Annotated in this window: 107 protein-coding genes, 1 tRNA gene, 1 pseudogene and 1 riboswitch (2 of these 110 cut by a window edge); of the genes and pseudogenes, 73 read left to right on the top strand and 36 right to left on the bottom strand. The window is 65.9% G+C overall.

Going from position 1 to position 114,099, the window contains the following annotated elements; translation table 11 throughout:
- From ACYVAN_RS02385 to ACYVAN_RS02370, 4 genes are all read left to right on the top strand, one after another.
- On the top strand, positions 1-1,050 hold the 3' portion of the coding sequence (locus ACYVAN_RS02385; protein WP_460955084.1) for a flavin-containing monooxygenase. Its footprint begins 450 nt before the window's first position; the window shows 1,050 of its 1,500 coding nt (coding positions 451-1,500); its start codon lies beyond the left edge, outside the window; its stop codon occupies positions 1,048-1,050.
- A gap of 128 nt (positions 1,051-1,178) precedes the next feature.
- The gene (locus ACYVAN_RS02380; RefSeq protein ID WP_460955082.1) at positions 1,179-1,970 is read left to right on the top strand and encodes a DUF6319 family protein; all 792 of its coding nucleotides are present in this window, start codon (positions 1,179-1,181) and stop codon (positions 1,968-1,970) included.
- Positions 1,971-2,133: 163 nt separating this feature from the next.
- Positions 2,134-3,318, top strand: coding sequence for an MFS transporter (locus ACYVAN_RS02375; RefSeq protein WP_460955081.1), 1,185 nt, complete (start codon positions 2,134-2,136; stop codon positions 3,316-3,318).
- The gene (locus tag ACYVAN_RS02370; protein WP_460955079.1) at positions 3,315-3,716 is read left to right on the top strand and encodes a hypothetical protein; all 402 of its coding nucleotides are present in this window, start codon (positions 3,315-3,317) and stop codon (positions 3,714-3,716) included. Before ACYVAN_RS02375 ends, ACYVAN_RS02370 begins: the two co-directional genes overlap by 4 nt.
- Here the strand turns inward: ACYVAN_RS02370 and ACYVAN_RS02365 are convergent.
- Positions 3,713-4,093: a hypothetical protein gene (locus tag ACYVAN_RS02365; protein WP_460955077.1), complete on the bottom strand. Its 381-nt coding sequence runs from the start codon at positions 4,091-4,093 to the stop codon at positions 3,713-3,715. The two genes, ACYVAN_RS02370 and ACYVAN_RS02365, sit on opposite strands and share 4 nt — an antisense overlap.
- Before the next feature lie 354 nt (positions 4,094-4,447).
- Between ACYVAN_RS02365 and ACYVAN_RS02360 the strand changes: the two genes are divergently transcribed.
- Both ACYVAN_RS02360 and ACYVAN_RS02355 read left to right on the top strand, forming a co-directional pair.
- Complete coding sequence (locus ACYVAN_RS02360) at positions 4,448-6,559, top strand: transglycosylase domain-containing protein (RefSeq protein WP_460955271.1); 2,112 nt, start codon at positions 4,448-4,450, stop codon at positions 6,557-6,559.
- A gap of 198 nt (positions 6,560-6,757) precedes the next feature.
- On the top strand, positions 6,758-7,711 hold the full coding sequence (locus tag ACYVAN_RS02355; RefSeq protein WP_460955075.1) for a CPBP family intramembrane glutamic endopeptidase: 954 nt from the start codon (positions 6,758-6,760) through the stop codon (positions 7,709-7,711).
- 53 nt (positions 7,712-7,764) lie between these two features.
- On the opposite strand, the gene metE is transcribed toward ACYVAN_RS02355, so the two are convergent.
- Positions 7,765-10,053 carry a 5-methyltetrahydropteroyltriglutamate--homocysteine S-methyltransferase gene (gene metE / locus ACYVAN_RS02350; RefSeq protein ID WP_460955073.1) on the bottom strand — a complete coding sequence of 763 codons (2,289 nt, stop codon included), beginning with the start codon at positions 10,051-10,053 and terminating at the stop codon, positions 7,765-7,767.
- 137 nt (positions 10,054-10,190) lie between these two features.
- Positions 10,191-10,423, bottom strand: a riboswitch (cobalamin riboswitch).
- Between the two features lie 297 nt (positions 10,424-10,720).
- Between metE and ACYVAN_RS02345 the strand changes: the two genes are divergently transcribed.
- Positions 10,721-12,121 (top strand): APC family permease, encoded by a 1,401-nt coding sequence (locus tag ACYVAN_RS02345; RefSeq protein WP_460955071.1) that lies wholly within the window; start codon positions 10,721-10,723, stop codon positions 12,119-12,121.
- Positions 12,122-12,203: 82 nt separating this feature from the next.
- Positions 12,204-13,568, top strand: a complete 1,365-nt coding sequence (locus tag ACYVAN_RS02340; RefSeq protein WP_460955069.1) for a serine hydrolase domain-containing protein — start codon at positions 12,204-12,206, stop codon at positions 13,566-13,568.
- A gap of 310 nt (positions 13,569-13,878) precedes the next feature.
- Here the strand turns inward: ACYVAN_RS02340 and ACYVAN_RS02335 are convergent, their stop codons facing one another.
- The 5 genes from ACYVAN_RS02335 to ACYVAN_RS02315 form a co-directional block, all read right to left on the bottom strand.
- Positions 13,879-14,838, bottom strand: a complete 960-nt coding sequence (locus tag ACYVAN_RS02335) for a hypothetical protein (protein ID WP_460955067.1) — start codon at positions 14,836-14,838, stop codon at positions 13,879-13,881.
- Positions 14,839-14,968: 130 nt separating this feature from the next.
- The gene (locus ACYVAN_RS02330) at positions 14,969-15,568 is read right to left on the bottom strand and encodes a GTP-binding protein (protein ID WP_460955065.1); all 600 of its coding nucleotides are present in this window, start codon (positions 15,566-15,568) and stop codon (positions 14,969-14,971) included.
- A 45-nt stretch (positions 15,569-15,613) separates the two neighbouring features.
- The gene (locus ACYVAN_RS02325) at positions 15,614-16,030 is read right to left on the bottom strand and encodes a DUF742 domain-containing protein (RefSeq protein ID WP_460955063.1); all 417 of its coding nucleotides are present in this window, start codon (positions 16,028-16,030) and stop codon (positions 15,614-15,616) included.
- A 157-nt stretch (positions 16,031-16,187) separates the two neighbouring features.
- Positions 16,188-16,628 carry a roadblock/LC7 domain-containing protein gene (locus tag ACYVAN_RS02320; protein ID WP_460955061.1) on the bottom strand — a complete coding sequence of 147 codons (441 nt, stop codon included), beginning with the start codon at positions 16,626-16,628 and terminating at the stop codon, positions 16,188-16,190.
- Between the two features lie 22 nt (positions 16,629-16,650).
- Positions 16,651-19,572 carry a sensor histidine kinase gene (locus ACYVAN_RS02315; RefSeq protein ID WP_460955059.1) on the bottom strand — a complete coding sequence of 974 codons (2,922 nt, stop codon included), beginning with the start codon at positions 19,570-19,572 and terminating at the stop codon, positions 16,651-16,653.
- Between the two features lie 953 nt (positions 19,573-20,525).
- On the opposite strand from ACYVAN_RS02315, the gene ACYVAN_RS02310 reads away from it, so the two are divergent.
- On the top strand, positions 20,526-20,948 hold the full coding sequence (locus tag ACYVAN_RS02310) for a DUF485 domain-containing protein (protein WP_460955057.1): 423 nt from the start codon (positions 20,526-20,528) through the stop codon (positions 20,946-20,948).
- Positions 20,945-22,504, top strand: a complete 1,560-nt coding sequence (locus ACYVAN_RS02305; RefSeq protein WP_460955055.1) for a solute symporter family protein — start codon at positions 20,945-20,947, stop codon at positions 22,502-22,504. The genes ACYVAN_RS02310 and ACYVAN_RS02305 overlap by 4 nt, the downstream gene beginning before the upstream one ends.
- Positions 22,505-22,575: 71 nt before the next feature.
- Here ACYVAN_RS02305 and ACYVAN_RS02300 read toward each other — a convergent pair whose 3' ends face one another.
- From ACYVAN_RS02300 to ACYVAN_RS02285, 4 genes are all read right to left on the bottom strand, one after another.
- A complete protein-coding gene (locus ACYVAN_RS02300; protein WP_460955053.1) occupies positions 22,576-22,965 on the bottom strand; it encodes a VOC family protein in 390 nt (129 codons plus the stop codon).
- A gap of 474 nt (positions 22,966-23,439) precedes the next feature.
- A complete protein-coding gene (locus tag ACYVAN_RS02295; protein WP_460955051.1) occupies positions 23,440-23,910 on the bottom strand; it encodes a small multi-drug export protein in 471 nt (156 codons plus the stop codon).
- Positions 23,907-24,302 (bottom strand): hypothetical protein, encoded by a 396-nt coding sequence (locus tag ACYVAN_RS02290; protein WP_460955049.1) that lies wholly within the window; start codon positions 24,300-24,302, stop codon positions 23,907-23,909. The genes ACYVAN_RS02295 and ACYVAN_RS02290 overlap by 4 nt, the downstream gene beginning before the upstream one ends.
- A 124-nt stretch (positions 24,303-24,426) precedes the next feature.
- Positions 24,427-24,499 (bottom strand) — tRNA-Arg (locus ACYVAN_RS02285).
- Between the two features lie 242 nt (positions 24,500-24,741).
- Here ACYVAN_RS02285 and ACYVAN_RS02280 point away from each other — a divergent pair.
- Complete coding sequence (locus tag ACYVAN_RS02280; RefSeq protein WP_460955047.1) at positions 24,742-25,590, top strand: cation diffusion facilitator family transporter; 849 nt, start codon at positions 24,742-24,744, stop codon at positions 25,588-25,590.
- A gap of 54 nt (positions 25,591-25,644) precedes the next feature.
- On the opposite strand, the gene ACYVAN_RS02275 is transcribed toward ACYVAN_RS02280, so the two are convergent.
- Both ACYVAN_RS02275 and ACYVAN_RS02270 read right to left on the bottom strand, forming a co-directional pair.
- Complete coding sequence (locus ACYVAN_RS02275) at positions 25,645-26,367, bottom strand: DUF305 domain-containing protein (RefSeq protein WP_460955045.1); 723 nt, start codon at positions 26,365-26,367, stop codon at positions 25,645-25,647.
- A gap of 46 nt (positions 26,368-26,413) precedes the next feature.
- Positions 26,414-27,217 (bottom strand): DUF3105 domain-containing protein, encoded by an 804-nt coding sequence (locus ACYVAN_RS02270; protein WP_460955043.1) that lies wholly within the window; start codon positions 27,215-27,217, stop codon positions 26,414-26,416.
- Between the two features lie 223 nt (positions 27,218-27,440).
- On the opposite strand from ACYVAN_RS02270, the gene argS reads away from it, so the two are divergent.
- From argS to rho, 6 genes are all read left to right on the top strand, one after another.
- A complete protein-coding gene (argS, locus tag ACYVAN_RS02265; RefSeq protein ID WP_460955041.1) occupies positions 27,441-29,102 on the top strand; it encodes an arginine--tRNA ligase in 1,662 nt (553 codons plus the stop codon).
- A 14-nt stretch (positions 29,103-29,116) separates the two neighbouring features.
- Positions 29,117-30,535: a diaminopimelate decarboxylase gene (lysA, locus tag ACYVAN_RS02260; RefSeq protein ID WP_460955039.1), complete on the top strand. Its 1,419-nt coding sequence runs from the start codon at positions 29,117-29,119 to the stop codon at positions 30,533-30,535.
- Positions 30,536-31,840: a homoserine dehydrogenase gene (locus ACYVAN_RS02255; protein ID WP_460955037.1), complete on the top strand. Its 1,305-nt coding sequence runs from the start codon at positions 30,536-30,538 to the stop codon at positions 31,838-31,840.
- Positions 31,837-32,928, top strand: a complete 1,092-nt coding sequence (gene thrC, locus ACYVAN_RS02250) for a threonine synthase (RefSeq protein ID WP_460955035.1) — start codon at positions 31,837-31,839, stop codon at positions 32,926-32,928. The genes ACYVAN_RS02255 and thrC overlap by 4 nt, the downstream gene beginning before the upstream one ends.
- A complete protein-coding gene (gene thrB, locus ACYVAN_RS02245; RefSeq protein WP_460955033.1) occupies positions 32,925-33,857 on the top strand; it encodes a homoserine kinase in 933 nt (310 codons plus the stop codon). Before thrC ends, thrB begins: the two co-directional genes overlap by 4 nt.
- Before the next feature lie 811 nt (positions 33,858-34,668).
- Positions 34,669-36,771 carry a transcription termination factor Rho gene (gene rho / locus ACYVAN_RS02240; RefSeq protein ID WP_460955031.1) on the top strand — a complete coding sequence of 701 codons (2,103 nt, stop codon included), beginning with the start codon at positions 34,669-34,671 and terminating at the stop codon, positions 36,769-36,771.
- 64 nt (positions 36,772-36,835) lie between these two features.
- Here rho and ACYVAN_RS02235 read toward each other — a convergent pair whose 3' ends face one another.
- Positions 36,836-37,300, bottom strand: coding sequence for a hypothetical protein (locus tag ACYVAN_RS02235; protein WP_460955029.1), 465 nt, complete (start codon positions 37,298-37,300; stop codon positions 36,836-36,838).
- Between the two features lie 206 nt (positions 37,301-37,506).
- Between ACYVAN_RS02235 and rpmE the strand changes: the two genes are divergently transcribed.
- The 3 genes from rpmE (at position 37,507) to prmC (ending at position 39,833) form a co-directional block, all read left to right on the top strand.
- Positions 37,507-37,737, top strand: coding sequence for a 50S ribosomal protein L31 (rpmE, locus tag ACYVAN_RS02230; RefSeq protein WP_460955027.1), 231 nt, complete (start codon positions 37,507-37,509; stop codon positions 37,735-37,737).
- A gap of 96 nt (positions 37,738-37,833) precedes the next feature.
- On the top strand, positions 37,834-38,904 hold the full coding sequence (gene prfA / locus ACYVAN_RS02225; RefSeq protein WP_460955025.1) for a peptide chain release factor 1: 1,071 nt from the start codon (positions 37,834-37,836) through the stop codon (positions 38,902-38,904).
- Between the two features lie 53 nt (positions 38,905-38,957).
- Positions 38,958-39,833, top strand: coding sequence for a peptide chain release factor N(5)-glutamine methyltransferase (prmC, locus tag ACYVAN_RS02220; RefSeq protein ID WP_460955023.1), 876 nt, complete (start codon positions 38,958-38,960; stop codon positions 39,831-39,833).
- A 104-nt stretch (positions 39,834-39,937) separates the two neighbouring features.
- Here the strand turns inward: prmC and ACYVAN_RS02215 are convergent, their stop codons facing one another.
- The gene (locus ACYVAN_RS02215; protein WP_460955021.1) at positions 39,938-40,804 is read right to left on the bottom strand and encodes an alpha/beta fold hydrolase; all 867 of its coding nucleotides are present in this window, start codon (positions 40,802-40,804) and stop codon (positions 39,938-39,940) included.
- 261 nt (positions 40,805-41,065) lie between these two features.
- On the opposite strand from ACYVAN_RS02215, the gene ACYVAN_RS02210 reads away from it, so the two are divergent.
- The 14 genes and pseudogenes from ACYVAN_RS02210 (at position 41,066) to ACYVAN_RS02145 (ending at position 52,771) form a co-directional block, all read left to right on the top strand.
- Positions 41,066-41,713 carry an L-threonylcarbamoyladenylate synthase gene (locus ACYVAN_RS02210; RefSeq protein ID WP_460955019.1) on the top strand — a complete coding sequence of 216 codons (648 nt, stop codon included), beginning with the start codon at positions 41,066-41,068 and terminating at the stop codon, positions 41,711-41,713.
- Between the two features lie 261 nt (positions 41,714-41,974).
- Positions 41,975-43,147 carry a glycosyltransferase family 4 protein gene (locus ACYVAN_RS02205; protein ID WP_460955017.1) on the top strand — a complete coding sequence of 391 codons (1,173 nt, stop codon included), beginning with the start codon at positions 41,975-41,977 and terminating at the stop codon, positions 43,145-43,147.
- Positions 43,144-43,602: a hypothetical protein gene (locus tag ACYVAN_RS02200; RefSeq protein ID WP_460955015.1), complete on the top strand. Its 459-nt coding sequence runs from the start codon at positions 43,144-43,146 to the stop codon at positions 43,600-43,602. The genes ACYVAN_RS02205 and ACYVAN_RS02200 overlap by 4 nt, the downstream gene beginning before the upstream one ends.
- Before the next feature lie 342 nt (positions 43,603-43,944).
- Positions 43,945-44,628, top strand: a complete 684-nt coding sequence (atpB, locus tag ACYVAN_RS02195; protein ID WP_460955013.1) for a F0F1 ATP synthase subunit A — start codon at positions 43,945-43,947, stop codon at positions 44,626-44,628.
- Positions 44,629-44,687: 59 nt separating this feature from the next.
- The gene (locus ACYVAN_RS02190) at positions 44,688-44,945 is read left to right on the top strand and encodes an ATP synthase subunit c family protein (protein ID WP_460955012.1); all 258 of its coding nucleotides are present in this window, start codon (positions 44,688-44,690) and stop codon (positions 44,943-44,945) included.
- Between the two features lie 32 nt (positions 44,946-44,977).
- On the top strand, positions 44,978-45,538 hold the full coding sequence (locus ACYVAN_RS02185; protein WP_460955010.1) for a F0F1 ATP synthase subunit B: 561 nt from the start codon (positions 44,978-44,980) through the stop codon (positions 45,536-45,538).
- 20 nt (positions 45,539-45,558) lie between these two features.
- Complete coding sequence (locus ACYVAN_RS02180) at positions 45,559-46,389, top strand: F0F1 ATP synthase subunit delta (RefSeq protein ID WP_460955008.1); 831 nt, start codon at positions 45,559-45,561, stop codon at positions 46,387-46,389.
- Between the two features lie 79 nt (positions 46,390-46,468).
- Positions 46,469-47,992: pseudogene (gene atpA / locus ACYVAN_RS02175) on the top strand (F0F1 ATP synthase subunit alpha); the annotation flags it as partial.
- A 124-nt stretch (positions 47,993-48,116) separates the two neighbouring features.
- Positions 48,117-49,037, top strand: coding sequence for a F0F1 ATP synthase subunit gamma (locus tag ACYVAN_RS02170; RefSeq protein ID WP_460955006.1), 921 nt, complete (start codon positions 48,117-48,119; stop codon positions 49,035-49,037).
- A 1-nt stretch (position 49,038) separates the two neighbouring features.
- Positions 49,039-50,472: a F0F1 ATP synthase subunit beta gene (gene atpD / locus ACYVAN_RS02165; protein ID WP_460955004.1), complete on the top strand. Its 1,434-nt coding sequence runs from the start codon at positions 49,039-49,041 to the stop codon at positions 50,470-50,472.
- Between the two features lie 256 nt (positions 50,473-50,728).
- Positions 50,729-51,085 carry a F0F1 ATP synthase subunit epsilon gene (locus tag ACYVAN_RS02160; protein WP_460955269.1) on the top strand — a complete coding sequence of 119 codons (357 nt, stop codon included), beginning with the start codon at positions 50,729-50,731 and terminating at the stop codon, positions 51,083-51,085.
- A gap of 12 nt (positions 51,086-51,097) precedes the next feature.
- Positions 51,098-51,544: a DUF2550 domain-containing protein gene (locus tag ACYVAN_RS02155; protein WP_460955002.1), complete on the top strand. Its 447-nt coding sequence runs from the start codon at positions 51,098-51,100 to the stop codon at positions 51,542-51,544.
- Between the two features lie 241 nt (positions 51,545-51,785).
- Positions 51,786-52,271: a GNAT family N-acetyltransferase gene (locus ACYVAN_RS02150; protein WP_460955000.1), complete on the top strand. Its 486-nt coding sequence runs from the start codon at positions 51,786-51,788 to the stop codon at positions 52,269-52,271.
- A gap of 29 nt (positions 52,272-52,300) precedes the next feature.
- Complete coding sequence (locus ACYVAN_RS02145) at positions 52,301-52,771, top strand: GNAT family N-acetyltransferase (RefSeq protein ID WP_460954998.1); 471 nt, start codon at positions 52,301-52,303, stop codon at positions 52,769-52,771.
- Between the two features lie 35 nt (positions 52,772-52,806).
- Here the strand turns inward: ACYVAN_RS02145 and ACYVAN_RS02140 are convergent, their stop codons facing one another.
- Positions 52,807-53,379 (bottom strand): cob(I)yrinic acid a,c-diamide adenosyltransferase, encoded by a 573-nt coding sequence (locus ACYVAN_RS02140; RefSeq protein ID WP_460954996.1) that lies wholly within the window; start codon positions 53,377-53,379, stop codon positions 52,807-52,809.
- 188 nt (positions 53,380-53,567) lie between these two features.
- Here ACYVAN_RS02140 and murA point away from each other — a divergent pair, with 188 nt between their 5' ends.
- The 5 genes from murA (at position 53,568) to ehuA (ending at position 58,119) form a co-directional block, all read left to right on the top strand.
- The gene (gene murA, locus ACYVAN_RS02135) at positions 53,568-54,824 is read left to right on the top strand and encodes a UDP-N-acetylglucosamine 1-carboxyvinyltransferase (RefSeq protein ID WP_460954994.1); all 1,257 of its coding nucleotides are present in this window, start codon (positions 53,568-53,570) and stop codon (positions 54,822-54,824) included.
- A gap of 236 nt (positions 54,825-55,060) precedes the next feature.
- The gene (ehuB, locus tag ACYVAN_RS02130; protein ID WP_460954992.1) at positions 55,061-55,900 is read left to right on the top strand and encodes an ectoine/hydroxyectoine ABC transporter substrate-binding protein EhuB; all 840 of its coding nucleotides are present in this window, start codon (positions 55,061-55,063) and stop codon (positions 55,898-55,900) included.
- A 7-nt stretch (positions 55,901-55,907) separates the two neighbouring features.
- Positions 55,908-56,606 (top strand): ectoine/hydroxyectoine ABC transporter permease subunit EhuC, encoded by a 699-nt coding sequence (ehuC, locus tag ACYVAN_RS02125; RefSeq protein WP_460954990.1) that lies wholly within the window; start codon positions 55,908-55,910, stop codon positions 56,604-56,606.
- Positions 56,603-57,265 (top strand): ectoine/hydroxyectoine ABC transporter permease subunit EhuD, encoded by a 663-nt coding sequence (gene ehuD / locus ACYVAN_RS02120; RefSeq protein WP_460954988.1) that lies wholly within the window; start codon positions 56,603-56,605, stop codon positions 57,263-57,265. The genes ehuC and ehuD overlap by 4 nt, the downstream gene beginning before the upstream one ends.
- Before the next feature lie 44 nt (positions 57,266-57,309).
- Positions 57,310-58,119 (top strand): ectoine/hydroxyectoine ABC transporter ATP-binding protein EhuA, encoded by an 810-nt coding sequence (gene ehuA / locus ACYVAN_RS02115; RefSeq protein ID WP_460954986.1) that lies wholly within the window; start codon positions 57,310-57,312, stop codon positions 58,117-58,119.
- Between the two features lie 12 nt (positions 58,120-58,131).
- Here the strand turns inward: ehuA and ACYVAN_RS02110 are convergent, their stop codons facing one another.
- The 3 genes from ACYVAN_RS02110 to ACYVAN_RS02100 form a co-directional block, all read right to left on the bottom strand.
- Positions 58,132-58,779 (bottom strand): LysE family translocator, encoded by a 648-nt coding sequence (locus tag ACYVAN_RS02110; protein ID WP_460954984.1) that lies wholly within the window; start codon positions 58,777-58,779, stop codon positions 58,132-58,134.
- A 32-nt stretch (positions 58,780-58,811) separates the two neighbouring features.
- Positions 58,812-59,630 (bottom strand): SAM-dependent methyltransferase, encoded by an 819-nt coding sequence (locus ACYVAN_RS02105; RefSeq protein WP_460954982.1) that lies wholly within the window; start codon positions 59,628-59,630, stop codon positions 58,812-58,814.
- Positions 59,631-59,722: 92 nt separating this feature from the next.
- A complete protein-coding gene (locus ACYVAN_RS02100; protein WP_460954980.1) occupies positions 59,723-60,256 on the bottom strand; it encodes an NUDIX domain-containing protein in 534 nt (177 codons plus the stop codon).
- Between the two features lie 155 nt (positions 60,257-60,411).
- Here ACYVAN_RS02100 and nucS point away from each other — a divergent pair, with 155 nt between their 5' ends.
- The 10 genes from nucS to ACYVAN_RS02050 all read left to right on the top strand — a co-directional run bounded on the left by nucS (position 60,412) and on the right by ACYVAN_RS02050 (position 71,075).
- Positions 60,412-61,071, top strand: coding sequence for an endonuclease NucS (nucS, locus tag ACYVAN_RS02095; protein WP_460954978.1), 660 nt, complete (start codon positions 60,412-60,414; stop codon positions 61,069-61,071).
- A gap of 516 nt (positions 61,072-61,587) precedes the next feature.
- Positions 61,588-63,270: a sodium:solute symporter family protein gene (locus tag ACYVAN_RS02090; protein WP_460954976.1), complete on the top strand. Its 1,683-nt coding sequence runs from the start codon at positions 61,588-61,590 to the stop codon at positions 63,268-63,270.
- A 15-nt stretch (positions 63,271-63,285) separates the two neighbouring features.
- Positions 63,286-63,561, top strand: a complete 276-nt coding sequence (locus ACYVAN_RS02085; protein WP_460954974.1) for a hypothetical protein — start codon at positions 63,286-63,288, stop codon at positions 63,559-63,561.
- Between the two features lie 310 nt (positions 63,562-63,871).
- Positions 63,872-65,404, top strand: coding sequence for an aldehyde dehydrogenase family protein (locus ACYVAN_RS02080; RefSeq protein WP_460954972.1), 1,533 nt, complete (start codon positions 63,872-63,874; stop codon positions 65,402-65,404).
- 132 nt (positions 65,405-65,536) lie between these two features.
- A complete protein-coding gene (gene dhaK, locus ACYVAN_RS02075) occupies positions 65,537-66,532 on the top strand; it encodes a dihydroxyacetone kinase subunit DhaK (RefSeq protein ID WP_460954970.1) in 996 nt (331 codons plus the stop codon).
- Positions 66,533-66,560: 28 nt separating this feature from the next.
- Positions 66,561-67,196, top strand: a complete 636-nt coding sequence (dhaL, locus tag ACYVAN_RS02070) for a dihydroxyacetone kinase subunit DhaL (RefSeq protein WP_460954968.1) — start codon at positions 66,561-66,563, stop codon at positions 67,194-67,196.
- Entirely contained in the window at positions 67,193-67,906 is a 714-nt protein-coding gene (gene dhaM / locus ACYVAN_RS02065) for a dihydroxyacetone kinase phosphoryl donor subunit DhaM (protein WP_460954966.1), read from the top strand. Before dhaL ends, dhaM begins: the two co-directional genes overlap by 4 nt.
- Positions 67,907-67,951: 45 nt before the next feature.
- On the top strand, positions 67,952-68,953 hold the full coding sequence (locus ACYVAN_RS02060; protein ID WP_460954964.1) for a DUF3558 domain-containing protein: 1,002 nt from the start codon (positions 67,952-67,954) through the stop codon (positions 68,951-68,953).
- A gap of 439 nt (positions 68,954-69,392) precedes the next feature.
- Complete coding sequence (locus tag ACYVAN_RS02055) at positions 69,393-70,169, top strand: alpha/beta hydrolase (protein WP_460954962.1); 777 nt, start codon at positions 69,393-69,395, stop codon at positions 70,167-70,169.
- Between the two features lie 150 nt (positions 70,170-70,319).
- Positions 70,320-71,075 carry an alpha/beta fold hydrolase gene (locus ACYVAN_RS02050; protein ID WP_460954960.1) on the top strand — a complete coding sequence of 252 codons (756 nt, stop codon included), beginning with the start codon at positions 70,320-70,322 and terminating at the stop codon, positions 71,073-71,075.
- A gap of 105 nt (positions 71,076-71,180) precedes the next feature.
- Here ACYVAN_RS02050 and ACYVAN_RS02045 read toward each other — a convergent pair whose 3' ends face one another.
- Complete coding sequence (locus ACYVAN_RS02045; protein ID WP_460954958.1) at positions 71,181-72,737, bottom strand: hypothetical protein; 1,557 nt, start codon at positions 72,735-72,737, stop codon at positions 71,181-71,183.
- A 185-nt stretch (positions 72,738-72,922) separates the two neighbouring features.
- Here ACYVAN_RS02045 and ACYVAN_RS02040 point away from each other — a divergent pair, with 185 nt between their 5' ends.
- Together ACYVAN_RS02040 and ACYVAN_RS02035 are read left to right on the top strand one after the other, a co-directional pair.
- A complete protein-coding gene (locus ACYVAN_RS02040) occupies positions 72,923-73,312 on the top strand; it encodes an SPW repeat domain-containing protein (RefSeq protein WP_460954956.1) in 390 nt (129 codons plus the stop codon).
- A 115-nt stretch (positions 73,313-73,427) separates the two neighbouring features.
- Positions 73,428-74,066: a TetR/AcrR family transcriptional regulator gene (locus ACYVAN_RS02035; RefSeq protein ID WP_460954954.1), complete on the top strand. Its 639-nt coding sequence runs from the start codon at positions 73,428-73,430 to the stop codon at positions 74,064-74,066.
- A 122-nt stretch (positions 74,067-74,188) separates the two neighbouring features.
- Here ACYVAN_RS02035 and mce read toward each other — a convergent pair whose 3' ends face one another.
- Positions 74,189-74,629 carry a methylmalonyl-CoA epimerase gene (gene mce / locus ACYVAN_RS02030; protein ID WP_460954952.1) on the bottom strand — a complete coding sequence of 147 codons (441 nt, stop codon included), beginning with the start codon at positions 74,627-74,629 and terminating at the stop codon, positions 74,189-74,191.
- A 302-nt stretch (positions 74,630-74,931) separates the two neighbouring features.
- On the opposite strand from mce, the gene ACYVAN_RS02025 reads away from it, so the two are divergent.
- Entirely contained in the window at positions 74,932-76,113 is a 1,182-nt protein-coding gene (locus ACYVAN_RS02025) for an acetyl-CoA C-acetyltransferase (protein WP_460954950.1), read from the top strand.
- 110 nt (positions 76,114-76,223) lie between these two features.
- Entirely contained in the window at positions 76,224-76,964 is a 741-nt protein-coding gene (locus tag ACYVAN_RS02020) for a hypothetical protein (protein ID WP_460954948.1), read from the top strand.
- Between the two features lie 2 nt (positions 76,965-76,966).
- On the opposite strand, the gene ACYVAN_RS02015 is transcribed toward ACYVAN_RS02020, so the two are convergent.
- From ACYVAN_RS02015 to ACYVAN_RS01995, 5 genes are all read right to left on the bottom strand, one after another.
- The gene (locus tag ACYVAN_RS02015; protein WP_460954946.1) at positions 76,967-78,310 is read right to left on the bottom strand and encodes a DNA polymerase IV; all 1,344 of its coding nucleotides are present in this window, start codon (positions 78,308-78,310) and stop codon (positions 76,967-76,969) included.
- Positions 78,311-78,434: 124 nt separating this feature from the next.
- Positions 78,435-78,851, bottom strand: coding sequence for a TipAS antibiotic-recognition domain-containing protein (locus ACYVAN_RS02010; RefSeq protein WP_460954944.1), 417 nt, complete (start codon positions 78,849-78,851; stop codon positions 78,435-78,437).
- Between the two features lie 161 nt (positions 78,852-79,012).
- A complete protein-coding gene (locus ACYVAN_RS02005) occupies positions 79,013-79,198 on the bottom strand; it encodes a hypothetical protein (RefSeq protein ID WP_460954942.1) in 186 nt (61 codons plus the stop codon).
- A 123-nt stretch (positions 79,199-79,321) separates the two neighbouring features.
- Entirely contained in the window at positions 79,322-80,383 is a 1,062-nt protein-coding gene (locus ACYVAN_RS02000; protein WP_460954940.1) for a class I mannose-6-phosphate isomerase, read from the bottom strand.
- Positions 80,380-81,390, bottom strand: a complete 1,011-nt coding sequence (locus tag ACYVAN_RS01995; protein ID WP_460954938.1) for a LacI family DNA-binding transcriptional regulator — start codon at positions 81,388-81,390, stop codon at positions 80,380-80,382. Before ACYVAN_RS01995 ends, ACYVAN_RS02000 begins: the two co-directional genes overlap by 4 nt.
- A gap of 372 nt (positions 81,391-81,762) precedes the next feature.
- Here ACYVAN_RS01995 and ACYVAN_RS01990 point away from each other — a divergent pair, with 372 nt between their 5' ends.
- Positions 81,763-82,110 (top strand): DUF3817 domain-containing protein, encoded by a 348-nt coding sequence (locus tag ACYVAN_RS01990; protein WP_460954936.1) that lies wholly within the window; start codon positions 81,763-81,765, stop codon positions 82,108-82,110.
- 106 nt (positions 82,111-82,216) lie between these two features.
- Here the strand turns inward: ACYVAN_RS01990 and ACYVAN_RS01985 are convergent, their stop codons facing one another.
- Positions 82,217-82,717 (bottom strand): MarR family winged helix-turn-helix transcriptional regulator, encoded by a 501-nt coding sequence (locus ACYVAN_RS01985; protein ID WP_460954934.1) that lies wholly within the window; start codon positions 82,715-82,717, stop codon positions 82,217-82,219.
- A 136-nt stretch (positions 82,718-82,853) separates the two neighbouring features.
- On the opposite strand from ACYVAN_RS01985, the gene ACYVAN_RS01980 reads away from it, so the two are divergent.
- Positions 82,854-83,156, top strand: coding sequence for an MTH1187 family thiamine-binding protein (locus ACYVAN_RS01980; RefSeq protein WP_460954932.1), 303 nt, complete (start codon positions 82,854-82,856; stop codon positions 83,154-83,156).
- Positions 83,157-83,219: 63 nt separating this feature from the next.
- Here the strand turns inward: ACYVAN_RS01980 and ACYVAN_RS01975 are convergent, their stop codons facing one another.
- The gene (locus ACYVAN_RS01975) at positions 83,220-83,480 is read right to left on the bottom strand and encodes a hypothetical protein (RefSeq protein ID WP_460954930.1); all 261 of its coding nucleotides are present in this window, start codon (positions 83,478-83,480) and stop codon (positions 83,220-83,222) included.
- Positions 83,481-83,824: 344 nt separating this feature from the next.
- Here ACYVAN_RS01975 and ACYVAN_RS01970 point away from each other — a divergent pair, with 344 nt between their 5' ends.
- Positions 83,825-84,763 (top strand): tetratricopeptide repeat protein, encoded by a 939-nt coding sequence (locus tag ACYVAN_RS01970; protein ID WP_460954928.1) that lies wholly within the window; start codon positions 83,825-83,827, stop codon positions 84,761-84,763.
- Between the two features lie 81 nt (positions 84,764-84,844).
- On the opposite strand, the gene ACYVAN_RS01965 is transcribed toward ACYVAN_RS01970, so the two are convergent.
- Complete coding sequence (locus ACYVAN_RS01965) at positions 84,845-86,323, bottom strand: neutral zinc metallopeptidase (protein ID WP_460954926.1); 1,479 nt, start codon at positions 86,321-86,323, stop codon at positions 84,845-84,847.
- Positions 86,324-86,437: 114 nt separating this feature from the next.
- Complete coding sequence (locus ACYVAN_RS01960; protein ID WP_460954924.1) at positions 86,438-87,790, bottom strand: neutral zinc metallopeptidase; 1,353 nt, start codon at positions 87,788-87,790, stop codon at positions 86,438-86,440.
- 84 nt (positions 87,791-87,874) lie between these two features.
- Between ACYVAN_RS01960 and glgP the strand changes: the two genes are divergently transcribed.
- Positions 87,875-90,430 carry an alpha-glucan family phosphorylase gene (glgP, locus tag ACYVAN_RS01955; RefSeq protein ID WP_460954922.1) on the top strand — a complete coding sequence of 852 codons (2,556 nt, stop codon included), beginning with the start codon at positions 87,875-87,877 and terminating at the stop codon, positions 90,428-90,430.
- 147 nt (positions 90,431-90,577) lie between these two features.
- Here the strand turns inward: glgP and ACYVAN_RS01950 are convergent, their stop codons facing one another.
- Entirely contained in the window at positions 90,578-91,060 is a 483-nt protein-coding gene (locus ACYVAN_RS01950; RefSeq protein WP_460954920.1) for a GreA/GreB family elongation factor, read from the bottom strand.
- Between the two features lie 263 nt (positions 91,061-91,323).
- Positions 91,324-92,481: a tetratricopeptide repeat protein gene (locus ACYVAN_RS01945; RefSeq protein WP_460954918.1), complete on the bottom strand. Its 1,158-nt coding sequence runs from the start codon at positions 92,479-92,481 to the stop codon at positions 91,324-91,326.
- A gap of 407 nt (positions 92,482-92,888) precedes the next feature.
- On the opposite strand from ACYVAN_RS01945, the gene ACYVAN_RS01940 reads away from it, so the two are divergent.
- The 7 genes from ACYVAN_RS01940 to hrpA all read left to right on the top strand — a co-directional run bounded on the left by ACYVAN_RS01940 (position 92,889) and on the right by hrpA (position 102,846).
- Complete coding sequence (locus ACYVAN_RS01940; RefSeq protein ID WP_460954916.1) at positions 92,889-93,701, top strand: ABC transporter ATP-binding protein; 813 nt, start codon at positions 92,889-92,891, stop codon at positions 93,699-93,701.
- Positions 93,702-93,817: 116 nt separating this feature from the next.
- Complete coding sequence (locus tag ACYVAN_RS01935; protein WP_460954914.1) at positions 93,818-94,600, top strand: enoyl-CoA hydratase/isomerase family protein; 783 nt, start codon at positions 93,818-93,820, stop codon at positions 94,598-94,600.
- Positions 94,601-94,987: 387 nt separating this feature from the next.
- On the top strand, positions 94,988-96,163 hold the full coding sequence (locus ACYVAN_RS01930) for a class I SAM-dependent methyltransferase (protein ID WP_460954912.1): 1,176 nt from the start codon (positions 94,988-94,990) through the stop codon (positions 96,161-96,163).
- A gap of 57 nt (positions 96,164-96,220) precedes the next feature.
- Positions 96,221-96,349 carry a hypothetical protein gene (locus ACYVAN_RS01925; protein ID WP_460954910.1) on the top strand — a complete coding sequence of 43 codons (129 nt, stop codon included), beginning with the start codon at positions 96,221-96,223 and terminating at the stop codon, positions 96,347-96,349.
- A 17-nt stretch (positions 96,350-96,366) separates the two neighbouring features.
- Positions 96,367-96,711 carry a hypothetical protein gene (locus ACYVAN_RS01920; RefSeq protein ID WP_460954908.1) on the top strand — a complete coding sequence of 115 codons (345 nt, stop codon included), beginning with the start codon at positions 96,367-96,369 and terminating at the stop codon, positions 96,709-96,711.
- Between the two features lie 371 nt (positions 96,712-97,082).
- Positions 97,083-98,720, top strand: coding sequence for an ABC-F family ATP-binding cassette domain-containing protein (locus ACYVAN_RS01915; protein ID WP_460954906.1), 1,638 nt, complete (start codon positions 97,083-97,085; stop codon positions 98,718-98,720).
- Between the two features lie 193 nt (positions 98,721-98,913).
- Entirely contained in the window at positions 98,914-102,846 is a 3,933-nt protein-coding gene (hrpA, locus tag ACYVAN_RS01910; RefSeq protein ID WP_460954904.1) for an ATP-dependent RNA helicase HrpA, read from the top strand.
- Between the two features lie 60 nt (positions 102,847-102,906).
- On the opposite strand, the gene ACYVAN_RS01905 is transcribed toward hrpA, so the two are convergent.
- Entirely contained in the window at positions 102,907-103,752 is an 846-nt protein-coding gene (locus ACYVAN_RS01905; RefSeq protein ID WP_460954902.1) for a DegV family protein, read from the bottom strand.
- A gap of 316 nt (positions 103,753-104,068) precedes the next feature.
- On the opposite strand from ACYVAN_RS01905, the gene ACYVAN_RS01900 reads away from it, so the two are divergent.
- Entirely contained in the window at positions 104,069-104,851 is a 783-nt protein-coding gene (locus ACYVAN_RS01900; protein ID WP_460954900.1) for an electron transfer flavoprotein subunit beta/FixA family protein, read from the top strand.
- A 29-nt stretch (positions 104,852-104,880) separates the two neighbouring features.
- A complete protein-coding gene (locus ACYVAN_RS01895) occupies positions 104,881-105,840 on the top strand; it encodes an electron transfer flavoprotein subunit alpha/FixB family protein (RefSeq protein WP_460954898.1) in 960 nt (319 codons plus the stop codon).
- Between the two features lie 69 nt (positions 105,841-105,909).
- Here ACYVAN_RS01895 and rnhA read toward each other — a convergent pair whose 3' ends face one another.
- Positions 105,910-106,389: a ribonuclease HI gene (gene rnhA / locus ACYVAN_RS01890; protein WP_460954896.1), complete on the bottom strand. Its 480-nt coding sequence runs from the start codon at positions 106,387-106,389 to the stop codon at positions 105,910-105,912.
- Positions 106,390-106,527: 138 nt separating this feature from the next.
- Here rnhA and ACYVAN_RS01885 point away from each other — a divergent pair, with 138 nt between their 5' ends.
- The 4 genes from ACYVAN_RS01885 (at position 106,528) to mnmA (ending at position 110,618) form a co-directional block, all read left to right on the top strand.
- Positions 106,528-107,301, top strand: a complete 774-nt coding sequence (locus tag ACYVAN_RS01885; RefSeq protein ID WP_460954894.1) for a GNAT family N-acetyltransferase — start codon at positions 106,528-106,530, stop codon at positions 107,299-107,301.
- Positions 107,298-108,140 (top strand): lysophospholipid acyltransferase family protein, encoded by an 843-nt coding sequence (locus ACYVAN_RS01880; protein WP_460954892.1) that lies wholly within the window; start codon positions 107,298-107,300, stop codon positions 108,138-108,140. The genes ACYVAN_RS01885 and ACYVAN_RS01880 overlap by 4 nt, the downstream gene beginning before the upstream one ends.
- 147 nt (positions 108,141-108,287) lie before the next feature.
- Positions 108,288-109,523, top strand: a complete 1,236-nt coding sequence (locus ACYVAN_RS01875) for a cysteine desulfurase family protein (RefSeq protein ID WP_460954890.1) — start codon at positions 108,288-108,290, stop codon at positions 109,521-109,523.
- A gap of 3 nt (positions 109,524-109,526) precedes the next feature.
- Positions 109,527-110,618 carry a tRNA 2-thiouridine(34) synthase MnmA gene (gene mnmA, locus ACYVAN_RS01870; RefSeq protein WP_460954888.1) on the top strand — a complete coding sequence of 364 codons (1,092 nt, stop codon included), beginning with the start codon at positions 109,527-109,529 and terminating at the stop codon, positions 110,616-110,618.
- A 32-nt stretch (positions 110,619-110,650) separates the two neighbouring features.
- Here mnmA and ACYVAN_RS01865 read toward each other — a convergent pair whose 3' ends face one another.
- Both ACYVAN_RS01865 and ACYVAN_RS01860 read right to left on the bottom strand, forming a co-directional pair.
- The gene (locus tag ACYVAN_RS01865; RefSeq protein ID WP_460954886.1) at positions 110,651-111,733 is read right to left on the bottom strand and encodes a glycoside hydrolase family 25 protein; all 1,083 of its coding nucleotides are present in this window, start codon (positions 111,731-111,733) and stop codon (positions 110,651-110,653) included.
- A gap of 163 nt (positions 111,734-111,896) precedes the next feature.
- Positions 111,897-112,238, bottom strand: a complete 342-nt coding sequence (locus ACYVAN_RS01860) for a hypothetical protein (protein WP_460954884.1) — start codon at positions 112,236-112,238, stop codon at positions 111,897-111,899.
- A gap of 215 nt (positions 112,239-112,453) precedes the next feature.
- On the opposite strand from ACYVAN_RS01860, the gene ACYVAN_RS01855 reads away from it, so the two are divergent.
- The 3 genes from ACYVAN_RS01855 to ACYVAN_RS01845 all read left to right on the top strand — a co-directional run.
- Entirely contained in the window at positions 112,454-112,636 is a 183-nt protein-coding gene (locus ACYVAN_RS01855) for a hypothetical protein (RefSeq protein ID WP_460954882.1), read from the top strand.
- 30 nt (positions 112,637-112,666) lie between these two features.
- Entirely contained in the window at positions 112,667-113,245 is a 579-nt protein-coding gene (locus ACYVAN_RS01850; protein WP_460954880.1) for a transporter substrate-binding domain-containing protein, read from the top strand.
- Positions 113,246-113,329: 84 nt separating this feature from the next.
- On the top strand, positions 113,330-114,099 hold the 5' portion of the coding sequence (locus ACYVAN_RS01845; protein ID WP_460954878.1) for a fatty acyl-CoA synthetase. The gene runs 763 nt beyond the window's last position; only the first 770 of its 1,533 coding nucleotides appear in the window; the start codon lies at positions 113,330-113,332; its stop codon lies beyond the right edge, outside the window.

Here is a 114,099-nt window from a genome sequence, read left to right as displayed (position 1 = left end):
AGCTACCCGGACCTGCCCGGGATCGAACGGTTCGAAGGCGAGGTCTTCCACTCCGCGGACTGGAACCACGACTACGAACTCGAAGACAAACAGGTCGCCGTTGTGGGCACAGGTGCCAGCGCGATCCAGTTCGTCCCCGAAGTCGCCAAGAAGGTGTCCCGACTGCACCTCTTCCAGCGCACGCCCCCATGGATCCAAGCGAAACCGGACCACCCCATTCCCGAGCGGATGCAACGCTGGTTCCGGCGTGTTCCGGGACTGCAGCGCCTCGCCCGATCCCTCGTCTACTGGACCCTGGAATTCCGATCCGTCGCCGTTCTGCGGAGCAGGTTCCTCGGAAAGATCTCCGAGAAGCTCGCCAAGCGCTACATCCGCAAAACCGTCAAAGACCCGGCAGTGGCCAAGGCCGTCACACCGCAGTATTCGATGGGCTGCAAGCGGATCCTGCTCTCCAGCGACTACTATCCGGCGCTCAACCGGCCCAACGTGGACCTGCGGACCGACGGTGTGACCGAAGTTCGGGAGAACTCGGTCGTCAGTGGTGACGGCCAAGAGCATTCCGTCGACGCCATCATCTTCGGCACCGGATTCCACGTCACCGACGCCTTCGACGACCTCGCGATCATCGGCCGGGGTGGACGCAAGCTCCAGGACGCCTGGCGCAACGGCATGGAAGCGCACCTGGGTATCACGGTCTCCGGATTCCCGAACATGTTCTTCCTGCTGGGGCCGAACACGGGTCTCGGACACAACTCCGTCGTGTTCATGATCGAATCGCAGATCAACTACGTGCTCAGCTGTCTGCGCCCCATCCTCGACGGGAAGATCGACCAGATCGACGTGCGCCAGTCGGTGCAGGACGAGTTCAACGCCCAGATCCAATCCGAACTCGGCGACGCAGTCTGGTCGGAAGGCGGTTGCCAGAGCTGGTACCTCGACGAGAACGGCGTGAACCGTACGGTATGGCCCGGATTCACCTGGAATTACTGGCTGCGCACCCGCAAGGCGAATCCGGCTGACTTCGAAATCCAAGCTGCCGGACGCCGTTGAGGCTTCGCACGAGAGTTCGATATGCTCTGGCGGTCACTGTCGAATCAGCCCTCAGCCCACAGTGACCGCCAGAGCGGTCCGCTATTTCCAGGTGCGGCGGGGCTCCCACCCTTTACCGAGGGGCGCCGATGTCTCAGGCCCGCGCACTGTCGTCCGATGAGGTTCGCGGCCTCCGGGAAGAATTGACCTCCGGCAGTACGCCGACGGTGTGGTTCACGTCGTCGGCCGTCGGTGTACCCGAAGGTAGATCAGGAAAAGTGGTCGCGCTGGATGAGCCGGCCGAAGGTGACTTCATCCAGGTTCGCCCAGCAGGCTCCAAGGACGTGCTGTCCTTCTCCGTCGGAGAGGTGACGACCGTCAAGCCGCCACGCAAGCGCAAACAACCGGAGCCCGCCGCGAAGAAATCCACATCGCCAACGGCCGCGAAACAAGACACGACGGCCGCACCCGTCAACGAACCCGCAGCGTCGACCGACCGCCCGCAGAAAGCGAAACGGGCCGAGTCGAAGACGAGCACGAGCACCGGCAAATCGGCCGGAACCGCAGCCCGGGAATCGAAAACCGGCGATGCGAAACCAGCCGACGCCAAGCCAGCGACCGGGGCAGGAGCGTCGAGCTCGACTCCCGCCGCCAACTCGCGCCGCAAACCCCGCCAACCCAGTGGTGCAACAGTCACGCTGACCGCGGACGAGTCCGGACAGTGGAACGTCGAAGTCACCACCGGGAAGAAGCGCATGCTTCGACCCACACCCGTAGCGGCCTCCGCGGTCGCCCAGGCCGCCAAGACGCTGCACGACGATGTCGCCGAAGCAGTCGAACCATTGCTCCAGGCAGCTCGCGAACAGCAACGCAAGCGTGTCGAAGCGCTCCAGAACGAACTCGCCGAAGCCCAGCGCAAGCTCGACGACCTCGCCGACTGACCAATCCGCCACCAGGCCGGATGAAGCAAGGGAACCTTTCTGCCACATCTGGGAGAAAGGTTCCCATGCGGCATGCTGAACCAGCACGCTGCGGACCGCCGCGCCCAACCTGGCCCCGGCTGCACACCGCATGTGGAGACGCGACCAGAATTCGAGAGATCACATGTCAGCTTCGGAGGACGCGACCGCAGCGTCGTTGTTGCGCATGCGATCGATACTGCATCTCCTCCTCGCCACTTTCGGAGGTTTCGCAGGCTATGTCCTGCTGCTCCCGGTCGTGCCGAAATGGGCAGTCGAAGGTGGAGCAGGTGAGGTCGTAGCCGGCATCACCAATGGCATATTCATGCTGGTCACAGTACTGACACAGCTCGGCATGCCGTGGTTGCTGCGAAGGGTGGACCATCGGTTCGCGCTGGGCGCGGGCACCCTTCTGGTCGGTGCGCCAACGCCGCTCTTCATGATGTCGACCGATTTGACCACCCTGCTCGGCGTCTCAGGCCTCCGAGGCGTCGGCTTCGGGCTGCTCACCGTGTCCGGTAGTGCCCTCATCGCCGAACTCGTGCCTACCGAACAACGCGGTCGTGCCGCCGGCCTGTACGGGATCGCAGCCGGGCTGCCGAACGTTCTGCTGCTCCCGACCGGAGTGTGGCTCGCCCACCACATCGGATATGAGGCGCTGTTCTGGATTGCCACGGCACTTCCGGTACTGGGCACCGTGGCGGCAGTGAGCGTTTCCCCGGTGCGCTCGACGTCGATGGAGGAGCGCCGCGCAGGCGGCTTTTCGCCTGCGCTCCTGCTGCCGTGGTTGGTGATGACCACGGTCTCGCTGACCGCAGGTGGATTCCTCAGCTTCGTGCCACTGGCGATTCCGGGAGCGCTTCCCTCCGCCCTCCTGCTCGCCTTCGGATTCGCCGTCGTGACCGGACGATGGCTCGCCGGTGTGCTGGGCGACCGGTTCGGTACACGACGAGTGCTGAGTCCCGCGGTGCTGATGGCCGCACTCGGCCTCGTCCTCGTCGCGGTCGGAACTGCCGCGCAGCCGATGATCGCGCTGCCCGGGGCGTTCGCTCTGGGAATGGGTTTCGGGGCCGTGCAGAACTCAACACTCGTCTTTATGTTCGAGCGCTCTGACTCGGGAGTCGCCAGCACCGTTTGGAACATCGCCTACGACGCCGGAAGCGGGATCGGCGCGGTCAGTTTCGGCGTACTCGTGACTACCACCACCTACCCGGTGACGTTCGGTATCGCCGCGGCAGCAGTGCTCGCGTGCACACCACTTCTCGCTCGGATCCACAACGTGGAGGTGGCGACCACGAGCCGAACCGAGCGCCTAGAATCCGAAGGGTGACTCGCAGCCTGCTGACCCCCAAGTGGCTGCTGCTGCACGCCTTGTTCCTCGCTGCCGTCATCACCACCGGCTTGCTCGCCTGGTGGCAGTGGGGCCGAGCCAACGATGCAGGCGGTAGCTTTCAGAATCTCGGCTACGCACTGCAGTGGCCGCTGTTCGGTGCCTTCACCCTCTTCCTGTGGCAGCGGGTCGTCCGAATGGGCATGGAGGAACGAGCTGAAGGCGACGAGCCGCGACCCGAAGAAGAGGCCGCCCCGGAAGGGCCAGGGCGACACTCCGTTCGCACACGCCCACTGGTTCCTCCGCCTGCGGAACCGGTGACCGACGACGAAGATCCCGAACTCGCCGCTTACAACAAGTACCTCGCGGAACTCAACGAGGCCGAACAAGGCCGCTAGTTGAAAGTGATCCCGCCGTGGATCTCCCGCGCCTGGATCACCTTGTCCGCATTACCGGAAACCGTGTTCACGACGCTTTGTTCGGAAGCTGTGACTTCGCGGTGCACTTCGGCGCCGTCAGAACGCAACTGCTGCGCGAACTCCGGATCTTGGGTCGCTGCTCGATCCAGCCGTTCGGCGAGTGCTCGCACCGTAGGTTCTTCCGCCGCGGGCTGCTCGGCTGCTTCGAGCGCCGCCCCCATCTCGGGATCCTGCTCTGAACGTCCCCGGATCAACCCACGGACCTTCTCCAGTGCGGTCGAACCGGCAGAGCCGAGGACGCCGGCGGCCTGGCCTGCCAAGGCCGTCGCCAGCGAGTCCAAAAACGGGTCAGTCATGAGTCCTCCGAGGTGGCGTTCGAGGTGTGGTGTTTCCTCATCGTTGGTGACCAAGTGTAGTCAATTGATCGCCAAGAAGAGCCGGAATGCGGCGCACTGGGACGCCTTTTCACGTACGTGGCGCTTTGAACTGCGAAAACGTCCCTCTTGGTTTGAAGGTCCCGGCTGTCGGTGTCGTGCTTCACCGTCGGGTAGATGTGATATCAAACCAATGAGTGATAGCTGGCAAGCACGGATCGACACGCTCGACGGCGAGAGTGCCGACACCCGCCACGCGGTGCCCGCAGTGATCGGGCTGAGGCCTAAGCTGCCACGGGCGACCCGCGGTGCTTGATCAAGTCGCATCGACACTTGATGATTGGGGCTGGAGTGCGCAGCGGCGTACTATTGAAAATGTTCGGGCTGTGCGTACTGGCCGGAGTGCTGGTCGCGACCCTGATGATGCCGCTGGCGGTCGGCGCTGGAGCCGCCGTCAACGAGACCACGACCGCCATGTCGAATATGTCCGGATCCCTGGCCAGGCGGGACATGCCGCAGGTCTCGACTGTCACCGACAAGGACGGCGAGCCGATCGCCTACTTTTTCGATGACTACCGGGTCGAGACGCGTCCAGGTGAAATCGCGGACACGATGAAAGCCGCCATCACCGCTGTCGAAGACAAGCGATTCTGGGAACACGAGGGCGTCGACTGGCAGGGCACCATGCGTGCGCTGGCCACGAACATCAGCACTGGGGGAACCACCCAAGGTGCCTCGACGATCACCCAGCAGTACGTCAAGAACTACCTCGTGCACGTCGTCGCCGACTCTCGCGTAGACGCCGAGCGGGCCAAGGAAACCACCATCGCCCGTAAGCTCCGCGAAGCAAAGGTCGCCGTCGAGCTCGAACGCACCATGACCAAGGAGGAAATCCTCACCGGATACCTCAATGTGGTGCCCTACGGCAATCAAACCTTCGGAGTCGGGGCGGCGGCCCAAACGTATTTCGGCACCACCCCCGACAAACTGACCATTTCGCAGTCAGCGCTACTCGCCGCGATCGTCAATCAGCCGGGGTCCCTGAATCCGCACACGAACCCCGAAGAAGCACTCGAACGCCGCAACCTCGTCATCGACCTCATGTCCGATCCGCACAACAACATGCGGATCACCGAAAAGGACGCGGCCGAAGCCAAGAAGGAACCACTCGGCGTGCTGACGCCACTCGGTCGACCTCCGAACGGCTGCGTGGGTGTCGGTGACGGGACCACAGACGGGTTCTTCTGCACATACGTGACGGATTACCTCGAACGTGCCGGAATCGACTCGGACCGGCTGGACACCGGCGGACTCACCGTCCGCACCACCCTCGACCGCACCGCCACCGACGCGGCGAAGGACGCGGCCGAGAAACAAGTCCCGACACAGACCGACGGCATCGCGAACGCGATGGCAGTCGTCGAACCAGGCACGGACAAGCACAAGGTCCGTGCGCTTGTGGCGAACCGCGACTTCGGAAACGACGCCAGCAAGGGACAGACCGCCTACGACATCGTCAGCAAGGTTCAGCCCTTCGGTGCAGGGTCGATCTACAAGGTGTTCACTGCCGCCGCCGCATTCGCACAGGGCATGAATCCGCAAGACGTCATCGCCGTACCACCCACATACACCTCCAGCGTCTACAAGAACGGCACGGCGCCGTACACCGTCGGAAACGCGGAAGGCGTTCAATCGGGCCCGCAAACGCTGCAGATGGCGCTGGCGAAATCGCCGAACACCGCTTTCGTGGCGCTGCAGGAACGAGTGGGACTCAACAACGTGGTCGACATGGCGTCCCGTCTCGGGTTGCGGCGCGGGATGAACGAAGTGAACGAAAATGGACAACCACTCAGTGAAGACGGTTCGAACGGGCCCTCTCAAGGCCAAGCGATCAAGGAGAACAACCGCGGGGCCTTCACCCTCGGTTACACACCGACCAGCGTGCTTGAGCTCTCCAACGTCGCCGCCACGATCATGAGCGGCGGCACGTTCTGCCCACCGACTCCGATCGAAGAAGTCAAGGACCGGCACGGCAACATCATCCCGATCGAAGAGCAGCCCTGCGATCAAGCGGTCACACCCGAGGTCGCACGCGCACTCGCCGAAGGCCTCAGCAAGGACCACACCGAGGGAACTTCCCAACGCGCCGCCGAAGCGGCGGGCTGGACACGTCCCCTGATCGGCAAGACCGGTACAACGCAGCAACACCGCTCGGCCGCGTTCCTGGCCGCCACGCCGCAGATGGCCGGCGCGGTGCTCACCTACGCCGACGGCAACAGGCCCGAAGGGATCTGCGACAGCGGTGGTGACGCGCCGCCGTTCCTGTGCGGGACAAACGGCGGAAACATCTATGGCGGCAAGGTGCCCGCACGCACCTGGTACGACGCCATGACCGAGGTGCACGCTGGCCTGCCACCGGCCCCTCTGCCCGGTGTACCTGCCCCGTAGGTCTGCATCCACGGTCACCGAAGGCGCCGGTGCTCTCGGTGACCGTGCAGGAAGCTCCTTCGCCCTGAAGGAGCCCGCCGCCTTTCGGTAGACAGCATGGGAACTTTTCTTCCACACGTGAAAGAAAAGTTCCCATGCTGCGCACCGCAACCCCTGCCGGGCGTTCGCGCAGATCACATCTCTTGGCAGGATGAGGAGGTGAACACCGAGCAGGATCGCGTCGATGTCCGTGGGACGGTCAGCTTCGTAGCCATCGCCTACGTTCCGGCATGGTTGTTGACCCTCCCCATGTGGATCACCGGACAGGGGCTCTTGTGGCAATGGGCGCCGCTCGTGCTCACCGCCATGATGTTCATGCCGGCCGTCGCTACCTTCGTCGTGAGCAAATGGGTCAGCCCGAAACCCGACCTCCTCCGCGCCACGGGCATCCGGTCCCCGGGCGGGTTTCGATCATGGTGGCGGTACTCGCTTGTCGCCTGGCTCGGCCCACCGGTCGTCATGCTGCTCGCCCTCCTGGTGGGCGATCTGCTCGGCGTTTACCACGCGGACTGGACGGGATTCTCCGGCCTGGCCGAACAGAACCACACCGAAGTGATCGGCGAGCCCGAGACATCCCCGAACACCCTCGCGCTGACCGAAGTCGCCCAAGTCTTTCTTCTCGGCTGGTTCAACGTCGCCGCAGCGTTCGGGGAAGAATGGGGCTGGCGCGGATACCTGCTGCCGAACCTGATCCCGCTGGGGCAACCCGGCGCATTCCTCGTCACAGGAGTGTTGTGGGGCTTGTGGCATGCCCCCGTGCTGGTTCTCGGCTACAACTATCCGACAGTTCCGGTCGTCGTCTCCTTCATCATGATGGTCTGCTTCTGCACACTCGTGGGCGTACTGCTGGGCTGGTTGCGGCTCGTGTCTCGCAGCGTGTGGCCGCCCGCTATCGCCCACGGGTTCCTGAACGCCTCCGCCGGGCTGCCGCTGATCTTCGTCGCCGCGGGTAACCCGATCAACAATGCCCACGTGGGCTTGCTCAGCTGGAGCGGTTGGATAGTGCTCATCCTGCTGATCGTGCTACTCGTCCTACTCCGAAAGCTTCCGGTGAAGCTGGAACACGTCCCTGACGGTTTGACCCGCGGCGTTCGTCGCCTCAGCAGGCGTTGAGAGCATGGGAACTTTTCTTCCACACATGAAAGAAAAGTTCCCATGCTCACGAGTCACCGGAGCGAGGCCCGCACCTTCTCAGCGGCCGCCACGGTATTGCGCAACGCATCCTCGACTTCAGCGTATCCACGAGTCTTCAACCCGCAGTCGGGATTAACCCACAGGCGGTCCGCGGGGACCGACCGCAGCGCGGCACGCAGCAACTCTTCCACCTCGTCGACCCCAGGCACTCGAGGTGAATGAATGTCGTACACGCCAGGGCCGACGCCGCGAGCGAACCCGACCGCATTGAGATCGTCGAGGACCTCCATTCGGGACCGCGCGGCTTCGATGCTGGTGACATCCGCCTGCAAAGCGACGATCGCGTCGATCACATCACCGAACTCCGAATAGCACAGGTGCGTGTGGATCTGAGTTGAATCCGCGACACCGGACGTGGCCAACCGGAACGAATCCACAGCCCAACTCAAATACGCCTCGTGACCTTCTCTGCGGAGCGGAAGCAGTTCTCGCAACGCAGGCTCGTCAACCTGTACAACGCCGACGCCGGCTGCTTCGAGATCCCGAACCTCCTCACCGATGGCCAATCCGACCTGCATCGCCGTGTCCGCGAGTGGTTGGTCATCCCGAACGAACGACCAAGCCAAGATGGTGACGGGGCCCGTCAACATCCCCTTCACCGGTTTTGCGGTCAGCTGTTGCGCCTGCTTCGTCCAGTCGACGGTGATCGCGTGCGGTCGGGACACATCGCCGAAGAGAATCGGTGGGCGCACACAGCGAGACCCGTACGATTGCACCCACCCGTTGTCCGTACTGACGAAGCCGGACATGTGTTCGGAGAAGTACTGGACCATGTCGTTGCGTTCGGGTTCGCCGTGGACGAGAACATCCAGTCCGAGTTGCTCCTGCAACCGAACGATGCGTTCGATCTCGTCGAACATCCGACGGTTGTAGGTCGCCCGGTCGATCGTGCCGTTGCGCAGTGCTGCACGAGCTTTCCGCACGTCACTGGTCTGCGGGAACGAACCGATGGTCGTGGTGGGAAGCGGAGGCAGATTCAGGGTTTGTCGCTGAGCTTCGCGCCGAACAGCGTAGTCGGGCCGTTGAAAGTCACCTGAGGTCAAATCCCTGACCCGTTGCCGGACGTTGCCGTCATGTCGACGAGCTGAATTTCGCCGAGCTTCGATCAACGAATTTTGAACTGAGAGTTCGTCGGCCACCGCATTCCGGCCGTCTCGTAGCGCACGATTGAGCAGGACCACTTCGGAGACCTTCTGCTTCGCGAAGGCCAACCATGGTTTGATCTCCTCGTCGATGCTGGTTTCGGCATCAACGTCATAGGGCACGTGCAGCAACGAACACGATGTCGCGATCGACACGTCACCGGCAAACCCGAGAAGGGTAGCGGCGGTGCCGAGTGCTGAGTCCAGGTCCGTACGCCAGATGTTGCGTCCGTCCACCAAGCCGGCGACCAAGGTCTTGTTTCGCAGACCATGGATGGCGGGCAGCCGATCTATAACGGGCCGCCCTGCGACGAGATCCAGGGCGATCGCCTCGACATCGGTCTCAGCGAGAACGCCCAACGCCTCCCTCGGATCTCCGAAGTAGGGAGCCACCATCAGCTTCGGTCGGTCGGTCGCGTGCGCGATTTCGTCGTAGGCGCGACGCAGCAGAGCCAGTTCTTCGGTGGATCGGTCGGCGGCGAAGGCCGGCTCGTCCAACTGGACCCACTCCACACCGGCTTCGTGGAGCTCGCGCAAGAGATCGACATAGGAGGGCACCAGGTCATCGAGCTTGTCCACGGTACGAAACGATTTCGGGGAGCCCTGTGCTGGTTTGGACAACAACAAGAACGTCAGCGGTCCGACCACAACCGGGCGGGTGAGCACGCCCATATCGGCAGCTTCGTGGCACTGCTCGACGGGAGTGCGGTCGGCCAGTGCGAACTCCGTATCCGGGCCGATCTCGGGGACGAGGTAGTGGTAGTTGGTGTCGAACCACTTGGTCATCTCGAGTGGAGGCGTCGACTCAACGCCTCGTGCCATCGCGAAATAGGTGTCCAACGGTCCGAGTCCCAGACGCGTGTACCGCTCGGGCACTGCGCCGAACGTGACAGCAGTGTCCAACACCTGGTCGTAGAAGGAGAAAGTGTTGCTCGGTACCGAGTTCACACCTTCGTCATGAAGTTCCCGCCACGTGTTCGTGCGTAGCGTCCGGGCCACATCCCTGAGTTCTTCTTCCCCGATACGGGATGCCCAGTAACTTTCCAACGCCCGCTTCAGTTCGCGGCGCGGCCCGATGCGCGGATATCCGAGTACGGTCGATCCGATCGTGCTGGTCAAAGCTCTCTCCTCGCGAGCTCGGTGACACGGCAAGTCCGACAGCCCCGAAGAGGTGAACGCGTACCGCAGACCAGTCCGGTGGAGTGGCCGCAGTGCCCGCTCGCCCTCCCTCGAGGCCACGGACGAGCGCACACACGCTGGTGTGCGCACCGATGGCAGGTCTTCGGACTCGTGGGCGGTCCCATTTCGGATGTTCCTACTAGCCGTCAGCTTCCCAGGCATGCCCAGTGCTTTGCCGACCGAAAACGGGCGGCGACGGCGTTCGTTCCCACTCACCGCTGCGGGGCAGTCCCGGAGTTACACCGGGTTCCCTCTTGCCTCACCGGTCACGATCCCTCGCCGCCGGTGAACCATCAGCGTCCTGAACCCTACTCGTTGGGCTCCGGATGGCAAGACCCATCGCCTTGTGCCGGGTCTCACCACAGGGGTGTCAGCAAGGGAACTTTTCTCTCAGTTGTGGAAGAAGGGTTCCCTTGCTCGGTGTCGGAATCTCGTGCTACTCGGGTGTATGTGAAACGGGCTCAGCCCGGCTGTAGAGGGTGAGCCGTGCCCCATTTGGAGTAAGCGGCTACGAGATGGACCGCGTGCCGGTCCGGGTATTGTCAACCTCTTCCGCTCGCTGCAGGATGTGGCTTCGATACTTCCGTCCCGGCATTCGGGAGCGCACATGAGCAGTGATGAGCGTCCGTTCGAGCGAGTACTCAGACGTAAAGACGTATTGGCGGTCGGATTCGGTTCGATGATCGGATTCGGCTGGGTTGTCCTGGCCGGTCAGTACATCGACGACGCTGGTGTGCTCGGATCCGCGCTCGCGTTCGTGATCGGTGGTCTGATCGTAGCGCTGGTCGGTCTCACCTATGCTGAGCTGGTATCGGCGATGCCGAAAGCAGGCGGAGAACACCACTACGTTCTCCGCGCCCTCGGTTCGAGATGGGCATTTGTCGCATCGTGGGCTGTCGTCGTCGGCTATGTTTCCGTCGTCGCATTCGAGGCGGTGGCGCTACCTGAAACGATCGCCTACCTCGTTCCGCAACTGTCTACCGGAGTGATCTGGCACGTCGCTGGATCCCCGGTTTATGCGATATGGACGATGGTTGCCGTCGCCGGAGCGGCCGTGATCACCATTCTTAACTATGTAGGTGTCCGACCTGCGACGACACTGCAGTCGATAGGTGTGCTGTTCTTGCTCGGCGTAGGTGCGTGTCTGCTGTTCGGCTCTCTCGGCAGTGGTTCGATCGCCAACGCCGACCCGCTGTTCACCGGCGGAACGATGGGAATCATGGGTGTCGTTGTGGCGACACCGTTCCTGTTCCTCGGGTTCGACGTGATCCCCCAGTCCGCAGAAGAGACCCAGCTCCCCAGTCGGCAGGTCGGCAAACTGCTCGTGCTCTCCGTGGTGCTTGCCACTTCCTGGTACGTGCTAATCCAGATAGCCGTCGGAACCGCGATTCCACTGCATGAGATTCAAAGCTCCGATTTGGCTACCGCCACGGCCATGGCAGCGCTATGGAACAGCGACACGATGGGTGGCCTCCTCATAGTCGGCGGTGTGGCAGGCATCCTGACTAGCTGGAACGGGCTACTCATCGGGTCCAGCAGACTCGTCTACGCCATGGGAAAGTCCAAAATGCTCCCAGCATGGTTCGCCAAGATACACCCAAAGTACAGAACGCCCAGCAATGCAATTCTTTTCATTGGCGGGATAAGCATGATCGCGCCACTGTTCGGTGAACAAATGTTGACATGGTTGTCCAACGCGGGAGCGGTCAACATCGTCGTGGGATACTTGCTCGTATCCGTGTCCTTCCTCGTGCTGCGGCGTCGCGAACCTGAACTCGAGCGACCGTTTCGCGTTCGCCGGCCCTGGGGTATCGGGGTGGCGGCAATCCTACTGAGCGCCATGCTGATCCTCCTCGCGCTACCAGGAATGCCGGCAGCTCTGTCATGGCCCTACGAATGGATGATCACCATCCTCTTCTGGGGTATCGGCGCGGTCTTCTTTCTGTCGGTTCCGCGCATCCCACCAGGGCCGGGAGCAGACGAGCAGCTTCGCAGCGCCCGGGCATGAACCGTGCGAGCAAGGGAACCTTTCGCGCACATCTGAACGGAAGGTTCCCTTGCTGCCGGGCCGCACGTGACAGCATGTGCGAATGCTGACGAGCTTGTTGCCCACCACCCAGCGCGCCTTGCTGCGGCGGTTGGCAGTGGAACAGAGTGAGAACCGGGTCCCGTCGCTGACTGCGGGTCTCGTACGTGATGGCGAGATGATCTGGGCCGATTCCAGGGGGACGGTCGATGGGCAGCGACCAACCGTCGATACGCAATACCGCATAGGGTCGATCACCAAGACCTTCGTCGCGGTCCTGGTCATGAGGCTGCGAGATCAAGGCCGCTTGGCCCTCTCCGACCGGATTGACCAACACGTTCCCGGGACCGCCGTGGGAAACCGCAGTATCGAACAGGTCCTCACCCATTCAAGTGGCCTCAGTGCGGAACCAGCCGGGCCGTGGTGGGAGCGGGTTCCCGGAACCGACGTGCAAGAGTTCCTGTCGAACATCGACGAGAGCGAGCTGCGCCCACCTCCAACGCACGTATTCCACTACTCGAACACCGGTTTCGGTGTGCTGGGCGAGTTGGTTTCCCGACTCTCCGGGCAAAGCTGGGCCGAAACACTGCAGAGCGAAATCCTGGACCCGTTGGGCATGACGAGAACAACCTCGCACCCGACGGCACCGCACGCTGACGGGTTCGCTGTGCACCCGTGGGCCGACGTGGTCATGCCGGAACCCGCCGAGGATGCTGGCGCGATGGCTCCCGCAGGCCAATTGTGGTCGACCATCGAAGACATGGTGCGCTGGCTGCGGTTCATCAACGGTGACACCGCCGACGTCCTGCACCCGGATACCCTCACCGAAATGTGTGCTCCTGGCGCGGTCGACGACGGGGCCGAATGGCGGGCCGGATTCGGGCTCGGTATTCAGCTGATGCGTCACCGCGGTCGTCGACTCGCAGGACACGGCGGTTCCATGCCGGGGTTTCTGGCTGCTGTGCTGGCCGAACCCGCGCAGCGCACCGGCGTGGTGTTCATGGCCAACACAACCGCCGGCGTCGGTTCGGTACTCGCCACCGACCTGCTGGACATTCTCGAAGAGCACGAACCAAGGATCCCGCCGGCCTGGACTCCGGGACCCGGCGTAGAAGCGTCGCTGTTGAACCTCACCGGCCAGTGGTTCTGGGGCCCCACACCGTACGTGCTGCGGATTCTGCCGGACGGACTGCTCGATCTAGTTCCCTGGAACGGAAAGGGACGTGCTTCCAGATTCCGCTCCAACCAAGACGGAAGCTGGACGGGACTTGACGGCTACTTCGCGGGGGAACCACTGAGGGTCGGCAGGAACGAACAAGGTGAGCCAACCTACTTGGATCTGAACACCTTTATCTTCACTCGCCAGCCGTATGCGTCCGAAGCGCCTGTGCCCGGCGGTGTGGAAGGCTGGAGAACTGCCGAATTCTAAGTCGGCGCGAGGACGGACCGAGCGGGACACGTGGAAGAAAGGTTCCCTTGCTCCTTGCGGGACTGGACTTGCCGTAGGAGACACAGCGCGGGTCAGCTGCGGCGAGGCCCTGCGAAGAGGACTGATCGCCGCACTGTAAGGCCCCGGGTGGGTGGATCCTCCTTGATGGCAGGAAGGCCGGCTCCGGTTGCGGACGGAGACAGCCGCCGGCAACCGGAGCTCAGGTGTCCACCCGGGTTTGGTGAAGTTCGGGTCAACCTCCTCGAGGGTCGCGTCGAACGATGCGTCAGTCCGGTGTCTTGCGGAAACGCTAAGGATCCCAAGGGCGTTCGGAATACACTTCACACCTCGGTCGTACGCGTGCGGTGAAGTACGCCTGACGGATGTCGTCAACCACCGCTTGTGGCTCCTTGACGAGACGACCAGGCAAAATCTGGACGACGAGGACACCATGGGTGGCATACCGCGTGTTTCGCCGCATCGTGTTCGAGTACCCGGACTTCGTGAAGTGGAACTCGAAAGAGTCGATCTCCACGGCCATCCCGACATCGTCGAACCACGCGTCGGGACAGCCGACGTACTCTCCACCGGTACTGAACACTGGAGTGTTCCACAACGGTTTCGGTAGGTCTGAAGCATCGAGCAGCTTGAACGCGCGTAGCTCCGGAATCGAACGAACCTCGACCGTCATCGACCGCAAGAGCGCACGGGGGAGCCCGGTTCCACGGCGGCTGCCCAACTCCATCTCTTGGATCAACTGCTGCGGGTGGCACTGCTGCCCGCGCTGAATGGCCTCGACGAACAGATCCTCGGTGAACGCGCGCGTCTGCCACGTCCTCGCACCGTCCATCACGGCGCGTACGAGCGGAGCGGTCGGGATGCCGCCCCGCAGGACAGGCGTCGGCAATCGAGTAGTCCGTTCGAAACGGATGGACGGCTGGCACTGCAACTTGCGGCTGTGCGGAATCAGGACGTGGATCGGCTCGTCCAGCGGTGGGGTCGTCAAGCCGTGCAAACGAGCACCGTGCATACCAGTGATCATCGCGTCCGGGCCCGCGCACAACAATGCGGCTTGAATCAGGTCGTCGGTCGTGGCAGGCCCCGGAGCAGTGAGGACGATCCCCGGAGCCAACCGGCTCCACGGGCCATCCGCACGGGCACGACGGTACGACGTTGACTGGGATACGCCGAGCTTCTCCAGATCGCGCACGTGGAACACGCGGCGGGGTTGGTGCGTGGGAGTCGCAACGACGGGCGAGTTGGTTTCCATAACCCGAATATGCGGACGCCGCAGCGGTTCACCGTGATTTGCTCAATTTTCGGGTGCGTGTCGGACAGTCTGGTGGAGCAAGGGAACATTCCTGTCAGATCTGGAGCAAAGGTTCCCTTGCTGGCACCGGTCACGAGTTGCGGATCCACCAGCGCATCGAGTACTCGACGAGGGGGATGAGGAGGTGTTTGATGGATTGGCGGTTGCGGGCATCACAGATGATGACGGGAACGTCGGGGCCGATGGCTGCGGCATCCCGGACATCGTCGACTTGGTGGTGAAGATCCCCATCGAAGCAATTCAGCCCCACCACGTAGGGAAGGCCCCGGTCTTCGAAGAAGTCGATCGCGGGAAACGCGTCGGAGAGCCGCCGAGTGTCGGCCAGGACCACCGCGCCGATCGCGCCACGGACGAGGTCGTCCCACATGAACCAGAACCGGTGCTGGCCCGGTGTTCCGAACAGGTAGAGGATCAGGTCCGAAGCCAGCGACAACCGGCCGAAGTCCATCGCAACGGTGGTGCTGTGCTTGTTCGGCGTTGCGCGGAGATCGTCGAGACCGTGGCTGGCAGTGGTCATCACAGCCTCCGTGGTCAGCGGCACGATCTCGGATACCGACCCCACCAGGGTCGTCTTCCCAGCGCCGAACCCGCCAGCTACCACGATCTTCGCCGACGTGGCGGTATGGAGCGCCTCATCATGCGTCGGCAGTGAACGTGTTTCAGATGTCATGGATTATCCACTTGCGGTGTCGTATCGATCGGAAGGGCAGCGTTGTCATAGCCGGCGCAGTCCACTCAGCACCCTCTCCATCAACATCAGGTGTGCCGAGTGATCGGTTTCCTGAACGGTTCGATGCACGTTGATGAGGCCGAGATCGGCCATGTCGCTCAGTAGAACTTTCGCCACACCAAGCGGGACACCGAGGCGCGCCCCCACTTCGGCGACCGATCGGGGCTGCTGGCACAGGTCGACGATCGAGCAGTGCTCCGGACGCTCCAAATGTGCTGTCCGGCATAGGTCGCTGGTGGACACGAGTGTTTCCAACTCGAGTTGGTAGCTCGACTTGGTGCGTCCCCCGGTCCAGGCGTAGGGACGGACGTAGGCGGCCTGATCTCCACTCGACGTGTCCGCGGCGTTCTGATCTGCAACTTGCGCGCTCAGGTCGGCCTCTGGCCACTCCGTTTCCGGCACTGTTCCAGCGAACAAGTCCCCCTCGGTACGGGCGATCCACGGGTGGCCGAAGGTGAATCGATTGCATGTTTCGACGAGGGAATCAGCGTCGAAGGAATCACGAGCGCCCTGCACGGCTCGGCGCTCCGATGATCGCGAACTCCCGTTCATGACGCCCTCATGCTGTCTGACCGGTCATCACTCGACTCGTCCCTCTGAGCTGCGAACGCAGCTCCGGGGTGAGGATCTGCCCCACACGCTCCACCAAGAGCGCCATTTCATACGCGATCAACCCCATGTCGCATTGGGGTGCGGCCAGCACGGTGAGGCACGAACCGTCGCTGATGGCCATCTGGAGCATCAGGCCGTGTTCCATTTCGACGACGGTCTCCGTGACGTTCCCGGCCTGGAAACAGCGAGCCGCGCCTTGGGTGAGGCTGAGCAACCCGGAAGCCACGGCGGCGAGCTGGTCCGCCCTGTCCTTCGGCAACTTGGCCGACGAAGTCAGCAGCAGCCCGTCCGCGGAAACGACCACCGCGTGCGCCACTCCCGGAACCCGTTCCGTGAAATCCGTGACCAACCAGCTGAACTGATGTGGTTGCGTCTGCTGAGAGTGCATTTCGCCTCCAGTCATTCTGGTGCTATTGGTGTTCACGCAGGGCGTGCTTGCCTTCTCGAATGCCCTGTTGAAAGCGTTCGAGGCGTCCGCGGACCACGTCCGCGTTGCGTTCCAGCCCGCCGTTGCCGGCATGCGACTCGTAGATGGCACCCGGAGTGAGATGCATGCGAGGTGTTCGCCTCGGCAGCCCCGTCGAGGTGTGCTCCGGAACATCCGCGGTCTGCGGAACCATCTCTTCTGGCTTCGCGGCCCGGTCGCGACTGCTTTCTGCTTGTGGTTCCGGCGTTGGGGCCGTCTCGGCGGCCTCGGAAGCCCCGGAAGCCCCGGAAGCCCCGGAAGCCCCGGACGCCCCGGAAGCCCCGGAGGTCCCGGTTTCGCCGCGCCCCCTTTGCAGCCCCTGTTGAAAGCTCGCCAATCTCTGGCGGGAGTCTTCCGGACTTCTGTACGTCTCAAGAGCTTGCGGCTCGTCTTCGGACGCGGCGCTGCCTGCGATCAGATGTGCTCGCGGTGTCCGGCGTGGAAGCCCAGTCGCGGTGAACGTGTCGGGTTCGATCTCGGTCACCTTTTCCGCCCTTTGACGATCTTGATCGCTGGGAAACGCCCATTCCGGGGGCTGGCCGTTCGGTGCTGCATGCTCTTCGGAGGAAGGGAACCCTTCTTCCACAGATGACCGGGAAGTTCCCTTGCTCGCGTCCGATGGTGCTGCGGTCGTGGAGCACGAGGAGGTGTGCTCCTCGAGCGAGTGGTCGGACTCGTGTGTGGCGGATGCCCAGAACCATGCTGACGCAAGATCATCGAAGATCGGCGTCCTCGGCGAAACGCTGTTTCGATGCACACCGGTATCTTCGGACGCAGACGTCTTCGATCCGTTCGCTACGCCGTCCCTGTCTTCCTGCGGTCGTGCAGATTCGGCTGGTGTGGCCGACTGTTCAAGAGTGTCGTCCGAAGCTGCGGAGCGCACAGCCTGGGGACCCATTCTCTCGGCGGCCGTGGCGTCCTGTTCAGCAGCGGCCCAGTCGTACGTGGTGACCACGCTGTCACCCGCTTGCGGGCGGGTGCGGGTGCCATTCATCGGTGCCGACCCCGGATGCGGTTTCCCAGAAGAGCGGTCGACAAGCAGCTCGGGGGGCAAGGTGACCGTTGCTCGAATGCCCAGTCCATCCGGGCCGCTTCGCAGTTGGACGGAGAGGTTGTGCTTGTTGGCCAGCCGTCCGACGACGAAGAGTCCCATCCGTCGAGACACGGACACATCGATTTCCCGGTCACTGACGAGACGTTCGTTCGCGGACTCGAGTTCGTCCGCATTCATTCCGATCCCGCCGTCGACGATGTGCAGGTCGCAGAACCCGTCAGCGCGTTGCCAGCCGGTGACGGTGACGTTGGTGTGCGGTGCGGAGAAGTTCGCCGCGTTGTCGAGAAGCTCGGCGAACAGCCGAACGAGGTCGTTCGCCACGTAGCCGACCACGCTTGTTCGAGGCAAGGGCTGGACGACGACTCGGGGATAATGTTCGATTTCGGACACTGCTGCTCGTAGCAAGTCGGCGGGGTCGGCTGGCCGGTTGAATCGGCGGGTGAGGTCCGTACCTGCGAGGACCATGAGGTTCTCGTTGTTTCGCCGCATCCGCGTCGCCAGGTGGTCGAGTTGGAACAGAGTGGCGAGTTGGTCGGGATCCTGTTCGTCGCGTTCGAGGTGCTCGAACAGCCGAAGTTGTCGTTCGAGGAGGCTTTGGCTACGGCGGGAGACGTTGACGAACGAGTCGCTGTAGCTCTTGCGTAGTTCTGCTTGTTCTGTCGCGAGGTCGACGGCCTGGGTTTGGACATCGTCGAAGGCGCGCGCGACCTGGCCCACCTCTTCATTGGTGTCGACGGCGACTCGAGGCGGAGAGCTGCGCTTTTTGGAGCCGGCGCGGATGTCGGCCACTGCTCTAGGGAGTTCGCTGGTCGCAGCTTCAAGTGCGCTGCGTCGCAATGCAGTCAAGGATCCGAGGAGTTGACGGGCCACCACGATGACGATCAGGCCTGCTACGAGCATCGCGGAGAGAAGGAGCACGGTACCGATCCCCGCGGTGTTGCTCGCATTGTCGTGGAGACCTCCGGTGGTGTCCCGCAGGTGAGTTTCCATGTGCTTCGCGAGACCATCGAGGGCTTCGATCTCCGCATGGGACACCGACTTCCAGTCGGACACGGAAATGCCTGGCGGCACGCCCTCCGCGGCGGTGAGAAGTGTCCTGACGGCGGTTTCTCTGGTGGTGATGTCCGGCTGGAAGTAGAGGGTGTCGTATTCGATCCGTTGGTGTGGTGCCGCTGCGGCACGGTATTCGTCGATCGCCGAGGCCCGGCGGGTTTCGCTCTCGCCCAACTGAGTCAGGTGTGACGGGCTGACGGTGCCGGGACGGAGCGCTGTGAGTACGAGTGCTTCCTGGAGCCGAACCTCGTGCGAGATCTTGGCGAGTTCGTGCAGGCTGGTCGCGGTCGGCACGAGTCTGGATGACGAGATCTGACTGATCAGCGTCCGGTCGAGAGCGAGTATGGCGCGCACGATGTCGGTATAGGAATTGATGGCGCCCAGAGGATCGATGCGGCCGTTGATCACTCGTTCACGCAGCCTGGCCAGCTCACCGAGTTTCCGCTCCACTTCATCCTGCGCCAGACCGACTACGACATCGGCGTCACCACCGCTGCCGTCCTGCGGCTGAAGCGTCCGTGCCGCGTGTTCCCATGCCGCATCTGTTGCGGCAAAGTGCTCGCGTACGGAATCGGGGGAGGTATTTCCGGTGACCAGGAACTCCGCCGTTCGCGTGCGTTCTTCCTGAAGACGGGTCGCGGCGTTGCGCACCGACTCCGCTGAGGAGACCACGGCGCCCAGATGGGCGTAGGCATCCGCCTGTCGGACCTGGCCCCGGATGTGCAGGAACCCCAGCCCGCAGGCGAGAACTACCGGCACGAGAACAACAGCGGCAAGCTTGACCGGAATCTTCCAGTTATGCCAGTGCGTGATTCTCGCTGCAATATACGCCCATGGGGACGTCCGGGCCCCGGTCGCGGGCGAATGATCGGCTTCGCTACTCACGACGCAGTCCCTTTCCGCGCGGTCGAGCTCTGTTCAACAGCGCACTCGTGTGGTGGACAGTGTTATCCGTCGCGATCTGTGACAGTTTCCTGAACACATCGGAGGTTTGGTGAAACGTCAAGTCCGTCAATAGGCGGACGCACGCATTCGCGTCTTGGAGTTGCGAGGGGCGCGGTGGCGTGCTTTGCTCCCGCCGTCGGTTTCGAGGACTCTACCGCAGCCGCTGATCGACCTGAAAAACTTGCCCATAAGTCCATGTCCAGCTATAACGCCGCTTTGGTCTGGCGGGATGGCATCCGATCGGCGAGCGGGTTGATTCTTCGTGTACTAATCGTGGTCGACGTGACCCGATCAATTTTTGTAGCTGTCGCCTTACGGGTGACTGGTATTCGAGTGGCAGTGGTTCCGAACTACATGTTCGTCGCTGGTCAGGTTGGCCACGGTGGTCAACGAGGGTTCCGGCTCGCTGCCCAGCGGGCGCCTGATCACCAGGGACAATGATCCCGTGTCGGTTGTATCCGGCCAATCCCTGCAGATTGACCGCGGTCGCGCGAATTGCCGGAGAATGCCACGCAAGCGGAGCAAACCGTACTGAGTGGACACTCACAGTGACGGGAAAGTTCATCAATGTGTGTGAGGTGCAGGTTCGGGGGTATTCCGTGCACCTATTCCTGATTAAACTCCACGAATCGTAGATCGAGTTGCGAACCGGTCTGCGGTTCCGGGGGCCGCGTGGTCGCCCGTTGGGGCGGAATTCGTTGGCGCCTCTTCTCCGCAGCGCCGACCGCAGGGGAGAGTCGGCGCCGCTCGGCGTCGGGAAGGAATACATGCTCGAGACCTACCGAGCCACCTCACGTACCGGAGTTTCCCCGGAGCCACGAGCCTCGGCGGATCGTTTCGGTGCGATCACCGAAGGTGGACTACGTCCGGTCGAGCCCGCTCCCGACTTCGTGGCCATCGCGCGGAGTCAGGAGTTCACCGACCTGCGGCATGTTTTCCGGACGTTCGTGGCCAAAGCCGGAGCCGCAATCCTGATCTGCTTCGTCGGATACGTCATCGCCGCGGGGTGGTTCCCCGAGTTCATGCGGACGCCGCTGCTGGGGACGGCCAGCATCGGCTTGGTGCTGGGGCTCGTGCAGTTCGCGATGCCGTTGCTGGTCACCGCTGCTTACGCGTGGTTCGCTCGTACGCAGCTCGACCCCCGAGCCTCCGAAGTCCGCAGATCCGCCGCCGAGGACGCCCGACCGTGATCACCGAACCGTTGCTCAACCTCGGGACCTTCGCCGGCTTTCTCCTGCTCACACTGTTCGCGGTGTACCAGGCCGGAAACCGAAGCACCACAGGCGACGACTTCGCCGCAGGCGGTGGGTTCAACGGCCCGCAGAACGGGGTGGCGCTCACCGCGGCCTTTCTGTCCGCAGCAGCCTTTCTCGGGATCGCGGGTGCAGTAGCCGTCCACGGTTCAGGTGCGTTCCTGTACGCTGCCGGTTTTCTGGTGGCCTGGTTGGTGAACCTGTTGGTCATCGCTGAACCCCTGCGCAACACCAACAGTTTCACGCTGGGGGACATGCTGAGCTGGCGCCTGCACCCCCCACCTGTGCGGGTCGCGTCCGCCGTGTCCACTGTGACGGTCTCGTTCTTTTGCCTGGTCGCCAACATGGCTGGTGCTGGGGGACTCGTTGCTTTTCTACTCGACGTGCACAGTAGTGGCGGGCAAGCACTCGTCATCACCGTCGTGGGGGTGATGATGGTTGCCTACGTGTTCGTCGGCGGGATGACGGGCACTGCTCGGCCCCAGATCATCAAGGCGGGTCTGCTCTTGACCTGCTTGGTGATGCTGACGGCCTTCCTGCTCGGGAAATTCGGGTTCGACCTCGGCTCGCTGCTCAGGGAGGCCGGCGGCAACCGCGAACTCGGTGAGCGAGCCTTCGGTCCGGGATCGCTGGGCGAGGGGAGCGCGAAACTCGAACTCGTTTCGCTGTCGTTGGCCTTGATGTTGGGAGTTGCCGGCCTGCCGCACGTGCTGATGCGCTCCGAGTCGGCCCCGAACGCGCGGGAAGCACGCCGACCCGTCGTGTGGGTGATCTGCGTGTTGACGGCCTGCTACCTGTGCACGCTGATCGTGGGGTATGCGGCAGCGGCGATCGCCGGCAGCGATGCGATCCTTTCCGCGCCGGGACGTGAGAATTCTGCTGTGCCGCTGCTCGCTTCGGAGATCGGTGGCCCACTGTTGCTCGGTCTCGTGGCGGCGATCGCGTTCGCGACAATTCTCAGCGTGGTCGTGGGGTTCATGCTGATCGCCTCGGCCTCTTTCGCGCAGGACATCTATTCGAACGTGTACCGCGGTGGTTGCAGGCAGCAGTGGGAAGAAGTTCGAGTGGCGCGTTGGGCGGCACTGGTCCTCGGTGGCGCGTCGATCGTGGGTGCGGTTCTCGTCAACGGTCAGAACACGGCCTTTCTGGTGGGGCTCGCGTTCGCGTTCGCCGCTTCGGCGAACGTGCCTCCGTTGCTGCTGGCACTGTTCTGGAAGAGGTTCAACACTCGAGGCGCGCTGTGGAGCCTCTACGGCGGACTCGGGGCGTGCTCGTTGCTCGTGGCGTTGTCGCCGGTGGTGTCGGGGACGCCGCTGTCGGTTCTTCCGGCTTGGGATTTCGCGCTGTTCCCGCTGAACAACCCCGCGATCGTGTCCGTACCGTTCTCGTTCCTCTGCGGAGTCGTGGGCACCCTCGCCGGCGGCGGGCGGGCGGACACCGCACGTGCAGCGGAGGTGGAGGTTCGTGCCCTCACCGGGCTCGACCCGCGTTGACTCGGTGCGAGCAAGGGAACCTTCCTGTCACATGTGACAGAAAGGTTCCCTTGCTCACTCCGGTGCGGCGGCTACTGGCCGGCCATGTGCACCAGTTCCCAGACGTGGCCATCGACGTCCTGGAAGCTTCCGCCATACATGGGGCCTTCTTCGTGAACAGGCTTCCACGGTTTTCCACCCGCTTCGATGGCTTTTGCGACCGTGTCGTCGACTTGTTGCCTGCTGTCCGCGGAGAGACAGTTGAGGACTTCGGTCGATGTCGAGGTGTCGGCAATCTCGTCGTTGATGAAATCGCTGAACCGTTCGCGCACGAGCAGCATGGCGTAGATGTTCTCCTCGATGATCATGCAGGCGCACTCATCGGTTGAGAACTGCTGGTTGAATTCGAAACCGAGCTGGCTGAAGAAGTTGCGCGATTTGGCCAGATCCGCCACCGGCAGGTTAACGAAGATCATTCGCATTAGTTGCTCCTTGGTAGTGCGGTCACACGTTGGACCTGCGGCCGCCGGGAAACTCATCGGCTCGTACCGGAGCGATGAACACCCTTGATCACGAAGACCGCACCGACGGTGCAGAGCGCCGGGCTACGAGGATCCAGGCAAGGTGCCGGCATCTGCGGGAAGGGTGAGGAGATGTTGTGCGCACGAAACTACTGGCTCATGTTGGCCAGCAGCGGATGATGGCTTGCTGTTCAGGAAGGGTGCCCTCGGCAGGACTCGAACCTGACACCAGCCTCCGGGCGCGTCTCAGGGGCCGCGCTGACCTCGGATGATCCTGCTTCTGCGTAGTTCAGGGCCGATATTTCGTTGACCTCGTTTTGACGTTGGTTGCGGCTGTTGCTCGGCCGCATGTGTTCCAGATGTACCTCGGAGCTGGATGGTGGCCTGAGCACCACGAGCAATTTGCCTGTTGGATCCGCTTCCGAGCTCTTGTCTTCAGGGCCCGGTCAAGGAGATCCCGGTGACGGCAGCGATCGCTGCAACGATGCTCCAGACGACCGTGCCCGCACCGATCCAGGCGAACGTGACCCGCGGTGTGGCGCCGATACCGCCGGCTACGAGCGCGGAGAGCTGGGTGCCCAGCCCGATGGGTCCGAGCACGGCCAGTGCTGGCAATCCCCAGCGGCGCGCCACTCGCTCAATTCGCTGCCGGCGCTGGCTGCTATCCGGTCGGCCACCGCCTTCCGTGCGCGTCCTGCGGCGTGCTGCCCACCATGCGCGCAGGCGTTCACCGAACCACGCCGCGACCGCGACGGTCGCCAGGTTGCCGACCACCCCGGCGGCCACGACCGGTACCGGATGCACGCCGGCGAGGATGCCCCCGGGAATCACGACGACGGCCTCCAGCCACGGTGCTGCCCCACCGATGAAAACACCGAACAAGATCGCGAGGTTCGTGCCAGTCATCGCTCCACCTTCGATTCCGGCGGAGGACCGTCTTCCTCCGCCGCCAGCGTCATCACGCGCGGGAACACGGCCGCTCGTTCGTTCTGCTCGAGCACGTCCAGACCGACGAGCTCGGCCGGCCACAAGCCGTCACTCGCCAGTCGCAGGAGAGTGCCCAACGTCGGGTCTTCGGTCGATTCTCTGCTCACTCGTGGAAACTCCGCGAAGGCCGGACGGAACGGAGCAACTGCCTCCGGATATTCGAACGCGGCGGCCATCAACACGGTATCGAGGTGCGTTTCGGGTACCGCGTCGAGGGAAGCGATGCAACTGGCAACCGGACCGTGGTCCCGGTTCTGCTCACGATGGCGCTCCGTGGCCGAACGGGTCTCGGGGAGTCGGGCCTCGGCCATCGCCTCGATTTGCACGTAACTACCGGCTCATGCTGGCCCGCAGTGGATGATGGCGAGACAACAGTTATCCCCGTCCCTGACCTGTTTCACCTGGTCAAGTACGGGGCTTACTGTTCAGGACGGGTGCCCTCGGCAGGACTCGAACCTGCGACACCTGCCTCCGGAGGGCAGTGCTCTATCCGCTGAGCTACGAGGGCTCGCCGTTTCCGACGATGGTCAGCTTAACGCATGGCCCACAGTGCGCTTGAAGAGGGGTGTGGAATGACGCGTCCCCTCGCGTGCAGCGTGAGCGCCGCCTCCCACCCCTTGCATCCATGCGCATGTCACTATATATCTGAGGCGAGTCTAAGCGGAGGTGACAATGGGCCACGGGCATGGTCACGGCCACGGGACGTCGGCTGCGACGGCGGACAGCGCCTCGGGGCGGTATGTCCGAAGGTTGACGATCGCGTTCGCGATCCTGCTCGCCTTCTTCATTCTCGAAGCCGCCGTCGGATATGTCACGTCATCCCTCGCGTTGCTGTCCGACGCGGGGCACATGCTCACCGACGTGCTCGGTGTCGGCATGGCACTGGCCGCGATCACAGCCGCCAAGCGGCCGGCGACGCACAAGCGCACCTTCGGCCTGTATCGGATGGAGGTACTGGCTGCCCTGGCCAACGCCGTCCTGTTGTGCGGGGTGGCCGCCTACATCCTGTACGAGGCCATCGGTCGCTTCCAGGATCCGCCCGAGGTGGCAGGCCTGCCCATGATGCTGACCGCCACCGCGGGCCTGCTCGCGAACCTCACCGTTTTCGCCCTGCTCCGGAAGGGGGCGGAGGAGAGCCTCAACCTGCGCGGCGCGTACCTGGAAGTTCTCGCCGACACCATCGGATCCGCCGGTGTTCTGCTGGGTGGTGCCCTCACCTGGGGCTTCGGCTGGTACCTGGCCGACCCGATCGTGGCCATCGGCGTCGGGCTCTTCGTGCTCCCCCGAACCTGGAAGCTGGCCCGGCAGGCACTGCGCATCCTGGTGCAGCAAGCTCCGGAGGACGTCGACGTGCACCGGCTTCACGGTGAACTGGAAGCCTTGCCCGCCGTCACCGAAGTGCACGACCTGCACGTGTGGACGCTGACTTCCGGAATGGAAGTCGCCTCGGCGCACCTGACCACCAGGCCCGATGCGGATCACGGGGGCGTCCTGACCGCGGCCCAGCGGCTCCTGGCCGAGCAATACAGCATCGATCACGCGACGCTGCAGGTCGAACCAGCGGAGTGCGCTCAACGCTGTCGAGCTCTCACGTGGTGACGTGCTGCGTGCAAGGGAACCTTCCTGCCACATGTGACAGGAAGGTTCCCTTGCTCATCCCGGGAACGGCAGGGGCTTCGCGTCGCGCTCCGCGAGCATGCTGCGCATGAGGTCGCTCTCGGCGCTCTGGGAACCCAGCATGTTCTTGGCCAGGCCGCGTACGGCGGCGAGCTGCGCATGATCGGCGCCGTACTGGGCCATGGGCGCCCCACCTACGTGGTGGCGCAGCATCAACTGGAGGAACTCCACGTCGAAGGCGGGGCCTTCGAGGCTGTGGAGTCGCCGCATCTCCTCGCTACTGGCCATGCCGGGCATCCGATCGTTGCCCTGACCGGCGCCGCCATGTCCCTCATCGTGCTGCCCGGAAGCACCGGCAGCGTGCTCTCCACCGCTGTTGCCGTGCATCCACTGCATCCGCGGGCCGGAAGGGCGGTTCGCCTCGCCCCACAGGCTCAACCAACCCTGCATCCGCCCGATCTGGTTGCGCTGGTTCGTCTCGATATCGAACGCCAGCTGGCGAACCGCGACGTCGTCCGCCCGCTCCCGAGCCAGCGTGGCCATGGTGACGGCCTGCTCGTGGTGAATCGTCATGTCCTCGGCGAAACCGATGTCGACGGCATTCGGGTCCGGCTCGGTGACCGGTTCGGACGGCGTCGCGAGCAGCAGCCCGCCCGCACCGCCGAGCAGGAGCAGGGCCACCGCACCACCCACGGCGAGGAACAGGCGAGCCGGGATCGGCGTCCGCCGACCCTCCTGCGATTCGTTCTCATAACTCATGTTTCACCTGTGGTCATGCGCCGAAATGGATCGTTCGCCGACCGGATCACTGCGCGCCACCCATAGGACCGGTGGCGGAGTCGGTGCCCTTACCGCTCATCGGGATGGCGTCGGCGGGCGGCGGGCTGGAGTCGAACGGCGGCGGGTTCTGCGTGTCGAACGCTCCGGGGTATGCCTGGCAAGAACCGCCGATCTCGGGGTACACGCCGTTCTCGTTCTGCCGCAGCGCGGTGATGAACTGGTCGATGCGTTCGTCGTCGGCCCGCTCGACCTTCAGCTGGTGCCCCCACGATTGAACGGAAATCGGGCTGTCCATGCCGGGGAACGGGGACGACATCGTGTACGGCTTGCCCTCGACCCGGGCGTTGATCCGTTCGATCTGCTCCTCGTTGACCTTGTCAGGGTTGTAGGTGATCCAGACCGCGCCGTGTTCGAGCGAGTGCACCATGTTCTCGGTGCGGACCGGCTCGGGGTAGGCGACGCCCGTGCAATCCGCCCAGACTCCGTCGTGCGGGCCACCGAACGGCGGTGTCTTGTCGTAGGCCACCCGTTGTCCCGGCTGCACGTGCTGCTGGCCCTCGTACTGCGCCGTCTCGACACCGGGGATGTCCTTGGAGGGGTCGGGGTTTTCCGGTGAAGGCTGGAACTCGGCGGCGGCTTCCTCGGCCGCGGCCTGCGCCTCCCGGACCTCCTTGTTATCCATGTAGCGCATACCGGCGTAGCCGAAGATCACACCGGCCACCAGAAGCACCACGGTGACGCCCGCGATGCTCACCCAGGGGATCGACCGCTGCTGCACCACGGACCCGCGTGCCTTGCGCAGCGCATTGTTCTTCTTGCCGCTTGCCATGCTCTCTCGGACCTCGTCTCGCCATTGCTCACCAGGGGACCCGGCTTGCCAGTCTAGAGATTGTCGTGCGGGTGAAGAGCCGCGTGCTCGTGGTGATGATCAGCGGCCGGGCACCACGTTCTCACATGGTGGCGATCATTGGGTGTCCAGTTCGTCACTGAGAGTGTCCGTGCTGCCGTACCCCTTGGCTGAACAGCTACGACACATCCCTAGACTTTCTCGCGTGACTCCTGCCGCGCTCGCTGAACTCGTTCGTAAAGCCGCCGTCGAGGTGATGTCCTCTCGAGGGTTGGACACCTCCGTCATACCGGAGGCGGTGACCGTCGAGCGACCTCGCAATCCGGAGCACGGCGACTATGCGACCAACCTGGCGATGCAGGTCGCGAAGAAGGCCGGGGTCGCGCCTCGCGAGTTCGCGGGGTGGTTGTCGGAGGCGCTGGCAGGCGAGGATGCCATCAGTGCCGTCGAGGTGGCGGGGCCCGGTTTCCTCAACCTGCGTCTCGAGCCCGACGCCCAAGGCGCGATCGTGCGCGAGGTTCTCCGCGCCGGGGACGCCTACGGAGGTGGTGACCTTTACGGAAACCTCCGGGTGAACCTCGAGTTCGTCTCGGCCAATCCCACCGGCCCGATCCACCTCGGCGGTACTCGCTGGGCGGCGGTCGGTGACGCGATGGGGCGAATTCTGTCCGCCCAAGGCGCCGAGGTCGTTCGCGAGTACTACTTCAACGACGCGGGTGCGCAGATCGATCGCTTCGTGCGGTCGCTGATCGCCGCGGCTCGTGGCGAGGAAGCTCCGGAGGACGGGTACGGCGGCGCCTATATCGCGGACATCGCAGGCCGGGTGGTCGGCCAGGAGCCGGGTGCCCTCGATCTCCCCCACGAAGAGCGGCACGAGTTGTTCCGCAGTGTGGGTGTCGGATTGATGTTCGAGGAGATCAAATCCAGCCTGCGCGAGTTCGGCACCGAGTTCGACGTGTTTTTCCACGAGGATTCCCTGCACTCCTCGGGTGCGGTCGCTGATGCCGTCGAGGAGCTCAAGGGGTCCGGTCATCTGTACTTCGCCGACGGTGCGTGGTGGCTGCGGTCGACGGACTTCGGGGACGACAAGGACCGCGTGCTGATCAAGAGCGACGGGACGACCGCGTACATCGCCGGTGACGTGGCGTACTTGCGGGACAAGCGCGCGCGGGGATTCGACCTGTGCATCTACATGCTCGGTGCCGACCACCACGGGTACATCGCCCGGTTGAAGGCCGCTGCCGCTGCTTTCGACGATGATCCGGATGCCGTCGAGGTCCTCATCGGACAGATGGTCAACCTCGTCCGGGACGGCAAGCCGGTGCGGATGAGTAAGCGCGCCGGGACCGTGGTGACCTTGGAAGACCTGGTGGAGGCGGTCGGTGTCGATGCCGCCCGCTACTCGCTGATCCGTTCGTCGGTGGATTCGGCGGTCGACATCGACCTCGACCTGATCAGCAAACGCACGAACGAGAACCCCGTCTTCTACGTGCAGTACGCGCACGCCCGGCTGTCGTCGTTGCAGCGCAACGCGGTCTCCATGGGTATCTCGCGGGGGGACGTCGCCGAGGCCGACCTGTCCCTGCTCTCCCATGACCGGGAAGGTGACCTCATCCGTACACTCGGGGAGTACCCACGAGTCGTGCGAGCGGCTGCGGAGCTGCGGGAACCACACCGCATCGCCCGCTACCTGGAGGACGTGGCCAGCGCGTACCACAAGTTTTACGACGCATGCCGGGTCCTGCAGCCTGGTGACGACCAGGCGAGCCCGCTGACCGTGGCACGACTCCAGCTGTGTGAGGCGGCGCGACGAGTGCTCGCGAACGGCCTCGGGTTGCTCGGGGTCAGCGCACCAGAACAGATGTAGAGGAGCCGCGAAAAATGCGCGCCCATCCCGCCGGGCCCCGGCACGCCGACGTCGTGCTGCCCGGCAATACCGCCGGCCCGCTTCCGCCGTCGACCGGTGACGTCGGTCACCTCGATCCGAAGGTGTGGCCGCGGAACGCTTCGCGCGGACCCGACGGGGTCGTCCGGCTTGCCGGCCTCGACGTTCGGGAGTTGGCCGAGCAGTACGGCACGCCGTTGTTCGTGCTGGACGAAGACGATTTCCGCTCGCGCTGCGCCGAGTATGCGAACGCGTTCGGCGATCCCGCTTCGGTGCACTACGCGTCGAAGGCTTTCCTGTGCACCGAGGTTGCCCGCTGGGTGGCCGCGGAGGGGTTGAGCCTCGATGTGTGCAGCGGTGGTGAGCTGCGGGTCGCATTGCGGGCCGACTTCCCGCCCGAGCGCATCACGTTCCACGGAAACAACAAGTCCATGGCCGAGCTCGAGGCCGCCGTCGAGGCCGGGGTCGGTTCGGTCGTGCTGGACTCGTTCCACGAGATCGCCCGGCTGGACCACATCGCCGAGCAGCGCGGTGTGGTCCAGCCGGTGATGATCCGGGTCACGGTCGGCGTCGAAGCCCACACTCACGAGTTCATCGCCACCGCGCACGAGGACCAGAAGTTCGGGTTCTCGTTGGCGTCCGAACAGGCCGCCGAGGCCGCCACCCGGGTGTTCAAGGCAGGCGGGCTGGAGCTGATCGGGTTGCACAGCCACATCGGTTCGCAGATCTTCGAGGACGACGGTTTCGAACTCGCCGCCCACCGCGTCGTGGGGTTGTTCGCCGAGCTGCGCGAGCAGCACGGCGCAGATGCGGTCGAGTCGGTTTCCACGGTCGACCTGGGTGGTGGTATCGGGATCGCCTACACCCCGGACGAAACCCCGTTGCCGGTGCCCAAGCTCGCGTCCCGACTGCACGAGATCGTCCAGCGGGAGTGCGCTGCGGCCGGTATCGAGCCTCCGCGGGTCGCGGTGGAACCGGGCCGCGCGATCGCCGGGCCCGGGACCGTGACGGTCTACGAGGTCGGAACGATCAAGGACGTGGAGCTCGACGGTGGTGTGTCCCGGCGCTACGTCAGCGTCGACGGTGGCATGAGCGACAACATCCGAACGTCGCTCTACGACGCGGCCTACGACTGCAGGCTGGTCTCTCGGGGCTCTGACGCACCCCCGGTGTTGTCCCGCATCGTGGGCAAGCATTGTGAGTCCGGTGACGTAGTGGTGCGAGACTGCTGGCTTCCGGAGGACATTGCTCCGGGAGACCTGCTCGCCGTCGCCGCTACAGGTGCGTACTGCTACGTGATGGCCAGCAACTACAACCGTCTGCCCAAGCCGCCGGTGGTAGCCGTCCGGGACGGGCAGCGACGGTTGTTGCTGCGCGGGGAGACCGAGGACGACCTGCTCCGGCTGGAGGTGTGAGTGATCGAGGACCGTCAACCGATCAGGGTCGCGCTGTTGGGGTGCGGCACGGTCGGTACCGAGGTGCTGCGTCTGCTGCAAGGTCAGCCGGAGGAGTTCGCGGCACGGACCGGGGCTCCGGTGGAGGTGACGGGCGTTGCCGTTCGCCGCCCGCACAAGCATCCGGGAGTGCCCGAAAGCTTGATCACGACCGATGCCGCGGCACTGGTCGACGGTGACGTCGACGTGGTCGTGGAGCTCATCGGGGGGATCGAACCCGCTCGGTCGTTGCTGCTGCGTGCCCTGAACGCGGGCAAGTCGGTGGTGACGGCGAACAAGGCGTTGTTGGCCGAATACGGTTCGGAGCTCTACGCGGCGGCGGACGCTTCCGGTGCGGACATCTACTTCGAGGCTTCGGTGGCCGGCGCCATCCCGCTGTTGCGTCCCCTTCGCGAATCACTTGCCGGGGACCGCATCGACCGGGTGATGGGCATCGTCAACGGCACCACGAACTACATCCTCTCGGCGATGGACTCGTCCGGTGCCAGCTATGCGGAGACCTTGGACGAGGCGGGCCAGCTCGGCTACGCGGAGGCGGATCCGACCGCCGACGTCGACGGGTTCGACGCGGCGGCGAAGGCGGCCATCCTGGCGTCGCTGGCGTTCCACACGAGGGTGACCGCCACTGATGTTCACCGGGAGGGCATCTCCTCGGTGAGTCCGGGTGACATCGCCGCGGCTCGAGCACTGGATCGCACGGTGAAGCTGTTGTCGATCTGCGAACGTGTCGTCGCCGAGGACGGTTCCGAATCGGTGTCGGCTCGCGTGCACCCGGCGATGATTCCGCGCAGTCACCCGTTGGCCGGGGTCGGCGGCGCGTTCAACGCTGTCTTCGTCGAAGCCGAAGCCGCGGGCAACCTCATGTTCTACGGGCAGGGTGCAGGCGGCGCGCCCACGGCCAGCGCCGTGTTGGGTGATTTGGTGGCGGTCGCCAGGAACCTCGTCGTGGCGGGTAAGGGTCCCCGTGAGTCCGCGCACGCGCAGCTCGCCGTCCAGCCGATGGGTCGGACGCCGACGCGGTACCACGTGAGCCTGGACGTGGCCGACAAGCCTGGTGTGCTCTCGCAGGTGGCGGCGACGTTCAACGAGCAGGGTGTGAGTATTTCGGTGGTGCGCCAGCAGGGGCGCGGAGAAGAGGCCAGCCTCGTCGTGGTCACTCACACGGCCGAGGACGCCGCTCTCAGGTCCACAGTGGATAAGATCGCGCAGCTTCCCGTGGTGCGTGAAGTGGTCAGTGTGATGCGTGTGGAAGGTGAACCCTCGTGACTTCGAACAACCCGGACGCGCCTGTGCGCTCCAAGGCAGGCTGGCCGGGCCTCATCGAGGCGTACCGAAGCCGCGTTTCGGTGCCTGACGGCGCCCGCGTGATCACGCTTCAAGAGGGCAACACGCCGTTGGTGGAGGCTCACCACCTGTCCGAGGTGACAGGGTGTGAGGTCTACCTGAAGGTGGAAGGCGCGAACCCCACCGGCTCGTTCAAGGACCGCGGGATGACCGCGGCCATCACCCATGCGCTCGACGCGGGTATCAAGGCCGTGATTTGCGCCTCGACGGGGAACACCTCGGCTTCTGCCGCGGCCTATGCCTCGCGCGCCGGGCTCACCTCCGCGGTTCTCGTCCCCCAGGGCAAGATCGCGATGGGCAAGCTTGCCCAGGCGGTGGTTCACGGGGCCAAGATCCTGCAGGTCCAGGGCAACTTTGACGACTGCCTGGAACTGGCCCGCAAGACGTCCGCCGAACACCCGGTGACGTTGGTCAACTCGGTGAACCCGGTGCGGATCGAAGGTCAGAAGACGGCGGCGTTCGAGGTCTGCGACGTGCTCGGCAAGGCTCCGGATGTGCATTGCCTGCCGGTGGGCAACGCGGGCAACATCACCGCCTACTGGCTGGGTTACCGCGAGTACGCGGACGATGGTCTGGTCGAGCACGCGCCACGGATGTTCGGTTTCCAGGCCGCGGGCGCGGCGCCGCTCGTGCACGGCCAGCCGGTTGGTGACCCGGAAACCATCGCCACCGCCATCCGGGTCGGCAGCCCCGCGTCGTGGCAGAGCGCAGTCGCGGCAAAGGAGGCTTCCGAGGGGCTGTTCTCAGCTGTCACCGACGAGGAGATCCTGCACGCCTACCGGTTGCTCGCCGCGCGTGAAGGCGTTTTCGTGGAGCCCGCGTCGGCTTCGAGCGTTGCCGGTCTGCTCGCCAGTGCTCAGGACGGGCGCCTGCCCACCGGGTCGACGGTCGTCTGCACGGTGACCGGTCATGGGCTCAAGGATCCGGACACCGCCCTGTCCGGCATGGTCGAGGTGGAGCCGCTGCCGGTCGATCCGAGCGCTGTGGCGAGCGCCCTGGGGCTCGGATGAACCCGCAGGATCCGGCGGTGCGCGCCCTGCGGGTTCGCGCCGCCGCTTCCACGGCCAACCTCGGATCCGGTTTCGACGCGCTGGGCATGGCGCTGTCGTTGCACGACACTGTCGAGGTGGAGGTGTTGGACGGCCCGCCGGGCGACTCGCACGTGGTCGTGGAGGGGCAGGGAGCCGGCACTGTGCGCACCGATGCCAAGCACCTCATCGTGAAGGTGCTGCACCGGGCGCTGGACGAGTTGGGGATCGAGCAGCCCGCGGTCCGGCTGCGCTGCCGCAACTCCATCCCGCATTCGCGAGGTCTCGGTTCGTCCGCCGCCGCGATCGTCTCGGGTGTCAGCGCGGCCTACGCATTGGCCGGATTCAGTTTGGCGGACAAGGAGAGTTCGGAGCGCATGCTGCAGTTGGCGGCCTCCTACGAGGGGCACGCCGACAACGTGGCGGCGAGTTTGTTCGGCGGGCTGGCGATCGCCTGGAACGAGGGCGAGCAGTACCACGCCGCGCGCCTGGAGCCGCATCCGGACGTGCGTCCGGTCGTGCTGGTTCCGCAGGAGGAGTCAGCGACCCACGTGACCCGCGGGTTGTTGCCCGCGCAGGTGCCGCACGCCGATGCGGCGTTCGCCGCGGGACGTTCTGCTCTTGCGGTGCACGCGTTGACGAACGATCCGAGCATGCTGCTCGCGGCCACGGACGACCGCCTTCATCAGGATTACCGCGAGCCGGCCTGGCCGGAAACCTGCGCGCTGCTCCGGCGCCTGCGGTCTGCCGGAGTACCCGCAGCCGTGTCCGGTGCGGGCCCGACCGTGCTGGCGCTCCCGTCGTCGGGAGATGAACGGGTCGAACACGTGGGCACGAATGGTTTCGACGTGTTCGATCTGCCGGTGGACCGTGCTGGTGTGCAGGTGGAAAGCGTGCCTGCCGACCGGTGATTCGCACCCTCGCGAACATCGACCCGGCAAAGGTGGTACAAAGAGGGTGTCGGCGTTCTTCAGCCTCGATCGCTGGCGATGTGATCGACACGGGGATGAGCCACACCCACAGGGTTGTTGCACCAGGGTGACTGGGCGTCTACCCTCAAGGTCAATCAGTCACCGCGCGCAGGGCGCCGGTGCCGTGTCCGGAACATCGATTCCGGGAACGCATCTCTCGCTGTGAATTGACTCCACTCGACGCGGGTGAAGATCAAGATTGGCGGGTACCCGACGCGGTGACCGAGGCAGGGGTTATCAACTCAATGGGGTTCGCTTCGGGAAAGTCGACCTGCGAATCATTGCCGATGTCGGACCGGGGTCTCGGAAGCTCGATACCGCATTCCCCCAGGGCATCCGCAGACCGAGGACTCGGTGCGCGCTGGCTTCGGGCAGCTTCGCCCAGCAGCGGGCTCTGACCCGAATCTAGTGAACTCCTTGACACCGATGAATCCTGGAGTGAGGCGGCAGCAGGGCGTGCATCGGCGAGTGTGGATCGGAGTGGATGCGTCGCACGTGGACCGTGATTAGAGCGCTTTGGCGCGAGGATCGGTACGCGAAACAGGCATCGGAACAATCTCGCGAGCTGGGCACCTCCCACTGCCCAGTGCTGCCGGTATTCCGAACCGCTGACGACATCGATCGTGCCGCGTGCGCGCATTGAACTCGACCGGCGCAAGCGCTGGTAGCACAAAAAGGCCGCCCGCATTCAGAGCGGGCGGGCAATCCGCTGGGTCGCGTAGGAGGCGCGGTCCGGTCAGGAAGGACATTCGTGAGCAACACCGAACTGTTGAGCAGCGAGGCAGCCAACGGCGTCTCCCCGGCTGGCCAGCAGGGGTCCGAGCAGTCGACAGCTGGGACGTCCGATGCCGAATCCAACGGCACCCCGCGTCGACGTGGTGGACTCTCCGGCATGGTTCTTGCCGAGCTGCGCCAACTCGCTGGGGAACTGGGGATTGACACGAGCGGGTTGCGTAAGGGCGACCTGATCGCGGCTATCAAGGAAAAGCAGGGTGGCGCGGCTCCGCAACGCTCCCGGTCGACCAAGAAGCAGACCGCTGAAGCGGACAGCCCCAAGGCGGATGGTGCCAAGGCCGACAGCCCCAAGGCCGACAGCCCCAAGACGGGCAGCCCCAAGACGGACCGAGCCAACAAGGCCGGCAGCGCGAAGGGTGATGCCGAAAAGGCCCACCAGCCCGTACTTGATGAAGCGGACAACACCGAGACCACCAAGCGCGAAGCGGAGACGAACATCGAGGCCGCGACCAACGGGTCTTCCGCACCCACCCGCGGGCGTTCCAGGCGGCAGCAGGGTGGTGATTCCCAGGGCGACGAGGACAACCGTCGCGGGAACAACCGCCGGCGGCGCTCCTCCGGACGTTCGGGAAACCAAGAGCAACAGGGCGACGAACAGCGCGGTGACCGTTCCGGCGGTGACAACCGTGGCGGGGACAACCGTGGCGGGGACAACCGCGACGGCAACCGTGGCGGGGACAACCGTGGCGGGGACAACCGCGACGGCAACCGCGGCGGGGACAACCGTGGCGGGGACAACCGCGACGGCAACCGCGGCGGGGACAACCGCCAGGATCGTGGCGACCGGCAGGGCTCGCGGCAGCAGCAGGACGATTCGGACGAGGACGGCGGACGTCGCCGTGGTCGTCGATTCCGGGATCGTCGCCGCAACCGCGGTCGCGCCGAAGGTGGCGGTACGGAGCCGGAGGTCCGCGAGGACGATGTCCTGCTGCCGGTAGCCGGGATTCTGGACGTCCTGGAGAACTACGCCTTCGTACGAACTTCCGGGTATCTCGCGGGGCCCAACGACGTCTACGTCTCGCTGTCGCTGGTCCGCAAGTACGGCCTGCGTCGCGGTGACGCGATCAAGGGCGTCATCCGCCAACCGCGGGAGAACGAGCAGCAGCGGCAGAAGTTCAACCCGCTGGTCCGGGTCGACGCGATCAACGGATTGGACCCCGACGAAGCCAAGGGACGCTCGGAGTTCCACAAGCTCACGCCGCTGTACCCGAACGAGCGTCTCCGGTTGGAGGCCGAACCGAACGACCTGACCGGTCGGATCATCGACCTGGTCATGCCTGTCGGCAAGGGCCAGCGCGCGCTCATCGTCTCGCCGCCGAAGGCCGGCAAGACCATGGTGTTGCAGGCGATCGCCAATGCGATCAGCGCCAACAACCCCGAGTGCCACCTGATGGTCGTTCTCGCCGATGAGCGGCCCGAAGAGGTCACCGACATGCAGCGTTCGGTCAAGGGCGAAGTTATCGCTTCGACCTTCGACCGGCCGCCGTCGGACCACACCACCGTGGCCGAGCTGTCCATCGAACGTGCCAAGCGGCTCGTCGAGATGGGACACGACGTCGTGGTCCTGCTGGACTCGATCACCCGGCTCGGACGTGCGTACAACCTGGCGGCCCCGGCATCGGGCCGGATCCTGTCCGGTGGTGTCGACTCGACGGCGCTGTATCCGCCGAAGCGCTTCCTCGGCGCGGCACGCAACATCGAGAACGGCGGCTCGTTGACCATCTTCGCCACGGCGCTGGTGGAGACCGGGTCCACGATGGACACGGTCATTTTCGAGGAGTTCAAGGGCACCGGCAACGCCGAGCTCAAGCTGGACCGCAAGTTGTCCGACAAGCGGTTGTTCCCCGCGGTGGACGTGGATGCCTCCAGCACGCGGAAGGACGAAATCCTGCTTTCACCCGACGAGTTGTCCGTTACGCACAAGCTGCGTCGCGTGCTCGCGGCATTGGATACCCAGCAGTCGCTGGAACTCCTGCAGGATCGACTGCGCAAGTCCCGCACGAACATCGAGTTCCTCATGCAGGTGGCCAAGACCACTCCCGGTAAGGAAGAGGACTGACCCCTCGAGAACTCATCTAACGGCGGGCCCGCACCGGACCAGGTGCGGGCCCGCCGTTTTGCGTTCAAACGGGGGAGGAACATTCGGTCGGTTCTCGAGCGGTGCGGACCACGAACACGACGAGCAACGTCGTTGCCACTGCTCCGGCCACCAGCGCGACGAGCGCGGGAACCCGCAGGTAGTCGTTCCCGAGGGCGATCACCAACATGACCCCCGGGTAGGGAAACCGCAGCCAGCGCCGTTGCCACCGCGCGGCCCAGCGAACGTGGTGGCCACTGATCAGCGCGAGGGTAGCGGCCACGCCGAACAGGAGCGGTGCGGAGAGAGCGACGCTCTGCGTGAGTGTGGGTTGTGACTCGACCAGCAACCCCAGGACTGCGGTGATACCGGCTGAACTGCCCAGGAACAGCAGAGGCAACGTCACCCAGGAACGTACGGTGAGGTCGCCGAGGGAAGGGCACAGCAGCACGAGTAGATGATGCGTGTTCGCCCGGAACAACGCAGCGTCCCGCCCCGGACGTCTCGGCAAGCGGTTGTTCCCGAGCGGCGGGCGGTTGTCCGCACAAGTTGAATGGCGCGCGCACTCGTGCGCTGCGGCGGCGGGAATAGTCCTGGTCACCCCTGCGTTCGAAGGCGAGCGGCCTCGGTCTGGCAGAATACGAGGTTGAGTCCGGCACCGGTTCACCTGCGGCACGAGCCGTGAGGACCCGGCGGCCACGAAGAGAGGACAACGCGTTGAAGTCTGGAATTCACCCCGAGTACGTGGACACGCAGGTGGTCTGTGGCTGCGGGAACACTTTCACCACTCGCAGCACCCGCAAGGGCGGCAACATCACCGTTGAAGTGTGCTCCAACTGCCACCCGTTCTACACCGGCAAGCAGAAGATCCTGGACACCGGCGGTCGAGTCGCCCGTTTCGAGGCCCGCTACGGTCGTCGCCCGAAGGACGCTCGCACCAAGAAGTAGCTGAGCCGACGGCGCCCGTCCCCGAGCAGCGTGGGACGGGCGCCGTTGTTCGTTCGAGGTACGCCGGCCGGTCAGGTAAGCAGTGAAGGGTCACCAGTGGAAACGTCGAAGCTCGAAGGTCTGCTCGCCGAGTACGCCGAGCTGGAGCAACGGCTTGCCGACCCCGAGGTGCACGCCGACCAGGCGGGAGCCCGCAAACTCGGCCGCCGGTACGCCGAGTTGACCCCGATCGTGCGGGCCGCGAAGGAACTGCGGCAGGCACGTTCCGATTTGGCGACGGCGCGTGAACTCGCCGGGGAGGACGCGAGCTTCGCGGCCGAGGCCGACGAGCTCGCGGTGACGCTCCCCGCACTGGAATCCAAGCTCACCGAACTGTTGCTGCCCCGAGACCAGTACGACTCTTCCGACGTGCTGTTGGAGGTCAAATCGGGTGAAGGTGGTGAGGAGTCGGCCTTGTTCGCCGGTGACCTGCTCCGCATGTACCTGCGGTTCGCCGAACGGCAGAACTGGCAGGTCACCGTGCTCGACGCGACGGAGTCGGAGCTCGGCGGCTACAAGGATGCAACGGTCGCGGTGAAGGCGAAGGGCGACGTCGGTCTCGACGGAGTGTGGGCGAAGCTGAAGTTCGAAGGCGGCGTGCACCGGGTGCAGCGGGTGCCGGTCACCGAATCCCAGGGTCGGGTGCACACCTCGGCAGCCGGCGTTCTCGTCTACCCGGAACCCGAAGAGGTCGAGGTGGAAGTCGACGAGAAAGACCTCCGCATCGACGTCTACCGGTCGTCGGGTCCCGGCGGCCAGAGCGTCAACACCACGGATTCCGCCGTGCGCATCACCCACCTGCCGACCGGGGTTGTGGTGTCCTGCCAGAACGAGAAGTCGCAGCTGCAGAACAAGCTGCGCGCCATCCACGTGCTCAGGGCGCGCCTGCAGGCCATGGCGGAAGAAGAAGCCGAACGTGAGGCGTCCGAGACCCGCCGCAGCCAGGTCCGCACTGTCGACCGTTCCGAGCGCGTGCGCACCTACAACTTCCCGGAGAATCGGATTTCCGACCACCGGGTCAACTACAAGTCCTACAACCTGGACCAGGTCCTCGACGGTGACCTCGACGGTGTGCTGGGGGCACTCTTGTCAGCCGACCGTGAGCAGCGCCTCGCCTCCACTTCGTGAATCCGGCCAGCACCTCGCCGGTGTCCGGGCCCGCGCACTCTAAGCTTGCTCCCGTGACCCGACAGCCCTTGCGCCTGGCCATCCTCGAAGCGGAACGCATCCTGTCCGCAGCGGGCGTGCCCAGCCCCCGAGCCGACGCCGAACTATTGGCTGCACATCTGCTCGGGGTGGAGCGCACCAAACTGATGATGGTGCCGCTGGTGGATCCGCCGGTCATCGAAGCGCTCCACGACCTCGTTCGACGGCGGGCTGCCCGGGTGCCGCTCCAACACCTGACCGGGAACGCCACCATCGGAAATGTGACGCTCCAGGTGGGGCCGGGGGTCTTTGTGCCCCGCCCCGAGACCGAACTCCTGCTGGCGTGGGGTTCGGGTGTGCTGGAAGGCGTGGACGAGCCGGTGGTGGTGGATCTGTGCACGGGTTCGGGTGCGTTGGCACTCGCGTTCGCCAACGCACGGCCGGACGCGACCGTGCATGCTGTGGAGAGCGATCCGACCGCCCTGTCGTGGGCGCGATACAACGCCGACCGGCAGGCCCGACTGGGCGATACTCCGGCCCGGCTGCACGCGGGAAACGTCACCGACCCCATGCTGCTGATGGAATGGGACGGGCTGGCCGACCTGGTGGTGTGCAATCCCCCGTACGTTCCGGAAGGGACGCCGGTGCCGCTGGAGGTGCGTAACCACGACCCGCACGCGGCGGTGTTCGGGGGGCGGGACGGACTCGACGTCGTACGACATGTGATCGCGTGTGCTGCGCGGCTGCTGCGTCCCCGCGGGGGTGTCGCGATCGAGCACGATGACACCCATGGTGGTTCCGTCCCCGCACTGCTGTCGGCGCGGCGGGTGCTCGACGAGGTGGAGGACCACACGGATTTGGCGGGCCGGCCACGGTTCGCTACTGCCCGACGGGTCGACCACCGGGCTTGATCGGTGCGAGCAAGGGACTTTCCTTCCATCGGTGACAGTAAGGTTCCCTTGCTCGCACCGCGGAGGACGCCGCGGCTCGGTCGTGCGCGGGAACAGCATGGTTTTCATAGTTGGTCGACGAATTCACGCAGTAGCGCGTTGAACTCGTCGGGCTTTTCGCGGTTGGGCCAGTGCCCGGCGTTCGGAATCACCCGCAGTGATGTCCCTTGGATCGCTCCGGTGACGTCGTGAGCGACAGGCAGGGGAACAATCCTGTCCTGCTCTCCATGGATGACCGTGGAGGGGCAGTTGATCCCGGCCAGGTTCGGCAGATGGTTGGTCCGCATGCTGCTGCGACCGATGGCGTCCCGCTGCCAATCGGTGAAGACGGTTCGGGAGATGTGAGCCTCTGCGACGACCTCATCCACGATCGACTCCAGGTCGTGGATCGGTTGCCCGCCGGTGAAGACGTTCCTGAGGAGCATCCGCCGGACCAGGCGGCGATTGCTCGCGAGTATGCGCGCGGCGGTTCGCCCGCTGCCCCGGATCCGGACAGCCAGGTACTTGGCCAGGTGGTTGGCAACTCGGTGCTGCATGCCTCCCGGGGAGACGAGGACCAGGCCGCTCACGCGTTGCGGATGCCGCAAGGCGAATCCGGTGGCGACGCTGGCGCCCATCGACAGGCCGACGACGCAGGCTTGCGGCAGCTGCCACGAGTCGAGCGACCAGCGAATGACTTCTTCCAAGGTGCGCTGGTTGCCGCGTCCGCGCCAAGGTCGGCTACCGCCTTGACCAGGTAGATCCGGGGCGAAGACGCGGTGGTTGGTGGCGAGCGCGGGAATGGCGTGCCGCCAGCTCAACAGGCCGTTGTCCAGGCAGGCACCGTGTAGGAGCACGATTGGGGGGCCGGATTCTCCCGCGTGATAGAAACGGATCTTGCCTGCGGGATATTCGACCTCGTCGACTTCGACGCCCTGTGGCGGGGCGGTCATCTGGTTCTCCTCGCTGGCTCGGGACGGTGTGCCGCACAAGTCGATCCGGCGTCGGTTTCCGCACCATCCCCGCAGAGGTGGACGTGCACGAGTCGTTCGCCGGTCGGCCGGAAACAGAACCGGTCGTTTCGGGAGTGCGGTGGCCTGGTGGGCAGCCGACTGCATTCCGGATACGAACGTTGTCGCCGAGCATATTCAGGATTTCCGCCTCCAACCGAACCGCTCGCACGAGTTCAACTCGAACGTGCCAGGATTCGCATTGTGAGCACAGTCTATGACTGCAAGCGTCCGGAGACTCGAGAGACCGGACTGACCGCTGCTGGGAGCGCGGTACGGGCCGGTGGCCTGGTGGTGTTGCCGACCGACACGGTGTACGGGATCGGGGCCGATGCCTTCGATTCGCATGCGGTGGGGTCATTGCTCGCGGCCAAGGGGAGAGGGCGGGAGATGCCCGTTCCGGTCCTGGTCGGGTCGTGGTCCACCGTTGACGGCCTCGTGTTGTCGGTACCGCGGCACGCGCGTGCGCTGATAGAGGCGTTCTGGCCCGGTGGATTGTCGATCGTGTTGCCGCAGGCGCCGTCGCTGGCGTGGGATCTGGGCAACACGCGGGGCACGGTCAATCTGCGCATGCCGTTGCATCCGGTCGCGCTCGACCTGCTACGCGAGGTGGGTCCGATGGCGGTGTCCAGCGCGAACCTGACGGGGCATCCGCCGCCGAGCACGGCTGAGCAAGCGCGTGAGCAGCTCGGGGATGCGGTGTCGGTCTATCTTGACGGAGGCGCTGCAGGGGAGCCGGTGGCTTCGACCATTGTCGACCTCACCCAGGACACGCCCCGAGTGTTGCGTGAAGGCGCCGTGGGGATCGAAGCCCTGACCGAGGTCCTCGGTGTCGAGGTCCGATCCGCTTAGCCCGCCGGAGGCGTGAGAGCAAGGGAACCTTTCTGCCACATGTGGAAGAAAGGTTCCCTTGCTCCAACGGACCGAATCCGACGCGAAGACGATCTTCGCTGTTGCGGACCGGTCGCCGGGTGGGCGCTGTCGGGCCGATAGCGTTACGCCCGCATGTGCAACGTGGACAGCGATGAGGAGCGCCAGGCTTGAAGATGCCGTTCTGGGGGCTGAACAAGAACCTCGGCGTGGGATATCGATCCGCGAGGGTGAGCCGCCGGTATGGATAACGTACCCATTTGGGCACCGGCCGGACTCCCGGCGAGGGAGTACCTGCTGGTCAGTCTGACCGCGGCGGCGGTCACTTTCCTGTTGACCGGGCTGATCCGGCTGTTCGCGATCCGAGTCGGTGCGGTCGCCTACCCGCGACAACGTGATGTTCATCTCAAGCCGATGCCGCGCATGGGTGGGGTGGCGATCTACGGTGGCGTGCTGGCAGCGATGTTCCTCGCCAGCAACCTTCCGGCGTTGTCCCGCAGTTTCGACTACTCGAAGGATTCGCTCGCGGTCGTGCTGGCCGGTGGCTTGATCGTTCTGGTTGGCGCGCTCGATGACAGGTTCGAGCTGGACTCGCTGACCAAACTCGCGGGGCAGGTCACGGCAGCGGGGATTCTCGTCCTGATGGGCGTCCAGTGGTTCAGCTTCTGGGTGCCGTGGGGCAGTTCGAACGACCAACTCGGCCAGTGGGTGGTGCTCGGTAGCGACCAGGGTCAGCTGCTGACGGTGCTGCTGACGGTCGCGATGATCAATGCGATGAACTTCGTCGACGGCCTCGACGGGCTCGCTTCCGGAATCGGCCTGATCGCGGCCAGCGCGACGTGCATCTTCTGCCTCGGGCTGCTCGACAGGCACGGTGGTGATGTCACGGCGTATCCGCCCGCGCTGATCGCGGCGACCATCGCGGGTGCCTGCCTCGGATTTCTGCCGTTCAACTTTCAGCCGGCGCGGATCTTCATGGGTGATTCGGGATCGATGCTGATCGGTCTGATGTTGGCGACCGCTAGCACGACGGCCTCCGGCAAGCTCGACTACTCGGGTTTGAAGGACACGGTGGCGTTGTTGTCGCCGTTGCTGGTGGTGGCAGCGGTGCTGTTCGTGCCGCTGCTTGACCTGAGCCTGGCCGTTGTGCGCCGTACGCGGGCAGGTAAGAGCCCGTTTCACGCGGACAAGATGCACTTGCACCACAGGCTGTTGGAAATCGGGCATTCGCAACGCAGAGCGGTCCTGCTCATCTACCTGTGGGCAGCTGTGATCGCGCTGGGAACGGTGTCGTTGACGCTGTTCAACACGGCCGTGGTCGCGTGGGTTGCGGGTTCGGGCGTGTTGGTTGCCGGTATTATTTCGGCTGTCCCGCGTTTGCGGGCCAGCCGAGAATCTGAGCGAGAGAGTTCATGAGCGAAGCGACCGGTTCGTCGCAGGTCGGCGAGACCGAGAACCCACACGCCGCGTCGGTGCGCGCGCTCGCGAATGCGATGTTGCGCACAGCATTGGTGCCCGGTGCTGTCACCGTCCTGCTCGGTGTGGTGATCGCTGCTGTGATGGTTGGCACGCCGGGGGCGGTGGGGGCCTTGGTCGGCGGCTCGGTCGCCTTCGCATCCTCGCTGGTCACCATCGGCTTAATGCGATGGACAGGTGGAATGAACCCGATGTTCGTCATGGCGGCGGCTCTGGGTGGTTATGTCCTCAAGATGGTCGTGTTACTGGTGGTCATGACACTTCTGCGAGGGATCGAAGGGGTGCATACCGAAGCACTCGCGTTCACGATGTTGGCGACCATTATGGTGTGGGCGGGCGCAGAGGTGTTCGCGTTCAAAAAGACCAAGATTCCCACTATCGTGCCTGGTAGCTAGGCTTTCGATCTTGGACTGCCGCGGAGACGGCACTGCTCTTCGGGTACTTGTTACTCGCTGGTATGGTCCGCTGCAGCAACGCTCTTCCTGGGTATGGGCTCGACCCCCGGGTCGTCCGGCTAGTCCGGTCGCTCAGTAGGGTGGGGCCCCCCAAGAGTCAGAAGGCGTATCAGGTACGTTAAGTGCAAATCGTGACGATTCCCCCGGCGGAGTGAATGCCGGCCGGGAGAACCGGAAGGAGCCCAGTTGGGCGCGCTGGTGCTGGCCGAAGGTGGACAGTTCGTACCACCAGGTGCCGATAGCTTTGTCCTCCCGCCGATCGTAGGTGGAATCACTAAGCCGATGGTGCTGGTCGCACTGTCGGTGCTGATCGTCGGTGCGTACTTCCTGATCACCACGCGGAACCTCAAGCTGGTGCCGGGCAAGTCCCAGTTCGCGGCGGAGTTCGTGTACGAGTTCAGCCGGAACAAGATCGCGCGTGATCAGATCGGGTCGCAGAACTTCCGACCGTTCGTCCCGCTCATCTTCGCGCTGTTCTCCTTCGTCCTGGTGAACAACATCTACGGGATTATCCCGTTCATCCAGTTCCCCACGATGTCGCGGATCGGATTCCCGATCGCCTTGTTCCTCGTGGCTTACGTGGTCATCCACACGGTCGGATTCAGGCGACACGGATTCATCGGCTACTTCAAGCACGTCATGTTCCCACCCGGGGTGCCGAAGCCGATCTACATCCTGCTGTCCCCGATCGAGTTCTTTCAGAAATTCGTGGCGCAGCCCGTAGCGCTCGCCATCCGGGTTTTCGCCGCGATGTTCGCCGGGCACCTCATCCTGTTGGTGTTCACGGTCGGTGGGCAGTTCCTGCTGCTCGAAGCGAGCGCGGCGCTGAAGCCGGTTTCGATCGTCGCTTTCGCCTTCGCCATTGCCTTGACGTTTGTCGAAGCCTTGATCCAGGTGCTGCAGGCCTACATTTTCGCGCTGCTGGTGGCGAACTTCATCGGTAGTGCGCTGGCTCAGGAGCACTGAGAGAAGACCAAGACCTCCGATCCGCACGATCGTGCGGACCGAGTTGAAAGGTAGTGAAAGTGAGCAACATCGTACTTGCGCAGGCCGCCGAAGCTGCGACCAACATCAACCCCGGTCTGGCCGCTATCGGCTACGGCCTCGGTGCCGTCGGTCCCGGCGTTGGCGTCGGCCTGATCTGGGCCGCGGTCATCAACGGCACGGCCCGCCAGCCGGAGGCCCAGGGACAGCTGCAGGGCATCGCCTGGATTTCCTTCGTCCTCGTCGAGGTGCTGGCCCTGATCGGTCTGGTCGTCTACTTCATCGCTTCCGCAGGCTGAGTCAACCGCTCAACGCGTAGGGAGACGTTGTGGTGAAGACGCAGATGCCGCTGGCCGCGGCTGGGGAACACAATCCGATCATTCCCGAGCCTGTCGAAATCGTGGTCGGCCTGATCGCCTTCCTGATCCTGCTGTTCGTGCTCTGGAAGTACGCGGTTCCGCGTTTCGAGAAGGTTTACGCGGAGCGCAGTGAGCGGATCGAAGGCGGGATCGCACGGGCGGAAGAGGCCCAGGCAGAGGCCCAGCGGACCTTGGAGCAGTACAAGTCCCAGCTGGCCGAAGCGCGTGCCGAGGCCGCTCGGATCCGTGATGACGCCCGTGCCGAGGGGCAGCAGATCGTCGAAGAGATGCGAACCCAGGCGCAGACGGAGTCCGAACGGATCGTCACGCAGGGACAGGCGCAACTGGACGCGCAGCGTTCGCAGATCGTCGCCGAACTACGTGCCGACCTCGGGCGTCAGGCGGTCGACCTTGCCGGGCGTGTTGTGGGTGAGTCCCTGGAGGACGAGGCTCGTCAGCGCGGCACGGTGGACCGGTTCCTTGACGACCTCGAGTCCACGTCGGCTCCGGCCACGGGATCGACGAAGGCCTGAAGAGTGAAAGGCGCTGAGAGTTGAGCACCCTCGTGAACGCCGCGAGTCGCGATGCACTGGCAGCCACCGAGCTGCAGTTGCTGCAGGCCACCGACGGGGCCGCGGCCGCGGAGATCACCGGGCTCGCCGATGAGCTGTTCGGCGTGGCCGCCCTGCTGGGCCATGAGTCCACGCTGCGGCGCGCTCTCGCCGACGCGTCCACGGACCCGCGGTCCAGGGAAGAACTGGCCCGCGGGCTCCTCGCGGACAAACTCGGTGCCCGGTCGCTTCCGGTAGTGGTCGAAGCAGTCCGTTCCCGCTGGTCGAGTGCCAAGGACCTGATCAGTGGCTTCGAGCGTCTCGCCCGTATCGCCCTGCTGGTGCAGGCTGAACGGGCGGGTCGCCTCGATGCCGTGGAGGACGAGCTCTTCCGGCTGGGACGGATCATCGGCGGCGAGTTGGAGCTGGAGCGCGTGCTGTCGGACCCGACGGGCGCTGCCGAAACCAAGGAACAGGTGGTCGACCAGCTGGTCGACGGCAAGGTCGAACCGGTTACGCAGACCTTGGTTCGCCAGCTCGTGAGCCACGCTCGCGGGCGACGTGTCAGCGAAGGTCTGGAAGAGCTGGCGGAGTTGTCCGCCAAGCGCCGGGAACGGTCGGTGGCCTACGTTCGGTCTGCCATCCCGCTCGACGATGCGCAGCAGGAACGCTTGGCGTCCACGCTGCAACGGATCTACTCGCGGCCGGTCGCGCTGCATCTCGAAGTAGACCCCGATGTCGGCGGCGGGCTGCTGATCAAGATCGGTGACGAGATCATCGACGGCAGCATCAAGGGACGCCTGGAAGCCCTCCGGCGCGACCTCGCCGAGTAAGGCCCTCGAGGCCGGTGGCAGCCGAACACGAACTTCCTTCCCAAGAACGAACCGAGAGCAGGAACGAGACATGGCGGAGCTGACGATCTCGTCGGACGAGATCCGCAGTGCGATCGAGAAGTACGTCTCCAGCTACTCCCCGGAGGTCAGCCGCGAGGAGGTCGGGGTCGTCACCGATACCGGTGACGGCATCGCCCATGTCGAGGGCCTGCCTTCGGCTATGACGGAGGAGCTGCTGGAATTCCCTGGCGGCATCTACGGCGTCGCGATGAACCTGGAAGCGCAGGAGATCGGTGCGGTCATCCTGGGCGACTCCTCCCAGATCGAGGAGGGCCAGGAAGTCAAGCGGACCGGCAAGGTGCTGTCGGTTCCGGTGGGTGACGACTTCCTCGGTCGTGTCGTGAACCCGATGGGCGAGGCCATCGACGGTCTCGGCGACATCACTGCCGAAGAGCAGCGCGCACTCGAGCTGCAGGCCGCCACGGTCGTGCAGCGACAGGGCGTGAGCGAGCCGATGCAGACCGGCATCAAGGCGATCGACTCGATGACCCCCATCGGCCGGGGGCAGCGGCAGCTGCTCATCGGTGACCGCAAGACCGGTAAGACCACGGTCGCGGTCGACACGATCATCAACCAGAAAGAGAACTGGGAGAGCGGCGACCCGAGCAAGCAGGTTCGCTGCGTCTACGTCGCAGTCGGCCAGAAGGGCTCCACGATCGCCGGCGTGAAGAAGTCGCTGGAAGAGGCCGGCGCGATGGAGTACACCACCATCGTGGCCGCTCCGGCGTCGGATTCGCCCGGTCTGAAGTGGCTGGCTCCTTACGCGGGCTCGGCCCTCGGCCAGCACTGGATGTACCAGGGCAAGCACGTTCTGATCGTCTTCGACGACTTGACCAAGCAGGCCGAGGCCTACCGGGCGCTCTCGCTGCTGCTGCGTCGTCCCCCGGGCCGCGAGGCTTACCCGGGTGACGTTTTCTACCTGCACTCCCGCCTGCTGGAGCGCTGCGCGAAGCTCTCCGACGAGATGGGGGCCGGATCGATGACGGGTCTGCCGATCATCGAGACCAAGGCCAACGACGTGTCGGCGTACATCCCGACCAACGTCATCTCCATCACCGACGGTCAGTGCTTCCTGCAGTCCGACCTGTTCAACTCGGGGCAGCGTCCGGCCATCGACGTCGGTATCTCGGTGTCCCGTGTCGGTGGTTCCGCGCAGATCAAGGCGATGAAGAAGGTCACCGGTTCGCTGAAGATCGACCTGGCGCAGTTCCGTGAGCTGGAGGCGTTCTCCGCCTTCGCTTCGGACCTGGACGCGGCGTCGAAGGCCCAGCTCGACCGCGGTGCTCGTCTGATGGAGATCCTCAAGCAGGGTCAGGGCGAGCCGATGCCGGTGGAGGAAGAGGTCGTGTCGCTGTTCCTGGGAACCCAGGGGCACATGGACACCGTCCCGGTCGAGGACGTACGTCGCTTTGAGTCCGAGTTCCTGGCGTACCTGCGCCGGACCAAGGAAACCGTTCTCAAGGACATCGTCGAGACCAAGCAGCTCTCCGACGACGGCACCAAGAACGTGGTTGAGGCGGTGGAGGAGTTCAAGAAGCAGTTCACCGCTTCTGACGGTTCCTCGGCTGCGCCCGCCGAAGAGCAGACCGAAGCACTTGATGCCGAGGCAGTCGGGCAGGCGACCGTGAAGGTCAACAAGCCCGACCCGAAGAAGTGACCGGATAGCCATGGCTCAACTTCGAGAACTTCGAGACCGCATCCGGTCGGTCAAGTCGACCCGGAAGATCACCAAGGCGCAGGAGCTCATTGCTACCTCGCGCATCATGAAGGCCCAGGCCAGGGTGGAGGCGTCTCGTCCGTACGCGGAGGAGATCACCTCGGCGCTGTCCGAGCTCGCAGGGGTGAGTTCGCTCGATCACCCGTTGTTGTCCGAGCGGAGCAATCCGAAGCGTGCTGGAGTGCTGGTGGTGACCAGTGACCGCGGCTTCTGCGGCGGTTACAACGCCAACGTGCTTCGCGCGGCCGATGAGCTGCAGACTCTGCTGCGCGAGCAGGGCAAGGACCCGGTGCTCTACGTCATCGGCCGAAAGGGCGAGGCGTACTACCGGTTCCGCGGGCGGCAGATCGCCCAGTCGTGGGCCGGCTTCTCCGACCGTCCCGACTACGTCCACGCGGCGGACGTCGGCGAGACCCTGGTCAAGGCATTCCTGGCGGGCGCCGATGACTACCTCGACGACGGCGGTTCGGACGGTACCCTCGGGGTGGATGAGCTACACATGGTGAACACCGAGTTCGTCTCGATGCTCACCCAGAAGCCCACCGTCACGCGGGTGGCACCGTTGGAGGTCGAGTACGAACCTTCCACCAAGCCGCGTTCGATGTACGAGTTCGAGCCCGACCCCGAGATCCTCTTCAAGGCGTTGCTGCCGAAGTACATCAACACTCGGTTGTTCGCGGCTCTGCTGGACTCGGCTGCTTCGGAACACGCCGCCCGGCGCACGGCGATGAAGTCCGCGACGGACAACGCGGACGAGATCATCGGCAACCTCAGCCGTGAGGCCAACCAGGCTCGCCAGGCCCAGATCACCCAGGAAATCAGCGAGATCGTCGGTGGTGTCGAGGCGCTCTCGTCAGCAGGAAGTGAGTGACATGACTGCTACTGCCACTAGCACGGCTACTGGCACCGGTCGCGTCGTCCGGGTTCTCGGCCCGGTCGTGGACGTTGAGTTCCCACGCGACCAGGTGCCGGACCTGAACAACGCCTTGACCGCGGAGATCACCTCCGAGGCGATGGCCAAGACTTTGACGCTGGAGGTCGCCCAGCACCTGGGTGACAGCGTGGTCCGCACCATTTCCATGCAGCCCACCCAGGGGCTGATCCGTGGAGCCGAGGTGGCCGACTCGGGTGCGGGTATTTCCGTCCCCGTCGGCGATGTCGTCAAGGGCCACGTGTTCAACGCGCTGGGTCACTGCCTCGACGAGCCCGGCTACGGCTCGGATGCCGAGCGTTGGTCCATCCACCGCAAGGCTCCTGCCTTCGACCAGCTCGAGGGCAAGACCGAGGTGCTCGAGACGGGCATCAAGGTGATCGACCTGCTCACCCCGTACGTTCAGGGCGGCAAGATCGGCCTGTTCGGTGGTGCCGGTGTCGGCAAGACGGTCCTCATTCAGGAGATGATCCGTCGTGTCGCCAAGAACTTCGGTGGTACCTCGGTGTTCGCCGGTGTCGGTGAACGTACCCGTGAGGGCAACGACCTCTGGGTGGAGATGGCGGAGTCCGGCGTGCTCGCCGACACCGCGCTGGTCTTCGGTCAGATGGATGAGCCGCCGGGCACCCGTATGCGGGTGGCGCTGTCCGCGTTGACGATGGCGGAGTACTTCCGCGACGTCGCCAACAAGGACGTGCTGCTGTTCATCGACAACATCTTCCGGTTCACCCAGGCCGGTCAGGAGGTGTCGACCCTGCTGGGCCGGATGCCTTCCGCGGTGGGTTACCAGCCGACGCTGGCCGACGAGATGGGCGAGCTGCAGGAGCGGATCACCTCGACGCGGGGTAACTCGATTACCTCGATGCAGGCGATCTACGTGCCGGCGGACGACTACACCGACCCGGCGCCGGCGACGACCTTCGCCCACCTGGACGCGACGACGGAGCTTTCCCGGCCGATTTCGCAGAAGGGTATTTACCCGGCGGTGGACCCGCTGACCTCGAGCTCCACCATCCTCGACCCGGCGATCGTCGGCGAGGAGCACTACCGGGTGGCGCAGGCAGTGAAGCGGATCCTCCAGAAGTACAAGGAGCTGCAGGACATCATCGCCATTCTGGGTATGGACGAACTGTCCGAAGAGGACAAGGTGACGGTGGCTCGTGCTCGCCGCATCGAGCGCTACCTGTCGCAGAACTTCTTCGTCGCCAAGCAGTTCACCGGCCAGGAGGGGTCCTTCGTGTCGACGAAGGAGACCATCGAGGCCTTCGACAAGCTCTGCAAGGGCGACTTCGACCACTACCCGGAGCAGGCGTTCCTGTCCATCGGTGGTCTGGAGGACCTGGAGCAGGCGTACAAGAAGCTCAGCGAAAAGTGAGTATCGGGTCTCGCCCGGGCCGTTGAGGTCGTGGTGGCACCCAACACTGCAGGGGGTCGGGGTCCGTTGCGGGCTCCGACCCCTTTTTTCGGTGCAGTGAGAGCAAGGGAACTTTTGATTCAGGGTTGGAAGTAAGGTTCCCTTGCTTCCAACCCTCCCGGGCCGGGACCCGTCGAGCCTGGCCGGGCAAGATCGCCCTGCAGGCATTGGCTAGACTGCGGGCACACACCCGACAAAGGAGACGCGCGTGGCCAACATGTCCGTCCAACTGGTCGCCGTCGAGCGCCGTCTGTGGTCTGGTGAAGCGACCGCCGTAGTCGCCCAGACGACCGAGGGCGAGATCGGACTTTTGCCTGGGCACGAACCGATGCTCGGGCAGCTCATTGAGGGCGGGATCGTCAAGATCACGACCCCGGAGAAGGAGATCGTCGTCGCTGCTGTGCACGGTGGCTTCCTCTCGGTTACCGCCGATGGTGTGAGCGTGTTGGCGGAGTCCGCCGAGCTCGCTCAGGAGATCGATGTGACCCAGGCCCGGGCTGATGCCGAACGTGGTGATGAGCAGGAGAGGGCCAGGGCTCAGAGTCGACTTCGGGCGGCCGGGCACTCGTCCTGACAGGCTGCGTTCATGGGCTCCCCCGTCGTGTGGTTAGTGGTAGGCACAGTTGCGGTGCTGTTGTTGGCGTCGCTGGCTGTCTGGCTGCTGGCTTGGCGGCGGATGCGGGAGCTGAGAGCTGGTGGGATCGATGTGGCTCTTCGGGTCAAGCAGGATGACCGTGGCCGCGGTTGGCACCTCGGCGTGGCGCACTATCAGGGTGAAGTGTTCGCCTGGTACCGGGTGTTGAGCTTGCGGTCCGGTCCCAACTGCGTGCTCGACCGGGGTGAGGTCGAGATCAGGTCCCGACGCGATCCGTCGACGGCCGAGGTTTATTCGATGCCGCCCGGCGCGACCGTTCTTGAGCTGTCCAGCGCCGAGCACCGCCTCGAACTGGCGATGGGCGCGGATGCGCTGACGGGTTTCCTGTCCTGGTTGGAGTCGACGCCGCCGGGCAAGTCGGTGCCTCGGGCATCGTGAGCATGGTGTGGTGAGTTGTGTGAGGTCGGGGCCCGTTCGGGCCCCGACTTTTTCATGTGAGAGCAAGGGAACCTTTCTTCCACTCGTGGAAGAAAGGTTCCCTTGCTCATGACGGGGGCGAGTGGGGGCGCAAGCACGACGAGGGTCGTCGCTCAGTGACGGTACCGGTGGAGGTGTGAACGGATCGGCGTATTCGTTGCGGGAGCTGGAGTTCAACCGGCGGAGGCGTGACACTGGGAGGGTGACTGAGACTTCTTCCGAGCGATCGCTGACGATCGAACCTGAGGATATTGACAGCCCGGACGCTCGATATGCGTTGCAGCAGTATGTGGCGGAGCTGGATGGGCGTTTCCCGGGCGGCTTTGACACGTCGAAGGCGGCGCCTCCTGAGCAGGGGGACTTCGTCCCTCCTGCCGGGGTGTTCCTGGTGGTTCGAGCTGAGGGTGTCGTTGCCGGGTGTGGTGCGCTGCGGTCAGCCGGTCCCGGCGTCGGCGAGATTCGCAGGATGTGGATAGCGCCCGAGGCCCGCGGGAGGGGTGCTGGCCGGCTGTTGCTGCGTGAGCTGGAGTCACATGCTCGGAGTTATGGTTTCCGCAGTCTCGTGCTGGACACTGCGGATGAATTGGGAGAAGCGAGATCACTTTATGCTTCGGCGGGCTACTTGGAGGTTCCGGCTTACAACGACAATGCCTATGCCAAGCACTGGTTCGAGAAAGTGCTGGACTGACAGTCGGCGTTCCTGAGTAAGCTGGGACCGTGCGGATTGAGATCGTGGCGTACGAGCATCCGGAAGCGCAGCGTTTGGTCGAGAAGGTTCAGCAGGAGTATGTGGTCCGCTACGGCGAGTCGGACATCACTCCTGTGCGTGCGGAGGAGTTTTCGACCCCGCGGGGTTTGTTCTTGCTCGGCTACCTCGATGGTGAGGCGGTCGCGTCCGGTGGCTGGCGGATTCGGGATGGCGACGAGCCGGGGTTCGAGAACGGTGACGTCGAGCTGAAGCGGATGTATGTCGTCCCGGAAGCGCGCGGACGCGGATTGTCCCGGGTGATGCTCGCTGAACTGGAAGCTGCGGCCGCACGCGCGGGATGCAGCAGGATTCTGTTGGAAACCGGGACGCGTCAGCCGGAGGCGATCGCCCTGTACCGCTCGTCCGGTTATGTGGAAATCGCGAAGTTCGGTGCTTATCAGGACGACCCGGAGAGCACCTGTTTCGCCAAGTGGATTTGAACGAACGGGCCCGTAAGTGAGCCCGTTCAGATCGGTCAGGCGTTGCCTGCCGGCTTCCAGAGCACATCACCTTCGGGGTTGGCGACGCGCGAGAGGATGAACAACAGGTCGGAGAGCCGGTTGAGGTACTTCGCGGGGAGGACGTGGGTGCGTTCGGAATCGGCTTCGAGCAACGCCCACGCGGATCGTTCGGCGCGGCGAGCCACGCACCTGGCCTGATGGAGGAGAGCTCCGCCGGCGGTTCCTCCTGGCAGGATGAACGATTCGAGTTTGCCGACGCGGGCGTTGTACTCGTCGCACCAGTTCTCGAGTCGCTCGATGTAGTTGGGGGTCACCCGCAGCGGCGGATACTTCGGGTTCTCGGCGATCGGGGTGGACAGGTCGGCGCCCACGTCGAACAGGTCGTTTTGAACTGACCGGAGGAGTTCGACGATGGCGGGCTCGAACGACGCGGTTGCCAGTGCGACGCCGAGGACCGCGTTCGTCTCGTCGACGTCGGCGTAAGCGGTCAGGCGCGGGTCCGTCTTGGATACCTCGGAGTTGTCGGACAGTCGCGTCGTGCCGCTGTCGCCTGCCCGTGTGTAGATCTTCGTGAGGTGGACTGCCATGTGCCCAGCCTATGTGGTCGGGGCGTGGTGGGGGACCGCCCGACCGGAAGTGTTGGAGCAAGGGAACTTTTCGCGCAGATGTGACAGGAAGGTTCCCTTGCTCCAACGGTAGCGGGGGTAGCGGATGGCACTCGCAGCGTCGTACCCGGTCAGCTCTGGTTGTGGGGAGGGCCGTAACCTGGCTGCTCGTGAGTGAGCACTTCCGTGTCCACGGCGGCGCGAGGCTGCATGGCGAGGTCGATGTCGTCGGTGCCAAGAACAGCGTGCTGAAGCTGATGGCTGCTGCACTGCTGGCAGAAGGCACGACGACGATCACGAACTGCCCGGAGATTCTGGACGTTCCGTTGATGGGGGACGTACTGCGCAGCCTGGGCTGCGAGGTGGTCGTCGAGGGTTCGACGGCGTGGATCACGACACCCGCGGAGATCAGCCACGAGGCGAATTCCGCGTCGATGGGCAAGCTGCGTGCGTCGGTGTGCGTGTTGGGACCGTTGGTGGCTCGTTGCCGCCGTGCGGTCGTGACGTTGCCGGGTGGCGACGCGATCGGCTCTCGACCGTTGGACATGCATCAGAACGGGTTGCGTCAGCTCGGGGCGAGCAGCCGAATCGAGCACGGTGCGGTGGTTGCCGAGGCCGAGGAACTCGAGGGCGCGCAGATCTGGCTGGATTTCCCCAGCGTGGGCGCTACCGAGAACATTCTGATGGCGTCGGTGCTGGCAGAGGGCACCACGGTGATCGACAATTCGGCTCGCGAGCCGGAGATCGTAGATCTGTGCGTGATGTTGCAGCAGATGGGTGCCAAGATCGAGGGCGCTGGTACGTCCACGCTGACGGTGCACGGCGTGAGTTCACTCAAGGCCGTCGAGCACAGGGTGATCGGCGACCGCATCGTCGGGGCGACCTGGGCGTTCGCCGCGGCTGCTACTCAGGGCGACATCACGGTCCGCGGGGTTGATCCGCACCACGTGAACCTCGTGTTGGAGAAGTTGCGCAGGGCGGGTGCCGAGATCACCAGCGGGGACGAGAGCTTCCGCGTCAAGATGGATGCCCGGCCGTTGGCCGTGGATTACGTGACGTTGCCGTTCCCCGGGTTTCCAACGGATCTGCAGCCCATGGCGTTGGCCTTGTCGGCCGTCGCGGACGGCACGTCCATGATTACCGAGAACTTGTTCGAATCGCGGTTCCGTTTCATCGAGGAGCTCGTGCGGATGGGTGCGGATGCCCGCACCGATGGGCATCACGCTGTGGTGCGTGGTTTGCCGAGCCTTTCGAGCGCTCCGGTGTGGGCTTCGGACATCCGGGCCGGGGTGGGGCTGGTCTTGGCTGCGTTGTGCTCCGACGGTGTCACCGAGGTGTGGGACATCTTCCACATCGATCGGGGATACCCGAGTTTCGTCGAGAATCTCCTCGGGCTGGGTGCCCACATCGAACGCGTGAGCGACTAGGTTCGCTTCGGACCCGCCTACCGTCGGCTGCTGATCGCTTTCCCAACTGTAGGCACGCAGTGCTGTTTCCGCTCGCGTTGTGCCGTTGACTGGCGTACACCTACGTGAAGTGACCCGGGACATGCGGTGGGGGTGTCTCAGGCGCTTTCTGTCGGTGGACGAGGGGGGCCGTTTTCGTGTGTGCGGTCGGTCTGGGCAGACGAAGTTTTCTGCGGTTCGTCGGTTGCGGCGCGGTCGTGTTGGGTGCGGGGTGCTCTCGGGTCGACCTTGGTGCCGAGCGAGGTGGGGGCGACCTCCTGCGGGAGTTGCGGGAGCGGGGGCAAGTCCGGGTCGGATTCGCCAACGAGTCTCCCTACGGGTTCATCAATGCAGATGCGGAACTCACCGGCGAATCACCCGAACTGGCGAGAGTGATCTTTCGTCGGCTCGGGGTGGAGCGAATGGTGCCGATCCCGTCGGAGTTCGGTGCGTTGATATCCGGTCTCAAAGTGGGTTTGTTCGATGTGATCGGAGCTGGGATGGCGGTGAAGCCGAGCCGCTGCCGCGAGGTGTTGTTCACCAATCCCGAGTACAACGCACCTGCGGCGTTCCTGGTGCCGCAGGGCAACCCGTACGGGGTGCACACGTTCGACGATGTGGCTGCCCAACCGGATTTCCGGCTGGGTGTCCTGATCGGAGCTGTCGAAGCCGACTACGCCGAAGGTTCCGGGGTTCCCGGTGATCGCATCACCCCGTACGCGGACCAGCCCAGTGGATTCGACGCGGTTCTGACCGGCCGCGTCGACGGTTTCGCCCTGACGACGATCTCGTTGAAGGACGCGCTGTCGAAGCGTCCCGGCGCCCCGTTGGAGATCACCGAGGGGTTTGTGCCGATGGTTGACGGTGAGCCGCAGTACAACGCCGGTGCGTTCGCTTTCCTGCCGGATCAGCAGAACATCGTCAACGAGTTCAACCGGGTATTGGCGGAGTTGAAGGCCGAGGGCGAGTTGCTGCCGATTCTGGCTCCGTTCGGTTTCTCGCAGGAGGAGATGACCAATCTGACCGCTGCTGAGCTGTGCAGGGCCCCGGCTTTGTGAGGTGGGTATGTCCGCGGCGTTGATCGGCAGACTTCTCGACGGTGCGTTGTTCACGCTGTATCTGACGTTGGGGGGTGCTGCGCTGGGGCTGGTGTTCGCGTTCGCGGCGGGTTTGGCACGCGGTGCCGAGTCGCGGGTACTGCGCGCCATCGGTTTCGTCTACATCGAGTTCTTCCGCGGCGCTGCGGTCATCGTGCTGGCGTTTTGGTTCGTTTACGCGTTGCCGGCGTTGGGGTGGCAGTTGGCGCCGTTGTGGGCGGGGATTCTCGCGTTGGCGTTGAACATCGGTGCCTATGCCGCGGAAGTCGTGCGCGGGGCGATCAAGGCGGTCCCGACGGCCCAGCTGGAGGCCGCGACGGCGTTGAACTTCAGTCGTGGTCAGCGGATGTGGCGGATCGTTCTGCCGCAGGCGTTCGTGGCGATGGTGCCGCCGTTCACGAATAATCTGATCGAGCTGTTGAAGGCGTCCGCGGTGGTTTCGGTGGTGTCGATTCCGGAGTTGACGCTCAACGGTCAGCTCGTTCGCAACGGCACTCAGCAATCCGCCCTGGTGTTCGGTGGGCTGCTCGTGGGGTATGGCCTGATTTCGCTGGTGTTTCTCGCTTTGATGCGGATCGTTGAGTTTCGGGCGGCCGCGTCGGTGGGGCGGCAGCCGGAGCCGGGGATTTTCACGCGCATGTGGCGACACTCGGGGGCGCGGGCATGAACTGGGACTGGGACTACGCCGTTCGGATATTTCCGCAGTTGTTGGACGGTTTGTGGACAGCGCTCCAGGCCGCGGTGCTGGGTTACTTGTTGGCCTTGGTTCTGGGGTTGGTCATCGCTGTGCTGCGCCGCAGCAGTGTCCTCTGGATCAGTGTGCCGGTGGGTTTGGTCGTGGAGTTCGTCCGCTGCACACCGTTGATCGTGCAGCTCTTCTTCTTGTTTTTCGTGTTGCCCGAGGTCGGTATCCAGATGTCGCCGTTGCTGACCGGGGTGGTGGGGCTCGGTATCCACTACGCGACCTACATCGGTGAGGTGTACCGCGCGGGGATAGATGGCGTGCCCGCGGGGCAGTGGGAGGCGGCGACGGCGTTGAACCTGCCGATCCGGCGGGTGTGGACCGATGTGGTCTTGCCGCAGGCGATTCCGCGTTCGATTCCGGCGCTGGGCAACTATCTGATCGCGCTGTTCAAGGATGTTCCGCAGCTGGTCGCGATCACGGTGTTGGAGCCGTTCACGGTGGCGCGGGAGATCAGTGCGGAGTCGTTCCGGCCGTTCGAGGCGATCACCATGGCCGGATTGCTGTATCTGGCCGTGGCCTTGTTCATGGCGTATGCGGGGCGGTTGGTCGAGCGGCGGTTCGGGACGGTCCGGGCGGTGTGAGTCGTCGAGTCGCGGGGTGCCGGGTGTCGTGATCGGAGGAACGGATGACGGAGGAAGCGGGTTCGTCGACGAAGGACGGTGGCGACGAGTTCGTCAGGTTCGATGACATCACCAAGCGGTTCGGCAGCAATGTCGTGTTGGATGATCTGTCGTTCACGGTGGGTTTTGGTGAGCGGGTGACGTTGATCGGGCCGAGTGGTTCCGGTAAGACCACGATCCTGCGCATGCTGATGACGTTGACCAGGCCGGATTCGGGCACGATCAAGCTCGGCGACGATTACCTGTTCCATCAGGAGCGGAATGGTCGGTTGGTGGCGGCCGACGAGGCGCACGTGCGGCGGGTGCGGCGGCGGATCACGATGGTTTTCCAGCAGTTCAATCTGTTCCCGAACATGCGGGTGTTGCGCAATGTGACCGAGGCGCCGGTTCATGTGTTGGGCAAGTCGAAGGAAGAGGCGGCGGGGCGCGCCGAGGAATTGCTGGACATGGTCGGTTTGCGGGACAAGCTCGAGTCGTATCCGTCGCAGTTGTCGGGTGGCCAGCAGCAGCGGGTGGCGATCGCGCGTGCGTTGGCGATGGATCCGGACGTGTTGTTGCTGGACGAGATCACTTCGGCGTTGGATCCGGAATTGGCCGCCGGGGTGCTCGATGTGCTGCGCGAGGTCGTCAAGTCGAGCGGCATCACGATGCTGTGCGTGACGCATGCGATGGCGTTCGCCAAGGACGTGTCGAACCACGTGTTGATGTTCGACGGTGGAAAGATCATCGAACGGAAACCGCCTGCGGAGTTGTTCGATTCTCCGGAGCACGAACGCACCCAGTCGTTCCTTCGTTCGGTGCTCAACGAGATGTGAGCGCGTAGCTTTCTAGGCACCGTCGATGGCGACGCGGACCCCAATGGCGACAAGGACGCCGCCGGTCACGCGTTCGAGGGTCAGTATGACTCGCCGACGGTTCAACATCCTGCGCATGCCGCCGACCAGCCAGGAGGTGGTTCGCCACCACACCAGCGCCACAGCGAGAAACGTCAGCGTGAGCATGATCGAGGTGGCTACGCGAGGTTCGCCGGGAGAGATGAACTGGGGCAGCAGGGTGAGGAACAGCAGGACGATCTTGGGGTTGAGCAGGTTGCTCAGCAGACCTTGTCGGAACGCTGTCAGCCGAGTGAGCCCCGGATGGGGTGTTCGGTCCGCGGTGGGCGTTGTCGCCGCAGGTGGTTGATTCCGGTCGCGCCAGCTCTTCCACAAGGTGTTCACGCCGAGCCACACGAGATAGCAGGCCCCGCCGAGCTTGACGGCGGTGTAGGCGGTCGCGGAGGCGGCCAGCAGTGCTGACAGTCCGATGATCGAGGCCGCTGCGTGCACGAGCAACCCGGTGCAGCATCCGAGTCCGGTCCACCACATGGCGGTCGTCCCGCCGCGCAGACTGTTGCGCAGGCCGAGGGCGATGTCCGGGCCGGGAATGATCGTCAGCAGGATGACGAACAGCAGGAACGGCACCAGTTGTGCGGGCACCGCACCAGGTTAGGGGAGTTCTCGGCCGCTTGTCAGGAGTTTGATTCGGGTTTTCGGCCCACGGCGGCGTAGCAGACCGAACGTTCTGGGAACTCACCGATGTCCTCTTGCGAATCGGGTCGGCATTCGGGGGTGAAGACGATTCCGGGATCGAGCACTTCGAACCCGGCAAGCAGTTCGCGCAACTGGTGCCGGTCGCGGAGCCTGACGGGTTCGGAGGTCTTCTCGTAGAGGTCGGCCAGGGCGCTGACTTCGGAGTGTTCGGCGCCGGTCCCGTGCGAGAGCGCGAGGTAGCTGCCGGGGGCGACCAGTTTCCGGTAGCGGTCGAGCAGGTTCGCCAGTTCGTGGTCGTCGGTGACGAAGTGCAGCATCGAGAGCATGAGAATTCCGACTGGTTCTTTCGGGTCGATCAGCGCGGCGAGTTCCGGCGTGTTCAGCAGTTGGTCCGGTGCGCGCAGGTCGCCTTGGACGATGGTGGCGTTCGGGTTGTCCTGCAGGACGAGTTGGCTGTGGGCGATCGCGATCGCCTCGTTGTCGACGTAGACGACGCGGGATTCGGGTGCGATCTGCTGGGCGATTTCGTGCACCGCTCCCACGGTCGGGATGCCGGAGCCGATGTCGAGGAACTGCCGGATGCCCTGGTCTGCGTAGAACCGTACGACGCGCTGGAGGAACAGCCGGTTCAGTCGGGCGTATTCGCGGATGCCCGGGAAGGTCTCCAGCGCTTGGCGGGCGAACTCGCGGTCGACGGCGAAGTTGGAGGACCCGCCGAGGAAGTAGTCGTAAACCCGTGCGTCGCTGGGACGTTCGAGGTTTGCCCGGACTGGTTGCCAACTGGGACGACTGTGCAACGTGAACCTCGCTGTCCGTTCCCCCGATGCGCCCTTTCGTGTTGTTGATCTTCCTTGGCCGTGGCGTGCAAGCCAAGTTCTACGGAGAACTTTCACGTGTTTCGCTCGTGGAGGAGGAGCCGCGCGTACGCTGCGACCGACTGTGCATCGGTGACCACCTCCTCGCTGATCATCCGCTCGAACTCGGCCCGATGGAACCATCCGGCCCGCATGTCCTGCTCCTCCGGCTCGCGCCCGTGCTCGCCGGCAGCCAGCTCGGTCGCCAAGAACACCCGCCCGCGCTGGCTGGACATGCCCGCCGCGACGTCCAGCAGCCCCAGGTCGGTCATGCGGCCGGCCCGCAGACCGGTTTCCTCGCGCAGCTCTCTGGCGGCCAGTTCATCGGCCGCGACCTCGGCACGGTCCGGTGCCGTGCCCTGCGGAAATTCCCATCGGCGGAGGCCTAGTGGATAGCGGAACTGCTCGACGAGATGCAGATGGTCGCCGTCGAGCGGTATGACGAGTGCGTAGTCGGGCTTGTCCACCACGCCGAAAACGCCGCCGGAACCGTCGGTGCGTTCGATGGTGTCTTCCCGGACCGTCATCCACGCGTTCGCGTAAACCTCGCGGCTGCTCGTTTGTCGCATTCGCACATCGTGCCTGAGCGTGCCGTCACGAAGCGGTGCGAGCAAGGGAACATTCCTGCCACATGTGAAAGGAATGTTCCCTTGCTCGCACGGCGACCCCGGTTGCACGGCGAGGGGTGTTCGAGTTCTGGATCGATGCCCGTACCCTGTGCCGGGTGCGACTCGTCATTGCCCGCTGCCAGGTTGACTACATCGGTCGTTTGACCGCGCATCTGCCCATGGCTCAGCGGCTGTTGCTGGTGAAGTCCGATGGTTCCGTGTCGGTGCATTCCGACGACCGCGCCTACAAACCGTTGAACTGGATGAGCCCGCCCTGCTGGCTCATCGAGGATCCGGGCGTGTGGACGGTGCAGAACAAGGCCGGTGAGAAGCTGGTGATCAGCATCGAAGAGGTGCTGCACGATTCGAAGCACGAGTTGGGGGCCGAGCCGGGCCTGGTCAAGGATGGCGTGGAGTCGCACCTCCAGGAATTGCTCGCTGCGCACGTGACTACGTTGGGTGAGGGTTGGTCACTGGTCCGGCGTGAATACCCCACCGCGATCGGGCCGGTCGACCTGATGTGCAGGGACGCCGCAGGCGGCAGTGTTGCGGTCGAGATCAAGCGCCGCGGTGAGATCGACGGCGTGGAGCAGTTGACGCGCTATCTGGAGCTGCTCAACCGCGATCCACTGTTGGCGCCGGTGTCGGGGATCTTCGCTGCCCAGCAGATCAAACCGCAGGCGCGGACGTTGGCCGAAGACCGCGGGATTCGGTGCGTGGTCTTGGATTACGAGCGGTTGCGGGGGATCGAGCCGGACGAGTTCCGACTGTTCTGAGTCGTTCTGCCTCGTACCGGCCGGGCCGGGGGCTCTGCGTTCGCTGTCGGCGAGTCCCAGCAGCGCCGGCGGCGTCGCAAGTCCCGGAAGCGCCGATAGCTCGAGAACGCCCGTAGAGCCGGCAGCGTCGAGAACGCCGGCAGCGTCGAGAACGCGGCAGCGTCGGATTGGCGTGGTTTTCCTCGTTCGCGGACGCTGTGACAACGCGCGGTTCCGACTGCTCGCTCGATGCCGCGTTGAGGTCGCAGCACGTTCGCAGTTGGCTTCGTGTTGAGTTGAGTGCGCATCGTTGAACGTGTCGCCGACGCGTCGACCGACCTCGTTCGCGGAATGGCCGTCGCCGCATGGCCGAGGCCGTTTCGGCTGTTCGGACGGATCGGGGCGCGTCGGCTGGTCTTCAAACCAACGAATTGGTATCGGTCCGAGGTGGCCCCTTCAGGTGTGCGGTACTGTCCGTCTGCTGTCGCCACGGTGGTGATTATCGTTTGAGTTTGTTGATTCGGGAGGTGGGGTAGCGTGGATGTGCTAGCCCAGGAACAGTTGCGGCTCGATGCGAGCGCGGTCGATTACGCGCTGCTCGGGCTCTACTTCGCGTTCGTGCTCGGCATCGGCTACCTCGCTCGCCGTTCGGTATCGACGAGCCTGGACTTCTTCCTGTCGGGTCGCTCGTTGCCTGCATGGGTGACGGGATTGGCGTTCATCGCGGCCAATCTCGGTGCCATCGAGATCATCGGCATGTCGGCGAACGGTGCCGAATACGGCATGCCGACCATGCACTATTTCTGGGTCGGCGCTGTTCCCGCGATGCTGTTCCTCGGCATCGTGATGATGCCGTTCTACTACGGCTCGAAGGTCCGCAGCGTTCCCGAATTCATGCTGCGCCGCTTCGGCAAACCCGCGCACCTGGTCAACGGCATCAGCTTCGCAGCGGCGCAGGTGCTCATCGCGGGCATCAACCTGTATCTGCTCGCCAGCATCGTCAACGTGCTGCTGGGCTGGCCGCTGTGGGTGTCGGTGTTGATCGCGGCGGCGATCGTGCTCAGCTACACCGCGCTCGGTGGCCTGTCCGCCGCGATCTACAACGAGGTCCTGCAGTTCTTCGTCATCGTGGCGGCCCTGCTGCCGCTGACGCTCGTGGGGCTGCACAAGGTCGGTGGTTGGAACGGCCTGGTCGAAAGGGTCACCAACAGCCCGGGCGGGGCCGGGCAGTTGTCCGCGTGGCCCGGTAATGAGTTGACCGGGTTTGCGAACAACTTCCTCAGCGCGTTCGGCATCGTTTTCGGTCTCGGATTCGTGCTCGCGTTCGGTTATTGGACGACGAACTTCGTCGAGGTCCAGCGCGCGATGGCGTCGAAGAGCATGTCCGCGGCGCAGCGCACGCCGATCATCGGCGCATTCCCGAAACTGCTGATCCCGTTCATCGTGATCATCCCCGGAATGATCGCCGCGGTCTCCGTCCCGGACTTGACCGCCTACAAGGTGAGCGGCGAGGGCAACGTCGACTACAACGACGCGATCCTGCTGCTCATGCGCGATCTGCTGCCCAACGGCATTCTCGGTATTGCGCTGGCGGGGCTGCTCGCTTCGTTCATGGCGGGTATGGCGGCGAACCTGAGTTCGTTCAACACGGTGTTCACCTACGACATCTGGCAGTCCTACATCGTCAAGGACCGGCCGGACAGCTATTACCTGCAGATGGGCCGTTGGGTGACGGTCGGTGCGACCGTGGGCGCTGTCGGGACCGCCTTCATCGCGGCGGGCTACTCGAACCTGATGGACTATCTGCAGCAGCTGTTCTCGTTCTTCAACGCACCGCTGTTCGCCACGTTCATTCTGGGCATGTTCTGGAAGCGCATGACGCCGACAGCCGGTTGGCTGGGCCTCGTGCTGGGTACGGTCGCGGCGGTCACGGTCTTCGGCCTCGCCGAAACCGGGGTGTTGGACCTGCCGGGTCAGGGCGCGAGCTTCGTCGGTGCCGGTGCGGCGTTCGTGGTCGACATCGTGGTCAGCGTCGCGATCAGCATGGTCACGCGGCCCAAGCCGGATTCCGAACTGGTCGGCCTGGTGTACTCGTTGACCCCGAAGGCGAGCAGGACGGCTTCGACCTCGGGCGAGGACGCGGGCTGGTACCGCAGGCCGGGGTTGATGGCCGGCATCGTCCTGGTGATCACCATCGCGCTCAACTTCATCTTCGGCTGATAGGAGGCAACCGTCATGTCTGGTCAACAAGGGACCGCTGAGCAGAGCGGTCACACCGCGGGTGCCTTCGACATCCGGACGATCATCGCACTGCTGTTCGTCATCTACGGGGTTGTTCTCACGGTGATGGGGTTGGCAGCGACCTCTGCCGAGGATCTCGCCAAAGCGGACGGGTTGAACATCAACCTGTGGAGCGGCATCGGCATGGTGGTCGTCGCAGTGCTGTTCGCCCTCTGGGTGTGGCTGCGTCCGATCATCGTCCCCGCTTCCGGGGAGTCCGAAGCCGAATAGTTCCACGTCGTGTCGCCGAGGCGCGCCGCTCACCGTGCTGGTGGGCGGCGCGCCGTTGTACGCCGGGCCCTGTTCGCGGCCGGGTGTTCGCGGGGTTGGGCCGGTAGACGTGTCTGCCTGCGGCGAATGCTTGTGCCCGCAGGTTGCGCGGAGTGGTGAGGGGCACTGGCTAGTGTGGCCGGTGTGGAGCTGCCCGCCGCAAATGATCGTGACGATTCGAGTCGGGTCCGGCGGTTGGATGCCGTTTCCGGGCAGCATTCCGTAGGCTGCAGGATTACAACGACCATTGAAACGGTGGGAGGACGGCCTCATGACCCAGACCGCCCGTGGCAGCGTCGAAACATCGACGGAGACAGGACCGGCCGCGCACGGCCCGTCCACACAGTCGGTGTTCGAATCACTCGATCCGCGGACAGGCGAGGTCGTCGGAAAGCACCCCGTGCATGATGTGTCCGCCGTATCCGAAGCTGTCGAAGCTGCTCGCGATGCCCAGCAGTGGTGGTCGGAACTGGGATTTTCCGGCCGCAAGCAACGGCTCGAAGCGTGGCGAAAGCTGTTGGCGCGTCGCATCGACGAACTCGCGCAGATCATCTGCACCGAAACCGGGAAGCCTCTCGACGACGCCAGGCTCGAACTGGTTCTGGTCATCGACCACCTGCACTGGGCCACGAACAAGTCCGAGAAGGTGCTGGGCAAGCGGAAGGTCTCGCCAGGGCTGCTGATGGCCAACCAGGCCGCCACCGTCGAGTACTTGCCGCTCGGCGTGATCGGTGTCATCGGCCCGTGGAACTACCCGGCTTTCACCCCGATGGGGTCGATCGCGTACGCGCTGGCCGCAGGCAATTCGGTGGTGTTCAAACCGAGCGAACTGACCCCCGGGGTCGGGGAGTGGCTGGTGCGGTCGTTCGCCGAGGTCGTACCGGAAAAGCCGGTGCTGAGCCTGGTCACCGGGTTCGGCGAAACCGGTGCCGCGTTGTGCGGGGCCGGTGTGGACAAGGTTGCGTTCACCGGATCGACCGCGACGGGTAAACGGGTGATGGAGTCCTGCGCGAAGACGCTCACCCCCGTGCTGGTGGAGTGTGGCGGCAAAGACGCCCTGATCGTGGACGACGACGCGGACCTCGCCGCGGCTGCCGACGCCGCCGTGTGGGGAGCCATGTCCAATGCGGGACAGACCTGCATCGGAGTGGAACGGGTCTTCGTCACCGAATCGGTCGCCGACCGGTTCCTGGAAATGGTCGCCGAGCGTGCCGGTCGGCTGCGGCCGGGTGCGGAACCAACCGCGGACATGGGGCCGATCACCATGCCGTCGCAGGTCGACGTCATCCGCAGCCACATCGACGACGCACTGGCCAAGGGCGCCCGCGCCGTAGTCGGTGGAAGCCACTCCGTGCGCCCGCCGTTCGTCGAGCCGGTCGTGCTCACCGATGTTCCCGCAGACGCCGAAGCGGCCTTGGAAGAGACCTTCGGGCCGACCATCGTCGTCGATCGGGTACGGGACGCCGAAGAAGGGGTCCGACGGGCGAACGCAGGCAACTACGGCCTCGGTGCCACCGTCTACTCCCGCTCCAAGGGAACCGAGCTCGCTCGTCGCCTGCGGGCGGGGATGGTCGCGGTGAACTCCGTGATCGCGTTCGCGGCCGTGCCGGCGCTGCCGTTCGGTGGGGTCGGGGACTCAGGATTCGGTCGTATCCACGGTGCGGACGGTCTGCGTGAGTTCACCCGGCCCCAGTCGGTGACCCGCATGAAGTTCGAGATCCCGTTGAACCCGATGACGTTCAGCCGCTCGAACCGCACCGTGCGCAGGCTGGTGCGGCTGATGCGGGTGTTCCGAGGTCGCTGATCGAATCGGGTGTCACCCCTTGCCGTTGTGGGGATGCGAGGAAGGGAACTTTCCGTGCACATTTGATCGGGGAGTTCCCTTCCTCGCTCGACGGTGACGGCACCGCAGAGCTCCACTCGGTAGGAGGCACCGGTGAAGAAGATCATCAACACGTCCGCGGACGTGGTAGCCGAATCATTGCGGGGCCTTGCCGCCGCACATCCCGAGCTGTTGCGGATTCGAACCGACCCGGCCCTGGTCGTTCGAGCTGACGCACCGGTCCGGAACGAGGTCGCGATCGTGTCAGGCGGTGGATCCGGGCACGAGCCACTGCACACCGGGTTCGTGGGGCCGGGCATGCTGTCGGCCGCGGTACCCGGGCCCGTGTTCACCTCACCCACCCCCGACGGGGTGCAGGCGGCCGTCACCGAAACCGACGGGGGAGCCGGGACGCTGCTGCTGGTGAAGAACTACACCGGCGACGTGCTGAACTTCGAGACCGCCGCCGAACTGGCCGACGCGGACGGGGTGCGGGTCCGTTCGGTGCTCGTGGACGACGACGTGGCGGTCACGGATTCGACCCACACCGCAGGCCGTCGAGGCGTGGGCGGCACCGTGCTCGCGGAGAAGATCGTGGGTGCGGCCGCCGAACGCGGTGACGACCTCGATCGGTGCGCGGAATTGGCCGAGCGGGTGGTGTCCCGGGTGCGATCCATGGGCATGGCGTTGACCGCGCCCACGGTTCCGCACGCTGGAGAACCCAGCTTCACCCTTGGCGAGTACGAGATGGAGATCGGGATCGGGATCCACGGCGAACCGGGGCGCCAGCGGTTGCCGATGGAATCCGCCGACGAGATCGTGAACAGGCTTCTCCAGCCGATTCTCGAAGATCTTCCGTTCGGCGACGGTGACGACGTCGTGCTGTTCACCAACTCGATGGGTGCGACACCGTTGATCGAGCTCTACCTGGCGCACGGGATAGCTGAGCGACTGCTCGCCGAACGTGGTGTGCGGGTCCGCAGACGCCTCGTGGGGCCTTACACCACGAGCCTGGAAATGCAGGGCATGAGTCTGACACTGCTCAAACTGGACGACGAGCTGACCGAGTTGTGGGACGCGCCGGTCAACACGGCCGCCCTGCGCTGGTGAACCCGCGAGGCGAGGATTGGTGGACGTGATGGGTTGTTCGGCGGACGACGTCATCGCCGCATTGCATGCCGGTGCAGGTGCGGTCGTCGCGCATCGCGACGAACTGATCCGGTTGGACCGCGAGATCGGGGATGCCGACCACGGCGAGAACATGGACAGGGGTTTCCGTGCGGTTGCTTCCGCGGTGGACACGTCGGGGCCCGGAACTCCCGCAGCGGTGTTGAAGCTGGTCGGCTCCACGCTGATCTCCACGGTAGGTGGTGCTTCGGGGCCGCTCTACGGCACCGCGTTCCTCCGTGCGGCATCGGCGGCCGGTGACGCCGAGGAGTTGGACGGTTCTGCGGTCGCGGGTGTTCTGCAGGCCGCACTGGAAGGAGTCGCAGCTCGCGGTAAGGCTGTGACCGGGGACAAGACCATGGTCGATGCGCTGTCACCCGCGGTGGAGGCAGCGAAGAACGCGGCCCAGTCGGGAGAGAGCCCGGCGAAAGTTCTCGCGGCGGCCGCCGAATCGGCGCACCAGGGCGCCGATGCGACCGAACAGTTGGTGGCTCGTAAGGGACGCGCGTCCTACCTGGGAGAGCGGAGCGCTGGTCACGTAGATCCGGGGGCGAGGTCGACAGCACTGCTGCTGGCGGCGTTCGCGGAAGCGGGGGCGAGTCGGTGAGCGTGGGATTGGTCGTCGTCTCTCACAGCAGGCCGTTGGCCGAGGGAGTCGTGGAACTGGCGCGGCAGATGGCGCCGGAGGTTCGGGTCGTTCCGGCCGGCGGTTTGCCCGACGGCAGCGTCGGTACCGACTTCGAAATGGTCTCGGCAGCGCTGTCGGACGCCGACAGCGGATCGGGCGCGGTCCTGCTCTACGACTTGGGCAGCGCGCAGATGACCGCGGAGCTCGCCGTGGAATCACTCGGCGACCCGAGCACGGCGATCGTGGCGGACGGGCCGTTGGTCGAGGGCGCGGTGGCCGCGTCCGTGGCCGCCCAGGGCGGTGGTGACCTCGACGGTGTCGCACGGGCGGTGACCTCGGCGGGCGCTCCGAAAGATGCCGATCAGGTGGTGGCCGGGCAGGTGGAGACCGAGTCAGCGGGGGAGGAATCCACCGCCGAACCCGAGCAGGTTCACGAGGAATTGGAACTGCGCAACGAGGTGGGGTTGCACGCGCGTCCCGCTGCGATGCTGGCTCGCACGGTCGCCGACATGCGTGCGGACGTGACCGTTTCGTTGGGCGACAATTCCGCCGACGCCGCGAGCGTGCTGGACATCATGGGGTTGGGGGCGCGGAAGGGGGATCGGATCGCCGTCCGCGCCGGCGGCCCGGACGCTCGTGAAGCGGTACGGCGGATCGTGGAGCTGGCGCAGCGGAACTTCGACGAGTGAGACGGCCGGCGCCGGGCTCGAGATCGAAAAGATTAGGGTGGTGATATGCGGCGGCGATCGGGCCTGTTGGGCGTGCCGATGATTCTCGGGTGTGTCTTGTTGGTCGTCGGCTGCGGTCCTCCTGCCCTGGAGAATTCCCACTCCGGCTCGGAACCTTCCCCTGTCGCGAGAACGCCGGAAGCCCCGGACAGCAGAACGGCGCTGGGCGACCCCCGCACATTCGATCCGTGCACGCTGACCGACCCCGCCTTGGTCGAACGCTTCGGTGCGGTTACCGAGACGGACACCGTTTCACTCGACTACTGCTTGTTGCGGGTACGGCTGGCGGACGGGGCGCTCGCACAACTCGCTGTGGGAGAGCTGGGGTCCGGCGATTCGGCTTCGGCGGCCGGCAGCCCCGTTCAGCGGCAGGGCGAGTTCCGGGTGGTGCAGGACGCGCCGCTGCCGGGGCACTGCACCCGCCGGATCCTGTTCGGCGACGGTGTCGCGATGGGCGTCAGTGCCGATCTGCTCTCCGGGCCCCCGGGAGCGAGGTTGTGCGGGTTGGCCGAGGCCGGAGCGAAGGGGGCCGTCGAGGCGATCGAGCGAGAAGAGGTCGGGCATCGCCGGTACCCGGAGAACTCGTGGGCGAAGGTCGACCCGTGCGAAGTTCTCGACACGGCCGTGGTGCGTGAGGTTCCGGGAATGGAAAGCGCTCGGGCCGTTCCCGCCCCGTCCGGACACCAGTGCAGTTGGGGCAAGCAGCTTGCGCAGGAACCACGGGTGCGGCTCGTGCACACGGCGGGTGACCCACCTCGCGTGTCGCACGGCGCGGCGGTGGAAGAACGGATAGCTGGCCGCACCACCGTGCTCAGCATGGTCGGTGGCGACCCGAGCTCACCGGTGTGCTCGGCCGAGACCGGGCACATCCCGTTCGGGCAGCCCGGTGCGGGGCAGGTCGAGGTCGCGATGCTGGTCGTGTCGATCCCCGGGGAGAACGGGATCGCCGCATGCGAATTCGCCAGGGGGCTGGCGCAGTCGGCCTGGCCCGCGCTGCCGGCTGCGTGAAATACCGGCTGGGTTCCGTGCGTCCTCGGCCGGTTAACGTAGTGTTGTGCCGCGTCGAAACCGCCCCCGTCGCTCGAACGGGACTGCCCCGAACTCTGGTGCCCGCTCAATGGGGACCGCGTTCGGATGGTCCCGCGTGGAGTCCGGCCCGGAAGGCGACTGGATGGTGCGGACCGTGCCGGTCGCGCAGGCGGTAAAGACGTACCGGTGTCCGGGATGCGACCACGAAATTCGCCCCGGCGTGGGACACGTTGTGGCCTGGCCGGCTGACACCGGTGGGGTCGAGGAACGCCGCCATTGGCACAACGGATGCTGGCAGGCCCGGGCTCGGCGCGGTCCCACCCGCCGCTGGTCGTAACCCCGTCGGCGCGAAATCCGCCGCTCGAACCCGCGGGACATCACACCGTGGTACCCACCCGTTCGTGGGAGGATCGGGCGGATGAGCACCGAAGAACCCGTTACGGAGTCCCGCACCGAGATCCGAGCGAACACCATGCTGCCCGCGCGCCGCGAGGAGATCACCCTCCACACCGCTGACGGTGTGCAACTGATCGGTGAGCTGGCCCTTCCGCAGGACCGGGTGCCGCGGGCGACGTTGGTTTGCCTTCATCCGCTGCCCACCCACGGCGGGATGATGGATTCGCACATCTTCCGCAAGGCCTCGTTCCGCCTGCCCGCGCTGGCCGACTGCGCGGTGCTCCGCTTCAACACCCGTGGTACGGCGAGTGAGGCCGGTCGCAGCGGGGGCAGTTTCGACAATGGGGACTCCGAGCGGTTCGACGTGGCTGCCGCGCTGGAGTACGCGGAGTTCCACGACTTGCCGAACGTGTGGCTGGTTGGCTGGTCCTTCGGCACCGATCTGACTCTGGTGCACGGTCTCGACCCGCTCGTGCAAGGCGCGGTCCTGATCTCGCCGCCGTTGCGGTGGAGCACCGAGGACCATCTGCAGGCCTGGGCCGAGTCGGGCAAGCCGGTTCACGCGCTCGTGCCGGAGCACGACGACTACCTCCAACCTGAGGAAGCCCGCGCCAGGTTCGCCGCGATCCCGCAGGCGGAAGTGGTGGGCTTCGCGGACACCAAACACCTGTGGGTAGGCAAGGCGGAAAGCGCGCTGGACGCGATCGTGCAGGCCACCGTCCCGGGAACACCGACACCACTGCCGCGCACGTGGGACGGACCCTCCGAAATCCGCCAGGTGACCATCGTCGACTCCTGACCGGCGCACCACCCGCACCGTGGTGACAGCAAGGGAACTTTTCTTCCACATGTGACAGTAAGGTTCCCTTGCTCGCACCCCGCGCGCGGTTGCTCGGTCCGGCAGGATGAGGGAGTGCACTTCATCGAATCTGGATCTGGTCCGCCGCTGGTGCTCCTGCACGCATTCCCGCTGGACGCGCGGATGTGGAACGGGAGTCGTGCCTTGCTGGAGGAACAGGCGCGAGTCATCACCCCCGATCAGCGTGGCTTGGGGGAGAGCCCGCTGCCGGACGCGTCGGGAGAGGACGAGGACGCTCAACTGCCCGGTGTGGACGTGGCCGCGGCGGATGTGCTGGCACTGCTGGACGTGATGGGCGTTCAGCAGTTCGTGGTCGGCGGGTGTTCGATGGGCGGATACGTGGCGATGGCGCTGTTGCGCGCCGCCCCTGAGCGGGTGACCGGTGCGCTGCTCGTGGACACGAAAGCTGATGCGGACGGTGCGGAGCAGCGCAAGAACCGGATCGAAGCCGCTGATCGAGCTGAACGTGAGGGCACCGAGGGATGGTTGGCCGACAATTCGCTGCCGAACGTGTTGGGGAGCACGACGCGAGAGTCCCGCCCGGACCTGGTCGCGGAGGTGCGCGACGTGATCGAGACCCAGGACCCGGGCGGCGTGGCGTGGGCGCAGCGTGCGATGGCGGCACGGCCGGACAGTCGCTCGGTGTTGCGGGAATTCACCGGGCCCGCTCTGGTGGTGGTTGGTGAACAGGATTCGATGACGCGACCGGAAGACGCCCACGAGCTCGCGGTCGAACTGCCTGCCGGTGAGTTCGCGATGTTGCCGGAGGCGGGGCATCTTTCCCCGCTGGAGGCGCCGGAAGCGTTCGCCGACGTCGTCGCCCCTTGGTTGAACCGGATCACCTGACCGGCCGGATCACCTGACCAGCAGGAACGGCCTCGGCCACTCGACCGGCTGGTCGCCTGAGGTGCGCCCGCAGGGCACCTCAGGCGACGATGTTCGTGCGGTTGTTCAGCTCGACCGGTCGGCGGTGTCGAACTTGGTGGTGTTCGACTGTTCGCCCGCGTCCGTCGTCGGAAGTTTGATCCGCCGGGTCGGCTGGTCGTGCGGATTGCCGGCCGGGATCGCGCCGTGCTCGATCTTCTCGGTGGGCCCATCGACGGATACCGGTTTTGCGGGCTTCGCGGCCGCGACCGTTTCCGCGTCGGCTTCGGCTTGCGAGTCCGATGCGGAAACGCTCCCGGAGTCCGGAACGAATTCGGCGAGACCATCCCTGGAGACGGCTTCTTCCGCCGCGGTGCGGGACTTCTCGCGGGCTTCGGCGGCGGCTTCGCGGAGCCTTGCCTCGTCGGCGTCGTCCTGGTCGAGTCGTTGCAGCAACGGCGTGGTTTGCCCGAGCAGTTCGGCGGCGTCCCGCAATTTCGCGGCGATGGTGTCCCGTAGTTCCGTCAACGAGGTGACCTGGTCATCGGCCTTGTTGAGCCGTCGCTGAACTTCCTCGGTGGTCGCACCCAAGCGCAGTTCGGCGTCCGTGCGGGCTTCGCGGATGAGGCGATCCCGTTCGCGATTGCCCGTTTCCAGTAGCCTCGTGGCTTCCTCGGTGGACTCCCGGACCATCCGGTTGGACTTCTCGGTGGCCTCGGTGACCAGCCGGTTCGCTTCCTCGGTGGACTCCCGGACCATCTCGTTGGACTTCTCGGTGGCCTCGGTAACCAGCCGCTTTGCTTCCTGGGTGCTTTCCCGCTCCCGCGTTTCGGCGGCCTCGGTGCTCTCCCGTTCGAGACGGTCGGCTTCGTTGGTGGCGTCGGTGATGCGCTGCTCGGACTCCTCGGTGGCTTCCTTGACGCGTCGGTGCGCCTCGTTGGTGCCCTCGCGGAGTCGACGGTTGGCTTCTTCGGTGGCTTCCCGCACGCGCCGTTCGGCGTCGGCCTTGCTGGTGGCTTCCTGCTCGGTGAGCGTGCGCATCGATTCGGTGCGCCGAGCGGCCATCGCGATTTCGAAGTCTTCTTCGACCTGGGCCCGGCGTGCTTCGGATTCCTGGTCGGCGCGCTCGCGGTTCTCCTCGGCTTCCCGGGTGATCCGCTCGGCATCGGCCTTGGCCTTGTCCATGAGCGTGCGGTGCTCGGTCTCCATTTCGCTGCGGCGCTGGTCGAGTTCGGCGATCAGCTTCTCGTAGCGGGTGCGGAGCGCGCTCGCTTCTGACTCTGCGCGGGCGCGCGTCTGGCCCGCGTCGGTTTCCGCGCGTGTCCGAATCTCGTTGGCCTCGTCCTGGGCGAGGCGCAGCATTCGCTGCAGCCGTTCGCTGAGACCTTCGAGCGTGGTCGGGGGTTTGGAGAGTCGTTCGACCTGGCCGCGCAAGCTCTCGATCTCGGAGCGGCTCGCTTCCAGCTGCTTCGACAGGTCACCGGCCTGGGAGACCGCGGCGTCCCGATCGGAGGTGAGGATGCGCAGGTCCGCGTCGACTCGTTCGAGATGCTCGTCTACCTGGGCGCGGTCGTAGCCGTTCTTTCGAACGATGTCGAAGCCTGATCCCAGGGGTAGCAAGTCACGGTCGTCGGCAAGGCCCATGTGCCTAACGCTACCTCGAAGACGGCCTGGTTGTTGGCGGTGCATGCCGCCCGGCGGGAAATTTTTCCGAATCACGGCGGTGTCGTTGGCTCGTGCGCTGCTGATATCAGGACCAAATGCCTTGACCGGCTGGCCAACCAAGGTGATTATTAGGGTGTAAGTCGAGGTCAGTGGAGGTGATCGCGGTGGCTGGTAGGTCGAGTGGCGCGGCGGCCAAGCCGTGGACGCGCTGGCAGGACTGGGGTGCTGTCGTAATCGGTGCTTACACGGTCCTGGCGACGCTGTGGACGATGACGACGGGAAGCGCCATGTCGGCGATGATTGTCCTGGGTGCGCTCCTGGTGATCACCGGAGCGTGGTCGCTCGCGGCACCAGGGTCGATGACCAGCGAATACGCCCACATGCTCCTCGGCGTGCTGCTGTTCATCTCGCCGTGGGCGCTGGGCTACGCCGCCCTGATGGGTGCTGCGTGGACTTCTTGGGTCGTCGGTGTGCTGGCTGTGGTCGTTGGCGCTGCGGCGCTGCCGGAAGCCAACGCCGCGCACAGCGGAAGCGGCGTCGCCGGCCAGCACTGATTCGCGGCGCGAACTCGGTGCGGTTCGTGCGTATGCGGCGCGGCCCGGAAACCTTCCGGGTCGCGCTGTATTTTTCTGGTCGGGGATGCCGACTGGAAGGCTGGAGGTCGTGTCGATGACACGGGGCGCGCAGGGTGGAGACCCCTCGAAAGGTAGCCATGCCGCTGGGGTCGGTGACGAGCAGTGTGTTCCTGCTCGTGAACGCATCCTCGGCGCCGCTTGCGAGCTGTTCGCAGAACACGGATTCGACGCCACCCCGACTTCCAGGATCGCCGAGCAAGCGGAGGTCCCCAAAGGGCTGATCCACTATTACTTCCGCCGCAAGCAGGACTTGTTGGTCGCGCTGGTCGACCGGCTGCCGGACGAAACGGTCGACTCGAGGCTGATCGTCGTGCACGGAGACCTGACGGCCAGCCTGTGCAGGCTCGTGCGTGAACTCGACACCCGTGTGGAGTCCTCACTGCTGCTCAGCCACTTGCTGTGGCGAGAGGCCGATACGCATGCTGTGGTTCGACAGGCTCTGCAGAGCCGTCTCCTCACGGTGGCCGAGCAGATCAGCTCAGTGATCGAGAAGGTGGTGGCGTTCCGCGGGCCCGACGTGGAGACCGCCGCTCGGCTGTTGGCGCGGGTGATCAGCCACCGCCATTCCGAGTCCAGGCACGGTGAACACGACGACGAGCTCGAACGGGAGATCGGTTTCGTCGCACGAGCGCTCGAACTCGGCGCGGTGCGCGACCGGGCCCGACCGGCCTGACCCGCGGTTCCCACTCGAGCGGACCGCCATCGCACGCGTCCCGTTCTCGAGGGGGTGTAGCCGGGAGGCGCAGCTGCGCGAAACCAGCTGATGTTCGCGGGGCCGCGCGCCTCGGTCGGTTCTCATTTCGCGGGTTCGACCAGTTCGATGAGCACACCACCGGCGTCCTTGGGGTGCACGAAGTTGATCCTGCTGTTCGCGGTGCCTCGTCGGGGTGCGTCGTAAAGCAGCCGTAGCCCCTTTGCCCGGAGTGTTTCTCCGGCGGCGTCGACATCGCTGACCCGGTAAGCCAACTGCTGCAGACCGGGTCCGTTGCGGTCGATGAACTTCGCGATCGCCGAGTCGTCCCGCAGCGGGGCCAGCAGCTGGATCATGGTTGCGCCGCTGGTGTCGTCAGGAGCGGCGAGCATCGCTTCGCGCACCCCTTGGTCCTCGTTGGTCTCGCTGTGGGTGAGGACGAGGCCGAAGGTCTCCCGCTGGAAGTCGATCGCCGCGTCCAGGTCGGCGACCGCGATCCCGACGTGGTCGATCGCGGAAACCAGCCCGTTCAATTCCTGTTGCATGCGGCGGAGCGTATCGCGTTCCGGTGGTCGTCGGGTGCGCGAAATGTGGCTGCGCTGTGGGGCAGGGCCCACTGAGCCGTGCGAGCAAGGGAACATTCCGCGCACATGTGACAGGAAGGTTCCCTTGCTCGCACCGCCGCGACGCCGTGGCTGTAAGTCGCCTCACAGCTGGCACCGAGTGCCAGCATGGGTATGGTCCCGACGGCGTGCTCGGCTCATGATGGAGCGGACACGCCAGAGCAGTGGCGGAACCGGGAGAAATGCGAACCCGGCGAACGACGAACCTTGACCGGGAGGCTGCAGTGGGAACTTCTGTGATCGTGGACGGAGCCAGGACCCCGATGGGGCGGCTGCTGGGTTCTCTCAAGGATTTCTCGGGCGCCCAGCTCGGCGGAGTGGCCATCAAATCCGCGCTGGAACGCGCCGGTGTTCGACCGGACCAGGTCGATTACACGATCATGGGGCAGGTGCTGACAGCGGGTGCCGGCCAGATCCCAGCCAGGCAGGCCGCGGTGGAAGCGGGCATCCCGATGGAGGTGCCCGCACTGACGATCAACAAGGTGTGCCTGTCCGGCCTCGACGCGATCGCGCTCGCCGACCAGCTCGTGCGGGCGGGCGAGTTCGACATCGTGGTCGCGGGCGGCCAGGAGTCCATGACTCAGGCCCCCCACCTGCTGCCGAAGTCCCGGGACGGCTTCAAGTACGGCGACGTGCAGATGCTCGACCACCTGGCTCATGACGGCCTGTTCTGCGCGTTTGACCAGGTCGCGATGGGATCGTCGACCGAGAAGTACAACTCCCGCTACGAGTTGACGCGTGCCGAGCAGGATGCGTTCGCGGCCCGCTCCCACCAGCGCGCCGGAGCCGCGTCGGCGAACGGGGTGTTCGCCGAGGAGATCGCCCCGGTGACCGTCCCGCAGCGCAAGGGTGACCCGGTAGTGGTCGACACCGACGAAGGCGTCCGCGCCGACACCACTGCCGAAGGACTCGGAAAGCTGCGTCCCGCGTTCGCGCCGGACGGCACGATCACAGCGGGTTCGGCTTCCCAGATCTCCGACGGTGCTGCCGCGGTCGTGGTCATGAGCAAGGCGAAGGCGGAAGAACTCGGGCTGAACTATCTTGCCGAGATCGGCGGGCATGGGGTCGTCGCCGGCCCGGACGCCAGTCTTCACGAGCAGCCCTCGAACGCCATCAAGGCCGCCTGCACGAAGGACGGTGTGGACCCGTCGACGCTGGATCTCGTGGAGATCAACGAAGCGTTCGCCGCGGTCGGCATTGTCTCGACCCGTGAACTCGGCATCGACGAGGAGAAGGTCAACGTCAACGGTGGCGCCATCGCGCTCGGCCACCCGATCGGCATGTCGGGCGCTCGACTCGCCCTGCACCTCGGGCTGGAGCTGAAGCGCCGCGGTGGTGGTGTCGGAGCTGCCGGCCTGTGCGGTGGTGGCGGTCAGGGTGACGCGTTGATCGTGCGAGTTCCCTGAGGTGAGCTGCTCGCCTGACGGCACGCCCGGACTGACGGCACGCCCGGAATGACCCGGAGTCAGCGGCAGCGCCGAGATCGACTTTTCGCCTCGGCGCTACCCTGAAACACATGAAGTGGCTTCCAGGGGGATGGCAACGGGCAGACAGGGAACGTCGCACCACACCGCAGGGAACCCGCAGCACTGCGCGGTACTCGGAACAGGCACAGGCCACCCGAGCTCTCTCGATGAACGACCGGCCGGAGGCGCAGGCGCGTACGGCGTTGAGCGAGCAGACTCGTGATGTCGACGTCAGCGCAAGCAGCTTCCGGATGCTGCTCATCGGCGGAGGCATCAGCGGGTTCGCCACCGTGGTGTGCGCGGCGATCATCGCCAGCAAGGGCAACAGCCCCGGCATGTGGTTCTGGCAGCTGGTGTCGGCCGTGGTGTTCTTCTGGTTCGTGACCGCTGCGCGAGGAATGTTCGCCAGTCGAGGCTTCCTGGTCGACAACACCGCGTTCTACGCGCGCACCAAGGGCGAAGTCGTCGGTGTTCCGTGGAACGAGATCCACGCGATGGGCATCGGCACGCTGCCGTGGATCCAGCACAAGCGGCCGGTGAATCCGCAACGTCGTCAAGCGCTCGAACTGTATCCGGCGGATCCGGGTTTCGCGGCCCGGCATCCCGAGTTCGACCGGTGGCGAATCGAGCAGGCCGCGCCGATGCAGGGTCTCCCGCACGTTCGCTACCGGTTCCACCTACCGCCGTTCACCCGACTGCCGCGTGCACTGGAGGGGGCGGTCCGGTCGGTGGCAGCGAACAAGTGGATCGGGAACTACCGGCGTGAACTCCCGGAGTCGGTGCGCCACTGAGATCACCAGCCGAGGCTGTCCAGTGGGTCGGCGACCCGCAGGTCGGTGTCGTCGATGGCGAACGTTCGTGCCCTGCCGGGGCCGGTGCGCGCGGTTTCGAACCGAACGGTGACACGACCGTGCCCGGCCCCCTGTACCCAACCGTGCCCGTGCTCGGTGTGGTGCACGTCGTCCCCGGCTCGCCACGTGTGGGCATCTCGGGTGGTGACCGTTCGGGGCTCTCCCAGTGCCGGTTCGGCGGTCGCACCGGCATCTCCGGTCGTCGCAGGCGCGTCCTGATCTGCCGGATTGTCGAACAGCGGCTCCTGCTCGGAGGTGGCGAGGCCCGAGTACGACACCCCGACCAGCCGAATGGGAGTGCCTGGTGGCACCGCCACCGTCGTGAGCCTGAATGCCGCCGCGGATAGTGCGGAGAGGTCGCTCGTGGCGGTGGAGAATGTTTCCGACCTGCTGATGGTGTTGAAATCGGCGTCGCGCACCTTGACGGTGACGGTGCGGGCGGCCCGGTGGGACGTGCTCATCCGGCGGTGTGCGGACCTGGCCATGTCCGCCACTTCGGCTGTCAGCTCGGCGTGGCCGGTGATGTCGGTGTCGAACGTGGTTTCCGCGCTGACCTGTTTCGCTTCGGCGCGTTCCGCGACCGGGTGCTCGTCGACGTTGTGGGCCAGCCGATGCAACTCCGCACCGTGCGCTTGGCCCAGGAGCGACGTGACGTCCCCGAGATGGAGTGCTGCGAGTTCTCCGACACTGTGCACACCGATGCGGTGCAACTTCGATTCCGTCACCGGGCCGATGCCCCACAATTTCCGCACCGGCAACCCGGTGAGGAGCTCTTCCTCCTGCTCGGGTGGGACGACCATCGCCCCGTTCGGTTTGGCCAACCCCGAACTGATCTTGGCGAGCTGTTTTCCGGAGCCCGCCCCGATCGACGCGACCACACCTGTTTCACGCGCCACTCGGCTGCGCAACCTGCTCGCGAACTCGTCGACGGTTTCGACTCCCGCACCGGCGAGTTCGGTGGGTTCCAGGAACGCTTCGTCGATCGAGACCTGCTCGACCACGTCGGCGATCTCGCGCACGATATCGAAGACGCGACTGCTGACTGCCTTGTACACGCGGCCTCGTGGCGGCAGCACCACCGCGACCGGGCAGCGGCGCCTGGCCTCCGCCATCGGCATGGCTGAGTGGGCACCGTATTGGCGGGCTTCGTAACTGGCCCCCGCCACCGTTCCTCTCGGCCCCAAACCGCCGACGAGCACCGGTCGATCGCGGACGGTGGGACGGGTGAGCTGCTCCACGGACGCGAAGAACGCATCCATGTCCATGTGCAGTACCCACCTCGCCATGTGTCCATTGAACGAGATACCGCCGACAGCGCCCACGGCTGGTGGCGCGTTCGTCCGGGTGGATGCGAGCAAGGGAACCTTTCTGCCAGATGTGGCAGAGAAGTTCCCTTGCTGCCACGTGGCGTCAGCGCAGGTGTGCCCAGGCGTAGGCGGTCATCGCGTCCCGCATGTAGCCGGCCATGCCCTGCGGTTTCCTGCGTTCGATGCGTTTGCGGAACTTGGGCTGGTTCACGTACATCCCCGCGAGCCGCAGGTAGGAGTCGCGGTCAGGCGTCCAGAAGTTGCAGAGCCAGTGATAGTGGTCGTTGATGATCTCCTGGGTTCGCGGATCGTTCTCCGGGACCCCGTTGGCGAAGAGTTCGGCGATGCGACTGCTGATGCGGTTCCAGTCGGCCCCGACGACTTCCGCGTGGCGACGGTTCGCGCCGGGCGTGTCGCCCATCCGGTCGGTCTTTTCGGGGTCCACGCCGATCAGCGCGGTGCCGTCTTCCACGGCTTCGGCCTCGTCCAGGCCGCTTCCACTCACCTTGTCCGGCTGCACGGCGTCGTTCCTCCACTCACGCGCTAGGGCATGGTGCGACGGTTCGGCACGTCCGACGAGCTGAAAACCGTCGCGATTTGTCACCTGTTGGTGGGAACCGTAGCCGAGTTACCGATCACGGCGCGGAGGAATGTGTCGATCAGCAGTGTGCGGGCCAGGGATCAGTCGGGTCCGTCCCCAGGTTCTTCCGCAGGCGGAGCTTGGTCATCCTGCTGGGGAGGAGCGAGGAAGACGACACCCCGGTCCAGATCGAGAGGGCCACCCGGGTCGTGTTCGCGACCGGGCGAGCCTTGGTCGCCCTCGTACTTGAGCTTGCGGCCTGGGAACAGTTCGCCGTGCGCGGCCATTTCCCCACCATACCGTGTTGCGGACCTACCGGTCCCGGAGCTGGCTGGCGCAGTGGTGAGAGCAAGGGAACTTTTCTTTCGGATGTGACAGAAAGGTTCCCTTGCTCGCGCGCCGCGACCGAGTCAGGTGCGCCAGGGTTGGGGAGGGCGGCAGTGCACGGCGACCACGTCACCTTCGAGCTGAGCGTCACCGGCGGTGTGTGGGATGACGAGCGTGTTGCCTCGGTGCACGGGAACTTCGCTGCCGTCGGCGCACCGGAGCAGGCCGTTGCCGTCGAGGGCGATGAGTACGCCGAAGGACGCTTCGAGATCGAGGCCGCCACGTGGATGCAGCCGGTCGGCGCGGAAGAAATCAGCGGCGTCGGGAGCGAGCAGCGATACCCGTGGTTCGTCGCGCCGTGCGGTGTGCTTGATCAACTGGGTGAGAGCGGTGTCGTCGAAACCCTTGCGGTTGACCGTGCGCAACGCGGTGTGGTGGTTCATGCCCAGGAAGGCGCTTTCAGCGTCGGCGAGGAAGCCCTGCCACTCGAGCGTGACCGAGAAGTCGGTGGGTTGTTGGAGTTCGACGATGAACACGCCCGCGCCGATCGCGTGCGGGGTTCCGGCGGGAACGTGCACGGTGTCGCCGGGTTGGACCGGGATCCGGTTGAGCGAGTCGAGCATGGCCGCTGAATCCTGGGTGGCGACCCAGTGGTCGACGGTTTCGGATGCCACGTCGGAACGGAAGCCGAGGTACACGACGGGGTCGGGTCCGCTGGTGCCGACGACGATCCACGCTTCGGTCTTGCCGAAGCGGGATCCGAGGTTCTGCTGGGCGAAGGTGTCGCTCGGATGGCAGTGCACCGGGAGTCGCTGGCCGGCATCGAGCAGCTTGACCAGCAGCGCGGTGTTCTCGCCGAATTCGTCGACGTGGTCGAGCCCGAGCCACTCCGCCGGTTGTGCGGAGATCGCCTCGCGCAGCAACCGTCCGTCGGGGAGCCGGGACAGGCCGGCTTCTGCCTGCCCGAACCGGGTGGTGGTGGAGGCCACCCAGTCCTCGGGGCCGAAATCGCCGTCGTCCTCCACACCGCGCAGGGCGGCGATGGCGGCACCGCCCCGGTAGAACTGCTGCGGCTGGTTGGCCGCGAGCACCGTCGGTGCCGGTGTCGCGACGGAATCGGACTGAACCTGGTGGACAGGTGTCACGGTTTTGCCTCCCCGGAACCACGCGGCACGAGCCGCGTGGGTAGGACCTGGCGGCGCGGCGGCGTGGTGTCGCCGTCGAGCCGCGCGAACAACAGTTCCGCCGCACTGCACCCCAGAGCTCGGGTGTCGTGGGTGATCACGGTGATCGGCGGATCGAGTAGATCGGCGAGTTCGAAATCGTCGAAACCCACCAGTGCCGGGCGGTGGGACTTGCCGGACAGCGTCCGCAGCGCGTGCACCGTGATCCGGTTGTTGCCGGTCACGAATGCCGTCGCGCGGTCGAGCAGCCCGTCGATACCAGCGGCGACGGAATCAGCGCTGGGTGCTCCCATCACGACGAGGTCGGGGTCGAACGCCACTCCTGCCTGGGCGCAGCCTTCTCGGAAGCCCCGGAGCCGCTCGTCGGCGGTGTGAATCCCGGGAGAGTCGCCGAGGAATGCGATCGCGCGGTGACCGTGTGCGGCGAGGTGTCGCACTGCCAGCGCGGTGCCACCGCTGTTGTCGATCAGGACCGCGTCCGCGTCCATATTTCCGGCCGGGCGGTCGACGAAGACGACGGGTGTGCCGGAGTTGTTCTCGGCCGCGAGATATCCGTGCTGGTCACCTGCGGGGACGATCAGCAGCCCGTCCACTCGGCGCGCGCAGAATTCCAGCGCCAGCTCGCGTTCGCGAGCGGGGTTTCCGTCCGACGAGCCGGCCAACACCCGGCTTCCGCGTGCGCGGGCGACTTCTTCGGCCGCGCGGGTCAGCACCGAGTAGAAGGGGTTGGCGAGGTCTTCCAGCACCAGGCCCAACGTCGCCGTCTTCGAACCCCGGCGCAGGTTGCGTGCGTCGAGGTTGCGTCGAAATCCGAGTTGTTCGATCGCGGTGTGTACGCGAACGGCGGTTTCCCGCTGGACGCCGCCTTCGTTGTTCACGACTCGCGAGACCGTCTTGGTGCTGACACCGGCCAACCGGGCCACATCGCTCATCGTGGCCCGCCGGGCATTCTCGGACAACGTTGTCATGATGTCCGCGATTGGATCGCGACGCAGTGCTCGGTGTCAATACTGGTGGTAAAAGGGCTGAACTGAGGCGTCGTCACGTGCCTTGGGCGATTTACCGGTGCTCGGGGTGACAACGTTGTCTGCCGGCGCGGCGCTGTCGTCAGGGTGCCGGCCGGAACCAGTCCGGGCGGACGGCAGCTTCCGGCGGGGAGGTGTGCCGCGCGTGGTCCGGGCATCGAACGGAAGTTCCTCGTCGGCGACGACGGGCCCGCCGGTACGTGGTCGCGAGGTGCCCATCACACCGGCTGCCGGTGCGATCGGCGCCTCGGGCACACTGCGGAGGACGAGGCGATGTCGACGCCGGTTTGGCGCCGTGAACGAAGAGGGTGGATCGTGCCGCGTACGTATGCAGGTTGGTTCCGGTTGGTCGCGGTGGCCGAGGCGTTGTCGTGGATCGGTTTGCTGATCGCGATGGTCTTCAAGTACGGGTTCGACATGCCGCTGGCGGTCACGATCTTCGGTTCGATCCACGGCGGAGTGTTCGTCGTCTACGTGCTCGCGTGCCTGGCCCTCTTCTGGCCGTTGCGCTGGAGCTTGAGCGTGCTCGCGCTCGCGTTGATCTCGTCGGTGCCCCCGCTGGGCTCGGTCGTATTCGACGTCTGGGCCAACCGGCGTGGCCACATGAGCCGTGACTCGGTGGAGCCCTCCGTCGCCGAGCAGGTGGCGGGGACTCGCGGCTGAACCGACCCGCGCCCGCTGCAGCGGCCTGCGTTGGTCGCACCGGCGTGCGCGGGAGGGGACCGACCGCCAGGACGGCCGAGTGCTTCCCTCCCGCTCGGGGGCTCGCTCAGAAGTCGCCGGCCGCGTGCCGGACCTTGCCGAGCAGTTCGTTGAGTTGCTGGGTCTGCCGTTCGGTCACCCCGCGCAGTCCGAAGTCGATCTCGTTGACCGCCTCGGTGGCCTTCTCCATCTGGTCCCGGCCGCCTTCGGTGATCTGGACGAGCGTGGTCCGGCGGTCGGTCGGATGCGGGACCCGCTGGACCAGCCCGTCCTGCTCCAAGCGGTCGACGATGTTGGTGACGCTGGTGGGATGTAGCTGCAGCCGGTCGCCCATGACGCGCATCGGTAGGCTTCCGCGTTGCGAGAAGGTGAGCAGCACCAGTGCCTCGTAGCGCGCGAAGGTCAGGTTGTGCGGGCGCAGCGCGGTGTCGACGGCGGACTGGAGGATCTGCTGGACGCGCATCACGCTGGTTACCGCAGCCATGGTGGTTGACGGGCCGATCCGCTCCGACCAGAGTTCGGCTGCACGTGCGATGGGGTCGAAAGGCAGCGGACTTCGGGCGCTCATGGTGATTGACGCTAGCAGCGGGTACTCGTTTGGTGGTGACAGCCGTGCCCCTCGGCGCCGTCGCGATGATGCGAGGCGTTCCGAGCCTTCTGTGGTGCTGGTGGGGCCGGTAACTCGATAGGTAAGGAGTTGTGCAGTGCTGCTGGCGTTCAGCGTGGCACCGAGCGGTGCCGGTGACAGTGACAGCGTGAGCGAGGCGGTCGCGACTGCCGTGCGCGTCGTGCGCGAATCGGGGTTGCCACACGAGACGACGTCGATGTTCACGACCATCGAGGGAGAGTGGGACGAGGTCATGGACGTCGTGCGGCAGGCGACCGAGGCCGTGTCGGAGCGCTCGCCCCGGACGAGTTTGGTGATCAAGGCCGACATCCGTCCCGGGCACACCGGCCAGCTGGACGAGAAGGTGCGGCGCGTCGAGGAGCAGTTGGCCGAAGACTGAGCGACCGCGCGAAAAGCCGGAGGCGCGATCTGGGCGCCTCCGGCTTTCTCAACTCGCGCGGTGTCAGCCCTTCACGGAGGGGTGGTCCACGACGGGGGCGTTGACGCACTCGTTCGTCTGCGGCGACAGAACGGGAACGACGATCCCGACCACGGCACCGACGTTGTTGCCGCAGAGCTGCACCGGCACGGCGCTGATGTTGTTGTCGTCCAGCAGGTTGACGCCGTCGTTGTCGGCGCTGTCGGCGAACGCGGTGGAGCCCATCGTCACGATGCCGAGGGCGGCTGCGCCGGCGACTCCGGCAACACGGGTTGCAATACGCACTGTCTGTAACCTCTCGTCGAACTTCGGGCAGGGGGGCCTCGCGAAGAGGCCTCCACGGGCTCGCAGCGAGATGGTGATCTCGTCGCGGGCTCGGTGACTGTTTCGACGATCAAGGTCGCGAAACCTGAGGACTTTCCGCTGATGCCACCCTTTCGAGTTGCTTCTGCCACCTGTTCGAGTGGCTCAAGGTTGGTTGTTGCCCCTGTCGGATCGGACCGGGCGGGAACGATCGGCGGATACCTGCTCGCGCACCCCGACTTGATCGGACGCCCGTACACCACGCACCTCGCCCGGCGTGTCAGGATGGAGGTGTGACGAGGCCCGATCCACGCCAGAACGCAGCAATGTCCGCCTCGATGGCGGGCGCAGTCGACCTGTCGGCGCTCAAGAACAAGGCGGACACGACCCCCGACCAGGCAGGCCCTTCGGCCCCTGCCGAAGGAGGGAGCCCCGCCGGCTCCGCGAATCCGTCGGTCGTCGACGTCACCGAATCCACGTTCCAGGCAGAGGTCATCGACCGCTCGATGCAGGTGCCGGTCGTGGTGGACCTGTGGGCCACCTGGTGCGGCCCCTGCAAGCAGCTCTCCCCGGTCCTCGAACGCCTCGCCGCCGAAAGCGGCGGAACCTGGGTGCTCGCCAAGATCGACGTGGACGCCAACCAGCGGATCGCACAGCTTTTCCAGGTCCAGTCCGTGCCCACGGTGATCGCCGTCGCAGGTGGGCAGCCGGTGGAAGCGTTCGCGGGTGCCCAGCCGGAACCGCAGATCCGGCAGTGGATCACTTCGCTGCTGGACGGCCTGCGCGACCAGCTCCCCGGAATCAACGCCGCCGAGCAGGCGGCCGGTGCCGAGGAAGAGGCCGAAGAAGAGCCCGAGGACCCTCGGTTCACCGCGGCGGAGGAGGCCCTCGGCAACGGTGACTACGAAGCCGCCGAGCAGGCGTACCTCCGGATCCTCGAAGCGGAGCCGGACAACGAGCAGGCGAAGGCGGCCCTCGCACAGGTCCGGTTCACGGCTCGGGCGGAGAACGCCGATCCGACGGCCATCGAGCGGGCGAACGCCGCTCCGGAGGACGTGGACGCTCAGATCGCGGCGTCGGATGCCGAACTCGCCGTCCAACAGGTGGAAGAGGCGTTCAACCGCCTGGTGCGCACGGTGAAGCTGTCCTCCGGTGACGACCGGAACCGGGTTCGCGAACATCTGGTCGCCATGTTCGAGCTCTTCCCCGAGAATGACCAGCGCGTCCTCGCGGCGCGCCGAGGACTGGCGAACGCCTTGTTCTGAGTACGCTGATCATGACTGAAACGGCCCCTTCCCACGGCGGGAAGGGGCCGTTCGTGTCGTCCCGGACGTTCGAGGTGGAACTCAGCCCGAGTATTTGGTGGTGCACTGGCCGGATCCTGTCTGGAAGCCGATCCGGAACGCTTCCACGCGGGCGAATCCGGCAGGAACCTGCTCACCCCGCACGTTGGCGGCGATCAAGCTGTCCTCACCGAGCATGGCGGCCACTCCCTCGTCGATGTCGCCGGGTGCGACGCGGAGCTTGCCGACGGGGTTGCGCCGTCCGATGGGGTCTTCGACCAGCAGCCCGCTCCAGGAACCGACCAGGCATGCCGTGCGCAGGCCTGCCGCGTCGTCGTCCAACGACATGCCTGCGGCATCCTGCACCGACAGCACGTACCGAGACGCGACCTGCGCGTACGCGGCGAAATCGCCGTAGCCCTTGCCGCCCTTCTCCGGTGCTTCGGCGATTTCCTGGAGCTCGTCGAGGTCCAGCGACACCGCATTGCTCTCCGGGCAATAGGTGGCCGGAGAGGTGGTCGAGGTGTTGTCGCAGCCGGTGGTTCCGGTCCTGATCGACGGTGGCTCGGCGCCGGAGTCGTGGAAGACCTGGCGGAGGCTCCGCTCGACGGCGGCGAGGTGCTTTTCGCTCACGGGCAGGTCGGATTCCTGCTCGTCCTTCCAGAACTGGAACTGGGTGGTGCGCTCCTTGACTTCGTCGGCGTCCATTTCGGCGCATCGTCGCGGCCCGGAGCTGAACCCGTGTTGGAAAGCGGTGATCCGGTCGAAGGCGCTGCCGTGCGCGTCGTTGCCGGTGAAGTCGCTGTGCCCCGGTACGTCCCGGACGTAGTTGAGCACGCTCATGACCTGGTTGAGGCCGTCACCGGTGGAGAGCCTGAAGTGTTCGGACGATCCTTCGGCGACGTGGCGGTAGTAGGCACCGGTGAAGCAGTCCGCCTGCTGTTCCAGGACGATGACCGGGTCGTCGGCCTTGGCGGTTTTGGCCCGGTGCTGGACGGCGTGGCCCATCTCGTGGGCGATGACGGTGACGACTGCCATCGGGCCGAAGCTCTTGTCGAGTTTGGGCAGGAGCTCGGCCCGGTCCCAGGCGATGGTGTCTTCGGGCGGGCAGTAGAAGGCGTTGGCCAGGCGGGCGGTGTTCGTTCCGCACAGGTCTGTTCCGCGGCCGCGCGAGTCGAACGAAACGAGTCGCTTCACCGGTTTGAAGTCCGCGTCGTCGAATGTTTCCGGGAACGCTTCCTTCCAGTAGGTCTGGACGTCGTCGACCGCGTCGCGGGCGAGTCCGTCCATCTCACCGTGGTCGGTGCCCGCCACGCGGAGTTTCGATTCGGGTGCGCCGTCCTTCGGGCCGCTGGGACCGTTGGTCGCGGGTAGCCCCGCGACTTCGGTCGTGGAGTAGCTCCCGAGGGTGGTGGGGATTCCGCTGATCGCTTGGGAACAGCCGCCGACGAGTGAGACGGAGACGATCGCGGCGACCGCTGTACTCGTGATCCGCTTGCGTCGACGGCTGCCTGTCGATACCGCTACCACTGCCGTGTCCATCCTGCTGAAGGTTCGCCATCGCTGCTGGCGAGTCCGCTCGCTCGTTTCGCCCCGAACCGGTGTCGGGAAGCAGCCTATCGGGTGGATTCGAGTGGCAGGAGGGATCGGTGTTGTTCACGCGGGGTGGCCGGGTGCGGTGGGTGTCGGGATCCCGCAGGCCCGGTGGCCGCCCCCGTACCCGGCGCGGAACGCGGTGACCCGGTCGAAGCCGCTGAGCTCGTTGGCTCCTTCGCCGTCGCGGGAGGCTTGATCACTGGACAGGAGGACGCTGATCGTCTCGTCGAGGTCGCCGGGGGACAGCGATCCGGCGCGGGAGGCGGTGTAGGACCCGGTCAGGCAGGTGGCCCGTTCACCCGCGGTGGGCCCGATGGTGGGCTGGTTCAGGTCGGCGAGCGCGGCGAGGGCGAACCGGGAGGCCAGCAGGGTCGGTCCCGCCTGGTCCCCGATGTCGTAGTTGGTCTCGGCGAGTCGGCCGCGGTCGACGGTGATGGCGGGAGGTCGCGCGCAGTAGGCGACCGGTCGGGCCGGGCAGGTGGTCGACGAGGGGTCGATCCCGGGGGTTTGCCAGTGTCCGCCGACGCGCTCCACGATTTCGGCGAAGTACGAGTCGATGTCGTGGGCCGCGTCGAGCTGGGCGCGTTCGGTTTCATCGCCGGTGGGGCGGGGGTTCGCCGCGGCCACGTCCGAGCAGGTGCCGGGGCCGTGCCGGTAGCCGTCCTGGAAGGCGGTGACCCGGTCGAACGCGGTCCCGTGGGCGTCGGTGGCGCTCTGCCCGGAGGTGATCGGGTCGCGGAAGACGATGAGCGCGCGGAGGGCGTCGTCGAGTTGTGGCTCGGTGATGTGCAGGCGCGCGGAGTTCCCGTCGGCGACCCAGCGGGTGAACGCGCCGGCGTGGCAGTCGGCGGAGGCCTCGATTCGGGCCGGTTTCCCGCGGTCGGTCCCGGAGCGCTGCTGCACGGCGTGTCCGATTTCGTGGGCGAGGACGATGGCCACGGCTGTTTCGCCGTAGCGTTCGCGCAGCACGGGTAGCAGGGCGGTCCGGTCCCAGGCGATGGCGTCGACGGACGCGCAGTAGTAGGCGTTGCCTTCGACGGTGCTCGTCGACGTGGAGCAGGGCGGTGCGCTGCCTGGGCTCGTGGTGTCCACCGAGAAGAAGCCGCCGTCGAGCTCCTGCCATGGTTCGCCGAACGTTTCGGGGAACGCCGTTGTCCAGTAGTGCTGCACGTCGGTGACGACAGTGGCGGCGAGCCGGTCGATTCCGGAGTGGTCGGTGCCGTGCAGGAATCCGGGGTCTTCGGCCCGGCCGGTCACGATGCCGGGTTCGCCGCTGCCGGGAATTCCGCTGCCGGGGGGTTCGCTGCTGGGGGGTTCGCTGCTGGGGGGTTCGCTGTCGGATGTGCACGCGACCGGTGTGGACACGAGCAGTACGGAGCAGATGATCGTCGTCATGATTCGCCGCACATCCACGTGACCAGCTTCGCATCGCTCATGGTGGAGCGGGGCGCGGCGTCGGCTCTCGTTCCGGTGGGCGGCGCGATAGTGTTCGCACGCGTGAGAGCCGTCCACCGCTTCACCGTTCGAGCCCATTTGCCGGAGCCGCTGGCCGCGTTGGGGACGCTGGCGACCAACCTGCGTTGGACCTGGCATCCACCCACTCAGGACCTGTTCGCGGCGGTTGATCCCGAGCTGTGGTCGGAGGTGGGAGCTGACCCCCTCCGGCTGTTGGCCGAAGTGCCCGCGGAGCGGTTGAGCCGGTTGGCCGACGACGAGGACTTCCTCGCCCGCACCCGCGCAGTCGATGACGATTTGCGCCGCTATCTCACGGTGCCGCGCTGGTACCAGCAGCGCCAGGCCGAGGGCAACGGGTTGCCGGATGCGGTCGCGTACTTCTCGATGGAGTTCGGGGTGGCCGAGGCGTTGCCGAACTATTCGGGTGGTCTGGGGGTGTTGGCCGGGGATCACCTGAAGTCGGCGTCGGATCTCGGGGTGCCGATGATCGGTGTGGGGTTGCTCTACCGGTCCGGTTATTTCCGTCAGACGTTGTCGACGGAGGGGTGGCAGGTCGAGCACTATCCGGTGCTCGATCCGCGCGGGTTGCCGCTGGAGACGCTGATCGATGCATCCGGGGAGCCGTTGCTGGTCCGGGTGGCGATGCCCGCGGGGCGCACGCTGCTCGCGCGGGTGTGGAAGGCGCAGGTCGGGCGGGTTCCGTTGCTGTTGCTGGATACGGACCTGCCGGACAACGAGGAAGATCTGCGCGGTACGACGGACCGGCTCTACGGGGGAGACGCCGACCACCGCATCCGCCAGGAGATCCTCGCCGGTGTGGGCGGGGTGCGGGCGGTGCGCGCCTACTGCGAGCTGACCGGTCATCCGGAGCCCGAGGTGTTTCACACCAACGAGGGACACGCGGGTTATCTCGGGCTGGAGCGGATCCGGGAGTTGCGGGAGCAGCAGGGCCTGCAGTTCGACGAGGCGGTGGTGGCCGTCCGGGCGGGGACGGTGTTCACCACGCACACGCCGGTTCCGGCCGGAATCGACCGCTTCCCGGTGGATCTGGTTCGGCACTACTTCGACGACGCGTCGTCGCCCGCGTTGCTGCCCGGAGTGCCGACGGATCGGGTGGTGGCGCTGGGGGCCGAGGAGAAGCCGGGCATCTTCAACATGGCGCACATGGGATTTCGGCTGGCGCAGCGGGCCAACGGTGTTTCGGAGCTGCACGGTGAGGTCAGCCGGAAGATGTTCAGCGCGTTGTGGCCCGGTTTCGGGGTGGAGGAGGTGCCGATCGGTTCGGTCACCAATGGTGTGCACGGTCCGAGTTGGTCGGCGCGCGAGCTGGGCAAGCTCCTGGGCGAGTCCGAGATGGACAGCAACGCCGGGTTGCGCGGGATGGAGCCGGTCAGCGATCCGTTGCTGTGGGAGTTGCGGTGTTCGTTGCGGCAGCGGCTGGTCGGTGAGGTGCGGCGCCGGTTGCGGCAGGCCTGGCTGGCGCGTGGTGCCTCGGACCTGGAGCTGGGGTGGTGCGATTCGGTGTTCGATCCGGATGTGCTGACGATCGGTTTCGCCCGGCGGGTTCCGACTTACAAGCGGTTGACGTTGATGTTGCGGGACACCGAGCGGCTGCGCGAGCTGCTGTTGGACGCGGACCGTCCGGTGCAGGTGGTGGTGGCGGGCAAGTCGCATCCGGCGGACGAGGGTGGCAAGGCGATGATCCAGAAGATCATCGAGTTCGCCGATCAGGCCGACGTGCGGCACCGCATCGTGTTCCTGCCGGATTACGACATGGCGCTGGCCCGCTACCTGGTTTCGGGCTGCGACGTGTGGTTGAACAATCCGGTGCGGCCGCTGGAGGCGTGCGGGACGTCGGGGATGAAGGCGGCGCTCAACGGCGGTTTGAACCTGTCGGTGCGGGACGGCTGGTGGGACGAGATGTTCGACGGTGCGAACGGTTGGGCGATCCCGAACGCCAGTGGGGTGACCGACCCGAGCCGCCGGGACGATCTGGAGGCGGCGGCGCTGTACGAGTTGATCTCGACGCGGGTGGCGCCGATGTTCTACGAGCGCAATGCCGACGGTGTTCCGGGCAAGTGGATGTCGATGGTGCGGCACACGTTGGCCACGCTCGGCCCGCAGGTGCAGTCCTCACGGATGGTCCGGGAGTACGTCGACCAGCACTACGCGCCGGCCGCGAGGTCGGAGCGCGCGTTGGCGGAGGACGGTTTCAGGGGCGCGAAGGAGGTCGCTGATTACCGCATCCGGTTGCAGGCCGCGTGGACGTGGGTGCGGGTGAGCGACACGGAGATGGTGGTCGCCGATGGTGGCACCCCGTTGCTGGGTGGTGAGGTGACGGTGCGTGCCCGGGTGGATCTGGCCGGGCTGGATCCGGACGACGTGAACGTCGAGGTCGTGGTGGGTCGGGTGAACGATTCCGACGAGTTGTACGACTTCGTGGCGGAGTCGATGCGGCCGGTGGACGAGGGGCGTTATGAGGTGCGGGTGACGTTGCCGCACGCGGGCCCTGCCGGTTACACGGTGCGGGTGCTGCCGAAGCATCCGTTGTTGTCCGGTCCGGCCGAGCTCGGCAAAGTGGTGTTGGCCGGGGGATGAGTGGCGGTCCCGCCGGGTTCGAAATACAGCTGAATCGTAGAGTGGACCGTTTTCCCCACAATTGGCGAAAACGGTCCACTCTACTCCTGAAAGAGTCCGGGCAGGTATTTGTTCGCCGCCGGCGAAACGAGTGCTGCCCCGCGGGGGTTACCGTTGTTCCGGCACCGTGGCGGGACCCCCGTGGAAGGGTTCGACCTTGACCAGGGTGACCGTCATGGTGCCTCCGCGCGGCAAGGTGTACTCGCGTTCTTCGCCTTCTCGCGCGCCGAGCAGGGCCAGACCGAGCGGGGAGTCGGGCGAGGTGATCTCCAGGTCCCTGTGGTGTTCGGCCGCGCGCGTGGCCAGCAGGAAGCTTTCGGTTTCCGGGTCGTCGGCGTAGCGGACGGTCACGACCATGCCCGGCTCGACGATGCCGTCGTCCGCTGGGCAGCTGCCCACCCGGGCGGTGCGCAGCAGATCTTCGAGCTGCCGGATCCGCATCTTCTGCCATTGCCGCTCATCGAGGTCGATGTCGTCGCCCTCGTCGCGGTGTTGACCGCGGGATGCGCGATTCGAGAGAAGCTGGCTCAACTCCTCGGAAAGGCTCTCGTAACCCTCCTGTGTCAGCCATGTCAAGGTAGAGCTGCTCATGACCACCACTCCTCGAATACAACGGTTCCTACCTGGAAGGGAAGTGGACTCGGATTGTGTTTCTATACGAAAGAACACGGCCCGAGTCAGACCGTGCGATATTTGAAGGGTAGCACGGTATTCGTTTTTGGCAATGAGGAATTACGCACTGTGATGACAATTGTTGAAAGGGCTTTGGCTACCGCTGAAAGTGTTCTCTTTCAGCGCCTTCGGGGGTCTGGTTCGGCGGTCCGCTGGCTGCGTGGCAGGGGCTCGGCGGCCGGTCAGGCCACCGACAGGCGCTCGCGGGTGGTTCGGACTCGTGGCCACCAGGCGGCCAGCTCCTCCGCGTGGGCGAGGGCGTCCCGGGCGGCCGTGTTGTCGTGCCGCATCATGTGCGCGCGGGCGAGCGTGGCGTAGTCGTCGGCCCTCGACAGCGGCGAGGTGCCGTGGTCGGCGCCGATCGCGGCCAGTCGGGCGGCTTCGTCGGCGTCGCCTTCGAGCAGTGCGAGCAGGCCGCGGGTGCCGCTGAGTTCGAACGCGGGGAAGCCGAGGTCGATCGAGTCGTCCAGTGCTCTGCGGGCCATCGGCAGTAGGTCGTCCGGAGGTAGTTGGCCGGCTTCCACGGCGGCGAATCCGAGGCCGGCGAGTCCGGCGAGCGTGTAGGACATCTCGCGAGGAGGAATGTCCGAATTGGAAATTTGGTCAACGAGTAGTAGTACCGCCTGCGCGTACTCGCCGCGCGCCTCCAGCATCGTCACGCGACAGGAAGTGGTCGCGTTGAGCTCCGGATGCTCGGCGATCAGCTCGTCGACGTGGGCCTGGGCCCGCTCGATGTCGCCGTCGCGCAGCGCCTCGTGCGCTCGGGCGGCAACAGGTCCTGCGCAGAACTCCGTGCGCTTGGGTTCCGGCATCCTGGGCAAGCCGAACAGCAGCCATCCGGTGGAGGTCGCCATCGGCACGCGACGCGGCCACAGCTTGTAGAGCATCAACGGGGTCGCCGCGATCGCGAAGCCGCGTCCGAACGCGCCGTCGAGCAGCAGCCAGCCGAACAGTACGAGCCCGATGCCGGTGAGCGCGGAGGCCGCGCCCGCCAGCCAGCAGCGCAGGATCACCGGTTTGCGCCACGGTCCGATCTCCGAGCCGAGCGTGACCGGCAGTGCCCGCACGGTGAGTGTCACCCGGCCGAACCGCCAGGCGCCGAGTCGTCGCATCGAGCCGAGGACGACGTGTCGGACGCGAAGGCCGAACAGCAACGCGCCCGCGAGCAACCCGAGTTGGGTGATCATCGGCAGCAGGATCACACCGGCCAGTGCACCCAGCGTGGCCAGGCAGAACCCGCTGAAGCCGCTGCCTGCGACGGTCTCGGAAACGCCGGTGGCCAGCAGTCCCAGCAGGGTGATGGCCATCCAGGGGCGGAAGGATCGACGCAGCGTTCGCACGAGGACCAGACCCTACGGGACGCCCGCCGAGTCGAGGTGCGGTTTGGGGCGACCGTTCCGGGAAAGGGATGTGGAACACGCCCGCCGCGGGGCGAGTTTCCTTGCCCGCACGTCACGCGCTGTGGCAGAAAGGTCGAGTGCTCGCACAGTGCGGTGTCGGGTGAGGGCAGGGGAACTTTCCGAGAATGGCGTGGGAGGAAGGTTCCCTTGCTCGCCCTGCGGAGCCGCCGACTTCACCGGGTGATCACGGTCCGTGTCGAATCGAGTGCGTGTGGTGCTGGGAGGCTGCCTCGGAGGGTGTACCCGGGCGGATGCTCCCCACCGCTCCCGCGGGTGGGCGGCAACGGGCAGAATGGCCGCCGGAGGGGACCTGCCCGCGACCTGCGGCGGTCCTGCGCGGAGAAACCGTGGCGCGACGGCTGGAGGTAGACGTGGACGACCTGGTCATCCGGATGGATGGGGTCGGTGTCCGGCGCGGCGAGACCACCCTGGTCGAGGATGTGAGCTGGGCGGTCGAGCTGGACGAGCGCTGGGTGGTGCTGGGCCCCAACGGCGCGGGCAAGTCGACGCTGTTGAAGATGGCGGCCGCCGAGCTGCACCCCTCGGAGGGAACCGTCGACGTGCTCGACGAGCGCCTCGGCCGCACCAACGTGTTCGAGCTGCGTCCGCGGATCGGCCTGTCGTCGGCAGCGCACGCGGCGCGGATTCCCGGCGAGGAGATCGTCCGGGACGTCGTGATCAGTGCGGGCTATTCGGTCGTCGGCCGGTGGCGCGAAGAGTACGACGAGATGGACACGGAGCGGGCGGCAGAGCTGCTCGACCTGCTGGGGATCGGGCACCTGGCCGACCGGCGGTTCGCGACGCTGTCGGAGGGCGAGCGCAAGCGCGTGACGATCACTCGGGCGCTGATGACCGACCCGGAGCTGCTGCTGCTCGACGAGCCGGCGGCTGGGCTCGACCTGGGTGGCAGGGAGGACCTGGTCGCGAGGCTCTCGGCACTGGCGATGGATCCGGACGCCCCGGCGTCGGTGCTGGTGACCCACCACGTGGAGGAGATCCCGCCGGGCTTCACCCACGCTCTGCTGCTGCGCGATGGCGCCGTGGTCGCGCAGGGTCTGTTGGACGACGTGGTCACCGAGGACAATCTCTCCAAGACGTTCGACCAGGACCTGGAGCTGCGGCGCGACGGTGACCGCTTCTTCGCGCGCAGGCGCGGCTGACGGTGGTCGCGCGCCCGAGTGCCGGTGGTCCGGTCGTTGAGACGGAGAACACTGCTCGCCCGTTGTGACGCGCGATAACCTGCCGCGCAAGCGCAGTTCGACGAGGAGGTTGCGGCGTGGGTGAATTCGTCAGGCTCGAAGTGGATGGCGCGATCGGGATCATCCGGTTGGAACGGCCTCCGATGAATGCTTTGAACCGGCAGATCGAGCGGGAGCTGCGGGCCGTGGCCGAGGAGGCCACCGATCGAGCCGACGTCCGCGCGGTGATCGTGTACGGCGGCGAGAAGGTCTTCGCGGCGGGTGCCGACATCAAGGAGATGGCGGACAAGTCGTATGCGGAGATGGCGGCCAAGGAGCAGAACGGCCTGCAGGCCGCGATGAGCGCGGTGGCCGCGATCCCGAAGCCGACGGTGGCCGCGATCACCGGCTATGCGCTCGGTGGTGGTTTCGAGTTGGCGCTGACCTGTGACCGGCGCATCGTGGGCGACAACGTGAAGGTCGGGCAGCCGGAGGTGCTGCTGGGTGTGATCCCCGGTGCGGGTGGTACGCAGCGGTTGGCGCGCCTTGTCGGTCCGAGCAAGGCCAAGGACATCGTCTACACCGGCCGCTTCGTCAAGGCGGAGGAGGCGTTGTCGCTGGGTCTGGTCGACGAGGTCGTCGCACCGGACGATGTCTACGCGGCCGCTCTGCGGTGGGCCGAGCAGTTCGCCAACGGCCCGGCCAGGGCGCTGGCCGCGGCGAAGGCGGCCATCGACGGTGGTCTCGACGTGGATCTCGACAGCGGCCTGAAGCAGGAGACCCACCTGTTCACCGGCTTGTTCGCCACCGAGGACCAGAAGATCGGGATGCGTTCGTTCCTGGAGAACGGGCCGGGCAAGGCGGAGTTCACGGGCGAGTGACGGTGGCCGGGTGCGTCCTGGGTGGTTGACTGCTCACCGCGTGCGGTGATCCGTGAGCGCTGCTACCCACGAGGTACTCCGGATCGTTCGATGTTGCCGAGCGGATGTCCGGCAACATCAGTGTGGGGTGCGACGGGTCCGTCGCACCCCACCTCTTTTTCGCGGTTTCCTCCTGCTGAACCTGATGCAGGGCGGGGTGGTCGAGCGGCGGCGGGCACCGATCTCTCGCCGTGAATTGTCGAGGTGGTGTTGCGCAACGCCGGGTCGCTGGATCTGTCGGTACACGGCCGGGTCGGTGATGCCGAGCGCACCCCGTACGGTTCCGGACGGGGATTCAAACCGTCGGATTCCCGGTGTTCCTGACCGCGGTTCGGAAGGGTTTGTCACGTGTCCTACGCGTTCGATGTCGAGGACGTGGCGTTCTTGCGTTCGCGGGACGGTCGGCAGGCCGTTGCCGAGCTGGCGGGCAGGCCGCTGACGGCGGCTTCGCGGCTGGCCGATGCCGGTGCGGCCCGCGAGCTGGCCGGTGCGCGATTCGCCGCGGCCGCACTGGAAACCGCCGTCCTCAAAGGACGGTCGATGTCCAAGTTGGACCTCGGAGCGGACTGGTTGTTGACCGCTGACGGTTTGCAGCAGGCGACGGCGAGCCCGGTTGCCCGGCATCGTGCTCGCAGGTTGGCCGGGCGTGCCGTGCACGATGTGACCTGCTCGATCGGCGCGGACCTCCACGAGATCGCCGCGGTGGCGGAGCGTTGCGTCGGTTCCGATCTGGATCCGGTGCGGCTGTTGATGGCGCGGCACAACCTCGCGGTGGGCGATCGGTCGGCCGCGCTGGTGCGCGCGGACGCGTTGCGGCCGGTGACTGCGGGGACGGCCGTGCTGGCCGATCCGGCGAGGCGGGACTCGGCGGGACGGCGACGTTGGAACCCGGCCGATCTGGTGCCACCGCTGGACGAGCTGCTCGACGTGTATGCCGGGCGGGACCTGGTGGTCAAGTGCGCACCGGGCCTGGATTTCGAACTGGTTCCGGAGCAGGCGGAGGTCGAGGTCGTATCGCTGGCCGGGCAGGTGCGGGAAGCATCGATGTGGCTGGGGGAGTTGGCCGGCTCGGCGCGGCGGCGCGCGACGGTGATCGGCGCGGACGAGTCACAGTGGACGATCACGGATGCGGAGCCGGACGACTGTCCCGTCGGCGAGGTGGGGCAGTGGATCGTCGATCCGGATGGCGCGGTGGTCCGGGCGGGTCTCGTCCGCCACTACGCGGCGAGGCACGGGTTGGGTCAGCTCGACCACCGGATCGCTTACCTCACCGGGGATTCGCCGCCGCCGGGCGTGCGTGCGTTTCGGGTGTTGGAGCACGGCAGGTTCAGCGAGAAGTCGCTGCGCGCGCTGTTGCGCAAGCACGAGGTGGGGCGGCTGGAAATCATGGTGCGCGGTGTCGGGGTCGACCCGGACGCGCTGCGCAAGCGGCTCAAGCTCAAGGGTTCGGGCGAGGCGACCGTCGTGCTGACCCGGATCGGTGAGGTGTCCTGGGCGTTCCTCTGTCGCGCTGAGCGATTCTGAGCGTTCGTCGAGCGGTCCCGGGTGTGGGCCTCAGGCTCGGCGGGACGAAGGCCGGCGATGACGACCAGCGAGTTCGGTGTCCGGGATGATGCCGGTTCTGGCGTCCTTGTTGGGGTGTCGATCGCGTCGATCGGCTACCTGGTGTTCGCATACGCGATCGGGATGATCGTCGGCGGCCCGTGCTGACGTTCGGTTTGTTGAGGGTGTCGCGCAAGGACGCGCTGCTGATTCTGGTCGGCGTCTACGTCGTCGGTCAGAGCTTGGGCGCGTTGGCCACCGGGTGCGAGATGATGTTCGTTACGTGGGTCGTGACGGGTGTCGCCTCGTCGGCCTTCTTCGGTGTCGCGCTCGCGACCTGCGCGGACCTCGTGGGGCCTGACCTGCGCGGTCGGGCTTCGTCCATCGTGCTCGGCGGCTTGCTCGGTCTCGCCTCTCCGCTGTGGGTAGGAGCGGGCCTGGCCCTACTCGCGCTGATCAGCTTGTTGCCCTTCCTGCGGGAGCCGAAGGTGATTTCGGCTGTCCCCGTCTACGCCGACCAGTCGACGTGACCGATGCCTCCGGTGCCCCACGGGTGGATCTCGCTGCTCGTTCGCGATGGGGCGTGGTCGAACGTGCCCGAGGTCGCCGCGAGATCGCCCGGTGTGGACCGTCGCCGCATCGCCCGAAAAAGTGAGCGCGTAGCCCGGGATTCCGCTGCTACGGTGGCTCGTGTGTGATGCCTGCGAGGAGACCAGACGTGATGAGTGACGACGACATCTCCGGGTGAGCCCCGATCTTCGGGTAGCCCGGGAAGTGATCAGCCACCGGAAGGCGCGCGGAAGCGCTGCCGCTGTGGCCGGTTCGTCGTTCTCTTTCACTGATCTCTGTTCGCAGCCGGGCGGCTCCGCTGCGCCCGCTTCACATTTCCCGAGGATTTCGCATGTCCGATGCGTCCATCATCTGTTCCAACCTCTCCTTTTCGTGGCCGGACGACACCCCGGTCTTCGAGGGCTTGTCGTTCACCGTCGGCGGCGGGCGCACGGGTCTCGTCGCGCCGAACGGTGCCGGTAAGAGCACGCTGCTCAAGTTGATCGCAGGCGAGTACCAGCCTGGCGACGGGAGCACGTCGGTGGAAGGCGTGCTCGGTTACCTCCCGCAGAGCCTGCCGTACCTCGGCGACCCGACGGTGGCCGAAGTGCTGGGGGTCGCCCCCGTGCTCCGCGCGCTGGTCGCCGTCGAGTCGGGGGACGCGAGCGAAGAGCACTTCGCAGCGATCGGTAATGAGTGGGACATCGAGGAACGCACCCGCGCCCAGCTGGGTCGGCTCGGTCTCGGGGACATGTCCTTCACCCGACGGCTGCACACCCTCAGTGGTGGCCAGGTGGTCTCGCTCGGTCTGGTCGCGCAGCTGCTGAAGCGCCCAGACGTGCTGCTGCTCGACGAGCCGAGCAACAACCTCGATCTTGACGCCCGTCGCAGGCTTCGGGAGGTGCTCGACGACTGGAACGGGTGCCTGTTGCTGGTCAGCCATGACCGGGCGCTGCTGGACCGGGTGGACCGGGTCGCCGAACTGGGCCGCGACGAGGTCCGGTTCCACGGCGGGAACTTCACCGACTACGAGCGGTCCGTACGAGCCGAGCGTGAGGTCGCCGAGAAGAACGTCCGCAGCGCCGAGCAGGAGGTCAAGCGGGAGAAGCGGGAGATGCAGCAGGCCCGCGAACGGGCGGCGCGCCGGGCGGGGAACGCGGCCCGCAACATCGACAAAGCGGGCCTGCCGAAGATCGTTGCCGGGGCGATGAAGCGGCGTGCCCAGGAGTCGGCGGGCAAGTCGGACGATGTGCACGCCGCGCGGGTCGGCGACGCCAGGGCTCGGCTGGACGAGGCCGAGCGGACGCTGCGCGACGAGCAGAAGATCGCGTTGGACTTGCCAGGCACCCACGTTCCGGTCGGGCGCACGGTGTTCCACGGCGAGCGGGTGCGGGTTCGGCGCGATGATCGGGATGTTTTCGCCGCAGGCGGTGTCGACCTGGCGGTCCGCGGGCCGGAGCGGATCGCGCTGACCGGTCCCAACGGGGCGGGCAAGTCCACCCTGCTGCGGGCGGTCAGCGGTGATCTGGAGCCGGACGGCGGTGGGATCAAGCGGGTCGACGGCCGCATCGCCTACTTGTCCCAGCGGCTGGATCTGTTGGACCCGGGCCGCACCGTGGCGCAGAGTCTGGCCGCGTTCGCACCCGGGATGCCGGAGACGCGGCGGATGCACCTGCTGGCCCGCTTCCTGTTCCAGGGGTCTCGGATGCATCTCCCGATCGGGGCACTTTCCGGGGGTGAGCGGTTGCGCGCGACCCTGGCCTGCGTCCTGTCCGCCGAACCGGCGCCGCAACTGCTGTTGCTGGACGAGCCGACCAACAACCTGGATCTGGTCAGCATCGAGCAGTTGGAGAGCGCATTGGGCGCGTACCGGGGTGCGTTCGTGGTGGTCAGCCACGACGAGCGGTTCCTGGCGAACATCGGGGTGAATCGGTGGCTGCGGCTCGCGGAGGGGCGGTTGCTGGAGACCGGGGCACCTGCCGGTGAGTGAGTCCGGTCCGGATGCGGGAGGCGGGCTGGGAACCAGCGCCGAGGACACCGGCCACTCGGCCCGCGACCGGGCGGTGCACCGGCCGGAAACCGCGAAAAACGTTGGACGGGGAGAGCAGCATCACCCCACAATTCACCGGCCGGTGCGGCTCGATGCCGTTCCGGCCGGAAGGCTTCATTATCCTGGACGGAGTATGGGTACGTCATCTTCGGGATCGCCGCTGGCCGCGTTGCGGGATCGCCTTCCAGACCTGATGCCGCAGGACCAGCGGCGCTTGCGTCGCCGGATCGACGGCGCGCGCAAGATCCGCGATCCGCACGCCCTGGAATCGGTGGCCGCCGAGATCGGCACCGATGTCGAGGCCGCCGAGATCCGGATCGAGCAACGCCGTGCCGCCGTGCCGAAGATCGAATACCCCGAGGTTCTACCGGTCAGCCGGCGCCGGGACGATCTGCTCGACACGATCCGGGACAACCAGGTCGTGATCGTGGCCGGTGAGACCGGCTCCGGCAAGACCACCCAGATCCCGAAGATGTGCCTCGAACTGGGGCGCGGCGTGCAGGGCGTGATCGGGCACACCCAGCCGCGCAGGCTCGCGGCCCGCACGGTGGCCGAGCGCGTCGCCGAGGAACTAGACACCGAACTCGGCAGCGCCGTCGGCTACCAGGTGCGGTTCACCGACCGCTCCGGTGACGACACGTTGGTCAAGCTGATGACCGACGGCATCCTGCTCGCCGAGATCCAGCGTGACCGGCTGCTGCGCCAGTACGACACGATCATCATCGACGAGGCCCACGAACGCAGCCTGAACATCGACTTTCTGCTGGGGTATCTCAAGCAGCTGCTGCCGCGCAGGCCCGACCTGAAGCTGATCATCACCTCGGCGACCATCGACCCGGACAGGTTCTCCCGGCATTTCGAGGACGCGCCGATCGTGGAGGTCTCCGGCCGGACCTATCCGGTCGAGGTCCGGTACCGGCCGCTGGTCGACGACTCCGATCCGGACGAGGACGTCGAACGCGACCAGACCCAGGCCATCTGCGACGCCGTCGACGAGCTGTCGGTCGAAGGCACCGGCGACATCCTCGTGTTCCTCAGCGGCGAGCGGGAGATCCGCGACACCGCCGACGCCCTCAACCAGCAGAACCTGCGCAACACCGAGGTGCTGCCGCTGTACGCGCGGTTGTCGACCGCCGAGCAGAACCGGGCGTTCAAAACGCACGCGTGGCGGCGCATCGTGCTGGCCACCAACGTCGCCGAAACGTCGTTGACCGTGCCGGGCATCAAGTACGTCATCGATCCGGGTACGGCGCGGATCTCCCGTTACAGCTTCCGCACCAAGGTGCAGCGGCTGCCGATCGAACCGATCTCGCAGGCTTCGGCGAACCAGCGCAAAGGGCGCTGCGGTCGAGTGTCCGAGGGCATCTGCGTCCGGCTGTACTCCGAACAGGACTTCGAGGCGCGGCCCGAGTTCACCGACCCGGAAATTCTGCGCACCAACCTGGCCTCGGTCATCCTGCAGATGACGTCGCTGGGCCTGGGCGAGATCGAATCGTTCCCGTTCCTGGAGCCACCGGATCGCAGGCAGATCACCGACGGCATCAACCTGCTGCACGAGCTGGGCGCGATCGACCCGGCCAAGAAGGACACCAGCAAGCGGCTGACGAAGATCGGTGGCAAGCTCGCGCAGTTGCCGATCGACCCCAGGCTGGCGCGCATGGTGCTGGAGGCCGAGCGCAACGGCTGCGTGCGGGAACTGCTGGTGCTCGCCGCCGCACTGTCTATTCAGGACCCGAGGGAACGTCCCACCGACAAGCAGCAGGCCGCAGGCGAAAAGCATGCGCGATTCACCGACAAGGAATCGGATTTCCTGGCCTACCTGAACCTGTGGCAGTACGTGCGGGAACAGCAGCGGGACCTCTCGGCGAACCAGTTCCGCAAGCTGTGCAAGGCGGAATTCCTGAACTACCTGCGTGTGCGCGAGTGGCAGGACCTCTACGGGCAACTGCGCCAGATGGTGAAGTCGATGGGCATGTCGCTCAACGACGAGCCTGCCGACCCGGCGCGGGTGCACCAGTCGCTGCTGGCGGGCCTGCTCTCGCACATCGGGCTCAAGGACACCGAGAAGAAGTCCGGCCAGTCCGGCAAGGGACCGGGCGAGTACGTGGGGGCGCGCAACGCCCGGTTCGCGGTGTTTCCCGGATCGTCGCTGTTCAAGAAACCACCGCGCTGGGTGATGGCGGCCGAACTCGTCGAGACCTCGCGGTTGTGGGCGCGGGTCGTCGCGCGGATCGAACCGGACTGGGTGGAGAACCTCGCGGGGCACCTCGTCAAGCGCAACTACAGCGAACCGCATTGGGAGAAGAACCGGGCGGCGGTGATGGCCTTCGAGAAGGTCACCCTCTACGGGGTTCCGCTGGTCGCCGCCCGCAAGGTCGCCTACGGGCGCATCGAACCGGAACTGTGTCGGGAGCTGTTCATCCGGCACGCGCTGGTGGAAGGCGACTGGGACACCGACCACGAGTTCTTCCACACCAACCGGGCGTTGCTGGCCGAGGTGGAAAACCTCGAACAGCGGGCCAGGCGGCGCGACATCCTCGTCGACGACGAGACTCTGTTCGAGTTCTACGACCAGCGGGTCGGCAGTGAAGTCGTGTCGGGGCAGCACTTCGACTCGTGGTGGAAGAAGGTGCGGCGGGAGCAGCCGGACCTGCTGAACTTCGAGAAGTCGATGCTGATCAACGAGGATTCGACGGCGATCAGCGACCAGGACTACCCGGACACCTGGCGGCAGAGCGGCCACCAGCTCGCACTGTCGTACCAGTTCGAACCGGGTTCGGATGCCGACGGTGTCACCGTCCACATCCCACTGCCGGTGCTCAACCAGATCGACGAGCGCGGCTTCGACTGGCAGATCCCCGGTTTGCGCGAAGAACTGGTGGTGTCGCTGATCAAGTCGCTGCCCAAGCAGATCCGTCGGAACTTCGTGCCCGCACCCGACTTCGCAAAGGCCGCGCTCGACCGGATCAGCCCCGAGCAGGGTGAGTTGCTGGGAGCCCTCGGCGAGCAGTTGCGGCGCATGACCGGCACCACGGTTCCGCCGGATGCGTGGGATCTCGACCGGGTTCCCGACCATCTGAAGGTGACGTTCCGGGTCATCGACGGCGACGGTGCGAAGCTCGCCGAAGCGGGCGAGCTCGCTCCGCTCAAGCGGCAGTTGAAGCCGGAACTGCGCGCCGAGATCTCGGCCGCCGCCAACGACATCGAGCAGAGCGGTCAGCGCACCTGGAACTTCGGGAATCTGCCCCAGACGTACGAGAACGAACGTGCCGGACACGCGGTCAAGGCGTATCCGTCCCTGGTGGACGAAGGCGAGAGCGTCGCGGTCCGCATGTTCGACACCGCCGAGGAACAGCGGCACGCACAGTGGCTCGGTACTCGGCGGCTGTTGCTGTTGAATCTGCCGTCACCGCTGAAGTCGCTGCAGCGCGGTATGAGCAGCAGCACCCGGTTGGTATTCGGCAGCAGCCCGCACGGCGAAGCGGCGGGCGTGTTCGACGACTGTCTCTCCTGCGCGGTGGACAAGCTCATCTCGCTGCACGGTGGTCCGGCGTGGACCGAAGCCGGGCACGCCGAGCTGGAGCGCAAGGCGCGGGCGCAGTACGGCAGCGCCGTCGCCAACACGGTGTCCAGAGTGGAGAAGGTGCTGCTCGCGGGACAGCGGGTCGATTCGGCGTTGTCGGAGGCCAGAAGGTCGTTGCCGCCGGAGGCGCTGGCCGACATCGACGACCAGCTGGCCGGTCTGCTGCATCCCGGTTTCGTGACCTCGACCGGGTGGGACCGGCTGCCCGACCTTGCCCGCTACCTGCGGGCCATCGAGCAGCGGCTCGACAAGATCACCACCCATCCGCAGCGCGACCAGGACTGGATGGATCAGGTGGCCGAGGTGCAGAACAGGTACTTCGACCTGATCGACGCGGTGCCGGACGGCAAACCGGTGAGCGAATCGTTGCGCCAGGTGGGATGGATGATCGAAGAGCTGCGGGTGAGCCTGTTCGCCCAGAACCTGGGCACGCCGCAGCCGGTGTCGACCAAGCGCATCCACCGAGCCATGGACAAGCTGTGATCGTGTTTCGTGTGGCGGCCTGCGCTACCGAGCTCGGCCGTTTCCGGCGTTTCCGCCGGTCTAGGTCACCGGGGAGACGGTGATGCCGAGAGCGCCGGGTCCGGTGTGCGCGCCGATGATCGCGCTCGTCTCGGCGAGAGTGGCGCGGCGCGTGTCCGGGAGTTGGTGCTGCAGTTCGGTGAGCACCTGCTTCGCCTGGTGCTCGAGATCGAAGTGCTCCACGCCGACGTCGACCGGTCCGTTGCCGGCTCGTTGGGCCGCGCTGGTGAGCGCTTTCTTCAGTGCGCGGTCCGGGCCGATTCCCTTGGTCAGTGGTTCGATCTTGCCGTTCTGCAGCATCAGGACCGGCTTGACGGACAGGGCTTGACCGAGAGCCGCCTGGACCCGGCTGACTCGACCGCCGCGTCGCAGGTATTCGAGGGTGTCCACGTAGACCAGCTGCGTGGTGCCGCGCAGTCGTGCGTCGAGCACGCTCATCACGCCTTGCACGGTCGCGTTGGTGGCGGCGACCTCGGCGGCGGCCATCACCGCGTAGCCGAGGCTGAGTCCGACGAGCTGCGAGTCGACGACGTAGACGGGAATGCCCATCTCGGACGCGGCGGCTCGGGCCGATTCGCAGGTCTTCGAGAGCCCCTCGGAGATGTGTACCGAGATGATCGCTTCGGCGCCGGCGGAGGCGGCGTCCATGTAGTTCCAGAAGAACGCCGGGCCGGGCGGTTCGGCGGTTCCGACGGGGGTGTCCGCGCGCATCGCCTCGGCGAGCTGGGCTTGCGGGACCCGGCGCTCGTCGTTGGGCTCGTCGCCGACGGTGAGTTCGAGCTGGACGATGCTGATGCCCAACCTTTCGGCGACGTCGACCGGGACGGACGCGGTCGAGTCGGTCACAATGGCGACGCGTTGACTCATGCGCTTCAGACTACTTTTCTGTGAATGTTTTTCGCACTGGTGTCCCGATTTTCGGGTGGGCTCGCCGCTGCGCGTCGCGAGTACGACCGAAAGATGTGGTGCCCGGGGGCGGCGACGAGGGCTCCGTGGTGAGTACCGTCACGTACGGAACCTTATTGCGCAGGGGATACTGGCAAGTAACATCGACAGTGGTTGGCGTCACTGTGCTATTCCCCAGGGTGCATGGCAAGGTCAACCTTCCCGGTGGGGATCCGGGGACACGAAGATTTCCGCAACAACAAGCCGTCGTCAGTCCGCAGGAGGTCGAAGAGGACCCATGAACATCGTCGTCCTGGTGAAGCAGGTGCCCGACACGTGGTCCGAGCGCAAGCTCTCTGACGCGGACCACACGCTCGACCGCGAGTCGGCGGACGCCGTGCTGGATGAGATCAATGAACGTGCGGTCGAGGAAGCGTTGCTGATCAAGGAGGCGCAGGGCGGCGAAGTCACCGTCGTGGCGATGGGTCCGGATCGAGCGACCGACGCGATTCGCAAGGCGCTGTCGATGGGCGCCGACAAGGCGATCCACCTCTCCGACGAGGCCCTGCACGGCTCCGACGCGGTCCAGACCGCCAAGGCGCTGGCGAAGGTCGTCGGGACCGTGGACTCGGTCGACCTGGTGATCGCGGGCAACGAGGCGACCGACGGTCGCGCCGGTGCCGTTCCCGCCATGCTGGCCGAGGCGCTCGGCATGCCGCAGCTCACCTACGCGCGCAAGGTCACCACCGATGGTTCGACCGTCCAGGTCGAGCGGGAGACCGACGCGGGGATCGTCAACGCCGAGGCGAACGTGCCCGCCGTGGTCTCGGTCACCGAGAAGATCAACGAGCCGCGCTACCCGTCCTTCAAGGGCATCATGGCGGCCAAGAAGAAGCCCGTGCAGGTCCTCACGATCGCCGACGCGGGCATCGAGCCGGGCGAGGTCGGTCTGGCCAATGCCGGGTCGAAGGTCGTCCAGTCCGCGCCGAAGCCGCCGAAGGCAGCGGGTCAGCGCGTGACCGACGAGGGTGCCGGTGGCACCCAGGTCGTCGAGTTCTTGGCCGGCCAGAAGCTCGTCTGAGGCACAGGGTTCACGAGGAGATATAAGACATGTCCGAGGTTTTGGTCCTCGTCGACCACGCCGGTGGCGAGGCGAAGAAGGTCACATTCGAGCTGCTGACCGCCGCACGTCGGATCGGTGAGCCCTCCGCAGTGGTGGTGGGCGAGCCCGGCACGGCAGGCAAGCTCAAGGACGCGTTGGCGTCCCACGGGGCGGAGAAGATCTACGCCGCCGAGTCCGCGGAGGCCACCGAGTTCCTGGTTACCCCGCAGGTGGACGTGTTGGCCTCGTTGGCCTCCACGGCTTCACCGGCAGCGGTGCTGATCCCGGCTTCCGTGGACGGCAAGGAGATCGCGGGTCGTCTCGCGCTCCGGCTCGGTTCCGGCCTGCTGTCCGAGGTCGTCGACATCGACGCCGACGCCGTCGGTTCGCACTCGCTGTTCGGCGGCACCTACGACGCGAAGGCACAGGTCGTCTCCGGCACGCCGGTCGTCACGGCCCTGCCGGGTGCGGTGGAAGCCGAGCAGACCCAGGGTGCCGGCGCCGAGGAATCCGTCGAGGTTCCCGCCGTCGACCCCGCGAAGAACGCCAAGGTCACCGGCCGCCAGCCGGTCGAGGGCGGGGACCGCCCCGAACTCACCGAGGCTTCCGTCGTGGTCTCCGGCGGTCGCGGTGTGGGCTCGGCCGAGAGCTTCGAGGTCGTCGAGAAGCTCGCCGACTCGCTCGGTGCCGCGGTCGGCGCTTCGCGTGCGGCCGTGGACTCCGGCTACTACCCGCACCAGTTCCAGGTCGGCCAGACCGGCAAGACGGTTTCGCCGCAGCTCTACATCGCGCTGGGCATCTCCGGTGCCATCCAGCACCGCGCCGGGATGCAGACGTCGAAGACGATCGTCGCGGTGAACAAGGACGCCGAGGCTCCGATCTTCGAGATCGCCGACTTCGGTGTCGTCGGTGACCTGTTCACCGTCGCGCCGCAGCTGACCGAAGAGGTCACCAAGCGCAAGTCCTGATCCGCCGGATCGGTTCGAGGGCGGGTCGCACTCCGGTGCGACCCGCCCTCGCGCGCGTGCGAACGGTGCTCAGCTCACGCCCTCGCGCGCGTCGTCACGCCCCCGGCAGGCGAGTTTGTCGGCGCGCTCGTTCTCCGCGTGACCGCTGTGACCCTTGACCCACTCCCACTCGACCGAGTCGTGGCGTGCGCATTCGGCCTCCAGCCGCTGCCACAGCTCGGCGTTCTTGACCGGCTGCTTGGCGGAGGTCAGCCAGCCGTTGCGCTTCCACCCGGCCAACCACTGCGTGATGCCCTTGAGCACGTAGGTGCTGTCGGTGTGTACGCGAACGAGCGGAACGGGGCGGGTCAGCGCGGCGAGCCCCTCGATGACCGCCGTCAGTTCCATCTTGTTGTTGGTCGTGGCGCGCTCGCCGCCGTGCAATTCCCGCTCGTGGCTGCCGTAGCGCAGCACCACGCCCCAGCCGCCGGGCCCCGGATTGCCGCTGCACGCGCCGTCGGTGAACAGATCGACGTGTTCCTGCCCCAGCTTCGCCACCTGATGCTCCATGCGCAGCAATCTAACCGCTCAGCGGAACGTGGCGAGCACAGCACGGTCCGCGCAGGTACCGGGCATTCACCGAATGTTCCGGCGTCGTGTCACCCGTGGGCCTACTGGACGTCCGATGTGCGGCGATACACCTGCAGCATGTCCGAGTCGCAGCTGCTTGTCAGCACCGCGCCCGCAGGTTCTCCGAACTCGACCGACGCCGCCCACTACTCGTTGCTCGTCACCAGGAACCCCGTGCACGTGCTGGCGGCCCAGCGCCTGCGCTACGAGGTGTTCGCCGGGGAGATGGGCGCCACCGTCCACGGCGCCGGTGTCGACACCGACCCCTTCGACGACCACTGCGATCACCTGATCGTCCGCGACGACCGCAACGGCGACGTCGTCGGCACCTACCGGATGCTCCCGCCGGAGCGCGCCACGGCGGCGGGGAGCCTCTACGCCGAAACCGAGTTCGAACTCGCCGCGCTGGACCCGCTGCGTTCGGCACTGGTCGAGACCGGGCGGTCGTGCGTGCACCCGGAGCACCGCAGCGGCGCGGTCGTCAGCCTGGTGTGGGCCGGCATCGCCCGGTACATGCTCCTCCACGGCCACACCTGGCTGGCCGGATGCGCCTCGGTGCCGCTGGACGACGGCGGCACGCTGGCCGCGCGGGTGCACGAAACGGTGACGGCCAAGCACCTCGCGCCCGAGGAGTTCCGGGTGCGTCCGTACCGCCCGTGGAGTCCGGCACCGGACGTTCGGCCCGAGCGCGGGCCGATGCCCGCGCTACTGAAGGGCTATCTGCGGTTGGGCGCGTGGGTGTGCGGTCCACCCGCGCACGATCCGGACTTCGGGGTGGCGGACTTCTTCGTGTTGCTGGACTTCAGCCGGATCGACCAGCGCTACCTGCGGTTCTTTCTGGGGGAGTCATGACCCACCAGTGGATGCCGACCTCGCCGTGCGGGCCGGGCTGCGTGCAGCGCGTGCCGACGGTGGGCGCGCACCGGGTGGTGCTGCGGCTGAGCAGGGCGGTGTGCGTGCTGCTGCTCGGTACCGGGCTCGCCCTGGTGCTCGCGGTGTTGCCCGCCGACCTCCGGCGACGTCTCGTGCGGGGCTGGTACCGAGCGCTGCTCCGCGCGTTCGACGTGCGCTTCTTCGTGCACGGCGAGGCACGCCTGGCCGAAGGCGGTCTCGCGGTCAGCAACCACGTCTCCTGGCTGGACATCGCCGTGCTGCAGTCGGTGTGGTCGATGCGCCTGCTGGCCAAGTCCGAGGTGCGTTCGTGGCCGCTGGTCGGTGCGCTCGCCGCGCGGGCGGGAACGCTGTTCATCGACCGCGACCGGTTGCGCACGTTGCCGCGGGCGGTCAGCGGGATTGCCGATGCCCTGCGGGAGGGGTCGGTGGTGGGGGTGTTCCCGGAAGGAACGACCTGGTGTGGCCTGTCGTCCGGCCGGTACCGCCCGGCCGTGTTCCAGGCTGCGGTGGACGCCGGTACGCGCGTGCAGCCGGTGGCGTTGCGCTATCGATCCGGCGGTGGGGACCCGACCACGGTCGCCGCGTTCGTCGGGGAGGCGAACCTCATCGAGTCCGTCCTCGAGGTGGCGCGGGCCCGCGACCTGGTCGTCGAGATGTTCCTGCTGGCCGACCTCGACGCGGGTGAGGTGGCGGACCGGCGCGAACTCGCCCGCCGTGTCGAAGCCGCCACCGCCGACGTGGCAGGCGCGAACCTCCCGGCATCCGGGCACCGGGAGGAGCAGCGGCTGGCTGCTTGAGCCCGCGTTTGCGCCCGCGCAGCGAAGCGTTGGGGCCCGCGTTGTCCCGCGATTCCCGGCCGCGACCGGGTTGCGGTCCTGACCTGCGGGTTCGGGAAACGACCGCCGGAACGAAGGCTCATCCGCCTGCTTTATCCTGGCAGGGCGATGACTTATCTCGACCATGCCGCGACCACCCCGATGCGGGCGGAAGCGGTCGCGGTGATGAGCGAGGCGTTGACCGGAATGGGCAACGCCTCCTCACTGCACACCTCGGGCAGGCGGGCGCGTCGCGCGGTGGAGGAATCCCGCGAGACGATCGCGACCGCGCTCGGGGCGCGGCCGTCGGAAGTGCTCTTCACCGCGGGCGGCACCGAGAGCGACAACCTCGCGGTCAAGGGGATCTACTGGGCGCGCAAGGCGGCCGACCCCGCGCGCAGGCGCGTGCTGGCCTCGGCGGTGGAGCACCACGCGGTGCTGGACGCCGTCGAATGGCTCGTGGAGCACGAGGGTGCCGAGGTCACCTGGCTGGAGGTCGACGAGCACGGTCGGGTGCACCCGGAAGTGCTGGAAGCGGCGTTGCGCTCCGCACCCGACGATGTGGCGCTGGCGACCGTGATGTGGGCGAACAACGAGGTCGGGACCGTCAATCCGATCGCGGAACTCACCGCGGTCGCCGAGAGCTACGGCGTTCCGCTGCACACCGACGCGGTGCAGGCGATCGATACCGTTCCGGTGGATTTCGCCGCCTGCGGGGCCTCCGCGTTGACGATGACCGGACACAAGATCGGCGGCCCGTACGGGGTCGGGGTGCTGCTGCTGGCGCGGGACGTCACCTGCACCCCGGTGCTGCACGGTGGCGGCCAGGAGCGCGAAGTACGTTCCGGGACGCTGGACACCCCGGCGGTGCTGGGACTGGCCAGCGCTGTCCGGGAAGCCGTCGAGGTGCGGGACCGGCACGTGCAGGAACTGCTGCGGTTGCGCGCGGACCTGATCGACGGGGTACTGGCCGCGGTTCCGGATGCGGTGCTCAACGGGGATCCGGGCCCGGTCCAGCCCGGCGCCGTACCGGGCAGGCTGCCGGGCAACGTGCACTTCACGTTCCCCGGTTGCGAGGGCGACAGCCTGCTGATGCTGCTGGACGCCAAGGGGATCGAGTGTTCCACCGGTTCCGCGTGCACGGCAGGGGTCGCCGAACCGAGTCATGTGCTGCTGGCGATGGGAGCTGGTGCCGGGTCCGCGCGGGGCTCGCTGCGGTTCTCGCTGGGGCACAACTCGACCCAGGAGGACGTTCAGGCACTCACCGATGCGATCGGGCCGGTGGTGCGACGAGCGCGTGACGCGGGAATGTCCGGGTTGCGCAAGGCTGCTGCGGGGGCCACGGCCGCCCAGACGGAGGTGTGAGGCGTGCGAGTACTGGCAGCCATGAGCGGCGGAGTCGATTCCGCGGTAGCCGCCGCGAGAGCGGTGGAAGCCGGTCACGACGTGACGGGTGTCCATCTGGCGCTGTCGGCCAAGCCCGGCACCCTGCGGACGGGGGCGCGCGGCTGTTGCACGGTCGAGGATTCGCGGGACGCTCGCCGTGCGGCCGACATCCTCGGAATCCCGTTCTACGTGTGGGATTTCGCCGAGCGTTTCACCGAGGAGGTCATCGAGACCTTCGTGGGGGAGTACGCGGCGGGACGCACCCCGAATCCGTGCATGACGTGCAACGAGAAGATCAAGTTCGAGGCGTTGCTGGAAAAGGCGATGGCGCTCGGTTTCGACGCGGTCTGCACCGGCCACTACGCGCAACTGTCCATCGTGGAGGACGTGCCGGTGCTCCGGCGGAGCCGGGACGAGGGCAAGGACCAGTCTTACGTGCTCGCGTCGCTGACCACCGAGCAGCTGCGGCACTCGATGTTCCCGCTCGGCGGATCGCTGAAGTCGGAAGTGCGCGACGAGGCGTCCGAACGCGATTTGGCCGTGGCGCAGAAGCCGGACAGCCACGACATCTGCTTCATTCCCGACGGTGACACCAAGAAGTTCCTGGAATCCAAGCTCGGGCAGAGTCCCGGCGAGCTGGTCGACGACGAGACCGGTGACGTGCTCGGTGAGCACACCGGCGTGCACGGGTTCACCGTGGGGCAGCGCAAGGGCCTGGGCATCGACGCGCCCGCGGCCGACGGCCGCCCGCGCTACGTGCTCTCGCTCGAACCGGTCTCGGGCACGGTCAAGGTCGGTTCCGCCGAACGCCTCGGTGTCACCGAGATCGAGGCGAAACGTCCGATCTGGCCGTCCGGGGAGCCGCTGGACGGACCGACGGAGTGCGTGATCCAGGTGCGCGCGCACGGCGGCAACGCTGATGCCGTCGCCGAGGCCGTCCCCGACGGCATCCGCGTGCGCCTCCGCGATCCGTTGCAAGGGGTGGCACCCGGTCAGGCGATCGTGCTGTACCGGCCGGAGGCCGAGGGCGATCTGGTGCTGGGCAGCGGGTTGATCGCGGCCACCGGCCAGTAGGAACCCTCCGCGCGTGGTTCTCAGCGTGGTTCTCAAATCGTTGCGTCGGGGGCCTTCTGAGCGGCGAGTCGCTCGGCGATCTGGTCGACGATCGCCTCGGCCTGCGCGTTGTTGTCCTCACCGAGTGCCGCCCTCACGGACTCCTGCACGACAGGCCCGACGACCTCGGCGATGACCGGCCGCAACGCCGTGGCGATCTCGTCCGGATCGGTGGTGTTGCCCGCCTGCATCCGCGCGACCAGACCGAGGATCTGGTTGGTCCACGACGCCGAGTCCTTGATCATGTCGAAGACATTGCTCTTGTTCTGATCGCCCGGGATGCGCGAGGGCACCGAACCCGGCACGACGGCGGGGAAGTGCATGTCGTTGAGCTTGCGCATCACCTCGACCATGAACGACTCGACGGTCTGGGTGTTTCCGAAGCTGTCGGTGAACGGCGTGTCCAGTGCCATGCTTTCGATCCCTCCGGGTGCTGCGGTGCTGTCGATCAGGTGGGCGAGTTCGGCGCGGGTGCCGCGGAAGGCGTTCGCGTCGACCGGGGTGTGCCCCGCGACCGTCGCCGAGGACGTGAACTGCAGGACGGCTACCGGAAGGCCGCCGTATCCACCCCAGTGCTGGGCATACCAATCGGCGTTGCGTTCGTAGATCTCGCTCGCGTAGCCGCCCTCGTTGTTGGCGTACCGCGAGTACCACAGCGGCGGCAGGCCGCGGAGGTCCGGTGAACCGATCTGCTGCCAGTACCACTGGGGCAGGTACAGCAGCGGCGACCGGTATCCGGCGTCGACGAGCCGCCGGATGATGTCGCGGGACAGGTCGGGATGGCCGCCGTTGGCTTCCACGTCGAGGATGACGGGGACGTCGACCGGAACGACGTTTCTGATGTGGGCGGCCTGCGCGGCGGCGGAGGAATCACCGCGCTGGTAGTGGTAGGCGGCGGTGATGAGCCCGGCGGCACGCGCGTCACCGAGGTTTCGCCCGAACATGCTGTCGACGAACGAACTTCCCTCGGTGGCCTTGAGGAAGGCGTAGTGGAAACCTTCGCGGGCCGTGCGGTGCAGGTCGAACGCACCTTGGTGGTGGGAGATGTCGATGCCGTAGAGCACTGCTGGCCTCACCCCTGGCTTCTGTTGCACACGCTGCGGAGATCGCTCTCTGTGATTAGCACGTTGCGGTGCGTCCTGTCGAGAAGCGTTCGGGTGGTACATGTTTTCCCCGGTTTTTGTGGCACGAGCCACGGCGATCCGGTACCACGGTAGAACGGGATCTTGTCCGCGAGCACTACGCGAGCAATTCCTGGGGGAGCACGTATCGCTGCTTCGTGAGCGGGGGGTCGCTCGACAGACAGACAGTGGAGTAGTGCGCATGACGAGACCGTCGAAGCAGTTTCCGTCCGGGTGGCTCGCGGTGACCTTGCTCGGCGTTTTCGTTGGCACGGCACTGCTTCTCGGACTGCAGGACCGGGGTGCCCAGATCGCCGGCGTGCTGAGCCTGGCCGTCGCCGTGCTCGCTCTCCTCATCGCCAACGCAGGCGGCGGGCAACGCCTGCCCTTGGTCTTGACCAAGGGCAGGCGGCGGGCAACGCCTGCCCTTGGTCAAGACGATGGGTATCGCGATCGGCATTGTCACGCTGATCGCGGGGGTGTACGTGTTGTACCTGAACTACCGCAGCATCGACCTCACGGAGGAGGCCTCCGTCGAACCCGCCACGCTGGCTGTGGGGGAGCAGGCCGAGGTGAATCTCGGGGGGGGATCCGAAGGGCCGACAGAATCTGGAGGTCGGTTTCCATATCACCGACCCCGAGGAGCGGGCGGGATTTCAGTTCTGTGCCCCTGTCATGTCGCTGGAGGTCTCGGGGATCAGGGAAGAGTCGATCACGCTGGAAGCAGGTGAGTCGAAAGAGGTCGAAATCGACCCCAACCTGGCGAGCAATCCGATTACCGTGCGGTTGAAAGCCGAACCGCTATGTACCGGGGCGGTCGTGAACGTCGCCGTGGCCACTGCGGTGCTGAGCAAATGAGAGGAAGTCCCGTGCTGTTCCGCAGCGTTCTTGTTTGCCGACATGGTGGTTGCAAGCTATTCGATCAATTCTGATCGCGAGGACGAGGTGGATTTCATCGGGCCCTACGCCGTCACCTCGCAGGGCGTGATGGTGCGGAGGGGCGACGACAGAATCCGGAGAACAGAGCACCTCGACGGCAGAACGGTTTGCACCGCGGGCGGGACGACCTCGCTCGAGCAGCTTGAGGAGATCGCGGGCATCATCCCCCTCGGGAGAAAGGACTTCTCCCAGTGCGTGGATGAGTTGCGCAACGGCGTTGCTGATGCGATCTCGACCGATCAGATGATCCTGTACGGGTTCGTGCAGAAGTACCCCGAGTTCAAGTTGGTTCCCGGGATCAAGATGGACGCGCCGAACCTATACGGCGTCGCCATCCCCGAGGGACAGCCGGAGGACTGCGCCAAGATCAAGAACGTGAGCAAGGAGTTCGTCACCTCGTCGGAATGGTCGACGCTCTTCGAACAGCACCTGGAGTCGATCCCGACCCCCGAGAACTACAAACCCGACCCGGGGCTGATCGACAAGTATTCCTGCAATCCCGATACTCCTGGCGACGCCGAGGGCTGAGGCGCGTTGCCCCGGCCGGAACGCTCTGGTGTCGGCAGCAACGCCCGGTTAGTGTCGTGCGCTCACTGCGACGAAGGAGTGTCCATGAGCGATATCCGGGCCAGCACGGTCTCCGACGTGCTGCGGCGTAGTGCCGCACGAGTTCCCGACCGCGTCGCGTTGCGGTTCGCCGACAGCGCGGGCAACGAGCGCGCGTGGACCTACGCCGAACTCGACGCGGCTGTCACCAGGGCGGCGGGGATGCTCCTCGCGGAAGGTGCCGCCACCGGCGACCGGATCGCGGCCTATGGCAAGAACTCCGACGCCTACCTGATCGGCTTCCTCGCCTGCGCGCGCGCCGGACTGGTGCACGTGCCGATCAACTACAACCTCACCGGTGGCGAACTCACCTACCTGCTCGACCAGTCCGGGTCCACGATCGCGCTCGTGGACCCGGCAATGACCGAGCACATCGCCGAGGTGCGGGCCGAAACCCCGGTCCGGCGGTTGATCCCGCTGCGCGACGCGGCGGGGTCGTTGCTGGCGGGTGCACTGGACGGGCCGGTCCCGGAGCTGGCAGCGGAGGTCGCCGACGGCGATCTCGTCCAGCTGCTCTACACCTCCGGAACCACCTCGCGGCCCAAGGGCGCGATGATGACCCATCGCGCGCTGCTGCACGAGTACCTCTCGTGCGTGGTGGGGCTGGATTTCGAAGCCGATGACGATCCGCTGCACGCGATGCCGCTGTACCACTCGGCGCAGATGCACGTGTTCCTGATGCCGCACTTGATGATCGGTTCCACCAATCGCCTGGTGGAAGCCCCCGACCCGCTCGACATCCTGCGGCGGATCGAGAACGAGCGGATCGGTGCGTT

This window comes from Parasphingorhabdus pacifica (assembly GCF_054779195.1).
Note: the sequence above shows the minus strand (reverse complement) of the source record. Positions and strands in the feature narration are given on the sequence as shown.

Bases quoted from the DNA above. Each gene is read 5' to 3' on its own strand.
- ehuA (WP_460954986.1), top strand. From the start codon at position 57,310: ATGACGGAGGAAGCGGGTTCGTCGACGAAGGACGGTGGCGACGAGTTC.
- ACYVAN_RS02345 (WP_460955071.1), top strand. From the start codon at position 10,721: ATGAGCAGTGATGAGCGTCCGTTCGAGCGAGTACTCAGACGTAAAGAC.
- ACYVAN_RS02310 (WP_460955057.1), top strand. From the start codon at position 20,526: ATGCTCGAGACCTACCGAGCCACCTCACGTACCGGAGTTTCCCCGGAG.
- ACYVAN_RS01860 (WP_460954884.1), bottom strand. From the start codon at position 112,238: ATGCCGATCGCGATACCCATCGTCTTGACCAAGGGCAGGCGTTGCCCG.
- lysA (WP_460955039.1), top strand. From the start codon at position 29,117: ATGCGCGCCCATCCCGCCGGGCCCCGGCACGCCGACGTCGTGCTGCCC.
- ehuD (WP_460954988.1), top strand. From the start codon at position 56,603: ATGAACTGGGACTGGGACTACGCCGTTCGGATATTTCCGCAGTTGTTG.
- ACYVAN_RS01995 (WP_460954938.1), bottom strand. From the start codon at position 81,390: ATGACAACGTTGTCCGAGAATGCCCGGCGGGCCACGATGAGCGATGTG.
- ACYVAN_RS02085 (WP_460954974.1), top strand. From the start codon at position 63,286: ATGTCTGGTCAACAAGGGACCGCTGAGCAGAGCGGTCACACCGCGGGT.
- ACYVAN_RS01900 (WP_460954900.1), top strand. From the start codon at position 104,069: ATGAACATCGTCGTCCTGGTGAAGCAGGTGCCCGACACGTGGTCCGAG.
- ACYVAN_RS02300 (WP_460955053.1), bottom strand. From the start codon at position 22,965: ATGCGAATGATCTTCGTTAACCTGCCGGTGGCGGATCTGGCCAAATCG.
- ACYVAN_RS02380 (WP_460955082.1), top strand. From the start codon at position 1,179: ATGTCTCAGGCCCGCGCACTGTCGTCCGATGAGGTTCGCGGCCTCCGG.
- ACYVAN_RS02365 (WP_460955077.1), bottom strand. From the start codon at position 4,093: ATGACTGACCCGTTTTTGGACTCGCTGGCGACGGCCTTGGCAGGCCAG.
- ACYVAN_RS02170 (WP_460955006.1), top strand. From the start codon at position 48,117: ATGGCTCAACTTCGAGAACTTCGAGACCGCATCCGGTCGGTCAAGTCG.
- ACYVAN_RS02215 (WP_460955021.1), bottom strand. From the start codon at position 40,804: ATGACCGCCCCGCCACAGGGCGTCGAAGTCGACGAGGTCGAATATCCC.
- ACYVAN_RS01985 (WP_460954934.1), bottom strand. From the start codon at position 82,717: ATGAGCGCCCGAAGTCCGCTGCCTTTCGACCCCATCGCACGTGCAGCC.
- ACYVAN_RS01855 (WP_460954882.1), top strand. From the start codon at position 112,454: ATGTCGCTGGAGGTCTCGGGGATCAGGGAAGAGTCGATCACGCTGGAA.
- ACYVAN_RS01925 (WP_460954910.1), top strand. From the start codon at position 96,221: ATGACGACCAGCGAGTTCGGTGTCCGGGATGATGCCGGTTCTGGCGTC.
- ACYVAN_RS02290 (WP_460955049.1), bottom strand. From the start codon at position 24,302: ATGGCCGAGGCCCGACTCCCCGAGACCCGTTCGGCCACGGAGCGCCAT.
- ACYVAN_RS02200 (WP_460955015.1), top strand. From the start codon at position 43,144: ATGAGCGAAGCGACCGGTTCGTCGCAGGTCGGCGAGACCGAGAACCCA.
- ACYVAN_RS02020 (WP_460954948.1), top strand. From the start codon at position 76,224: ATGAAGTGGCTTCCAGGGGGATGGCAACGGGCAGACAGGGAACGTCGC.
- ACYVAN_RS01885 (WP_460954894.1), top strand. From the start codon at position 106,528: ATGTCCGAGTCGCAGCTGCTTGTCAGCACCGCGCCCGCAGGTTCTCCG.
- ACYVAN_RS01880 (WP_460954892.1), top strand. From the start codon at position 107,298: ATGACCCACCAGTGGATGCCGACCTCGCCGTGCGGGCCGGGCTGCGTG.
- ACYVAN_RS02330 (WP_460955065.1), bottom strand. From the start codon at position 15,568: ATGACATCTGAAACACGTTCACTGCCGACGCATGATGAGGCGCTCCAT.
- ACYVAN_RS02055 (WP_460954962.1), top strand. From the start codon at position 69,393: ATGAGCACCGAAGAACCCGTTACGGAGTCCCGCACCGAGATCCGAGCG.
- ACYVAN_RS02035 (WP_460954954.1), top strand. From the start codon at position 73,428: ATGACACGGGGCGCGCAGGGTGGAGACCCCTCGAAAGGTAGCCATGCC.
- ACYVAN_RS02335 (WP_460955067.1), bottom strand. From the start codon at position 14,838: ATGGAAACCAACTCGCCCGTCGTTGCGACTCCCACGCACCAACCCCGC.
- ACYVAN_RS02205 (WP_460955017.1), top strand. From the start codon at position 41,975: ATGGATAACGTACCCATTTGGGCACCGGCCGGACTCCCGGCGAGGGAG.
- ACYVAN_RS01905 (WP_460954902.1), bottom strand. From the start codon at position 103,752: ATGAGTCAACGCGTCGCCATTGTGACCGACTCGACCGCGTCCGTCCCG.
- ACYVAN_RS01970 (WP_460954928.1), top strand. From the start codon at position 83,825: ATGTCCGCCTCGATGGCGGGCGCAGTCGACCTGTCGGCGCTCAAGAAC.
- ACYVAN_RS02045 (WP_460954958.1), bottom strand. From the start codon at position 72,737: ATGGGCCTTGCCGACGACCGTGACTTGCTACCCCTGGGATCAGGCTTC.
- ACYVAN_RS02100 (WP_460954980.1), bottom strand. From the start codon at position 60,256: ATGCGACAAACGAGCAGCCGCGAGGTTTACGCGAACGCGTGGATGACG.
- ACYVAN_RS01950 (WP_460954920.1), bottom strand. From the start codon at position 91,060: ATGAGCAGCTCTACCTTGACATGGCTGACACAGGAGGGTTACGAGAGC.
- ACYVAN_RS02320 (WP_460955061.1), bottom strand. From the start codon at position 16,628: ATGCACTCTCAGCAGACGCAACCACATCAGTTCAGCTGGTTGGTCACG.
- ACYVAN_RS01875 (WP_460954890.1), top strand. From the start codon at position 108,288: ATGACTTATCTCGACCATGCCGCGACCACCCCGATGCGGGCGGAAGCG.
- ACYVAN_RS02155 (WP_460955002.1), top strand. From the start codon at position 51,098: ATGGGCTCCCCCGTCGTGTGGTTAGTGGTAGGCACAGTTGCGGTGCTG.
- ACYVAN_RS02140 (WP_460954996.1), bottom strand. From the start codon at position 53,379: ATGGCAGTCCACCTCACGAAGATCTACACACGGGCAGGCGACAGCGGC.
- ACYVAN_RS02275 (WP_460955045.1), bottom strand. From the start codon at position 26,367: ATGAGTTATGAGAACGAATCGCAGGAGGGTCGGCGGACGCCGATCCCG.
- ACYVAN_RS02160 (WP_460955269.1), top strand. From the start codon at position 50,729: ATGTCCGTCCAACTGGTCGCCGTCGAGCGCCGTCTGTGGTCTGGTGAA.
- atpB (WP_460955013.1), top strand. From the start codon at position 43,945: ATGGTGCTGGTCGCACTGTCGGTGCTGATCGTCGGTGCGTACTTCCTG.
- ACYVAN_RS02270 (WP_460955043.1), bottom strand. From the start codon at position 27,217: ATGGCAAGCGGCAAGAAGAACAATGCGCTGCGCAAGGCACGCGGGTCC.
- ACYVAN_RS02340 (WP_460955069.1), top strand. From the start codon at position 12,204: ATGCTGACGAGCTTGTTGCCCACCACCCAGCGCGCCTTGCTGCGGCGG.
- ACYVAN_RS01915 (WP_460954906.1), top strand. From the start codon at position 97,083: ATGTCCGATGCGTCCATCATCTGTTCCAACCTCTCCTTTTCGTGGCCG.
- ACYVAN_RS02375 (WP_460955081.1), top strand. From the start codon at position 2,134: ATGTCAGCTTCGGAGGACGCGACCGCAGCGTCGTTGTTGCGCATGCGA.
- mce (WP_460954952.1), bottom strand. From the start codon at position 74,629: ATGCAACAGGAATTGAACGGGCTGGTTTCCGCGATCGACCACGTCGGG.
- hrpA (WP_460954904.1), top strand. From the start codon at position 98,914: ATGGGTACGTCATCTTCGGGATCGCCGCTGGCCGCGTTGCGGGATCGC.
- ACYVAN_RS02060 (WP_460954964.1), top strand. From the start codon at position 67,952: ATGCGGCGGCGATCGGGCCTGTTGGGCGTGCCGATGATTCTCGGGTGT.
- atpD (WP_460955004.1), top strand. From the start codon at position 49,039: ATGACTGCTACTGCCACTAGCACGGCTACTGGCACCGGTCGCGTCGTC.
- thrB (WP_460955033.1), top strand. From the start codon at position 32,925: ATGAACCCGCAGGATCCGGCGGTGCGCGCCCTGCGGGTTCGCGCCGCC.
- ACYVAN_RS02015 (WP_460954946.1), bottom strand. From the start codon at position 78,310: ATGGCGAGGTGGGTACTGCACATGGACATGGATGCGTTCTTCGCGTCC.
- ACYVAN_RS02360 (WP_460955271.1), top strand. From the start codon at position 4,448: ATGATTGGGGCTGGAGTGCGCAGCGGCGTACTATTGAAAATGTTCGGG.
- ACYVAN_RS02080 (WP_460954972.1), top strand. From the start codon at position 63,872: ATGACCCAGACCGCCCGTGGCAGCGTCGAAACATCGACGGAGACAGGA.
- rnhA (WP_460954896.1), bottom strand. From the start codon at position 106,389: ATGGAGCATCAGGTGGCGAAGCTGGGGCAGGAACACGTCGATCTGTTC.
- dhaL (WP_460954968.1), top strand. From the start codon at position 66,561: ATGGGTTGTTCGGCGGACGACGTCATCGCCGCATTGCATGCCGGTGCA.
- ACYVAN_RS02295 (WP_460955051.1), bottom strand. From the start codon at position 23,910: ATGACTGGCACGAACCTCGCGATCTTGTTCGGTGTTTTCATCGGTGGG.
- ACYVAN_RS01895 (WP_460954898.1), top strand. From the start codon at position 104,881: ATGTCCGAGGTTTTGGTCCTCGTCGACCACGCCGGTGGCGAGGCGAAG.
- ehuC (WP_460954990.1), top strand. From the start codon at position 55,908: ATGTCCGCGGCGTTGATCGGCAGACTTCTCGACGGTGCGTTGTTCACG.
- ACYVAN_RS02005 (WP_460954942.1), bottom strand. From the start codon at position 79,198: ATGGCCGCGCACGGCGAACTGTTCCCAGGCCGCAAGCTCAAGTACGAG.
- ACYVAN_RS01965 (WP_460954926.1), bottom strand. From the start codon at position 86,323: ATGGACACGGCAGTGGTAGCGGTATCGACAGGCAGCCGTCGACGCAAG.